Source organism: Methylocella sp., assembly GCF_041905455.1.
In the GTDB taxonomy this organism is placed as follows: Bacteria; Pseudomonadota; Alphaproteobacteria; order Rhizobiales; family Beijerinckiaceae; genus Methylocapsa.
In genome coordinates this window covers 1-109,817 of sequence record NZ_JAYRLA010000005.1, presented here as the reverse complement: position 1 = coordinate 109,817, position 109,817 = coordinate 1, and the positions used below count along the sequence as shown (strand labels likewise).

Below are 109,817 nucleotides of genomic sequence, written 5' to 3'. Positions count from 1 at the left end.
GCGACCGCGAGGCCGGCCGCGCCCGAGGCGCGCGGCATGAGGAAGATCAGCGCCGGATCGACGACGCAGGCGACGAGCGCGGCGACGATGATGGGCAGCGTGCGCTTCTCGATCTGGAAGATCGGGCTGATGGCGTACTGGATCATCGCCATGCAGAAAAGGCCGGTCATCATCAGGGTGAGCAGCGCGCTGAAATGGCCGCGGAACTCGGCGGGCACGATGAGCCGCTCGACCGAGGGCAGCACCAGCCACAGGCCGGTGCAGGCCGGCAGCACCATGGCGAGCACGATCGTCATGTTGCGCCCGATCTGCCGGCGCGCCTCGCGCGCGCCGCGCTGCTCATGCGTCGCGACGGCGATCTGGAACAGGACGATGTCGAGCGCCGAGCCGACCGCCTGGATCGCCTTGGCCCCGAAATCATAGGCGAGGGAGAATTGTCCGGTCTCGGAGAAGCCGTAGAGCCCCGCGAGGATCGCGCGATTGGCGAGCGGGATCGACAGATAGAGGAGATTGGCGGCGACGATCGGCAGGCCGTAGGCCATCAGCGCCCGCGCCTGCGGCAGGCTCGCGAGCCGCGCGTCGGACAGCGGATCGCGCAGCGCCGCGCGCGCGGTGGCGGTCGAGCCGGCGAGGCTCAGGACGCCGCCCGCCAGCGTCATGGCCGCCGACTGGAAATAGAAGGCGCCGCCGCCCATCAGGGCGAGCGTCAGCACGTTCTTGACGAGGAGCAGCCGCGTGAACAGCCGGTCGTGGAAGCGCGCGCGCACCAGCGCGGTGTAATAATCGTAGAGGCCGTTGGCGAAGGCGACGGCGAGCGCCAGCGCGATCAGCCCGTTCGAGAGCGGGAACCGCGCGCCGGAGAGAAAGAGCAGGGCGGCGCCGACGGCGATGGCGCAGGCGACCGCGGCGAAGCCGAAGTCGAGCGTCGCCCGCAGGCCGGGCTCGGCGCTGCGCGCCCGCTCCGAGTAGAAGCGCGTCGCGCCGAGCCGGATCCAGTCGAAGAAGGCCGTCTGCACGGCGATCGCCGTGGCGTGGGCGAGCGCGAAGCGGCCATATTCCTCGGGCCCCAGCGCGCTCGCGACATAGAGGCCGAGCGCGAAATTGAAGACGATATTGAGGAAGAAGGCGAGGAAGACCGTCATCCTGGCGTCGTTCCCGCCCGCTCCTTGCGCCGCGTCGCGGAAGGGGACGGGCGGCCTTCGCCATCTTTCACGGCCGGCGGCGCGCAGGCAAGGCGCTTTCCCCGCGCCCTCACGAGGAGTTTGCGCGCGGCGCTGGCCGGCGCCGGCGCGGGGCGCTACAAGCGTCGACGATGCATGACGTCTCCCTGTCCGCCGCCCTTCTCGCCGGAGTGCTCTCCTTCCTGAGCCCCTGCGTCCTGCCGCTCGTGCCGCCCTATCTCACCTTCCTCGCCGGCACGACGATCGAGGAGGTGGCGACGCAGCGCGAGGCGAAGGCGCGCCGCGACGTCCTGATCGCGGCCGGGCTGTTCGTCGCCGGCTTCTCGACCGTGTTCGTCGGCCTTGGCGCGACGGCCTCGCTCGCCGGCCAGCTCATGCGCGCCCACCTGCGCGAGCTGTCGATCCTCGCCGGGGCGACGATCATCCTGATGGGGCTGCATTTTCTCGGGGTGTTCCGCTTCGCGACGCTCTATCGCGAGGCGAGGTTCACGGTGGCGAAGCCGGTCGGCGCGTGGGGCGCCTATGTCATGGGCCTCGCCTTCGCCTTCGGCTGGACGCCGTGCATCGGGCCGATTCTGGCCGCCATCCTCGCCGTCGCCGCCTCGGAGGAGACGGCGGGCCGCGGCGGGCTGCTGCTCGCGGTCTATTCGCTCGGGCTCGGCGCGCCTTTCTTCCTCGCGGCGCTGGCGATCGAGCCGTTCATCCACGGCGTCAAGCGCTTCAGGCGCCATTTCGGCGCGCTCGAGAAGGCCGTGGGCGTCCTTCTGGTGCTGACCGGCGTCGCCTTCCTCACCGGCGCGCTGCAGGACGTCTCGTTCTGGCTGCTGCAGACTTTTCCCGGCCTCTCCTCCATCGGCTGAAGACGCCTGCGCCTGAACGCGCTTGATCGCGGCGTCGCGGCGGGGTAGGGCGCGGGCGCGGCGCGAAGGACGCGCCGCCAGAGCCGAAGCCGCATGTCTCCCGACACCTTCCTCTTCTGCGCCGCCGCCGCCCTCGCCGCGGGCTTCGTCGACGCCATCGCCGGCGGCGGCGGCCTCGTCACCGTGCCGGCGCTCACCCTCGCCGGGCTCGATCCCGTCTCGACGCTCGCCACCAACAAGCTGCAGAGCGCGTTCGGCTCGGGCTCGGCGCTGCGCGCCTTCGCGCGCGCCGGCCAGGTCGACGCCGGGGAGGCGCGCCCGGTCGCGATCGGAGCGGGCCTCGGCGCGCTGGCCGGGGCGGCGCTCGTCGCCCATCTGCCGCTGCGCTTCCTCGCCGCGGCGCTGCCGGCGGCGCTCGCCCTCGCGGCGCTCTACTTCGCCCTTTCGCCGAAGCTGAGCGACGTCGCGACGCGCCCACGTATGGGTCAGGCGCGCTTTCGCGCGCTGGTCGTGCCGCTCGTCGGATTCTACGACGGCGTGTTCGGCCCGGGCGCGGGCTCGTTCTACATGCTGGGCTTCGTCGCCTTGCGCGGGCTCGGCGCGCTCAAGGCGACGGCGCTGACCAAGGCCGCCAATTTCGCCTCGAACCTCGCCGCGCTGGCGCTGCTCGCCGCGACGGGCCATGTGTGGTGGAGCCTCGGCCTCGCCATGGGCGCGGCGCAATATTTCGGCGCGCGTATGGGCGCGCGGGCGGCGATCCGGGGCGGGGCGGCGCTGATCCGCCCGATGCTCGTCGTCATCTGCCTCGCCGTGGCCGGCAAGCTGGCGCTCGGCCAGCTCGGCGTGCTTTAGGCTCTCACCAGCGCATCAGCGCGCCGCCCCAGGCCATGCCGGCGCCGATCGCCATCATGGCGATGACGTCGCCCTCCTTGAGCCGGCCGGCGCGGTTCGCCTCGTCGAGCGAGATCGGCAGCGAGGCGCTCGAGGTGTTGCCGTAGCGGTCGAGGTTGACCCAGCATTTCTCGATCGGCACATGCAGCCGCTCGAGCACGGATTCGACGATGCGCAGATTGGCCTGGTGCGAGACGACATGGTCGATGTCGGCGACGGCGAGGCCGTTGGCGTCGAGCGCCTCCTGGATGGCGAGCGGCAGCACGCGCACGGCGAACTTGTACACCTCGCGCCCGTCCATATGCACCTTGTGCAGCTTGCGCTCCAGCACCTCGACCGACTGCGGCGTCCGGCTGCCGCCGCCCGGAATGCTGAGGATGTCGGCGGCCGTCCCGTCGGTGTGCAGATGCGCCGACAGCAGGCCGCGCGAAGAATCCTCGCTTGGGCCGAGCACCATCGCCCCGGCGGCGTCGCCGAACAGCACGCAGGTGTTGCGGTCGCTCCAGTCGACGAGGCGGGTCAGCAGCTCGGCGCCGATCACGAGCGCGCGCTTCGCGCCGCCGGTGGCGATGAAGCGGTCGGCGATCGAGAGCGCATAGAGCGAGCCGGCGCAGGCGGCGGCGACGTCGAAGGCGAAGGCCTTGCTCGCGCCGAGCTTGGCCTGCACGATCGCGGCGCAGGACGGCAACGGCATGTCGGCGGAGATGGTGCCGACGACGATCATGTCGAGGTCCTGCGGCGCGACGCCGGCCATGTCGAGCGCTTTTCGCGCGGCGACGACGGCCATGTCCGAAGTGTCTTCGCCCTCGGCGGCGACGCGGCGCTCCCTGATGCCGGTGCGCGTGACGATCCATTCGTCGCTCGTCGCGACCATCCGCTCGAGGTCGCCGTTGGTCAGCACGCGCTTGGGCGCGTAGGATCCGGTTCCAAGGACGCGGCTGCGCGAAGGGAACGGCGTTTGTTTCGGCGTCAATCCTGGCCCTTTCGCCCGCCGCCCCGATCGAGGCGGGGCGCGCCGCCGGTTTCGCCACACTCCGGCGCGAAGCGCAAGAAAATAAGCCGCGACGCGCCAAGGCCCGGACGCCGGGCGTCCGGGCCTTGGCCGGTCAGGAAGGCGAGGGGCGCGCCGTCAGGCGCCGACCCGGCGCCGACGGGCGTTCGAGCGCGCCGCCGCCTCGACCTGGTCGAGGGCGTAGGTCTTCTGCAGGAAGTCGATGGCCTCGCGCGCGCCGCGCAGGGAATTGTTGTCGACGCGCGGACGAACGGCCGCAAGCGTCCAGTTCGCCGCGTCGCCGCAGTTCTCGCGCGGCTGGACGAGGACCTCGTTCACCGCCTCGAAGCCATGGCAGCTCTTCAATTTTTCGAGGCAAACGGACTGCAGCTCCGCGAAGGAGCAGATGGCTCGATTCATGGAAGGCTCCGGAATAACCGTCTTCGGGCGTCAGGTCGCCTCAGCGCCGCGCGTGGACGAGGAAGCCGATGAAATAGCCGACGGCGGCGGCCGCGAGCACCGCGCCGATCGGCTGGCGCTCGATCCGGGAGGCGAAGTCCGCGCCTGCGCGCCGCGCCGCGCCCGCCGCGTCGGCGGCGACGTCCTGCGCCGCCGCGCCCGCCGCGGCCGCGCCCGACTTCGCCTGCGCGCTCAGGTCCTTGAACGCGCCGGCGGCGCGGCCGCGCGCGTCGTCGAAAGCGTCGGAGGCCTTGTCCTTGAGCTCGCCGAGGCGGCTCGTCGCCGCGTCCGCGACGTCTGACGCCTTGTCCTTCACGTCGTCGAAGCGCTCGAAGGCTCTATCCTTGACGTCCTCTAATGCGTCGCGCGCGTCGTCGACCTTGTCCTGCGCCATCGTCTGAAACTCTCCATCGCCGAAGCTGCGCCGCGGGACCGGACAAAGCGCCCGGGAGCGCTCGCCTCCAGGCGCCTTCGGCCTCGTGCTGGCGGCTGAACGTGCGAATCCGTGATGCGTTCCCGCGACGCGCCGCCCGGCGCGCTCCCGTGACGCGCCGCCTTGGCGCGCGCAGTCTCGATGGCCGCAGGCGGAGAGGACGCGCGCCGGGGCGGCGGCGCGGCGGCTCAGTCGAACTTTTCGCCGGGATAGACGCCCCACAGGTCGCGCTGGGCGACGTAGCCCTTGAACCCTTCTCCCCAGACGCGGCACCATTCGCCGTCGCAGCTCTTCACGTTGGCGATGACGTTCGGCTGCAGCGCGGCCACCGTGGCGCCGCGACCGCCCGGAGCGTCGTAGACGCGCGCCTCGGGCGCCTTCTTCCAGGGGGTGACGAGGCCGGTGCGCCGGCCGGACAGCAGGGAATGGAGCACCCAGCCTTCCGAGCCCTCCGAATCGCGCACCTTCCGCCAGACGTCGAACTCGGCGGTGATCTCGACGGGCAGGCCGGCGCGCAGGAACACCCAGCTCGTGCGATGCTCCTTCGAGGGGCCTTCGCGCAGGTTGACGCGGTCGGACTTGAGGCTGACGTAGCGCGGAATCGGCAGGCCGCTCACCGTGCCGACCGGTTGTCCGGGCGCGCCCGCCGGCTCGGCGGCGGCGGGCGCGAGGCCGAGCGCGACGAGGACAAGCGCCAGCGCGCGCCAGCCGCGCGGCCTCCGGCGGCCGACTCTCGCCTTTGACCTTTGCGCCATCCTCGCAACCTTCCGCATTGCTCAAGGGAGCGGCCCAAGGGAAGACGATCCCGAGGGAGGCCGCAGCCTCGCGCCGGGCCGCAGTCCGGCGTTCTTGTCTTTGACCGGCCATCTGCTACGAAGTCTTCAACTCTTCGAAGCGCGCGGCCGGCGACGCCCTGTTCTGCGCCGCTCATGGTTAAGGCGGGGTGAAAGCCGCACTCGCCCGCGCAGGACCGCAGGACGCAGCATGGCCCGCATCAGACCGCTCGTGATCGTCACGCGCAAACTGCCCGACATCGTCGAGACGCGCATGCGCGAGCTGTTCGACGCGCGCCTCAACGTCGACGACCGTCCGATGACGCGCAGCGAGCTCGCCGCCGCGATGGGCGAGGCGGACGTGCTGGTGCCGACCGTCACCGACCGCGTCGACGCCGAGCTCATCAAGCTCGCCGGACCGCAGCTGCGGCTCATCGCCAATTTCGGCAACGGCGTCGACAACATCGACGTCACCGCGGCGACCGAGCGCGGCCTGACCGTGACGAACACGCCCGGCGTCCTCACCGAGGACACCGCCGACATGACCATGGCGATCATCCTCGCCGTCGCCCGCCGCATCGTCGAGGGCGCGGGCGCCATTTCCTCCGGCGAGTGGTCGGGCTGGGCGCCGACATGGATGCTCGGACGGCGCATCACCGGCAAGCGGCTCGGGATCGTCGGCATGGGCCGCATCGGCCAGGCGCTGGCGCGCCGCGCGCGCGCCTTCGGCCTGCAGATCCATTATCACAACCGCAGGCGCGCGGCGGCCGAGATCGAGGAGGAGCTGGAGGCGACCTACTGGGAGTCGCTCGACCAGATGCTCGCGCGCATGGACGTCGTCTCGGTCAACTGCCCGCACACGCCGGCGACTTACCACCTGCTTTCGGCGCGCCGGCTCAAATATCTGCGCCCGCACGCCTTTCTCGTGAACACCGCGCGCGGCGAGATCATCGACGAGGCGGCGCTGACCAAGATGCTCGAGGCGGGCGAGATCGGCGGCGCCGGGCTCGACGTGTTCGAGCACGAGCCCGCCGTGTCGAAGCGTCTCCTGAAGCTCGCGGAAGCCGGCAGGGTCACGCTGCTGCCGCACATGGGCTCGGCGACGAACGAGGGCCGCGCCGACATGGGCGACAAGGTCATCGTCAACGTCAAGGCCTTCCTCGACGGCCACCAGCCGCCGGACCGCGTGCTGCCTTCCATGCTTTGAGACGGCGCAACAGATGGCCGCGATCGTCATTCCGGCGCGCTGGGGCTCGCGCCGCTTTCCGGGCAAGCCGCTCGCGATGATCGCCGGCCGCACGCTGATCGAGCGCGTGCTGCGCGTCGCCGGCGCCGTGCGCAACTGCGCGCGCGTCCTCGTCGCGACCGACGACGAGCGGATCGCGGCGCATGTGCGGGCCCTTGGGGGCGAGGCGGCGATGACCTCGCCCGACCATCGCAACGGCGCCGAGCGCGTGCGCGAGGCGGCCGCGGTCGCCGGCCTCGACGACGACGCGCTGGTCAACCTGCAGGGCGACGCGCTGCTGACCCCGCCCTGGGTCATCGAGGCGCTGATCGACGAGCTTGAGCGCGGCGACGCGCCGATCGTCACTCCGGCCGTGCGGCTCGAGGGCGCGGCGCTCGCCGCCTTCGCCGCGCACAAGGCGCAGGTTCCGACGAGCGGGACCTGCGTCGTCTTCGACCGCAACCGCGACGCGCTCTATTTCTCGAAGGCGCCGATCCCCTTCATGCGCGCCCCCGGCGCGGCGCACCGGCACATCGGGCTGTATGGATTTCGCCGCGAAGCGCTCGAAGCCTATTGCGCGCTGGCGCCGACGCCGCTCGAGACGGCCGAAGGGCTCGAGCAGCTGCGCGCGCTGGAGCACGGGATGAAGATCAGGGTCGTCGTCGTCGATTATCGCGGCCGCGCCCACGGCTCGATCGACGACCCCGCCGACGTGCCCGTCGTCGAGGCGATCATCGCCCGCGAGGGCGAGCTTGCGCCCGATTGAGCCCGCGCCTCATCCTGGCCCGTCACGGCGACACTTTCGCGCCCGGCGAGAAGGTCGTCTTCGTCGGCGCCCGCTCCGATCCGCCGCTGACCGCGCGCGGCCGGGAGCAGGCGCGCGCCGGGGCCGCGGAGCTTTCGCGCCGGGGGCTCGCGCCCGACCGCGTGCTGTGCGGTCCGCTGCGCCGCACGCGCGAGGCGGCGGAGATTTTCGCCGAAACCCTCGGCGCGCCGGCGCCCGAGCCCGACGCGCGGCTCACCGAGATCGACCATGGCGCATGGGAGGGGAAAAGCGCGGAGGAGATCCGCGCCCTCTGGGGCGAAACGGCCTTCCTCGCCTATGACCGGGACGGGGCGTGGCCGCAGGCCGCGGGCTTCTCGCCGCCGCGCGCGACGCTCCTCGCGCGCGTCGACGCGCTCCTCGACGAAGCCGCGGCGGGCCGCGGCGCGCCGCTCTACGTCACGAGCAACGGCGTGCTGCGCCTCTTCGGAACGCGCGCCGGGGCGCGTCCCGAAGCCGCGAAGATGCGCACCGGGGCGCTCTCGCTCCTGAGCCTCGACGCCGACGGCGCGCGGATCGAATTCTGGAACGTCTCGCCGGAGCGGGGCTGAACCCGCCTGCGGGTCAGATCGGCCCCATGCAGGATTCCACATAGGCGTGCAGGGCGTTATGCGGCGTCCCGGCGGCGAGGCCGGCGCTGCGGCAGCGCTCCGCCGCCGCCTTCATGCATTGATGGACTGCGTCGTGATAGCCGGGCGATCCGCGCAGCGAGGCGGTCTGCGCGCGGCACTGGTCTCGCGGCGTGACGCCGCCGGCCGCGGGCGGCGGCGGCGCAGGGGCGGCAGGCGCCGGCATCGCCGGCGCGGGCGGCGGAGGAACCGGGGCGGCGGGCTGCGGCTCGGCGCTCTGGGCGAAGGCGGGCGCGCAAAAAAGCAGGGCGGCGCAAAGCGCGGCGGCGAATCTTGCGGTCATGGAGAAGGCTCCGGCGCGGGAGGCGCGCGCCAAGCCATGCTCCCGGCGCGGAGGCGACGCAAGGCCGCCGCCGCGCACGAACGCGCGAGCGCCCGACGGCGTGCTTTCGGCCTATGGCTTGTGACGGCGCGCGTCGGCCTGCCGCAGGCTTTTCACGTCGTGCTGGAGCGCCAGGCCGCGGATCAGCGGCAGGTCGAACACCGTTCCGCCGGGAGGCGCCGCGACCGGGTTGGGCTTGATCGGCAGCGCGGCGAGGAGCGCGTCGCCGTCGAGCGAGACCGGCGACCAGGCGGAGTCGATCGCCGCGATCAGCTTCTCCCAGTCGGTGCGGCGCGTGCGCGGCTGCACATAGACGGGAAAACGCGCCTTGCCGAGGCCGGAGTAGAGGTCGGCGACGCGCGGATCGAGGTCGTTCGAGAGCACGCTTTCGGCCTCGTCGACGCCGATCCTGACGCCGTTCCGCTGGCTGTGCGGGGCGAAATAGAGACAGGGGATGCGATAGCTCTCGGCGAACACCATGCCGTGCAGGCTGGTCGAGACGAGGCGCTTGCAGGACAGGATCTCGTCGAGCTTCTCACGCATCGGGTCGACGCCGATCCGCGTCACCGTGTTGATGAGGCGGATTTTTCCGGCGAGCTCGTCGGGCACGAGATAACGCTGGAACTGCTCGTTGAAATGCACGTCGAGTTCGCGGTCGGTCAGCTCGGACAGATGCAGGATGACGCCAAGCTCGTATTTCTTCTCGAGGCCCGGATCGTAGAAGCGCGGCAGCAGCCAGACCGGATCGCCGTAGACGCCCGGGCCGCCCTCGCCGCCGCTCAGCAGCTGCTCCGACACGCGCCCGCGCGTCGCGCGGATGTCGATCGTCGTGTCCTGCGGCGGGACATAAGGCGTCTTCTCGACGCCCGCCTTGCCGGGGTTGAGCCAGGGCGAGCAGCCCGTGCCCCAGAACCAGACCTTTCCGCCCGAGAAGCCGTGGCCGATGGTGCCGACCGCGGCGAGGCGAGGGGTCTTCGACGCGAAGGGGATGCGCTCGACCGGAAGCCCGGAGCACAAGGCCACCATGACCGGGCTCAGCGCGTCGCCGAAGTTGAGGTAGTCCATCTTCTCGGTGCTGCCGGCCCAGCCGAGCGGGACGGCGCCGGCCTTCTCGACGATTTCGGCGAATTCGCTCAAGGCGCGCGCTCCCCAGTCGCAAGGCCGCCTGCATAAGGGCCGCCCGGGAACGTGTCAAACCTCGTCCGGCGCGCTTGACAAGCCGGCGTCGCTGCTGCTTCGCAAGGCCGCGCGAGACGCCGCAGGCGGGAGAGACGATGCTTTTCGACGATCTGAACACCATTCCGCTGGTCTGGGTCGCGAGCACGCAGACGCATCCCGACTGCAATCTCGGCGACGCGCTGAGCGCCGTGCTCGTCGCCGTGCTTTCCGGCAAGCCGGTGCGCCGCGCGGCTTTCGACCGGCCCGAGGACCGGCTCGCCGCGGTCGGCACCATCGGCCAGAATTTTCGCGAGGGCGAGGTTCATTTCTGGGGCACCGGCCTCGACGCCGCGCGCCACCCGGTGCATGGCGCGAAGGCGCCCTTCGGCCTCGCGCCCGACACGAAGATCGTCGCCCACGCCGTGCGCGGGCGCTTCACGGGCAGGGCGCTGGAGGCGGCCGGCGTCGCCGATCCCGGCGTCTACGGCGATCCTGTGCTTCTGCTGCCGAAAATCGTCCCGCCGGAGGCGGAGAAGACGCGCGAGCTCGGGATCATCCTGCACATCTCGGAGCTCGAGCAGGCGACCGCCGCGGGCGGCGTCAAGGAGATCTTCAAGCGCTACAGGATCCCGCCGGAACTCGAGGACGAGGCGATCCTCGTCAACACTTATACGGCGGCGAATTTTCCGGCCATGAAGGCGAAGATCAGGGAAATCCAGAGCTGCCGGCGCATCCTCTCGACCAGCCTGCACGGGATCGTCCTCGCCGAGATCTATGGCGTTCCCTGCGCCTGGTTCGCGACCTATCCGGGCGGGCTCATGCGCCTTCCCGTCGAGGATCCGGCGGCGAAGATCGACCATCGCTTCCGCGACTTCTATTCGGGCGTCGGGGCCTCGCATGTGCTGGCCTATGCGCAGGACCGCGGCCAGCCGACCGATTTCGCCGCGGCGATGGCGGCGATCGACCGCGAATGGAAGCCGCTCGCCTACGACGGGCGCGCGCTCTACGACGCCTTTCCGCTGGCCAAGGCGGTCAGCTTCGACGACCCGCTGTGGCCGGCGCCCGAGGGGCTGATGAACTCGATTCCCTTCTGAGGGGCGCTATCCAAGCCCCGCGTCGGAGCGCGCGCGCCTCGCGATCGCCGCCCAATCGAGCTCGCCGTCGCCGTTGGCGAGGGCGGCGAGGAAGCGGTCGCGAACCAGCGCCGCGAGCGGCAGCGGCGTTTCGAGCGCCTCCGCCGCCTGCAGCACGAGGCGGTTGTCCTTGAGGCCGAGCGGCAGCCTGAACCCCGCCGGCGAGAATTTCTCCGACAGGATGATCTCGCCGTAGGTCTTGTAGACCGGGGCGGCGAACAGCGTCTCGGTCAGAAGCTCGAAGACCTTGCGCGGCTCGACGCCGCCCTTCTCCGCGAGCGCGAAGACCTCCGCGAGGCTCTCGATCACGCAGGTGATCAGGAAATTGCCCGAGAGCTTGACGAGATTGGCCTGCTCGGGCGCCTCGCCGACGACGAAGACGCGTCGCGAGACGGCTTCGAGCGCCGGCCGGACCTTCTCGAGCGTCGCGGGAGCGCCGGCCGCCGCGACGACGAGCTGCTGCGCCGCCGCCGCCTCGGGCCGCCCGAACACCGGCGCGCTGGCGAAATCCTGCCCGCGCGCGGCGTGCGCCGCCGCAAGCTCATGCGACAGGGCGACCGACACGGTGCTCATCGAGACATGCGTCGCGCCGGGCTCCAGCCCCTCGATCAGCCCGTCCTCGCCAAGCGCGACGGCGCGCAGCGCCGCGTCGTCGGCGAGCATGGTGAGCGCGGCCTGCGCGCCGCGCGCGGCGGCGGCCGGCGTCGGCGCCGCCTTCGCGCCGAGCGCCTCGAGCGGCGCGCAGGCGGCGGCCGAGCGGTTCCACACCGCGACCTCATGGCCGTTCTTCAAAAGGTTCGCGGCCATCGCCCGGCCCATCTGGCCAAGGCCCAGAAACGCGACGCGCATGCGCTCCTCCGATTTAAAGCAGCGCCGGCGCGTCCGCCGGCGGCGTCCCGAAGCGGTTGGGAAGCGCCTCGCCGCGCTGCGCGTAGAAGAACACCAGCAGCAGCACGCCGATCCCGGAGAGCATCAGCAGCTGCCACCAGCCGGTGCGGCCGATGTCGTGCAGGCGCCGCACGCCGACGGCGATCAGCGGCAAAAGCTGGGCGAGCTCGGCGATCGACAGGAACAGTCCCGGCCGGCCCTGGCCCATGCCGAAAATCCGGTCGAGCAGCGAGGCGGCGATGCAGATCACGATATAGACAAGGACGAAGGCCCAGAATTCGCCCCGCGAGGCGCGGCCGGTGAAATCGGCGTATCTGCGAAAGGTCGCGCGGTAGGAGTCCCAGAAGGCTTGCGGCTGCATGAGCATGGCTCCGTTCGTTCAGGGCGCCTCGCGGATGCGGCGCGCTTCGTGGCATCGAAGATGGGCGTAGGCGAGGGCGAGCGGCGACAGGGCTTGCGGCTCGCCCGATCGGGCGATGAGGTCGCCGAGGATGTGGTCGGCCTCGGTTCGCCCGCCCCGCTCGACGTCGCGCAGCATCGAGGCGGAAAAGCCCGAGCCCTTGGCGGTCAGCATCGCTCTCCCTCGCGCGCGCGCCGGCTCGCGCGGAGGAAAGCCGTTGCGCGCGGCTATTCCCGCCGTCTCGTCGAGGAGCGCGAGAGGGACGTCGAGCGCGCCGGCCGCCTCGATGTCGCCGACGGTCGCGCGCATCAGGCAGGTGGTCGCCGCCGCGGCGGCGATGAAGCTCCATTTCTCCCACATCTCGAGCGCGATCTTGTCGCTGCGGCGCACGTCGAAGCCGGCGCCCGAAAGCGCCGCCTCGACCTCGCGCGCCGGGCCGTCCTGCCCGCTCTCGCGCGCGCCGAAGGCGACCGAATGGAAGTCGCCGAAATGCAGCACGCGGCCGTCGGCGTCGAGCGTCGTCGAGATGGCGCACAGGCCCCCGAGCGCGTGCGCCGGCCCGAAGCGCGCGTCGAGCGCGTCGAGGTGGCGCATGCCGTTGAGCAGCGGCAGGATCAGCGTCGCGGGCCCGACGGCCGGCGCGAGCGAGGCGATCGCGTCGTCGAGGTCATAGGCCTTGCACGACAGGATCACGAGGTCGAAGGGGGAGGAGATGTCCGCGCTCTGGACCGTCGGCGGCGCGGCGATGTCGAGGTCGCCGAGCTGGCTTTTCACGACGAGCCCGGTCTTTTCGAGCTGCGCGGCGCGGCGCGGCCGCACGAGGAAGGTTACGTCCCGCCCGGCGGCGAGAAGGCGCGCGCCGAAATAGCCGCCGATCGCGCCGGCGCCGACCACGAGAATGCGCATGAAGGTCCCCGCTCAAGCCGGCGCCGGGAATCGGGCGCCGGTGCGAGCTTAGTACGGCGTGCGGCGCGAGGGAATCGCCGGAGCGCGGCCCGCGCCGCCCCCGGGTCGGGTCGAAGACGAGGCTGCGCGGGCCGCGCTCCGCGACGGAACCGCCGCCGTCCGGAGTTTCGGCAACATTATCGAGACGAAAAGCCGCAGCGAGGCTGAGAACGCCCAGCTTTCATGCAGTCATAAGCGCCGGAGCGCTGTTTATCGGCGGCCCGCGCGCGAGGCTCGTTGGGACAAACCTTGACTTCATCATGGCGCCCCTCTAGAGGGCGCAATAGAGTTGCGAGACGAGTTTTGGAGCGGGCGCCGGCATGCTTCGCAGGATCATACTCGGCTTCGGCGCCAACGCCTTCGGCCAGGTCGTCAGCATCGCCATCCAGCTTTTCTCGCTGCCGCTCTTCCTCTATTTCTGGGACCCGGCGACCTACGGGTCGTGGCTGCTGCTTTCGGCGATCCCCGCCTATGTCGTGATGGCCGACGTCGGCATGGTCACGGCGGCCGGCAACAAGATGGCGATGGCCGTGGGCCGCGCCGACCTCATTGAGGCCAACCGCGTCTACCAGAGCGCGCAGCTGTTCATGACCGTCGTCTGCGGCGGCCTCGGCCTGCTGCTCGTCCCCGTCGCGCTGCTCGCGCCGCTGCCCGCCTACATGACTTTCGACATGCGCGTGGCCCTCGCCGCGCTGCTGTGCGGCGTGCTCGTCGCCCTCTACGGCGGCTTGTCGGAGGCGGTGTTCCGCGCCACCGGCCGCTACGCCGTCGGCACCATGCTCGGGCAGATCTCGCGCCTGACCGAATTTGCCGGCTACATGCTGGGCCTTGCGCTGTTCCGCACCTTCTCGGGCGTCGCCCTCACCGGCTTCACGGGGCGCTGCCTCGGGACGGCGCTGCTGACCGTCCTCGGCCAGCGCGACGGCCAGGGTCTGCGCCTCGGCTTCGCCGCGGCGAGCAAGGAGGAGCTCATGAGCGTCGCCCGGCCGGCGGTCTCCTTCATGGCCTTTCCCCTCGCCAACGCGCTGAGCTTCCAGGGGGTGACGCTGCTCGTCGGCGCCCTTTCGGGAACGACCGCCGTCGCCCTGTTCAACACCTACCGCACCATCGCCCGCATCGCCGTGCAGGTCACCGCCATGTTCAGCCATGCGCTCGGACCGGAGTTCTCGCGTCTCTACGGGCATGGCGGCATGAGCGCCGCGCGCGCGCTGTACCGGCGTTCGGCGCTCCTCAGCGCGGCGCAGTCGGTCGCGCTCAGCGTCGTCCTCTACTTCGTCTCGCCGTTCCTGCTCGAAATCTGGACGCACGGACGCATCCCCTTCGTCCCGAGCCTGATGGCCTGGCTGCTGGCCTATGCGGCGATCGGCGGAATCTGGCATGTGCCGCGCATCCTGCTGATGTCGACGAACCGGCACGTCGGCCTCGCCGGCTGGTCGCTCGTCGCCGCGCTCCTGTGCGTCGCCGTGTCCTGGGGCCTTGGCCTGCTCGTCGGCGTCGACGGCGCGGCGATCGGCATGCTCGTCTCGGAGGCGTTCATCGCCGCCGTCTGCGTCTACATCGCGTGGCTCTCCTTCGCCGAGGCCGCGTCCGGCGCCCCGGCGAAGCCCTTCTGACGAAACCGTTCCGTTCTGGCCAGCGAGAGCCCGCCCCGTGAAAGTCGCCCTCTCGACCATCGGCAAGTTCCACACCTTCGACCTCGCCCGCGAGCTGTTCGCGCGCGACGCCCTCGCCGGGGTCATGACCGGCTATCCGCGCTTCAAGCTGAAGAACGAGAAGATTCCGCAGGAGCTGATCCACAGTTTCCCTCTCGTCCACGGCGCCTACATGGCCTTTCCGTGGAAGGATCGGCTGCCGGACCCCGCGATCGGCTTGTGGGAGCGGCTCGACGCCGAAAGCTTCGCCGCCTACGCCGCCGCGAAGCTGCCGCCCTGCGACGTCTATGTCGGCCTGTCGGGCTCGAGCCTGAAGGCGGGACGGCGCGCGAAAAGCCGCGGCGCGGCCTATGTCTGCGACCGCGGCTCGACCCACATCCGCGCGCAGAGCGAGATCCTGGCCGACGAGAACGCCCGCTGGGGCGTTCCGGGCGAGCCGGTCGACCCGCGCGTGATCGCGGTCGAGGAGGCCGAATACGCCGAGGCCGACCGCGTCACCGTGCCCTCGAGCTTCGTGCTGCGCACCTTCCTCGACCGCGGCGTGCCGCTCGAGAAGATGCGGCGGCTTTCCTACGGGGTGAATCTCTCCCGCTTCGCGCCCGCCGGCGCGCCCGCCGCCGGGCGCTTCGACGTGCTTTTCGTCGGCGGCATGAGCCTGCGCAAGGGCCTGCCCTATCTGTGCGCCGCCTTCGACAAGGTGGAGCATCCGAACAAGAGCCTGACCTTCGTCGGCTCGACGTCGGCGCCGGTCATGGAGCTTCTGAAGGCGCGCGGCCTGTGGCCGAAGGAGGCGCGGGCGGTCGGCCACATGCCGCAGGAGAAGCTCAAGGAGCGCATGAGCGCCAGCCACGTCATGGTCCTGCCGAGCCTCGAGGAAGGGCTCGCCATGGTGCTGGCGCAGACCATGGCCTGCGGCTGTCCGGTGATCGCGACGCCGAACACCGGCGTCGAGGACATCGTGAGCGACGGCGAGGAGGGCTTCATCTTCCCCGCGCGCGACGTCGACGCCCTCGCCGAGCGGCTGCAGCGCCTCGCCGACGACCCGAACCTGCGCGACGCGATGGGCGCGAAGGCGCTCGCCAGGGTCAAGTCCTTCGGCGGCTGGCGCGACTATGGCGACGAGGCCATGAAAATCTACGGCGAGCTTGTCGCGTGAGCTGCCTCAAAGATCGCCGTCGCTCATCGGCCAGCTTCGCCTGATCTCGCCGGTCAGCGGATCGGCCTCGAACTTGAAGATCGCGCCGTCCTTGACGGCGAGGCCTTCCCATCGCCCGTCGTCGGCCTCGGCGAGCGCGCCCGTATAGCCCAGCGACTGCAGCTTCGCCTTGAGGTTGGCGAGACTGATCCAGTCTTCGCCGGGCTGATCGGCCGCCGCGGCGCCCGCAACGCCGACGGTGAGAAGCAGGGCGAGCATGATTGATTTCATTATGTGTCTCCCTTGCGCGGCCTCGCGCTCCCGTTCCGCGGGTCTTGGAGCCCGCCGCGTCCTCAACGCTCAAGCCGCCGTTCGCGTTGCCTGCGCCGTTTCCGGCGTAAGCTCCTTTGCGCGCCGCGGCGCGCTATGCTGCATTGCGGGAGGAAACGCGAAATCGCCGCCGGAAGATCGGCGCGCGGCGCGAATTGTCGCGGGCGAGGAGGGCGAGAGGCGGCTCAGCGGTTGGGGTCGGGCAGATTCTCGCGCAATCTTGCGCCGAATTCCGCCTCCGAGAGTCCCGGAGCGATACGGTCGGTGACATGGGCGCGGGCGATCAGCTCGTCGAGCGGAACGCGCGTGTCGACGAGGTTATGGTCGTAAAAGAAGCCCGGCAGGAAGCCGTTGAGCACCACGCGCCAGTCTTTCGGGAAATTCGGGAACAGGCTGCGGATCATCACGAAGATGGTCGAATTGCAGTTCGCCGTCAGCGTGTTGTAAAATTGCGGATGCGCCGCGAGCGCGTTCGCCTCGCTTATGTATTCGAGCAGCAGCTTGCGCGCCTGGGGCTGCGTCAGCCGCAGGCGGAATAGCCGCGCGTCCTCCCCCCTCTCCTTGCGCAGGAACAGGTAGTCGCGCTCGTCGCCGGCGAGGAAGATCAGCTCGAACTTCCTGAAGAATCCGCCGAGCGCCGAGAAGGCTTCATGCCGCTCCGGCCGGATCTCGATCGAGAACAGGAGATGGCGCCCGCCCTCGAAATTGAAGCTGACCATCGAGTGGGCGATCAGCGGCCCCATGAAATAGACGAGATAGAAGTCCGCGCCCTCGAGCTTTTCGAGGTCGTAGCTGCGCTCCTCCCAGTTCTCGTCGAAGTCCTGCTCGCTGCGCCAGTTGAAGTTGCGCACGTTCTGGACCGTCAGCTCGTCGCCGCGCAGGACGCCGGTGACGCCATGGGCGACCGCAGGCGCGAAATCACGGTCGTTCGAGGGATGGATCGTCCCCCACCACAGGAGCAGCGCCGCGAAGGCGGCGGCGTAGGCGATGAAGGCGTCGCGCAGGCGGCGCCGGAACAGGCCTGCGAGCGTCAGCCCCGCAAGGAGGAGGAAGGCGGCGATCACGGCGAGCCGCGGCGTCTGCTCGAGGGGGAGCTGGAACCACAGCGCGAGCGCGCCCCACAGCGCCGAGAACAGGACGATCAGGACGCCGAGAAAGCGCGCCGCCGCGCGCAGCCATCGTCCGCCCATCGCGCTCTCCCTGGTCGCCGCGCCGCGCCGCGCGGGGCCTGCGCCGTCTCGATAGCAGAGGGCGCCCGGCGCCGCAAAGCGCGGCGCCGGGCGCCCCCCCAAGCCGCGTGCGGGTTAAGCGCCAGATCAAAATGGCTAGAGGGCGGCCCCCCCGGGCGCGCCCAGCGAGAAAGGCCTGCGATGGAAACCCCGCTGCACCATGTCGTCGTCGTAGGGGCCGGCTTCGGCGGCCTGCACGCCGTGCAGAAACTGAAAGGCGCCCCCGTCAGGATCACCATCGTCGACCGGCGCAACCACCATCTGTTCCAGCCGCTGCTCTACCAGGTGGCGACGACCTCGCTCGCCACCTCCGAGATCGCCTGGCCGGTGCGCCATCTGATGGCGCGGCGCAAGGACGTGACGACGCTGCTCGCGAGCGTCGACGGGATCGATCCGGCGGGCAAGACGGTCTCCTTCGAGGACGGCGGCTCGGTCGCCTATGACACGCTGATCCTGGCGACGGGCGCGCGCCACGCCTATTTCGGCCACGACGAATGGGAGCCTTTCGCCCCCGGCCTCAAGACGCTCGAGGACGCGACGACGATTCGCCGGCGCGTGCTCATCGCCTTCGAGCGGGCCGAGCGCGAGGCCGATCCGCAAAAGCGCGCCGCGCTGCTCACCTTCGTCATCATCGGCGCCGGGCCGACCGGCGTCGAACTCGCCGGCACCATCGCCGAGCTCGCGCATGAGAATCTCGTCGAGGATTTCCGCGCCATCGACACGCGCAAGTCCCGCGTGGTGCTGATCGAGGCCGGCCCGCGCATCCTGCCCGGCTTCACCGAGGATCTTTCGGCCTACGCCGAAAAGGCGCTCGAGAGGCTCGGCGTCGAGGTGCGGACGGGCGCGCCGGTCACCGAGTGCTCGGCCGAAGGCGTGACCTTCGGCGGACAGGTCCTGCCGGCGCGCACCATCCTCTGGGGGGCGGGGGTGCAGGCTTCGCCCGCGGCGCAATGGCTCGGCGCGCCGGCCGACGGCGTCGGGCGCCTCCTCGTCGAGCCCGACCTGACGGTTCCCGGCCACAAGGACATCTTCGCGGTAGGCGACACGGTCTCGATCGCCGGCCCGGACGGCGCGCCCGTGCCGGGCATCGCCCCCGCGGCCAAGCAGGAGGGCGTCTACGTCGCCTCCGTCATCAAGGCGCGCCTCGCCGGCAAGCCTGCGCCGGCGCCGTTCCATTACCGGCACGTCGGCAGCCTCGCGACCATCGGCAAGCGGGCGGCGATCGCCGATTTCGGCTGGATCAAGGTGAAAGGCTCGTTCGCCTGGTGGCTGTGGGGGATCATCCACATCTACTTCCTCATCGGCCTGCGCAACCGGCTCGGCGTCGCGCTGAGCTGGCTGTGGATCTATTTGCTCGGCCACCGCAGCGCCCGCCTCATCACGCAGGGACGCCAGTGGGCGGGGGAAGAGAAGACCTGAGGCTTTCGCGCAACAGACCCTGCGTTAAGAAAGCGTTAACCTCGTCCGCACGGGCAAAATTCACGTTTGCCCGCCAAGACACGTCGGGCGCGTTCCTTCGGGGAGCGCGAGGAGGGGCCGCCGCGGCGCGGGCGAAACGGCGCAGGGAGCAGGAATGGGGCGCAGGGGACGAGGTTTCGGGTCGGCCGCGCGCGTCCTCGCCGCTCCGCCCATCGCCGGCCTCCTGGCGTTCCCCGGCCGCGCGGCGCTCGCCGGCCTCCTGACGCTCGCCGCCGCGCCGGGCGCGGCGCTCGCCTTCGACTTCTTCGGGCTGTTCGGCTCCGAGAAGCCGCTCGAGCCGACGCCGCAAAGCCTGCCCTATGCGATCGACTTCGTCGTCGAGGGCGACGAGGGCGTCAAGCCGTCGCTGCAGGACGCTTCCGTCGCCTACCGGCTGCGGCGCGATCCGCCCTCGGACGGCGCGGCGCTCGCCCTGCGCGTCGGCGCCGATTTCGCCCCGCTCCTCGACGCCCTGTGGGCGCAGGGCTATTTCAACGCGAAGATCTTCGCGCGCGTCGGCGGCGCCGAGCAGAAGCTCATGGGCGCGGGCGAGCTGACGAGCCTGGCGCGGGCGGCCGAGGCCTATCGCGGCCGCGCCCTCGTTCCGGTCACGATCGTCGTCCACACGGGCGAACTGTTCGCCCTGCGCCGGATCGCCGTCCTCGACGGCGCGGGCGCGCCCTTTCCGCCGGACGTCCCGCCCGACTACGTGACGAGGCTGAAGCCCGGCGATCCGGCCAAAGCCGCCGACATCCGCGCCGCCAACGCGCGGCTCGTCGATTATTTCCGCGCCCGCTCCTATCCGCTCGTCAAGGCGCCGCTCCCGCAGCCGGTCGTCGACCATGCGAACGGGACGGTCGACGTCGCCTTCACGGTGACGCCGGGGCCGCAGGCGGGCTTCGGAGCGGTGTCGATCACGGGGCCGCAGGGCTTCGACCCGGCGATCGTGCGCTCCTTCGTCTACCTGCAGGAGGGGCAGCCCTACACCCCGCGCGCGCTCTCCGAGACGCGCCGCTCGATCACCTCGATTCCGGCCGTCGGCTCGGTGCGCATCCGCGAGGCGGACCATCTCGACGCCTCGGGCAATCTGCCGGTCTTCATCGAGGTCGGCGACCGCGCGAACAATCTCGTCGGCTTCACCGCCGGCTATTCGACGGTCGACGGCCCGATGGGCAACGTCTACTACGAGAACCGCAACCTGTTTGGCGGAGCGGAAAGCCTGCGCCTCGACGGCGCGGCCTTCTACACGCCGCGCGTCTATGGCCTCACCACCGGCGCCGGCCCCTTCGGCGAGCAGAATTTCAGCGAGGCCGGGCTCGGCGGGCGCGTCTCGGCGAGCTTCGTCAAGCCGGCGCTGTGGGGTTCGCGCGTCGATTTTCTGGCGAGCGGCGCCGCCGAGCTGAACCGCGCCGGCGGCGGCGACTTCGGCGGCTACGCCTATCAGCTCGCCGGCGGCACGGCGGCGCTGCGCTACCGCGTCGACGAGAGCCTGCAGCTGCAGGCCGGCCTCAAGTTCGAGAAGGGCGAGGCGACCGACTCGCTCGGACGCGTCGACTACGCCTTCCTCGGCGTCCCGCTGTCGATCCGCTACGACGGGACCAACGACCTGCTCAACCCGACGCAGGGCTTCCGCCTCGCCGCGACCGTGACGCCCTATCCGGGCGTGTTCGGCTCGGCCGGCTTCACCAAGGCGAGCGTCGCCGGCTCGGCCTATTACGCCATCGACGAGTCCGCCGACTACGTGCTCGCCGCGCGCGCGGGCTTCGGCTCGATCTTCGGCGTCGACGGCGGCCTCGCCTCGCTCCCGGCCAACTACCGCTTCTACGAGGGCGGCCTCGCGACGCTGCGCGGCTACCGCTACAATTCGGTCGGCCCGCGCACATGGCAGGGCTACACCGTCGGCGGCCTCTCCGCCTTCAACGCCACGCTCGAGGCGCGTCTCAAGGTCTGGGGCGACTTCGGCGTCGCGCCCTTCTTCGACGTCGGCGGCGCCTACTGCGATTCGATCCCGAGCGGCGGCTGCGGCGACACGCGGATGGCGGCCGGCCTCGGCCTCCTCTATTACACGCCGATCGGACCGATCAGGGTCGATTTCGCCCGGCCGCTCAACCCGCGCGACGGCGACTATCCGGTCGCCTTCTACGTCAGCATCGGGCAGCCCTTCTGATGGCGCGGCGCAGGATCATCTCCCTCTCGGCGCTCGCCGCCATGCTGGCGCTGGCGATCGTCGGCGCCGGGCTCGTCGCCTTCGCCGTCGGCGGCCGCGCCGCCGACGAGCAGAAGGGCGTGCTCGCCGACCTCATCTCGCGCGCCCTCTCGACGCCGGAAAGCCGCGTCTCGATCGGCGCGATCGAGGGCGCGCTGTCGTCCGACGCCACCATCCGCAATCTCCAGATCGCCGACCGCGACGGCGTCTGGCTGTCGATCAACAAGGCGCGCATCGTCTGGCGCCGCCTCGCCCTGCTGCAGCGGCGCCTCGAGGTCGACCAGCTCGACGTCGACGAGGTGAAGATGCCGCGCCGGCCGATCCCGGCGGAGACGCCCGTCTCGGGCGAAGACCAGCCTCTGCTGCCCGAATTGCCGCTGCGCGTCGACATCAGGCAGTTCACGCTCGCAAGAGCCGACCTCAGCAAGCCGGTGTTCGGCGTCGAATCGGCCTTCTCGACCGGCGGCTACGCCAAGCTCGGACCGCCGGCGGAGGGGCTGCAGTTCTTTCTCGACGCGCAGCGCCTCGACAAGCCGGCGACGGTCAACGTCCGCCTCAACCTCGTGCCCGGCACGCAGCGGCTCGACCTCAAGGTCAATCTCGACGAGCCGGCCGGCGGCATCATCTCCGAGCTCGCCAACATTCCGAACCGGCCGCCGGTGCGCCTCAACATCGACGGCGCCGGCGCGCTCGACGCCTTCAACGCCAAGCTGCTGTTCGACGCCGGGCCCGGCGTCGGCGCCAAGGGCGACGCGGCGCTGAACCGCGAGGGCGCCGGCCGGCGCTTCGGCTTCGACCTCGCCGCGGAAGTGTCCGGCATGCTGCCCGACGTCGCCGCGCCGGTCTTCGCCGGAACGACCCGCCTTTCCGGCAACGTCGCCTTCAACGATGATTCGAGCGTCGACATCCCGGGCGTCGCGCTCACCGCCGCCGCCGCGCGGCTCGTCGTCAAGGGCGCGGTGTCGAAGGACAGGCAGGCCGATATCACGATCATGGCCGAGAACGTCGCCAACGACGGCGCGGGCACGAAGCTCAAGGACCTCGAGATCGGCCGCCTCGCCCTCAACGCGGCGGTGCGCGGGGCGCTCGACCAGCCGACCGTCGATTCGACGCTCGAAGCCGAGCGCGCGCGCCTGCCCGCCGCCGCCTTCGACCGGCTCGAGGCGAGCTTCAAGGCCGCGCCGAGCGGCCCCATCGGCGAGGCCTCGACCGTCCTCAACCTGTCCGCCGACGCCGCGCTGAAAGGCCTCGCGCTGGCGAACCCGTCGCTCGCCAGGGCGGTCGGCTCGCAGGCGAGCCTCACGCTGCGCGGCCGCGCTAACATCCGCGGCGGCACCGATCTCGACGCGCTGGACCTGAAGTCGGAGAGCCTGTCGGCGGGCTTCAAGGGCCGCCTCGCCAAGAGCGAGCTGCGCGGGCGCCTCGAGGCCGCCTTCCCCGACCTTTCGCGCTTCTCCGGCCTTGCGAACCTCACGCTCGCCGGCGCGGCGAAGCTCAAGGCCGACGTCGAGGGCACGCCGCGCTCGAACCGCTATTCGGCCAATCTCGACGCCAGGGCCGAGCGCTTCGCGACGGGGCTTTCGGCGGTCGACGGGCTGTTCGGCGGGACGCTGACGCTCGCTGGCGCGGCGCGGCTCGACCCGGACGGCGGCTTCGGCTTCAAGGATCTGCGCCTCAACGGCCCGAACGCCAGCGCCCGCGTCGACGGCGCGGCGACTCCGGCGCTCGCCGATCTCACCGCGCAGATTCTCGCGCCCGACCTGTCGAAGGCCGACGCGCGGGCGAAAGGCGCGGCCGAAATCTCCGCCCATCTCACCGGCACGCTGGACAAGCCCGACGCCGACGCGACGATCGCGATCCGCGACGCGAGCCTCATCGGCCGGCCGGTGCCGCGCCTCGAAGTGAAGGCGCAGGCGAAGGATTTGCGCGGCGACCTCGACGCGCGCCTTTCGCTCGACGGCGAGATCGACCGCAAGCCGGCGCGCGGCGGCCTGAGGCTGTCGCGTCCGGCCGCCGGCGGCTATGCGCTTTCCGATCTCGACCTTTCGATCGGCTCGGCGAGCGCCAGGGGCGCGCTGTCGCTCGACGCGGACAATTTCGCCGCCGGCCAGCTCTCGGTCAGCGCGCCAAACCTCGACGACCTCTCGGCGCTCGCCCTGCGCAAGCTTTCGGGCGCGCTCGACGTCGAGGCCGCCTTCTCGCACGAGGGAGGCCGCCAGGACGCGAGCCTCAAGGGCAGCGGGCGCGACGTCTCCGCCTTCGACGTTTCGCTCTCGCGCTTCTCCGCCGATCTGTCGGCGAGCGACCTCTACCGCAGCCCGCGCGTCTCGGGCTCGGCCGCGATCGACGAGGCGCGCGTCGCGGGGCAAACCGTCTCGCGCGTGAGGCTCGACGCGCGCCCTTCGGGCGACGCGAGCGACGTGACCCTGTCGGCGCTGGCGAGCGGCTTCTCGCTCGACGCCAGGGCCCGCGTGCTGGCGCAGACGCCCGTGCGCATCGACCTCGCCAGATTCGACGTCTCGCGCGGGCGCGAGCGCATCGCTCTCGCCGGCCCGGCCTCCGTCACCATCGCCGACGGCGGGGCGGCGTTCCGCAACCTCGCCTTCAACCTCGGCGGCGGACGCCTTTCGATCGACGGGCGCGCCGGCGAGACGCTCGACCTCAAGGTCGCGGCGCGCAGAATCCCGCTCTCCGTCGCCGAGATCGCGAGCCCGGGCCTTGGCCTTTCGGGAACGCTCGACGGCGAGGCGAACGTCTCGGGCCCGGCGGGCGCGCCGACCGGCGCCTACAAGCTGTCCATAGCGGGCCTGACGGCGCCGCAGACGAAATCGGCCGGCCTGCCGCCGATCGCCGTCTCCGCCTCCGGCCGCTTCGAGAACGGGCGCGTCACGACCGACGCGACGATCGCCGCGCCGCCCGCCGGGCGCTTCACGATCAAGGGCTCGGCGCCGATGTCGGCCGAGGGCGCGCTCGACCTCGCCGTCAAGGGCGCGCTCGACGCCGGGATCGCCAACCGCTCGATGTCGGCGGCCGGGCGCAACGTCAAGGGAAGCGTCGCCATCGACGGGCGCGTCGGCGGAACGCTGGCCAAGCCGCAGGTCTTCGGCTCGGCGAGCCTTGCGGGCGGCTCCTTCCGCGACGTCGACCAGGGCGTGCGGCTCGACGCGATCAATGCGAAAGTCGTCGCCAAGGGCGACATGCTGACCATCGAGCGCGCCAGCGCCTCGACGCCCAACGGCGGAACGCTCTCGGCCTCAGGCTCCGTCCGCGTCGATCCGGCGGCGGGCTTTCCCGGCGACATCCGCCTTTCCGGGCGCAACGCCCAGCTCGTGCAGAGCGCGATCGCCACCGGCGTCGCCAATCTCGACATGACGCTGTCCGGCCCGCTCGCGAAAAACCCGCGCGTCGGCGGCAAGGTCGACATCCTCTCGCTCGACATCCAGATCCCGGACCGGCTGCCCGCTTCGCTGCGCCCGCTGCCGGGGCGCCACATCGCTCCGACGCCGACGGCGGCCGCCCGCCTCGCGCTCGACGCGCGCGCCAGGCGCGCCGGGGCGGCCTTCGACGCCGCGCTCGACCTTGCGATCAACGCGCCGGGCCACATCCGCGTGCGCGGGCGCGGCCTCGACGCGACGCTCGGCGGCGGCCTCAAGCTCACCGGCACGCTGCAGAATCCGAAGCCGGTCGGCGCCTTCAGCCTCGTCACCGGCCGGCTGCGCATCCTGACGAGCGATCTCGACTTCACGAGGGCCAACCTCACCTTCTCGGGCGACCTCAATCCCGAGCTCGACTTCCTCGCCTCGACGCAGGCCGGCGGCGCCTCGATCAACGTCGGCGTCAGCGGGCCGCCGTCCGATCCCGCCTTCTCGTTCACGTCGAGCCCCGACCTGCCGCAGGACGAGGTGATGTCGCGCCTCCTGTTCGGCACGTCGTCCGGCCAGCTCTCGCCGACGCAGGCCCTGATGCTGGCGCAGGCGGTGGCGATCTACACCGGCGGCAACGACGCGCTCGAGGAGCTGCGCCGCTCGCTCGGGCTGGGCGCCGGCGATTCGAGCAATCCGCTGTCGAATTTCCTCGGCGATCGCGTCAACGTCGGAATTCAGTCGGGCGCGACGCCGCAGCAGACCGGCGTCGGCGTCACCTTCGACATCTGGCGCGCGGTCAAGGCCCGCGGCGTGATCGACGCGACCGGCGCGGTGTCGGTCGGCGTCGGCGCCGAGCACGAGTGGTGAGCGGGCGCTCCTGAGAGCGCCTACATCTGCTTGTAGGTGATCCGCCCGTCCGGGCCCTTGCGCCATTCGAACACGACGTAGTCGGCCCGCGTCACGTCGCCCTTGGCGTCGAAGCTCAGGGGGCCGATCACCGTGTCGAAGCTCCGGCCCGAGTGCATCACGGCGGCCATCTCCTGCGGATCGAGCGACTTCGCGGCCTCGGCCGCCTGTTTCAGGACCTGCACGGCGGCGTAGGCGTAGAGCGTGTAGGTTTCGGGATTATAGTTCTTCGCCTTGAACGCGCCGACGACGCCGGCCGCCTCCGGGCGCTCGCGCGGGTCGGGCGGGAAGGTCATGAAGGCGCCCTCGACGCCCGGCCCGGCGATGGCGGCGAATTCGTCGGAGGCGATGCCGTCGCCGCCCATCAGCGGCGCGCTCACCCCCTGGTCGCGCATCTGGCGCAGCAGCAGGCCGCCCTCGGTGTGCACGCCGCCCCAATAGACGATCGTCGCGCCCGAGCCCTTGATCTTGGAGACGAGGGCCGAGAAATCCTTCTCGCCCTTGTTCAGCCCTTCGTAGAGGACTTCCCTGATCCCCAGCGCGTTGAGGTTCTTCTTCGTCTCGTCGGCGAGGCCCTTGCCGTAGGTGGTCTTGTCGTGGACGATGGCGATCTTCGCGTCCTTGAGGCCGGCGAGGAATTTCGCCGCCACCGCGCCCTGCTGGTCGTCGCGCCCGCAGGTGCGGAACAGCGTCGCGATCCCGCGCTCGGTGATCTTGGGATTGGTCGAGCCGGGCGTGATCTGCAGCACGCCGTTCTCGGCGTAGACGTCGGACGCCGGCATGGTCACGCCGGAATTGAAGTGGCCGACGACGAAGGCGACCTGCTCGCCGACGAATTTGTTGGCGACCGAGACGCCCTGCTTGGGGTCGGCGCCGTCGTCGCCGACATGGACGACGATCTTCTGGCCGAGAATTCCGCCCTTCGCGTTGATGTCGGCCGCGGCCTGCTCGACGCCGTTGCGCAGCTGCGCGCCGAAGGCGGCGTCGGGACCGGTGATCGGCGCGCCGACGCCGATCTGCACGTCGGCCGACGCGGGCGCGGCGCCGGCGAGCGCCAGAGCGAGCGCGGCGGCCGCGAAAAACCTCAACCGTTTCATATCGTCAGTCTCCCTGTCCGCCTTTTTCGCGCGCGAGAAGGGCGCCGTAATGAACCCGCATCTGCCGCCGCCGGGCGAGCATGTAGCCGACGGAAAGAAACGCCAGCGCCGCGCCGAGGTCGAGAGCGAAGCCGCGCGCGCTGAGGAGCGGTTCGCCGGCCAGCGCAGAATGCAGGAATCGCGCGGCGAGCGCGATGAGCAGCCCGTACAGCGCGGCGACCGGGCGCGGGCTCCAGGCGAGCGCCGCCGCCCGCCCGGCGGCGAAGGCGGCCGAGCCGCACAGCGCGACGCTGATCGCGAGGAAGGCCGCAAGCGCGCTCAAAGCCCGCCCTCGAGATAGGCGGCGCGCACCTCGCGGCGCGCCAGCAGCTCGCGCCCGCCGCCCGAAAGCGTGATCTCGCCATTGACCATGACATAGGCGCGATGGGCGAGCGAAAGCGCGTGGAAGGCGTTCTGCTCGACGAGGAACACCGAGAGGCCGTCCCGGTTGAGGTCGCGCAAAACCTCGAAAATCTGCCTGGCGACGAGCGGGGCGAGGCCGAGCGAAGGCTCGTCGAGCATGAGCAGACGCGGCCGGCTCATCAGCGCGCGCGCGATGGCGAGCATCTGCTGCTCGCCGCCCGACAGCGTGCCGCCGCGCTGGCCGGCGCGCTCCTTGAGGCGCGGGAAGATCGCGAACATGCGTTCGAGGTCCTGCGAGAAATGCGCGCCGCCGGCGAGCATGGCGCCCATCTGCAGGTTTTCGCGCACGCTCATGCGGGCGAACACGCGCCTGCCTTCGGGCGACTGGGCGAGGCCGAGTTTTGCGATCTCATGCGTCGGGAGCTTCGTGAGATCGCGCCCGTCGAAGCGGATCTCGCCGGCCGACGCGCGCGGATCGCCGAAGATGGTCATCATCAGGGTGGTCTTGCCGGCGCCGTTGGCGCCGATCAGCGTGACGATCTCGCCGTCGCCGACGTCGAGGTCGACGCCGCGCAGCGCCTCGACGCCGCCATAGCCGGCGCGCACGCCGCGAACCGAAAGGAGGGGCGCGCGCGCGTTCACGCCGGAAAGCTCGCCGCCTCGGCCGCGTCGTCGACGCCGAGATAGGCCTTGATCACCGCCTCGTCGGCGCGGATTTGCGCCGGCGTCCCGTCGGCGATCTTCACGCCGTGGTCGAGCACGACGATATGGTCGGCGACTCTCATGACGACCGACATGTCGTGCTCGATGATCAGGATCGAGACGCCGTGCTCGTCGCGCAGGCTGCCGATGAGCGCGGCGAGCTCGTGCGATTCATGCGGGTTGAGGCCGGCGGCGGGCTCGTCGAGGCAGAGCAGGACGGGCGCGCCGGCCATGGCGCGGGCGATCTCGAGCCGACGCTGCGCGCCATAGGGCAGGGCGCCGGCCGGCTCGTCGGCGCGCTCGAGCAGCCCCGCGCGCTCGAGCCAGTAGCGGGCGGTCTCCAGCGCGCGCGCCTCGCGCGCGCCGTAGGCGCGCGGCCCGAAGCCGAAGCCGAGGCGCGCCGGCAGGTCGAGCGGGCCGCCGACGAGGGCGCGATGCTGCGCGACGACAAGGTTCTCGAGCGCCGTCATGCCGCGAAAGAGGCGGATGTTCTGGAAGGTGCGGGCGACGCCGGCGCGCGCGATCTCGTGGCCCGGCATGCGCTCCAGGAGAAAGATGTCGCAGGCGCCGCCCTTCAGCGCGCGCCGCGGCGCTCTGGTCGCCGCGTCGAGCCGCGCCCGCCATTGGGTGTCGCTCAGGCTCGCCCCGGGCGCCGCTATGGTCAGGGCGATGCGCCCGCCGCAGGGGCGGTAGAAGCCGGCGACGCAGTTGAACACGGTGGTCTTTCCGGCCCCGTTCGGCCCGATCAGGGCCGTGACCTCGCCGACCTTCGCCTCGAAATCGAGCGACTGCACGGCCGAGAGCCCGCCGAAGCGCATGGCGAGGTTCTCGACGCGCAGGAGCGGCGGCCTCATCAGCCGCGGCCCTCGCCGGCGAGCGCCCCGACGACGAGCTTCGGGCGGCGCAGGAAGATCGTCGGGGTTCGCAGCGAGACGAGGCCGCGCGGGCGCCAGTTCATCACCGCGACCATGGCGAGGCCGACGATCAGCATGCGGTACTGCGTCGGATCGAAGGATGGGCCGAACAGGTTTTTCAGGGCGTCGAGCTCGCGCAGGAGCTCCGAGCCGCCGATGATCGCGACCGCGGCGAGCGCGACGCCGAGCTGCGAGCCGGCGCCGCCGAGCACGACGAGGGCGAGGATCGTCGCCGACTCCATGAAGGTGAAGCTCGTCGGCGAGACGAAGTTCTGCCGCGCCGCGAACAGCGCGCCGGCGACCCCGGCGATCGAGGCGCCGAGCGAGAAGGCGGCGAGCTTGACGGCGACCGTGTCGACGCCGAGCGCCTTGGCCGCGATCTCGTCCTCGCGCAGCGCCTCGAAGGCGCGCCCGAGCGGCGCCTTGCGCAGGCGAAGGGTGAGGAAATTCACGACGAGGGCGATCGCGAGGATCAGGTAGAACAGGAAGATCAGCCGGTGGACCGGCGCGAATTTCAGCCCGAGCAGGGCGGACGCGCCGTGCGGGCCCGGAACGAAGGGCCAGCCGAAGAAGGTGAGGCGCGGGAAGGAGCCGATCCCGGCGTCGCCGTTGGTCAGCGCCGTCCAGTTGACGAGCACGAGGCGGATGATCTCGCCGAAGGCCATGGTGACGATGGCGAGGTAGTCGCCGCGCAGCCGCAGGACGGGCAGGCCGAGCGCCGCGCCGAAGCCCGCCGCGAGAAGCCCGGCGATCGGCAGGCAGAGCCAGAACGACAGGCCGAAATGCGCGGACAGCAGCGCGTAGGCGTAGGCGCCGACGGCGTAGAAGGCGACGTAGCCAAGGTCGAGCAGGCCGGCGAGCCCGACGACGATGTTGAGGCCCCAGCCGAGCAGCACGTAGAGCAGGATCTGCACGCCGAAATTGTCGATCCATTTCAGCGCGCCGGCGGGGCCGAGCAGGGCGGTGACGGCGACGGGGAAGGCGAGGAGCGCGGCAAGGCCCAGCGCGCCGGCCCATGTCCACGCCGCGGCGAGGACTTTGGCGCGCCGCTCGGACGGCGCGCGCGTCGTCAGGGCGCGCCGCTTGCGGCCGGCGAGGAGGAGGAAGGCGAAGCGCAGGACGAAGGCGGCGGCGACGAAGGCGGCGACCGTCGGCCAGCGGCTCGCAAGCGCCAGCCGGTTGTCGAAGTCCTGTTCGGTCCTGAAGGCGAGGATGGGGAAGCTCAGCGCCGCCATGAGGAGCGCGGCCAGGCCCGCGCCCTTCAGCGACTGGCGCAGCCGCTCTTGCGGCCGTTCGCCTTCCGTCGGCGCCATTTGCTAGACCTTCTCGACGTCGGGCCGGCCAAACAGGCCTGACGGCATGAAGATCAGCGTCGCGATGAGGATCGAGAAGGCGGCCACATCCTTGTAGTCGCTGGAGAAATAGGCGGCCCAGAAGGTCTCGACGAGGCCGATGGCGAGCCCTCCCAGCACGGCGCCGGGCAGCGAGCCGACGCCGCCCAGCACGGCGGCGGTGAAGGCCTTGACGCCCGGCACGAAGCCGTCGCTCGAATTGATGACGCCGTAATAGACCATGTAGAGGACGCCGGCGACGGCGGCGAGCGCCGCGCCGATGACGAAGGTCAGCGAGACGGTGCGGTCGACGTCGACGCCGAGCAGGGCGGCCATGCGCGCGTCCTGCTCGCAGGCGCGCTGCGCCCGCCCGAAGCTTGTCTTCTGGACGAGGAGCCAGAAGCCGGCGAGCAGCAGCGCGGTGACGCCGACGATCAGCGCCTGCTTGTAGGAGACGACGACGTCGTAGCCGCCGCCCTGCGTCACCCGGATCACGTCGTTGAACATCGGCGGCAGCGCCTTGTTGCGCGGCCCCTGCAGCACATAGACGAGGTTCGAGAGGAAGATCGACATGCCGATCGCCGAGATCAGCGGCGCGAGCCGGAACGAGCCGCGCAGCCGCCGGTAGGCGACGCGCTCGATCGCCCACGCCCAGAGCGAGGTCAGCGCCATCGCGGCGAACAGCACGATCACGAAGGCGAAGGCGAGCGAGCCGACGCCCAGAATCTGCGTCAGAATCAGAAAAATGATCAGCGCGATGAAGGCGGAGAGCATGAACACGTCGCCATGGGCGAAATTGACCATGCCGATGATGCCGAACACCATGGTGTAGCCGATCGCGATCAGCCCGTAGATCGAGCCGAGGGTGACGCCGTTGATGAGCTGCTGCAGGAATACGTCCATGAGGCGGGGCGGGCGCTCCGGGTTGGCGGGAGGCGCCGCGTCCATGGGCGCCGAAGAATTCCCAGCAGGCGCGACATTGCGTCCTGACGCGCGCGCTGGCAAGACCGGCGGACGGCTTTAGGAAGGCTGAGGCCCCGCGGCGCGGGCGTCCTGGCCGGAATGGGAAAATTGGCCGGAACGGCGAGAATGGAAAGGCGCGCGATGACGGACGAGGCGGCAGGCGCCAAGGCGGCAGGAGCTGGCGCGGCGAGGGCGAAGGCTTTGAAGATATCGTCTACGCCGGATTCGGCGCAATTCCGCGAGGCGATGAGCCGCGTCGCCGCGTCTGTGCATATCGTCGCGACGGACGGCCCGGCCGGCCTTGGCGGGCTCACCGCGACCTCCTTCGCTTCGATCTCGGCCGATCCGCCGATGCTGCTCTTCTGCATCCACAAGGGCTCGCCGACCGCCGACCGGATGCTCGAGAACGGCGTTTTCTGCGTCAACGAGCTTCGGCCGGAGCACCAGCCGCTCGCCGACGTCTTCGCCGGCCGGGGCGGCCATCGGCTCGAGGAGCGCTTTTCGGCAGGCGGCTGGGGCAAGCTCAGCACCGGCGCGCCCGCTCTCGAGGGCGCCCTCGCGAGCTTCGACTGTCGGCTCGTCGAGGCGAAGGAGGTCGGCACCCATCTCATCATGATCGGCGCGGTCGAGGCCGTCGCCTACGGCGAGGCGACTGAGGCGCTCGCCTACGTGCATCGCGCCTATCGCTCGCTCTGAGGCGGACGGGGCCGCCCGCCGCCGCCCTTCGGACCGCCTTTGGGCCCGTCTTTCGGCCCCGCGCCGCGGGGCTTCGCGCCGGCCGTCCCGTCCGGCTTCCTGGCCGCGGGCTTCTGCGGCGCTTTCGACGTCTTGGCCGGCGCAGGCGTCTTCGGAGCTTTCGCCGCGCCCTCGGCGCTTCCCTTGGCCGGCGCGGCCCTGGCCGCGGCGGGCGGGGCTGCGGGCGTCCTGACGGCGAGCTTCGGGCGCCCGGACGGGCGGCGCGCGGCGACTTTTCGCGGCGGCGCGGCCATCCGCGTCTTCGCCTGCGGCTCGGCGAGGAAGGCCAGGACGGCGGCGGCGAATCCTTCCGCGTCCTCGACCGCCGACATGTGCGACGTGTCGAGCGTCGCCAGTCCCGCGCCCTCGATCGCGCCGGCGACGAAGGCCGCGAGCTCGGGCGGCGAGGAGGGGTCGCGCGCCCCGGCGACGACCAGAACCTTGTGGGAGACGCCGCCGATCGCCTCGCGCAGATCCGCGTCGCGCAGCGCGGCGCAGCCGCCGGCGTAGCCTTCCGCCGAGGTCGCGCGGAAATTCGCCATCACCTTTTCGACGGCGGCGGGCTCGGCGGCGAGAAACTCCGGCGTGAACCAGCGCGCCTGCGTCGCCTCCGACAGGCTGGCGGGGCCGTCGCGCCGCGCGGCGCGGATGCGCCCGTTCCAGAGGTCGGGCGAGCCGACCTTGGCCGCCGTGTTGGCGAGCGCGGCGCGGCCGATGCGGGACGGCGCGGCCAGCATCGCGGCGAGCCCCGTCATGCCGCCCATCGAGAGGCCGATCCAGTGCGCGCGCTCGATCCCGAGCGCGTCGAGCAGGGCGATCGCGTCGCGCGCGAGGCCGAAGATCGAATAGGGCGCGGGCGAAGCCGCGCTGGCGCCGTGGCCGCGGCAGTCGTAGCGCACGAGGCGGAACCGTTCGGCGAGCGCTGGCGCGACGGCGTCGAAGACCTCGAGCGAGCCGCCGAGATGGTGGGCGAGGATCACGGCCTCGCCGTCGTCGGGGCCCTCGACGCGGACGTTGAGGGCCGCGCCCTCGACCATGATCTGCGCCATGTGGATGTTCCTGGTGGATGTTCCTGGTGGATGTTCCTGCTTCCTGGAAGGCCGCCGGCGCGGCGTCGGGATTGGGCCAGCGCGGCGCAAGCCTTGCAAGAAAAAATTTGCGAAGCGCATGCGAAGCTCGCGACTTGGGCGTTTAGGGCTTGAACGTCGAAGAAGTCGGAAGTCGAAGAAGCCTCACGTCGAGCGGGCGCGGCCGGCGCCGGAATGGAGTGATCGCCGTCAGGCGCGCAAAGGGAGAACGCACGAAGGGCGACTTGAGCGGCAGGGCCTGCGCGCCGTCCGCGCGCGGCGGATTTGGAGGTTCGTCCAGATGACCGGAGCCAAGAAGTTCGAGCTGAACGCGTCCAGCGATTTTCTCAGGCAGATGGCCGGCTACGGGCTCGCCACGGCGGAGATCCTCTACCGCCTGCCCGACCATCAGCGCCTGCTGCAGAGCTACATCTGGCAGGACTACGACCTCGCCCCCGAATTTCCGACGCTGAAGAAATTTCTCGATTTCTGGACGCGCAAGCTCGACGGTCCGCTGCACAGCGTGCGCGTCGCCCATAGCCGGCTGATCCGGCCGGCCGAGTTCCGCGCCGTGGACGGAGAGTTCCGTCTGCACTGAAATATCTCGGAACAAAGTTTGCGGAAGGGCGGGCGATATCGATCGATGGTCGCCCGTTGCGACCACGCGACATTAAGGGAATTATCCCCTTGACGCAAGTGTTGCAACTTAGGCGACAGGCCCTCCCGGCCACTTCTTCCGCCCGGCCTGCATATCATCCAGTTCCTTTGCATTAAATTCCAGTACATCTTCCCTTGGCACGCCAACGGGTTGTGTTAGCCCCTGACTCAGTCTTCCCGTAGAATCGGGGCTGACGACATAAACCGTGGTTTTTGACGCGCCCACGGCCACCATCGCCTTTGGCGTACCCCAAGCCGGCCGAACAATCACCATTTTCATTTTAAGCTAACCTCCTCATATTCAAAGGGAAGTCAGTTCTCTGGCATGCCGTCAAACTATTTATCGGCGATTGAAGTGCCATACTTGCGCCGCGGTACGCGGTATGGTATTAAATTCGGAGCAAATTTAGGAGGGTCGGATGGCCCAAGAGGATGACGGCACAAAGCGCGTTGCGGCTCCGTACATCGCATACCAGACTCTGCGGAACTTTCTCGCCCCTCTCAAGGAGCATGTGATCCCAAATCGGATCGGGAAAGACTTGATGCGGACCATGTCCGGCGCGACGCAGACCCAACTAATAACCGCGCTAAAGTTTCTCGGACTGATAGAAGACGACGGCACGCCAACGGATGCTTTGAAGGGGCTGGTTGCCGCGTATGAGACCGATCAATATCCCTCTGCGCTCGAGACGGTTCTTCTGGGAGCCTATGCTGACCTTTTTAAGCTTTCCCTTGCGACCTCAAGCCCCTCTGAGTTCAGCCAAGCTTTTCAGAGGGCCTACCCATGCGAAGGTGAGACGCTACGGAAGGGCATCACGTTCTTTTTGAACGCTGCTCGCGAGGCTCAGGTGCAGCTGAGCCCATTCTTGACCAAAAACAGTAAGGTGCGATCTGCGGCACCTCGGCGAAGGGCGAAATCCAACGGCAAGAAACCTGAGCCGCCTATGGCTGCGGCGCCAAAAATTTCTGCGGTGCCCGTAGGCGTCCCGAGGACCATTTCAGAGCAACTTCTGGGAAAATTCCCGGAGTTCGACCCTGGATGGACCGACGATCTAAAGGCCAAATGGTTTGAGGGCTATCAGAAGCTTTTGTCGATGGCTGAGAAATAAAACGGCGGCCATCAAAGGCCGCCGTAGAAATCCCTCGTCCGGGGGATCAGACCGGCGCTGAATAGACGCCGGGGACAAGGAGCGCCGGGATGGCATGCCGTCCCTTCGTGGTATGGTGGATTGCGCCCACCTGCCACATGCTCTTGTTAAAGTAACGAGCCGGGGCGGGTGACCGCTCCGGCTTCTTTATGTATCATGCGCCAGTCAGAATCGCAAGGATTCCAGCGTGTTAACACTCGCCGAAGCCCTAAAAAGCGGGCGATTACAAGACTTTATTGCCGAGCAGGAAGCGCTCGGAATGGGGCCTATTAATCGCTCAGAATTTGACGCCTTGACTGGGGCGCTGATCAAAGCGCCGCAATCAGGAGATCAAACATCGCATTCTCCATCACGCGATGATTCGACCGGAAAGCGAACTCGCCAAGGTAGCGATCGGCGTACTTCGCGCTGATGTGAATGTGCGTCGATGCAATCGACTTCTTGAACAGCTTCCAGAAGCTCTCGACGCGGTTCGTGTTGTGAACAGCGTCATGACGATAGTCGTAGTAGCTCCATTCCTTCTCGCCGTGCTTCACCGTGCCATGCTTGTAACCATCGCCGGTTAGTAAGCCGTAGCTGATCAGTTCATCCGTCGAGACGATGGAGCCGGGCTCGACGTTCTCAAGCACGACGCCGCGAAGCGTCTCCTTCTTTACGTTCGGGATGGTCTGGGCTGCGATCTTGCCGCCGCGCTCGGCCATGCCCATGACGATCGTCTTGCCCGCCGCGCCGCGACCGCGCTTGCCGGGGCGGCGACCGCCGACATACGCCTCATCAAGCTCGACGTGGCCCTTGAGCATGGCGAAGCCATCCGCCGTCGTCATGAGCTGGCGGATTTGCTGGCCCATGCGCCACGCGGTCTTGTAGGTCACGCCAAGCGTGCGCTCCAGTTCCTTGCCGGAGACGCCATGGCGCGTCGCGATAAAGAGATAGATCGCGTAGAACCAAGACTGAAGCGACGTGCGGCTGTCTTGAAAGATCGTACCAGCGCAGGGATAGACGTGATCCCCGCAGGCGGCGCAGGCGAAGGCGCGGCGGCCAGTGATCTTGTGGAACGTCGCCTCGACGCCGCACTTGCCGCAGGCGTGGCGCATCCCGTACCGCACTTCCATGACGCGGTTCAGGCAAGCCTCATCGTCGGGGAACTCGGCGAAGAACTGTTTGACGGTGAGCTTGGAAGGCATGGCAGCGACGTCCTCTTGACGTCCCCAATATGCCAAATCATCGTACTTGCGTCAAGGGGATACTACCCTAAAAGTATGCACGGCGATATGCAAAATTAAAGAAAAATAAACCGACGCCGTGTTTTGTTTGTTCAATTACGCGCTTGCAGTTTTTGCCGAGGGTGCCTCAGATCAGCTTCATCGCCTTGAGGCTCGCGTGCCCGCGCTTGCCGACGATCAGATGGTCGTGCACGGCGACGTTGAGCGGCTTGCCGATCTTCACGATCTGGTGCGTCAGCATGATGTCCTCATGCGAGGGCGAGGGGTCGCCCGAGGGGTGGTTGTGCATCATTCCACGAAAATCCATATCGTATTGATATTGCAGATATTTTTCTGGAATTCGGTGAAGTTGGTGCCGGGGAATGGGGCATGTCCCCAATGACCAATCGTGATCATCACGGCTGATCACCAGTGAGTTCAGTGAGTCGCCTTGATGCACGGCAACTCACTGTATTCCTTTCATCCCACGCTTCAAGCTCGTCGATCGGATAGAGGACGGCTTTGCCAATCTTAACGAACGACGGGCCGATCTTCATCGCCCGCCAGTTCCGAAGCGTTCCAACCGAGACGCCGCCTCGATAGCGTTCCGAGACCTCCTCAGGGGTAAGAAATTTGTTGTCCAATGTTAGCCTCCTTCGGTCGACGGTCGACAACGTGGTGTCGCTCATTTGATGGACATCGAGCGCGAGGCTAGTTCCCTGAGTGCAATGTCACCCGAAGTCACCGTTGGGCTTGCCTGTCATTGGTCGCTCACGCTGTTGCGCGAACGACCATGCAGCGCTGAGGGAAATCGGGGAAGCCTGATTTGGTCCGCGTAGGGAGCACGGATAGTCAGGGTTAGATATAGGCCGGTCGAGCGACCGGGCTCGGCGATCCTGAGTTAAAAATTGCGCATACTGATCTGGTTCGGGTGCACGTCGAACTGCTGCCTCAGCTCGACGATCGTTTTCTCGCCCCTGACGGCTGCAAGGGCCACCTTCGCCTTGAAAGCCGGCGTGTGGTTCCGCCGCAGTCGTTTCGCCATGGTCTCTCTCCTATCGCGGCCATCATGCCGCCTTCCGGCAGAAACTCCACTTATCCAACCTGTCCAGTTTTCCCGAACCTGCTCTCTCCGCTGCGTCCGGCTTGTTGAACAGAAGCGGCGAAAAATACGCTGGATCGAGGACGTCGTGCGTTCCAATCAACATATTGCGTTGGACAAAACCGGCTGCGGTGTAGGTCCGGACCATGCTTGTCTCGATGGCGAAGGAGTGCTCGCCGACAGCACAAGGCGGATGACCTTGCCACATACCTCGCTGTTTCCTTCGCCATCTACGTCATAGCGAGCAGCGAATATGGACCTCTTGGCTAGTGATTCATCCATGGTCGCTTGCGATTGACATAGCGTAAGGGTCTATCATATTAGTTAGTGTCTGATAACTAACAATAGGGAAATCTATGCGCAAGCGGGCGGAGCTTCGCAAGGCCGAGATCGTCGCCGCCCTCCTGGGATTGGCTGACAGCATCGGGCCGGACCGTGTGACGACCGGAGCGGTGGCGTCGTCGATCGGCATCACCCAGGCGGCGCTGTTCAGGCATTTCCCGACCAAGGACACGCTTTGGCAGACTGTGGCCGAGCATGTGGCCGAAGGTCTGGAGGAGGCGTGGGACGACGCATTGAGCCGATGCGATGAGCCTATCGCCAGGTTGCGTGCTTTGATTGCCGCGCAGTTCGCGCAGATCGCTACCACCCCCGCACTTCCCATGCTGCTGTTCTCGCGCGAGCTGAATGTCACCAATGCGGAGCTGCGCGCCACGTTCAACAGCACGCTCAAGGCTTTTCACCGCCTGCTCGCGCGCGAGGTCAGTGCGGGACAGGAAGCAAGGGCTATGCGAGGCGATGTCATGCCGGACGATGTGGCGGTGCTGCTGACGTCGCTCGTGCAGGGGGTGGCGATCCGCTGGGCGCTCGGTGAGCGCGAGTTCGACCTGCGCGAAGAGGGATTGCGGCTGTTCGACGTGCAATGCCGCCTTCTGGCTGCAAGGGGAGAATAGGCGATGCGACGAATCGGGCTTTCGGGCATTCTTCTGGCCTTGGCTGTCGGAGCAGGCTTTCTGTTCTTCACCGAACGGCCGCTGGTGGTGACGGTCGTTCAACCTGAACGCGATGTCGCCCTTCGCATTTACGGACTCGGCACCGTCGAGGCGCGGGTTCTCAGCCGTATCGGCTTCGAGGTGGGTGCCGCGCTGACCTCTCTTGCCGCCGATGCCGGGGACAGCGTGATCCGGGGACAGGAACTGGCCATCCTTCACTCCGCCGAGCAGGAGGCGCGGGTGGCGCGCGCCCATGCGACAGTGGCGACCAACAAGGCCAATCTCGCCAAGGCCAATGCCGCAGTCGTGCGCGCCCGCGCGGTGCTCGCCGAGCGCGAGACGGCGAACCGTCGTCAGCAGGGGCTGGTGCAGCGCGAAGTCGCCTCGGCCCAGCGCGCCGAGGAAGCCCAACGCGATGAGGACGTGGCGCGAGCCGATCTGGCGGTAGCGGAGGCCGATCTGGCAGTGATCCGGGCGCAGGGCCTGGACGCGGCGGCAGCCCTGCGACAGGAGGAAGCCATTCTCGCCCATCACCGGCTGGTCGCACCCTACGATGCGCTGGTCGTCGCTCGCCACGCGGAGCCGGGCACGGTGGTGAAGGCGGGCGATCCGATCTTCACGCTGATCGACCCAGCCACCGTCTGGATCCAAGCCTATGTCGACGAAGAGCGCGCCGGCCAGCTTGTCCCTGGCCAGCAAGGTACAATCCGGCTGCGGTCGCAGCCGTCGGCCGAGTTCCACGGCACAATCGTCCGCATCGGTATCGAAAGTGACCGAGTGAACGAGGAACGCCGCGTCTGGCTGGCCTGCGCTGACTGTCCCGCCGAGATGTTTCTCGGCGAGCAGGCCGAGGTGCGTATCACCACCGGCAGCCGGGAAAGCGCGCTGATGGTTCCCGAGGTGGCGATCACCGGTTTCGACGGCCATCGCGGCACGGTGTGGACGGTGCAGAACGGCCGTCTCGCGCGAGCGCACTTGACCTTCGGTGCCCGCGACGATCGCGGCCGCGTCGAAGTTGCGGGCGGCCTGCCCGAAGGGGCGGCGATCGTCGCCAGACCGCCGAAGGGTGTGGCTGGGGGCAGACGTGCCCGCCCCGAGGATGCGCCATGAACCTTGCGCTCAAGGACATCCGCCACGGTCTGTTTCGCTTCGTCTTGACCTGCTTCGGGCTGGGGCTGCTGATGACGGTCGTGCTGGCGATGATCGGCATCTACAACGGCCTCGTTTCGGACGCGCTGGCGGTGGTGAAGGCGCCGGTGGCCGATGTCTGGGTGGTCGAGGCTGGAACCAAGGGTCCGTTTGCGGAAGCGTCCAGCATCCCTGCCGATACGCGCGATGCGGTGGCGAGGATGCCCGGTGTCGCCGAAGCCGGCGCGGTCAACTACCAGAACGTCGAGGCTTTCCATGCCGGGCGTACGCTCAGGATCTACGTCGTCGGCTACGAGCCCGGTCGGCCCGGTGGGCCGCAAGCGATCGCCGAGGGGCGCGGCATCGGCGCCAGCCATTTCGAGCTGGTCGCCGACCGCAAGACCGGCCTTCTACCCGGCGAGACGATCCGGTTCGGGCGTAAGCGCTTCACCGTCGTCGGGCTTGTCGAGGGCGCGATGAATTCCGGCGGTGACCCGGCGGTCTACGTGACGCTCGCCGACGCGATGGCGCTCCAGACCGAACTCGACCCGGCCGCCCAGCGGGTGCAGGCGGCGCGCGGGGCGGTTTCCGTCAAGTCCGCATCGGTGGCGGCCGTCATCGCCCGCATGGCGCCCGGCGCCGATGTCGATCTATTGACCGCCACAGTGCGCCAGTGGAAGCACCTCGCCGCCATGACCCAGGCCGAACAGGAGGAATTGCTGCTCGTTTCCGTGGTGGACAAGGCGCGCCGCCAGATCGGGCTGTTCCTCGGCATCCTACTCTCCGTCAGCGCCGTGGTGATCGCGCTCATCATCTACACGATGACGATGGAGAAGCTGAAGCAGATCGCCACGCTGAAGTTGATCGGCGCCCCCGACCGCACCATCGTCGCGCTGATCGTGCAGCAGGCGTTGATCCTCGGCGCCTCGGGCTGGGCGATCGGCCTGATGCTGATCCTTAGCGTGAAGGACTACTTTCCCCGCCGCGTGGTGCTGGAGCCGTTCAACGTCATGGTCCTTGCCGGCATCATCGCCGCCGTCTGCCTGCTGTCCTCGGCGCTCGGCGTGCGGGCGGCGATGAAGGTCGACCCGGCCACAGCGCTCGGGAGCTGACCGACATGGCGCTCGGCGACATCCTCATAGAAGTCTCGAACGTGGCCAAGCATTTCGGCGAGGGCGAGACCCGCGTCGACGCCTTACGCGCGGTCGATCTTGCCGTGCGCGCCGGCGAGGTGATCGCGCTGCTCGGACCTTCGGGCTCGGGCAAGACGACGCTGCTCAACATCATCGGCTGCATCCTCGCCCCCTCGGCGGGACGGGTGGTGCTCGACGGCGAGCCAGTGTTCGATGGCAGATGGCTGCGCCGCGACTTGAGACGTCTCAGGCTCGACAAGATCGGCTTCATCTTCCAGGCGCACAACCTGCTGCCGTTCCTGACTGCCGAGGAGAACGTCGCGGTCGTGCTCGACCTTGCCGGCCTTCACGCTGAGGAAGGCCGGGTGCGGGCGCGCGAATTGCTGGACTATCTGGAAGTCGGCCACCGCGCAAAGGTTAAACCTGCACTCCTTTCCGGCGGCGAGGCGCAGCGCGTAGCGATCGCTCGCGCGCTCGCCAACCGTCCCCGCATCATCCTCGCCGACGAGCCCACCGCCGCGCTCGACGGCGCGCGGGCCGGGCTGGTGATGGACCTGATGCGCAAGCTCGCCGTCGAGCAGGAAGCCTGCATCGTCACCGTCACCCACGACGAAAAGATCTTCGACCGTTTCGACCGCCTGATCCACCTGCGCGACGGCCGCCTCGCCGACGCCTGACCCGGAGCCGCTCCATGCCCGCAAGACGATCCCGCGCCCTTACCATCGCCGCCGCCGTCGCGGTGATCTTCGGCCTGCTGACCATCGTTTCGGGCGCCAGGGCGCTGTTCGGCGGCGTCGACATGGGCGCTGTGGTGCCCTTCGTGCTGTGGTTCAACTTCGTAGCGGGATTTGCCTATGTCCTCACCGGGATCGGCCTGTGGCGCGGCACGAACTGGGCGCCGATGCTGTCGCTCGGCATCGCCGCGGCGACGGCGGCCGTCTTCGCCGCCTTCCTGTGGCATGTCGGCTCCGGCGGCGCATGGGAGATACGCACCATGGGCGCGATGATCTTGCGCACCGGCATCTGGATTGCCATCGCAATCCTCGCGTTACGGTGCAAAAAAGCCGCCTGACGATTCCCCTGCCCAGCCAGCGCCGGCGGCCGAGGCCGTGACCGTGCCAGCCAGGAACCTGAAATGACGCGTTTTGCCGATCGACCCGTCGCGGGTCCGCTCAGTCATCACTGTTCTCGGCCTCGCGGTGACCGCAGCCGGCAGGTGGCTCCCCCCTATAACGGCCTCGGCGTGCCAGATCTTCCGGGATTGGCGCCCGTCGATATGACGATCGGGCGTTTTGAACGCCAGCACGCTCTATGGATGATGTCTCCCAGATTAGAATAATTATAACTTATTGACCAATCTCAATGCCCATGTCAAATATTTAGAATAATTCTAATATGAACGTCGAACAATCGATCGGCGACGCTTTCACGAGCGTCCGTAGAATGGGCGGTGCCTCGGGGCCGACCGATCGCACACTGGAACAAATTCTATGCGCACTTTACACAAAGAGAATCATCTTATCGAACGTATCGGTTGGCTTCGGGCGGCGGTGCTTGGGGCCAATGACGGGTTGATCTCGACGTCGAGCCTTATCGTCGGCGTGGCGGCGGCGACCGCCGGCCCTCACGAGGTCCTTGTGGCGGGCGTTGCCGGGCTGGTGGCCGGAGCCATGTCAATGGCGGCCGGCGAATATGTCTCGGTCAGCTCACAGGCCGACACGGAAGAAGCCGACATGGCGCGCGAGCGCCGCGAACTCGCCACGCAGCCGGAGGCGGAACTAGCCGAACTCGCTGCGATCTACGAGCAGCGCGGCGTCGCGCCGGATCTCGCCCTTGAGGTGGCTAAGCAAATGATGGCGAAGGACGCATTCGAGGCGCATGCGCGCGACGAACTCGGACTGTCGAGCCATGTGATGGCGCGGCCCGTCCAGGCGGCCTTCACATCCGCGGCGACCTTTTCCGTGGGCGCGGCGCTGCCGCTGGTCGTGGCGCTGCTCGCGCCGGCGGGAGCGGTCGTATGGGCAGTGTCCATCGCCTGTCTCGTCGGGCTTGCCGCGCTCGGGGCGGTTGGTGCGAGCGCGGGCGGCGCCGGCATCTGGAAACCGACTGTTCGGGTCGTCTTCTGGGGCGCGGTGGCCATGGCGTCGACAGCGGCCATCGGCGCCCTTATCGGCCGGGCGGTCTGATTATGAGACGCCTGTCGTTCGATATCCCGATGCTGATGTCGCTCCTGACAGTGCTGGGCATGATCCTGGCGACGGTCGGGACCTGGCCGCCAGCCGAGGCACTTGGTGTCCTGCGGTGGCCGGGACTGGCGCTCGTCTATGCCGCCGGCGGGCTTCCCGCCGCGTGGACGGCCCTGTCAGCGCTGTGGCGGCAGCATATCCTCGACATCGACCTCCTGATGGTGGTCGCCGCGATCGCCGCAGCGATCGTCGGCGCGCCGTTCGAAGGTGCCGTGCTGCTGACGCTGTTCAGCGTGTCGACGACGCTCGAACACCAGGCGCTCGGGCGCGCGCGCCGCGCGGTCGAAGCCCTGATGGCGCTGCGCCCCGAGACGGCGTTCCGCAAGAACGCCGCCGACGGTGCGGTCACGGAGGTTCCCGCCGCGGAGCTTGCCGTCGGCGACGTGGTGATCCTGCGGCCGGGCGCCCGGGTGCCTGCCGACGGCGTCATCCTGCAAGGGCGCGGTGGCATCGACGAGGCCAACATCACCGGCGAATCCATGCCCGTCTCCAAGGAGCCGGGCCAGCAGGTGTTCGAAGCCACCGTCAATCTCGACGGCATCCTGGAAGTGACGATAGCGAGAACGGTCGGCGACAGTACGATCGCGCGCATGATCCGCCTGGTCACCGAGGCCCAGGAGGCGAAAGCGCCGTCCGAACGGTTCAGCGCCTGGTTTGGCCAGCGTTATACCGTCGCGGTCCTCATCGGCGCGGTTCTCGCCTTCGCCGTCTTTTACTGGCTCGGCCGCGATTGGGAGCAGGCGCTCTACAAGGCCGCGACGCTGCTGGTCGCGGCCAGCCCCTGTGCGATCGTCATATCGGTGCCGGCGGCGATCCTGTCGGCGCTCTCGGCGGCGGCGCGGGGCGGCGTTCTGTTCAAGGGCGGCGGCGCGCTCGAAATGCTGGCGGCCGTCGATACCTTCGCCTTCGACAAGACAGGCACGCTGACCAACGGCCGTGCGCAGGTGACGCGGATCATTACGCTGGACGGTGAGGATCGGCGCTTCCTGTCCCTGCTGGCGGGGCTGGAAGCGCATTCCGAGCATCATATCGCCGCAGCGATCCGCCGTGAGGCGGTCATACACGGGATCGAACCGGCGCAAGTCATGGATGTCAGTTCCCGTCCCAGTGCCGGAATCGTCGGGCGGGATGAGACTGGCCCGGTCTGGGCTGGAAACTCTTATCTCGCCAGGGAAATGGATGCGTCCACTGATCGCGCCGAATTCCGCGAGCTGGAGGAGAACGCGCAAACCGTCGTCTATCTCGGGCGAGGATCGACCATTCTGGGCGCCGTCAGCGTCGCGGACGAGGCGAGGGCGAGTTCCGCCCCGGCGCTTGCGGCCCTGCGCGCCGGCGGCGTGCGCCGCATCTTCATGATGACCGGCGACCGTCGCCCGGTGGCCCTGCGCATCGGTGAGGAACTTGGCCTCGGCCCGGACGAGATCCACGCCGAAATGCTGCCGCAGGACAAGGTGCGCCAAATCGGTGAGCTGGCGGAACGCGGCAGGGTCGCCTTCGTGGGCGACGGCGTGAACGATGCGGCGGCCCTTGCCCGCGCCGATGTCGGCATCGCCATGGGTGCGGCCGGTTCGGATGTCGCCCTTCAGGCGGCCGATGTGGCCCTGCTGTCGGAAGACATGAAGAAACTGGCAGATGCGCACCGGTTGGCGCGGCGCACCGCCTCTGTCATCCGGCAGAACCTCACCGTCGCGATCGGCGCCATGCTGGTGCTCGTCACAGGCGGGCTGTTCTTCGATCTGCCGCTGCCGCTGGCGGTGGTCGGGCATGAAGGCGGGACCGTGCTGGTCGTCCTGAACGGCTTGCGCCTGCTCTCGGACCGTATCCGGCGGAACGCGGACGAGGCAACGCCTACGCGCCGCACACCGGAGGAACGAAACGTTTCGGCGTCTGTTCCAAAAGTGGTGGACGAAAGAGCAGTCTAGGGCATCCTATGGGAAACTGCGGCCCGACAGCCCGGGAAATCAAGCGAGTTTCAGCGACGCTGCCATGCCCGCGGCAACCCCGAGCGCGCTGACGGCTCCCACGCGAACCCCGAGTCTGTAGCCGCCGAGCCATGCGGCCAGGACGGCCTTGGCGAGCGAATTCACACCGACCGCGATCAGGATGGCCTGGGCCGCAAGCTTCGGCTCGATCGTCTGTAGCGACATTCGCGCCATGGAGATCGAGATCGCATCGACATCTGCCATCCCCGAGATCGCGGCCGTCGCGAAGATGCCCGCGTTTCCGAACGATTGTTGAAGCAATTGCGAGATCAACATGACGGCGGTGATGAGCGCGCCCATCTTGATGGCCGGCGCCAGTTCGAGCGGATTGGTGATCTTCAGTTCCGGCTGTTCCGTGGCGCCGCTGTCTTGGAGAAGCAGAAGCCCGGCCCCGAGAACAAGGACGCCGCCGCCAATGAGGAGCGGCCATTGGAGGTGCGGCAGCAGGGACGGACTGAGTGCGGTCGCGATGATCGCAACGCGCGCGATCATGACCACCCCTGCAAGGAGCACTCCGCCAGAAAGCAGAGCGGCGGCTTCGCTGCGGCGCCGGGCCAGGGCCGCCAGTGTCGCGGTCGTGGCCGTTGAAGATGCGAGCCCCCCTGCGACCGCCGCCGTGAGCACGCCCAGCCGGTCCCCGAATACGCGAACGGCGACGTATCCGGCAAAGGACACGGCCGCGATCAGGATCGTAAGCAGCCAGATTTCATACGGATTGATCGCGTTCCACGGATCGATCGGCCGATTTGGCAGGACCGGCAACAGCAGAAACGTCATCGCCAGAAGCGTCAAGCCCGAGCGGATTTCGCTCCAGCTCAACGATGCGACCCAACGGTGCAACTGATCGCGCAGCGCCAGCAGCACGGCCGTCGCGACGGCGCCGGCGACGGCGGCTGCCACATCGCCCACGACGGCGAGGACGCCAAGCAGGAAGGTCGACATGCCGGCGATCACGGAGGTCGCGCTGTAGTTCCGCTCGGCCTGCGCCTCCAGCCAGTGAAACGCGGCGAAAGCCCCTGCGAACCCCAGGAAAGCCAAGCCGATGATGGCGGCTGAGTCGAATTGCTGCGCCAGCGCGCCGGCGACGCCGCCGATCAGCCCCGAAAGCGCGAAGGTGCGCAATCCCGCCGCGCGTTGATGGTCTTCCTCATTTCTGGTGCGCCAGCCGCGCTCGAGACCGATCAGCAAGCCGATCGATAGCGAAACCGCCAGGCGGCTGAGAAGGGCGTCCCCGTCCATGATTTGCTGGCACACTCCCGCGAAAGACCGATTTCATCTGGTGGTACCATTCGGGAGCCCATGACGCTTCGAAAGGAACCAGTGTATCTATCGGGCAACGAACAGCGATTTACAATGATGCCCGAAAGGCCGGCCCAGTTCTTGTCGAGGTTCGAGGTGCCCGCGTTTCCGCCGCATCGCCGGTGTTGCATTACCCGTCGACAGAGGATTATCCCCAAAGCCATCCTTCAGGTCACTTGGTGGGCTGAGCCCATTGTCGGTATCGACTGCCACGCGGCCTCGCTGACTGGAAGCTGACAGGAATTATCATCGTTCTTCAGGAGCCCATCAGCAAGGCGTTGCATGATTGCACGCGTAGATGAGGGCAACTGAGGAGTTGGAACCATGAAAAAGTCTTTCACGATGCTTGCATTGCTGGTGATGCTGCCGGCTGGCGCCGCCCTTGCTGGCGAGGCGTGCGATGTATCGCCCGAAAAGAGGCAATCGTTCGAAGCGCTGGCGAAGCTTGCAAGCGACTTCGAATGGACCATTGACAGGATGAAGATCGACGACGGCTGTTACGAGCTTCGGGTGACCGATGCCAGCGGCAACATCCTCAAGGTCAAAGTCGACCCGGCGACACTGGAGGTTGTTGATGGAAAGGTCAAACGCTTCGGTGACGATGGGGGTGCGCCACGGAAGGAGAAATAGGGCCACGCGTAGTCGAGACGCGTCCGGACGGTCGGCAAAGGCATTCATTCCGAGGCGTGCGTGCCTTCGCCGTATCTGGGCTAACGGGAGCAGGCTGCTGGTTGCGCTATTGCTTGCCGGAGAAAAATACGGCCGCGAAACCGTCCCGCCGCCCCTCTATCGGCGAGATCAGATCAAGCCTGCCGCCCGTGCCAGCGGCGATCGTTTTGGCGATGGCCAAGCCGAGACCCGCGCCGTCCGCATCTGACTGGCCCCGCTCGAAAGGCTCGGACAGTCGGGCAAGCGTCTCCGCCGGCACGGCCGGACCGGCATTCGTGACTTGCAGGGTGCCCTCAGCCGATAGCGCGACGCTGATAGGCTCCTTCGGGTCGCCATGCTTCAGGGCGTTTTCAATGAGGTTGCGCGCCAGAACGGCGAAGGCGTCCGGATCGATATTGGCGGATACCGGATTGTCGGGAAGCATCAGCTCGACCCGACCGGCGCCAGGGGTGTGTTCGCCGAACTCGCTGACGACCATGCGCAGGATGACTGCGATGTCGACAGGCTTCTCCGCCAGCAGGCGGCCGCCCTCGGCCCTTGCAAGCTGCATCAGCTTTTCGGTCAGCCGGGAAAGACGCCGCAGGGCAGTTTCCATGTCGCGCGCGTGTTCGCGGGTCGTGTCATCGGTAGCCTCGATGATCATCCTTTGCGCTTGTGCCAGTGCAGCCGCGACCGGCGTTCGTAGTTCATGGGCGGATTTCGCCGCCAGCGTGCGCTCCGCCTGCAATGTCCGTTTCAGGCGTTCAAGAAGCCGGTTCACCGAATGAGCGACTGGTTCCACCTCGGAAGGCAGGTTGTCGGCTTTGACCGGAGCAAGATCGCCGCCGCCGCGCGCCTCGATCTGTGATCGGAAAGCTCGGACGGGAGTCATCGACAGCCGAACGATGAGCCAGACACCGAGGAGGCTGAGGGGAACGATAATGCCGAGTGGCAGGGCGAGATCCAGTGAGGCGTGTTCTGCCGCCATTCGCCGATGCGAAAGCGGTTCGGCGACGGTGATCGTCAGGCTGCCTTGCAGCGCGGCGTCGGAATAGAGCCGATGGGTTTGCGTATCGGTGAAGCCCATTCCCGAGAATGGCGGAAAAACCGCCAGATCCGCATTGTGCGAGCTGAGTAGAACCTTGCCCGCTTCGTCACGTACGACATAGGTGAAGTATTCGTCATGCTGACGCAGCGTCGCCACGCGCTGCTCCGAATCGTCGGTATCGCGCCCGAGGATTTCGAGCGCCGCAAGCGGCAGAATCCGTTGCGCAGTCTCCTCCAGCGCGCTGTCGAAGACTTCGTTCATCTCGTTGTGCAGCCTGTAAACCGTAACCACGGCGGCGACTGCCCAAAGCACCGTCATGCCGAGGCCGAGCCATAGCGAAAGCCGCCATTGCAGGCTTTTCGGGCGTTTCATCGCGCGCTTCCGAGACGATAACCGATGCCGCGAACCGTATCGATGACAGCATGCCCCAGCTTTTTGCGCAGCCGACTGACATGGACCTCGATCGTGTTGCTCTCCACTTCGGCACCGAACGCATAGAGCCGGTCCTCGAGCTGGGCCTTGGTCAGCGCGACGCCCGGCCGTTGCAGGAAGGTCTCGAACAGCGCCCATTCCCGTCCGGTCAGTTCGACGGAGCGTCCGCCGCGCTTCACGGTTTTGGCGGCAAGATCGACGCACAGGTCGCCGATCTCGATGAGGGGATTGGGATTGCCGCTGTAGCGCCGCGCGACCGCGTTCAAACGCGACGACAGCTCCGAAAGATCGAAGGGCTTGATCATGTAGTCGTCCGCGCCGGCGTCGAGGCCCTCGATGCGGTCGGAAATCTGGTCCAGCGCCGTCAGGATGATGACCGGCGTCACACTTCCTGCGGCACGCAGTTTTCGCAGGAAGCCGACACCCAGCCCGTCGGGAAGCATCAGGTCCAGCAGGATGAGGTCGTAGGCCGCGCTATCGAGATGCTCGCGCGCGGCGTCGAGCCGGTTCACCCAATCGACGGAATGGCTGGCGGCGATGTGATCGCGAACGGCCTTGCCGAGGATCGCATCGTCTTCAACGAGCAAGACTCTCATCCTGGGATCGGTTCCCCCTTCTGCTGCTTTTCTACGGTTTGAACCTGTCGGTTTGCTGAAGGGGTATCAGTCGCTGCTTCAGCGATTCGTCAGGATAACCTGCCATGGTTGTGACTATATCGCGTTGATCGGGAACAATCAGATGATGAAGCAGATGGCGGCGGCAATCCTCGTTCTGACGTTCGCCGGGTTAGGGACCGCAAGGGCGGACGACGATTGCCATGTTCCGATGGAGCAGTGGCAGCCGCGCGAGGCGGTGCAGACGATGGCGGCTGGGCGGGGCTGGACCGTCACCCGGATCAAGATCGACGACGGCTGCTACGAAATCCGCGGAACCGATGAAGGAGGTCGCCCCTTCAAAGCCAAGATCGACCCTGCGACGCTCGAAATCGTTAAGCTCCGCTACAAGGATCGGGATGACGACCATCACGGAGCCGAACGCCAACGGACGCAGAACATCGGGCGGGAAGCTGCCGACGGGGCATCTGCGAACGGCCTGCTCGGGACGAATACGCGGCCAAAGGCTGTCGTGAAATAAGCCGCCGCACTTTCGCTCCGGCGCATCTCAAGGAGACCTCAATATGCCCGACAAGTCGCATCGCTATTCGGCGAGCATGATCGTTATCCACTGGCTAACCGCCCTTCTGGTGCTCGGCGCCTGGTTCACGGCCGAGGGCGGTCGCAAGGTCGCCGAGAACCCGCCCCTGCTGCACTTTTCGCTCGGGCTTGCGGTGCTCGCCCTGATGTTGCCCCGGCTAGTTCTGCGGGTGGCCGGCCGCACGCCCGAAGCCGATACGCAAGGTTGGCTCGCGGCTGCCGCGAAGGCCGGGCACGCGGTGCTCTACCTGTTCTTGATCGCGCTGCCGATCACTGGCTGGTACACGGCTTCACGCATGGGTGTCTCAGTATCGTTCTTCGGCTTGCAGCTTCCTGCGCTCACCGAGCCCGTTCAGGGGCGACCCGGCCTGATCGCCGAATTGCATGAGAATGCCGGAACCATCATCCTCATCCTCGCCGGACTGCACGCCCTGATGGCCATCTGGCACCAGTTCGTCCTGCGCGATGGCACGCTGCGGCGCATGTCCCTGCGTTGAGTGTTTCCGATTGAAGCCTGCGATAAACAAGCTGCCAGGGTCCCCGCCGCCATTGCCTACGGTGTCGGGGATATTGCCAAGCGCCTGGGCGCTCGAGAAGAGTTTGTGGACGAAACGGTTCGGCTGACGCAAACGGGCTCGATGCGGTTCGGAGCCCATCAGGCATTCCGGCCGTTCTCCGCCAGGCAAACAATCCGGCTAAGCCAATGCGAATTCCACTGGCAAGCCAGGACCGTCCCCTTTGGCTTGATCAGGATTACGGACGCCTTCTCGGATGGAACTCCGGCACTTGAGGAAACGGCACTTGGCCTTATTCCGCTTGCCCACGACTAGACCAATACCAGCGCAACTTCAGATTTCGCGTCCGCGACAAACACCGAGCATGGCGTTCGCTAGGAACACGACCGCTGACCTGACCACCGATCTGCGGTTTTGTTCTTTCTAGGCGTTTGGTATTTCATCGCTTCCTGACGAAACACTGAAGCAAAAATATTTTTGCTGTCAGGTGATGCTCAGGTGGCCTTGCCAGAGTGGGGCGTCGGATCTCGAACCAATTGGTTATCCGCGATCCGCTTCTCTGGAAAAGGCAGATCGGCATGAAATCCATTTTTGCGGCACTGGCGCTGACGACGGCGCTGACCCTTCCTGGCCTCGCGATGGCCCGTCCCATCACGGTGACGACCACATTGAACCGGTATGGCGGAGACGGGGCCTATCTCGCCTTCTATGTCATCGATCCACAGGGGAAGTACGCAGGTACGGTCTGGGTCGCCGGGGGCAAGTCGAAATATTACGGGCACCTGTCGGCTTGGTATCGTGCGACGGGCGGTAATCCCTCCGGGATTGATGGCATCACCGGCGCCAGCGTTGGTGCTGGGCGCACGCTGGAAATCTCGCTCGACTTGGCCGATGCGCTATTCGACGCGGGCTATACGCTGCATGTCGATGCCGCCGTGGAAGACATGCGCGACAGCCCGAACGACGTAGCGATCCCGCTGACGAGTGACGGCGCAGGGACGCCCGCGCGTGGCCGGCTCTATGTCGCCTCGCTCGCCTATTCCCGCTAGGCGGTGAACGGTATGTCTCGTCTCATTCACCGCTGGCCGGGGCTCATCGCCGGGCTCCTGCTTCTGGTGCTCAGCCTTAGCGGTGCGGCGCTTTCGATTTTCCCGGCCGTCGAGCGCCTGTCTTCGCCGCAGGCCACGGCGGCGGTGTCCGTCGCCGATGTGGCGGGGCGCATCCAGGCCGCCCATCCCGAACTGGAACAGATACGGCGAGCGCCGTCGGGCCGGATCATTGCCTATTGGTTCGAGAACGGCGCCGCACAGGCGGCGATGATCGATCCGGTGACAGGGCAAAGCATCGCATCTGCCGATCCGAAACCGGTCGAACGTTGGCTGACGAACCTGCATCGGTCGCTGTTTCTTGGAGATGGCGGCCGCATAGTGACAGCCGCAGGCGCGGCCGCAATGATGGTGCTGGCGATTTCCGGAGTGGTGCTTGTCGCGCGCCGGGCCGGAGGCTGGCAGCTTTGGTTCTCGCCGATGCGCGGCCCGCTTTCCGGAAGGCTGCATGTCGAGATCGCACGGCTGGCGGTCGCTGGATTGTTGCTGTCCTCAGCCACAGCCCTGTGGATGACGGCCTCGACCTTCGATCTTTTGCCGGATGAAGCTGCATCCCCGATTGCGCAGACGGATGCGAGCGGTCGAACGGGCATGACTGTCGCAGACATGGCCGCCCTTCGGGCCATACCCATCGCCGAACTGCGCAGCTTGTCGTTTCCCACGCCAGATGATGCGAGCGATGTCTTTACGCTGAAAACCGACCAAGGAACCGGCTACATCGATCAGGGCGATGGCAAGCTCCTGGCCTGGACCGGTCTTACCGGATGGCAGCGAGTCTCAGAAACGATCTACATGCTGCACACCGGACAAGGAGCGGCCACATTGGGGCTGGTTCTCGGACTGATGGCGCTCGGCGTTCCGGTCATGGCTGCGACGGGCTTCATCCTGTGGCTTGCCGGGTGGCGCGGGCGCTCTTGCATTCGCGGCAATGTTCCTGCCAGCCGTGCCGAGACGATCCTGCTGGTCGGCAGCGAGAGCGGCACCACTTGGGGATTTGCGGCAACGCTTCATGCGGTGCTCTCCAGGGCAGGCCAGACTGTCCACGCTGCCCCGATGTCCGCCTTCGATCCCGCGCGCTACGGGCGGGCCAGGCGTATCCTTATCCTTGCTGCCACCTATGGCGATGGTGACACGCCTGCCTCTGCTAAAGGGTTCCTCGAACGCATGAACGCTCTTGCCGCCGCTCCGGCGATCCCCATGGCTGTGCTTGGCTTCGGCGACCGCAGCTTTCCCGGCTATTGCGCCTATGCGCGAGCCGTTACCGAAACCGCGGAGCGTAAAGGCTGGGAGACGCTCATCCCCTTCGACACGGTGGACCGGCAGTCACCACAGGATTTCGCCCGTTGGGGCCGCTCATTGGGCGCGGCGACAGGTCTCGACCTCGATCTCGTCCATCAGCCGGTACAACCCGCCTCCATCGATCTGACGCTCGTCTCGCGCCGCGACTATGGCGCCAAGGTGCAAGCTCCCACGGTCATCCTGCGATTTGCCTTGCCACAGGCTGCGCTCTGGCGGCGGCTTGTCGCCCGCGCGCCCGGCAATTTTGCCGCCGGCGATCTGCTTGGCATCCTGCCCGAAGGTTCGGCCGTTCCCAGGTTCTATTCGCTGGCTTCGGGCCGCCGCGACGGCTTCGTCGAGATCGTCGTGAAGAAGCATCCGGCCGGCTTGTGCTCGGGTCAACTCTACGAACTGAGGCCCGGCGATCGGATCAGGGGCTTCGTTCGGCGCAATCCCGGCTTCCATGCCGGAACCACGCGCAGGCCGCTGATCCTGATCGGAGCCGGAACGGGGATCGGTCCTCTTGCGGGCTTCGTGCGCGCCAATACGCGATGCCGGCCGGTTTATCTATTTTTCGGCATGCGCCATCCCGACAGCGATTTTCTCTATCGCGAGGATTTTGCGAACTGGCAGGCAGAAGGGCGCCTCCGGCTAGTCGTGCCGGCCTGCTCGCGCGGGCGAAACCCTCGTTACGTCCAGGATGGTCTGCGCCATGAGGCGACAGAGATCGTGCGTCTCGTGCGCGAAGGCGCTCGGATCATGGTCTGCGGCGGCCGGGATATGGCGACTGGTGTTTCCACAGCGCTCGGCGACATTCTTGCCCCGATGGGGCTGACGCCGAGCTTGCTGAAGGCGCAGGGACGCTATGTTGAAGACATCTACTGAACAGAACCGGCTCTCAATGAACGGACCGACGATGGGTACACGCTGGTCGGCGTCGTTCTATGCGCCGGATGGACTTGACTCGGAAGCGGTCCGGCAGGCGTTGCAAGCCGCCGTGAATGAAGTCGACACGCAAATGTCGACCTGGAATCCGAACAGCGATCTCATGCGCTTGAATGCTGGCCGTCCCGGTGCGTGGATAAGCGTTCCGCCCTGCCTGGTGGAAGTGCTGCGGCTCGCCTTCGATATCGGCCGCGCCTCGGGCGGTGCGTTTGATGTCGGCGTCGGTGCGGCTGTGCGTGCATGGGGATTCGGTCCGGAAGCGGTCGACGAGGCCCGAATTCGAAAGGCGCTCGAAATGCCGCATCCGCCCGCCCATGAGATCGTGGAGCTGGATGTCGACGGTGGAAGGGCGCGAAGATTGGCGCCTGTGGACCTCGACCTCAATGGTATCGCCAAGGGGTACGGCGTGGACAGGCTGGCCGAGGTGCTGCACGGCTTCGGCATCGCTTCAGGTCTGGTCGGGATTGATGGCGAGATGCGCGCGTTCGGCCTGCATCCCGCCGGTGAGCCGTGGGTGATCGCTGTCGAGGCGCCCGATCCCGACCGCCGCGCTCCGCATTCGATCCTTGCCTTACAGGACGCAGCAGTCGCAACCTCCGGCGACTACCGGCATTGGCTCATGGCCGGAGGCCGACGATTGTCGCACACGATGAACCCGCGCCGCGGAGCGCCCCTGCCTGAACCGCCGGCCTCCGTCACCGTCATCGCGCGAACCTGCGCAGAAGCCGATGCTTGGGCTACGGCTCTGATGGTCCTCGGCCCGAAAGCTGGAACGCAGCTTGCCGAGCGCGAGCGTCTGAATGCACTATTTTTATCGCGTGGTGCCGAAAGCACACTTCAGTCCAAAACGGTTGGATTGATATTCGACCCTTCCCATGATCATGGTGACGCTCACTAGCACCGGCGTGCAGCTCAAGCCACGGTTGTCGCTCAAGAATCTGCGGGAATATCTCAATCGCTACATCTACCTGCCGCACCTGAAAGAGTAGGACGTACTGGTGAAGGCGTGCAGGCGACGATCAGCGGCATGCTGCTCGGTCCTTTCGCCTATGCCGAGCGGTGGGGTGAGAAGACGGGCATCTACCTGGGGCTTGCGATCGAACGTGCGAGTAACACGTCCCTGGTCATCGACAGCGACAGCACCATCAAACCGAATGGGGTCGAAGCGCACTGTCCCGCACCGGTGCAACCTGGCCCTTGGGCGCGCACCTGGAAGCCCTGATGGCGGCACACCGACGCCCAGCGGGCTCGATGCGGGTGGTGGGTCGGCGACACCGCCGACAGAGAGGAAGCCGACGCGCTTCACCAGCGCCGTGATAGTCTCACCGGAGCGGCCTGCGCGGGACATTCATCAGATTGTCGAGGCGATCATCGAGCAACTCACGGCGCTTCCGGGCAGTCGGGTGAAGATCCGGCTCGAGATTGATACAGAAGTGCCGGAGGGCCTTGAACGTTCCAAGGTTCGGACGTTGGTCGAAAACGCCGCCGACCGCGACGTCTGGTTCAGATGTTGCGGCCGGTGATCCGCGCGATCGCACGCCGGCGTCTCATTCTTTTCGGTTTCGGTGGCGCACAACGTGAGCGGTTCTTACCGTCTTGCCGATCGCGCGATGGAGCGGGCGAGGCTCAGCAGCCGGCGGCATGCAGGATTATCGTTGCGCGCCGACCACACGGCGCTGAACGGCAGTATTTCACCGGCCATGCGCCGGTAGGCGATCCCTGGAAACTGCGCGACGGTCATGGCTTCGCTGGTGAGCGTGAGACCGCGGCCGACAGCGACCAAGGAGAGCATATTGTCCCGGCCGACATATTGGCAATGGATATCGGGATGATGACCGAGGTCCCCGAGGCGCCCGACCAGATAGTCGTGGATCTCCTGGCCGGGCGGCGCTTCGCTGACGATAAAGCGCTCGCCCGCCAGATCGCGCCATGCAAGTTCTGTTTGATCTGCAAGCGGGTGATCTGACGGGAGGACGGCGAACACCTCTTCAGACCAGAGCTGCTCGACTTCGCAACCGTCCCGCAGTGAGGAGCCTGTTACAAACGCCACGTCCAATTGGAGTTGCCGCACCGCGGCGATATGTTCGGGCTGATTGCCGTCGATGAGATCGACATGAACACGTTTGTATCGCTTACCGAAGGTGCGCAGCAGATCGAACAGGAAGCCGGAAGCGATGGATGAGAGGACGCCGATCTTGATGTGCCCTTCTTCGGTTCGGCCTACGGCTGCGACATCGACCGCGCTAGCATGAATATGTCGGAGGGCGGTCCGAGCCCCTGGCAAATATTTCTGCCCGGCAACCGTAAGGCTGACGCCGCTGGCGTGGCGATGAAAGAGCGATGCGCCGAGCTGATCCTCGAGGTCACGGATACGGCGACTGATCGTCGATTCCTGGATGCCGAGGGCGCGACCTGCCTGTCGAAAGCTTCCATATTCGGCAGCGGTCACGAAATAACGCAGATGGTGCAGTTTGATCCGGCTATGTCGCTCAGCCCCGAACGCAAGATCGGAAAGGGAGCCGATCTTGGCGCCGTCAGAAAAGCTTCTGCCGTCGTGATCGGCGCTCGCCATCAGGGTCTCCAGCCCGTTTCAAGGCTGTTGGCTACCGCGTTCGCGAAAGCGCAGATGGCGTTGTCGTTATGATCGTGTCGTTGCATCATGCCGCCCTCAAAGAACTTAACGACATTCAGTATGCGGCATGATGAGTCGCACACCGCACGGCGTCAATGATAAATGAACGACGTTAAGTTAACGTATGGTATACATGGCGCTCCGGTGTGCTGTGATTGATGCAACGGCCGCTGAGGGTCGAAGCCTAGCGGAAGATCGGGCGTAAAAAGTGGGTTTCGGGGCTGATGGCGCGTCCAAGAAAAGAAGACACACTCGACATCGCGCCGCGAGCGGTCGCGGAAATGGTTCGCCTGCTGGCGGCGCGTGACGATTTCGATGTTCCGTTGGTGGCGGTGGCACAGGCGGTCGGCTGCACGCCGCCTGCGCTTTACGGCTATTTTCGCAACAAGGGCGCTCTGTTGCGGGCGGTGCGGGAAGAGGGCTTCAACCGGCTATATAATGAGAAACTGACGCTCTCGGAGCGGATGCACGCAGACCCCTTTGGCTACCTGCGTGAAGGGAGCTACGCCTATGCCCGCTTCGCACTCGACAATCCGACCCTGTACCGGCTGATGTTCGCACCTCCGCCCAGCCTCGGGATTGGTGATGATCCCCTGTCAGGCGATCCTGGCCGCCGAATATTCGAGCTGTTGCTCACGGGTCTTCGCGGCTGCCAGGCCCAGGGGTTTTTGCCGGGAATGGACCTCAATCGATATGCCTTCATGTTCTGGTCGGCGGTGCATGGCGCGGTGTGCCTCGGTTTCCAGAATCGGGCGTTGGACGAAGCCGCGAAATGGGATGCGACACGCGAGGTCATCGACACACTCATGGAGATGATTGCTGCAACGGTGCCGGGCGACCGAAGCCAACAACTGCTGCGCGACTGATCCGCCGGCTGCGAAGAGAGGCTGCGACCATGACCAAATATTCCATTGGCGACCATGTGAGCTGGAACTCCGAAGCCGGTCATGTGACAGGCAAGATCATCCGGGTTCATCATGCGGATTTCGACTACAAGGGCCATCGACACCGGGCGTCGAAGGACGATCCGCAGTACGAGATCAAGAGTGACAAGACGGACCATGTCGCCGCTCACAAGGAAGCTGCGCTGACGAAGATCGATTGATGGCCGCGCAATTCGTCACCATCGGCCATTCCAATCGCAGCCTCGGCGAATTTCTCGACATGCTGGGCGCCGCCCGGGTCGAGATGGTGATCGACGTGCGCGCCTTTCCCCGGTCGCGTAGCAATCCTGCCTTCAATATCGACGGTCTGCCGGAAGACCTGGCGCGGGCACAGATCGGTTACCGACATATGCCGGACCTGGGCGGCAGGCGGCCAAAGCAGACCGGTGTGAACGAAAGCCTCAATGCGCTATGGCGGGTGCAAAGCTTCCACAACTATGCTGACTATGCGCTCGGCGAGGCGTTCGTCGGCGCGTTTCATGATCTGGTGAGCCTCGGCCGCGATCACCGCCTGGCCCTGATGTGTTCCGAAGCGGTCTGGTGGCGATGCCATCGCCGCATCATCACCGACCATCTGCTACTGACTGGCCACGCCGTCGATCATCTGATGGCGCCGGGGCATAGCGAGCACGCCACGCCGACGCTGGGCGTGCAGAAGGACGCGCAGGGAAGAGTCATCTATCCGGCGTCCACCGGGCCTGACCACGAGCCACCTCCAGGTTGAACGTCAGCCGTGGTTGGGGTTCCTCTTCAGGCCGTGCGGCGCGGCCTACCTTGCCGGATTCACTCGGGCTTCTGCATGGGGCGCCGCGCCTTTGCGAACCCGCGATCTGTCGCAATGAACCGCTCCAGCATGGGCACGATGAGTTTTGCCGGTTCGATCGGAGCGGCGGCCCCGGCCAGAAGACGGCCATATTCGGTCAGGTCGCGGTGGAGCGACGCCGGCAGCTCTACCGCGACTTTCACGGGCTTGTCGTCCGCGAGGGGACCGAGTTTCAGCTTCATCATGTCAGCCTCCATAGGGTTCGAGGACGAGATCGCGCGTCACGACGATCCTGACCGGGAAGCCCGGCCGGATGGTCAGCGTCGGTGCGACGTTGAGCTGGCGGCGGACGATCTGCTGTCCGGCGTCGTTGATCGTGTCCTGGCCGCCGTTGCGGATGGCGCGGAGCAGCCGGTCCTGATCGTCGACGGCAAGCTCCGCCCCGACCGAAAGCAGCGTCGAGAGCCCGGCGGCCTTCGCCAAATCCCACCAATGATAGTCCACACCATCTTCAAGACCGGCATAGCCCTGCGTGTCGGTCCCAGGCTGGCGTTCGAGGACGATCGAGCGGCCGTTCGGCATGATGAGCCGGTTCCAGACGAGCAGCACGCGGCGCTGACCATATTGGACGTTGTTGTCGTACTGGCCGATGATCCGCGTGCCCTGTGGCACGAGCAGAATGCGTCCGGTGGGGCTGTCATAGATCGGCTCCGTGACCTGGGCGATGATCTGGCCAGGAAGATCGGAGCGGATGCCGGTGATGAGCGCGGCCGAGATCACCGCGCCGGCCTGAAGCACGAAGGGCGACGCCGGCGGCGTCACGCGATCGGGCGTGACCGTGCGCCGGTCGGCCGCCGCGTTGAGGAAGGCGAGCTGCTTGTCCTGTCCCGTGGCGGCCTGTCCGCCCGCGCCGGCGCCGGAGAGATCGAGCCCGGCGAGACCGGGCATCGCGCCCGCCGTGCTGGAGGCCGTCGATCCCTGCCGCGACTGGAAGAAGACGGCGCTGAGGCGCGCGGCCTCTTCCTCGGCGCGGCGGCGCTGCTCGGCCTCGCTGACGCCGGGCGTCGGGGTGACGGGTGCTGCAATCGGCTGACCGTTGTTCTGCGCGCTCAAGATGGGACCGCCGAGATCGCCGGGCAGCGCCGGGCCGAGAACCGGGCCGGTATAGTCCTTGGGCAAGCCGGCCAGGCCATCGGCGGTCTGGCGGCCGTTGGTGGAATATAGCTCGGCGCCGCCGTCGTCCGGCCCGCGCGTCTGGAGCGCGTAGATCAGCGATCCGCCAATGCCGACCAGAGCGACGGCCGCGACGCTCGCGAGCATTTTGCGCGAGAGGCGTGTGACGCGCGGCGGTTCGGCGCGAAGCCGCATCGGCGCGACGGGGGTGCTGGTCTCGGTGCTGGTGGTATCGGTCATTAGGATGGCCTCCCGTCGGTGCGGACGATCCTGACGGTCTGCTGCTTGTCGCCCGCGCCAAGGCGCAGCTCGGCCGCGCCGAACAGGCGATCGACGATCAGGATGTGTTGATAGATGCGGTTGTTGGCGATCTGGGCTTCGCCTTGCGGGCCGATGACGACGAGCGGCGGCATCTCGCCCTGGACGATGCCACGCGGGAATTCGACATAGACGTGACGGCCATCGTCATAGACGGCGATCGGCTTCCACGGCGGATTGCCGGAGTCGGTCTGAGCGTAGCGATAATTGCGGGCGGCCACGGCCGGAATGACCGGCGTGGCCGGAACGCTCTGGCGCTGGCTGGCCGGCGGCTGCGGATAGGCCCAGGCGACCGACGGCATGTAGGGCTTCTCGCCGGAGCGCAGCTCGATCATGTAGGTCCGCCTGTCGGTCGTCACGATCAGGTTGGTGGTGATGTCGGGCCGGCTCGGCTTGACGAGGATATGGACGCGGCGCGTGACGCCGGACCCGCTCTCGGTATCGCCGATGATCCAGCGCGCCGTGTCGCCGGCCGCGATCGGTCCCGCGCCGGTGAGGCTTTCGCCCGGCTCCAGCGCGATGTCGGTGATCTGGCCGGGAACGGCATAGACCTGATAGAGCGCGCCTTCCGACCACGGGTAGATCTGGATGGCGTTGTAATAGCCCTCGCGGCGCGGCTGCACGCGGGCGGCGGCATTGGCGTTCTCGACGCGGCCGGTCGGGGTGCCCGCGGTCTCGCCGCCGCGTGCGACCGTCCAGGCCGGCGGGATCAGCACCGGCTTCGGCCGCTCGTCGATGACGGCGGCGGGAATGGCCGGCAAAGGCGGCACGCTGGCGTCGTAGCTGATCGCCGGAGGCTTGGTCATGCTGGCGCAGCCCGCGAGCGCCGTCGCGGACAGCATCAGCGCAACGCTCACGGATCTACGGAAAGCCGGAAGGACGGCGATACGGATTGCCGGCTTCATTGGCCCATCTCCCGCGACCAGTTGATGGCGTTGACGTAGATGCCGAGCGGATTGGCCTTCAGCCGCTCGGCGTCGCGCGGCGGCTGAAGCGCGATCGTCAGGATCGCGGTCCAGCGCTGGGTCGAGGCGAGCACGCCGTTCTCGAATTGCCGTTCGGTCCAGGCGACGCGGAAGCTGTCCGGTGAAGCGCGGATGACGCTGGAGACGTCGACGGCGATCTGCTGCTTGCCGACCTTGGTGAAGGGGTCGTTGGTGCGGGCATAGTCGTTGAGCGCGCCCGCGCCGCGATCCGTCGTCCATTCATAGGCGCGAAGCCAGTTCTGGCGGACGATGATCGGATCGGCCGGGATCGAGCGTACCTGCTCGATGAAGCGGGCGAGATGCCATGCGATCTGCGGATCGGTCGGGCGATAGTCGGCGCTGGCCGGCGCAATGCTCTGCGCCTGGCCGAGCTTGTCGACCTGGACCACCCACGGCACGACGGTCCCGCGCGCCGACTGGATCACGAGCGCGCCGGCGAAGCCTGCCGAGAGGATCAGCGCGCCGAAGGCCATGTAGCGCCAGTTCTTCGCCTGCACGCGGGCCGAGCCGATACGGTCGTCCCAGACCTGCGCGGCCTTCTGGTATGGCGTCTCGGGTTCGGGCGTCTTGCCGTAATGCACGGCGGGCCTTTTGAAGATGTTCATGAGCGGTCGCTTTCGGAAAGGTTGATGGAAGAGCCGGAGCCGTGGCTGTCGCCGGACTTGACGGCATGGGCGGCGGCGCTGACGCCGTGAGAAAGGTGCTGGCTGCGCTTCATGCGCTTGGCCCAATCGGGAGCGCCGCCCGCCATGGCTATCGGCGTGGATGCGGCCTCGGCGGCTTCACCGCCGACCGTTCCCATGGTCGAGGAGCCGCCGGTCGCACTGAGCCCGGCCTTGGCGCCATCGGAGAAGCTGGATTTCATGCTCTCGGAGGCGCGGGCCACGGCGCGCTTCAGCGGCGAGACGGCGGCCGAGCCTGCGGCACGGGCAACGCCGCCCATGCCGGAGGCAACGCCTGCCGCACCGGACTGCCCCAGGGAGCCGAGCGAATAGGCGGCCGATGCCCCGCCTGCCGCGGTGGCGCCGCCGCGTGCCACGGCAGCGCCGCCGGAGAACGCCGCCGATCCGCCTTTGAGGGCGAGACCCGCGGCACCGCCTGCCGCAAGGGCTGCGCCGCCCACGGCAAGGCCGGTGCCGATGGCTGCGCCCGCGCCGAGCTGGGGACCGCCGGAGACGAGGCCGTTGGCGATGCCGGGGCCGAAGATGCCGAGGCCGAGCAACGAGAGAGCGGCGAGCACGATCGCCATGGCGTCGTCGACGGTCGGCGTCGTGCCGCCGAAGCCCTTGGTGAACTCGCCGAAGAGCGTCGAGCCGATGCCGATGATGACGGCGAGCACCAGAACCTTGATGCCGCTGGAAATGACGTTGCCCAGCACGCGCTCGGCCATGAAGGCGGTCTTGCCGAAGAGACCGAAGGGAATGAGGACGAAACCGGCGAGCGTCGACAGCTTGAACTCGATCAGGGTGACGAAGAGCTGGATCGCCAGGATGAAGAAGGCGAGGATCACGAGCGCCCAGGCAAACAGCAGGCACACGATCTGGATCAGGTTCTCGAACACCGAGATCCAGCCCATCAGCGGCGAGATCGCCTCCAAGAGCGGCCGGGCGGCATCGAGGCCGGTCTGTGCGACCTTGCCGGGGCGCATCAGGTCGGCGGTCGAAAAGCCCGTGCCCGATGCTTTGAGACCGAGGCCAGCGAAGCTGTCAAAGACGATCTTGGCGAGGTTGTTCCAGTTACCGATCAGATAGGCGAAGACGCCAACGAACAGCGTCTTCTTGACCAGGCGCGCGATGATGTCGTCATCGCCAGCCCAGCTCCAGAAGAGCGCGGCGAGCGTCACGTCGATCACGATCAGCGTGGTCGCGATGAACGCCACTTCGCCGGAGAGAAGGCCGAAGCCGCTGTCGATGTATTTGGTGAATACGCCGAGGAAATTGTCGATGACGCCTGCGCCGCCCATGGCTCACTGCCCTTCCGTGCTGGCGGACGCCGCCGGTGCGACCGGCGCCGGCGCGTGGCCGAGAAAGCGGTCGCGGGTTTCGGCCCAGACGCGCAGGCATTCGGGATCGCTTGCTGCCTGTTGACCAAGTTGCTGGCACCGGCGCTGGCTCTCGCGCAGCGGATCACCTTCGCGCTGTTGCTGACGCGCCGACGGCGATGCCAGCGCGTCCTGCTTGCGGGTCATTTCGATCGCGGTTGCCGTGACGGCGACCGCGACGAATACGATAGCGCCCAGCCGGGCCAGCATCTTGCCGTCCATGAGCTTCCTCCTTTCCGGCCTTATTTGCCGCTGTTGAACATCTGGGCGTTGCCGGGCTGGTAGCCCGAGCTCGGCGTCAGGAAGCGGCGACGCTGCTCGCGGCCCTGTTCGGCCGCCGCGGTGCGTTCGGCCTCGGTGAGCGCGCTGGCCCGGCCGTTGGAGGCGAGCAGCGCCACGAGATCGGAGAGCTGCTGCGATTGCAGGGCGAGGATCTGATTGCCGGCCTGCGTCGCCTGAAGCGCGCCGGTCGCACCCTGGCTCTGGCTGACCAGCGCCGACATCTGCGTGCGGTTGGTGTCGATGTTGGAGACGACGCCGGCCTGTACCCGCATCGCGTCCTGAAGCCCGCCAACGGTGTTCTGCCAGCGCGAACGGGCGTCGGCGACCATCTGCTTGTCGGTCGTCGACATCGAGACGTTGCCGTATTTCTGGGTGAACATCTGGTCGATCTGCTGGACGTTGAACGCGATGCCCTGGGCTTGGCTGAGAAGCTGCTGGGTGCGCTGCACGTTCTGCTGCAAGGTCTGGAGCGCCGAGTAAGGCAGGCTCGCCAGGTTCTTCGCCTGGTTGATGAGCATCTGCGCTTCATTCTGGAGCGAGGTGATCTGGTTGGTGATCTGCTCCAGCGTGCGCGCGGCCGTCAGCACGTTCTGGGCGTAATTGCTCGGATCGAAGACGATGATCGCGTGGGCGGGCGTCGCCACCATCGGGGAGAGCGCGACCGGGGTTGCCGCCAGCATGGTCGCGGCGAGCGCCATGGCGCGCGAGCGGATACGAAGGGTAAGCATAGTCAGGACTCCTTTGCTGCTTGGGGGAACGAGAACGTCGGGATGAGATCGGCGGCCCAGCCGACGTCGCGGGCGCGCAGCCACGCGGCGAGGAAGCCGTCGCGGCCGTGCTCGGCGACGAGGTTGGCGATCAGGGTCTGGTCGGACTTGGAGGATGCGGCGCAGAGCGCGAGGCCGACTTCGGACAGGCCCAGCTCGAACAGGCGGTTGCCGCGCCGCGACTGGCAGTAATAGTCGCGCTTAGGGACGGCGCGCGCGAGGATTTCGATCTGCCGGTCGTTGAGGCCGAAGCGCCGATAGATGGCCGTGATCTGCGGCTCGATCGCACGCTCGTTCGGGAGCAAGAGCCGCGTCGGGCAGCTTTCGATGATGGCCGGCGCGATGCTGGAATTGTCGATGTCGCTGAGCGACTGCGTGGCGAAGATGACCGATGCGTTCTTCTTGCGCAGCGTCTTCAGCCATTCGCGGAGCTGGCCCGCGAACCCTTCATCGTCCAGCGCCAGCCAGCCCTCGTCGATGATGAGCAAGGTCGGTCGCCCGTCGAGTCGGTCGCCGATGCGGTGGAAGAGATAGGAAAGCACCGCGGGCGCTGCCCCCGTGCCGACCAGGCCCTCGATCTCGAACGCCTGCACAGCGGCCGAGCCGAGATGTTCGGCTTCGGCGTCGAGCAGCCGGCCATAGGCCCCGCCGACGCAGAACGGACGGAGTGCCTGCTTCAGATCGTTGGACTGAAGCAGCACCGACAGGCCGGTGATGGTGCGTTCCCCGATCGGCGCGGAGGCCAGCGAGGTCAGCGCGGTCCAGATGTGCTCCTTCACCTCGGGCGTGATCTGGATCGCTTCGCGCGTCAGGATGGCGACGATCCAGTCGGCGGCCCAGGCGCGCTCATAGGTATTGTCGATGCGCGCGAGCGGCTGAAGCGAGACGGAGAAGTCGTCACCCTCGGTCAGCCCGCCGCCGAGATCGTGCCAGTCACCGCCCATGGCGAGCGCGGCGGCGCGGATGCTGCCCCCGAAATCGAAGGCGAAGACCTGAGAGTTGGCATAGCGCCGGAACTGCAAGGCCATGAGGGCGAGCAGCACGGACTTGCCCGCGCCTGTCGGCCCGACGACGAGCGTGTGGCCAACGTCTCCGACATGGAGGCTCAACCGGAACGGCGTCGAGCCTTCGGTCTTGCCGTAAAGCAAGGGGGGGCTACCTAAATGCTCGTCCCGTTCCGGCCCAGCCCACACCGCCGAAAGCGGGATCATGTGGGCGAGATTCAAAGTGCTGATCGGGGGCTGGCGCACGTTGGCGTAGGCGTGGCCGGGCAAAGAGCCGAGCCATGCGTCCACCGCGTTGACGGTCTCGACCATGGCCGTGAAGTCGCGGCCCTGGATGACCTTCTCGACAAGGCGCAGTTTTTCGTCGGCAAGACGCGGATCGGCGTCCCACACCACGATCGTCGCGGTGACATAGGCCATGCCGGCGACATCGGCGCCCAGCTCCTGCAAGGCCATATCGGCGTCGGCCGCCTTGTTGGACGCATCGGTATCGACCAGCGCCGACGCCTCGTTCGTCAGGACTTCCTTGAGGATCGCGGCGATCGACTTGCGCTTGGCGAACCATTGGCGGCGGATTTTGGTCAGCAGCTTGGTCGCGTCGGTCTTGTCGAGCAGGATCGCGCGGGTCGACCAGCGGTAGGGGAAAGCGAGCCGGTTGAGATCGTCGAGCAGGCCGGGCGTCGTCGCGGTCGGAAAGCCGATGATGGTGAGGACCCGCAGATGCTCGCTGCCAAGGCGCGGTTCGAGCCCGCCGGTCAGCGGCTGATCGGCGAGCAGCGCATCGAGATAGACCGGCGTTTCCGGCACGCGGACGCGGTGGCGTTTCGTGGAAACCGTCGAATGGAGATAGGTCAGCGTCTCGGTATCGTCGAGCCAGCCGCATTCGGGCATGAAGCCGTCGAGCAGCGCCAGCACGCGGTCGGTGCGGTCGATGAAGCCGCGCATCACCTCATGGGGATCGACGCCGGTTTGCTCGCGGCCCTCGTATAGCCATGTCTCGGCCCGGGCGGCGTCCTCGGCGGGCGGCAGATAGAGGATGGTCAGGAAATAGTCCGACACGAAATGGATGCCGGCTTCCTCGAAATCGGCCTTGCGTTCCTCTTCCACCAGGCCGGACGCAGCATCGGGGAACGGGCTGTCGGGATAAGTCGCGGCCTCGCTGCGCTGCGCCTCGACGAAAATGCTCCAGCCGGAGCCGAGCCGGCGGAAGGCGTTGTTGATGCGGCCGGCGACCGCGACCAGCTCGGCGGCGACGGCGCTATCGAGATCGGGGCCACGGAAGCGCGCCGTGCGCTGGAACGAGCCGTCCTTGTTCACGATGACGCCGGGGCCGACGAGCGCGGCCCAGGGCAGGAAGTCGGCAAGGCGGGCTGCGGCGCGGCGATATTCTCTGAGATTCATCATGGGCGTCGCCTCCCTCAGACCGCGAGAAAGGCCGGGACGCGCAGATGGCGTCGGCCGACTTCCACGAATTGCGGATCGCGCTTGGCCGCCCAGACCGCCGCGACATGGCCGATGGCCCAGATCGCGAGGCCGACCAGCCAGAGGCGCAGTCCGAGGCCCACGGCTCCGGCCAGCGTCCCGTTGAGGATCGCGATGGAACGGGGCGCACCGCCGAGCAGGATGTGCTCGGTCAGTGCGCGGTGAACCGGGACGGTGAACCCCGGCACATCCAGTTGCTCAAAGGCGACGGCCATCAGACCAGCGCCCCGCCGCCGAAGCTGAAGAAGCTCAGGAAGAACGAGCTGGCGGCGAAGGCGATCGACAGGCCGAACACGATCTGGATCAGCTTGCGAAAGCCGCCCGACGTGTCGCCGAAGGCGAGCGCCAGGCCTGTCGCGATGATGATGATGACCGCGACGATCTTGGCCACGGGGCCTTCGATCGACTGGAGGATTTTCTGGAGCGGCGCTTCCCACGGCATCGAGGAGCCGGAGGCGTGGGCGGCGGGCGCCAGGACGAGATTGACGTAAGCGACGGCGGCGGCGGTCGCGACGGTGCGACGGACGCGCATGGGGATGCGGATCATGAAGGTTCTCCAGGTTGGTCAAGGGTTGCGGGGCTGATGCGGTAGTCCCCGTCCGGGCCGAGCCCTTCGACACGGGCGAGTTCGGCGAGCCGGCGCGCGGAGCCGCGCCCGGATAGGACGGCCACGAGGTCGATCGTCTCGGCGATCAGGGCGCGCGGGACGGTGACGACGGCTTCCTGGATGAGCTGTTCGAGGCGGCGCAGCGCGCCGATGCCGGTCCCGGCGTGGATGGTGCCGACGCCGCCCGGATGTCCGGTGCCCCAGGCTTTGAGGAGGTCGAGCGCTTCGGAGCCGCGCACCTCGCCGATGGGGATGCGGTCGGGGCGCAGACGGAGCGAGGAGCGGACGAGATCGGAAAGCGTGGCGACGCCTTCCTTGGTGCGCATCGACACCAGATTGGGCGCGGCGCATTGCAGCTCGCGCGTGTCCTCGATGATGACGACGCGATCCTGCGTCTTCGCCACTTCGGCGAGCAGCGCATTGGTCAGCGTGGTCTTGCCGGTCGAAGTGCCGCCCGCGACGAGGATGTTGGCGCGCGATGCGACGGCCGCGCGCAGGGTCGCGGCCTGGTCGGCGGTCATGATCCCGACATTGACGTAATCGTCGAGCGTGAAGACAGCGACGGCGGGCTTGCGGATGGCGAAGGCCGGTGCGGCGACGACGGGCGGAAGAAGCCCCTCGAACCGTTCTCCCGTTTCGGGCAGCTCGGCCGAGACACGCGGGGACCGGGCGTGAACCTCCGCGCCGACATGGTGGGCGACCAGACGCACGATGCGTTCGCCGTCAGCGGCCGACAGCCGCTCGCCCGTATCGGCCAGACCTTCGGAAAGCCGATCCACCCAGATGCGGCCATCCGGGTTCAACATCACTTCGACGATGCTTACGTCTTCGAGGAACCGCGAAATGGCGGGACCGAGCGCGGTGCGCAGCATCCGCGCGCCGCGCTGGATCGCCTCCGGTTTCTGATGAGAAGTGGTCATGTCGGCCCCGTTTCCTCACGAGGCGCCACAGACAGTCCCCGGAATGGGGTCGATTAAAAGAGCCCGAAATCGGGCCGGTTCAACAAGTATCGGTCGTAGTAGTAGTGTGGCGTGAAAATACAGGAGAACGGCGGTGAGGCCATGATCTTGTTGTCGTCGTGATCCTCACCAGATGACGCGCGCGATCGTCACGGCTCCGAGTCGGAGACGTCTTTGGGGATCTCCTGTCGCGGCTTCGGCCCCTGTTGGGAGTGCGCGTCAGCGACCTACGCTTACTGGAATTTGCTCTGCTGGTGAGTGAGCGGCGTTATTGCCGCGAGCGTCAATCCCTGGTCCAGTCTTCCAGTCGCAATCCGGCAACGCGCTCGAATTCTGCGGTATTGTTGGTGACGAGCGGCAGGCCGCGCGCCAGCGCCTGGCCGGCGATCAGGAGATCATAGGGACCGATCGGTGTGCCGCGCCGTGCAAGCGCCGCCCGGATTTCTCCGGCGGCTCGCGCGTCCTCGCGATCAAGATCGAGGATTTCGAGATCGGTAAAGAGAAGGCGAAGCGTCTCCAGATTGAACTCCACCTTCTGGCTGCGATAGGCGCCGAAATAGAGTTCATGGGCGACGATGGAACAGACCGCGAGCGCGCCGGGTTCGGCGGCTTCGACCCGGCGCAGGAGAGGCTCCGAACGACGTGTGACCAACGCGATGACGGCGTTGGTGTCGAGAAGCCATTTCGTCATTGAAACGCCCGATCGAGATCGGGACGGTTCTGCTCTTCAGGCTGCTCCCTGCCTTCGGCCATGAAGTCTGCACTGAAGCCGCGCTCGATAGCCGCGCGCAGCGACGTCCAGCGCTTGGAGGCGTCCGGCCTCGGTCGCAGGATTACGGAGTCGCCCTCACGCAAAACCTCGACTTCATCGACTGCAAAGCGAAAATCCTTCGGCAGCCGAACGGCTTGGGAATTGCCCGACTGGAAGACCTTGGCGATATGGGGCATGGGAACCTCCCGTGAATACGGGGATGTATATACGCCTTTAGGTCTCCCCACACAAGACGGCTAATCCTGCCCTCCTTGATCGGCCTTTACTGAATCGATATCCTCCGGGATCTCCTGTCGCAGCTTCGGACCCTTGACGAGCCGCCGGCCGAGCGCGGTGATGAACGCCTCATACCGCTCGGCCGACTTGGCGCGCGCCGCCTGCGCGGCGGGCTCCGGCAAGGCCGGCGTGGTCGTGATCCAGAAGCGGATGAACACAGCCAGCGTCTCGACGGCGATGCCGACGTCGCGCTCCAGGCGGGTCATGCGGCGGTCGATCTGGTCGAGGCGCTTGGCGACGACGGCCTCGCGCCGCTCGGCATCGTCGGGCGACAGGAAGGATGCGATGGCGGCTTCCGCGATCATGGATTGCGACTGGTCCCGTCGCGCGGCGAAATCCGCCAGCGCCTGCGTCACGTCGGGGTCGAGATAGACCGTGAACTTCGATTTCTTCCGATGGCCGGTCATGGCGCTCACAGCTCCATGCCGTCATTGGGATCGAGCGACACTTGCCGCGCAACGCCCTGGACCTGCTGGATCAGGCGGCGGTTGCGCGTGGCGTCCTCGTCGCTTTCGTCGGGAAGCTCGATCTCGAACTCGTTGGCGATGGGTTCCTTCTTTTCCGTCGGCTTGGCGCGGCTGAGTTCGGGTTGCAGCCGGCGTTCGGAGTCCGTGGTGTCCTCATCGTCGGATGGATCGGCCGGTTGGGCATCGCCGGCCTTGGGCCGCGTCGGGATCGGCAGGCTGCTCCAGTCGTCGGGGCGCGGCTTGTCGGGGCGTTTCAGGTCGGGCGGCGACAGCAGGCGCTCGCGGAAACGGGCATCCTCATAGTAGCGCGCTTTCTTCGCCCGGATCGGCGGCGTGCCGGCGACCATGACGATCTCGTCGCTCGGCGGGAGCTGCATGATCTCGCCGGGGGTGAGCAACTGGCGGGCGGTCTCCGAGCGCGAGACCATCAGATGACCGAGCCAGGGCGACAGCCGGTGCCCGGCATAGTTCTTCATCGCCTTCATCTCGGTCGCGGTGCCGAGCGCATCGGACACGCGCTTGGCGGTGCGCTCGTCGTTCGTGGCGAAGGACACGCGCACATGGCAGTTATCGAGGATCGAGTTGTTCGGGCCGTAAGCCTTTTCGATCTGGTTCAGTGACTGCGCGATCAGGAAGGCTTTGAGGCCGTAGCCCGCCATGAAGGCCAGCGCGCTCTCGAAGAAGTCGAGCCGCCCCAGCGCCGGAAACTCGTCGAGCATCAGGAGCAAGCGATGACGGTCGCCCTTCGCCTGCAGGTCTTCGGTCAGGCGGCGGCCGATCTGATTGAGGATGAGGCGGATGAGCGGCTTGGTGCGATTGATGTCGGAGGGCGGCACGACGAGGTAGAGCGTGGTCGGGAGCTTGTCGCCCACCATGTCGGCGATCCGCCAGTCGCAGCGCCGTGTCACCTCGGCCACGACGGGATCGCGGTACAATCCGAGAAACGACATGGCGGTGGAAAGCACGCCGGAGCGTTCGTTGTCGGATTTGTTGAGCAGCTCGCGCGCGGCGCTGGCGATGACGGGATGCGGCCCCGCTTCACCGAGATGGCTGGTCGTCATCATCGCCGCGAGTGTCGACTCGATCGGGCGTTTCGGATCGGAGAGGAAGGCGGCGACCCCGGCGAGCGTCTTGTCGTCGCCGGCATAGAGGACATGCAGGATCGCGCCGACCAGAAGCGAGTGGCTGGTTTTTTCCCAATGGTTGCGCTTGTCCAACGATCCTTCGGGATCGACCAGGATGTCGGCGATGTTCTGCACATCGCGCACTTCCCACTCGCCGCGGCGCACCTCGAGCAAGGGATTGTAGGCCGAGGACTTCGGATTGGTCGGATCGAAGAGCAGCACGCGGCCGTGGTGGGCGCGAAAGCCCGCCGTCAGCGTCCAGTTCTCGCCCTTGATGTCATGAACGATCGCGGAGCCCGGCCAGGTCAGCAATGACGGCACGACAAGGCCGACACCCTTGCCCGATCGCGTCGGCGCGAAGCACAGCACATGCTCCGGTCCGTCATGGCGTAGATACTCGCGTTCGTAGCGGCCGAGCACCACGCCATCGGGATCGAGCAGCCCTGCGGCCTTCACCTCTTCCTTCTCGGCCCAGCGCGCCGAGCCATAGGTAGCGACGTCCTTGGCTTCGCGCGCCCGCCAGACCGACATGCCGATGGCGACGGCGATGGCGATGAAGCCGCCGGACGCGGCGATGAACGCGCCCTGGGTGAAGATCTCCGGCGCATAGGCATCATAGGAGAACCACCACCAGAAGAAGGCGGGCGGATGGTAGAACGGCCAGCCGAACAGGACGAACCAGGGCGGCCCGAGCTGCGCCTGAAACCCCAGGCTCCAGGCGACATATTCGGTCGCGCCCCAGGTGGTGGAGAGGACGATGAGGAAGACGATCAGAATCTGTCCCCATAGGATTTTGGTCGCGGACATTGCGATGTTCCTTCTCTGTTGAAGCTAGAGGCCGAGCCCGCGCTTGCGCCCGAAATCCCAGTCGACGCCGCTGCCGTCGCGGGCGACGCCGAAGACATGGCGGCCGAGCTGCTTGTCGAGGGATGGCGACCAGGGCACGAGCTGGAAGCCGAGGCCGTCGTCGATCATGGCGAAGCGGCCGGAGGCGAGCGTCAGGCGCTGGCGATAGGTGCCGGCGACGTATTCGCCATTCCCGGCCTGCTTGAACGGCTGGCCGGTCTCCTTCGCCAACCTGCCGGCCACCGCATCGACCTCGCGGCGGCGGAGCGTGTCGATCAGGTTGCGGCTGAAGATGACGCGGCGGCCCTGCTGCTCGGCGAGACCTTCGCCGACCAGACGCTCCGCGCGTTGCCGCATCGCGTCCCGCACCTCGGCGCCGAAACCGCCGTCCGACATGGCGACGGGTTCGCGGGCGATGGATTGCCGGTCGAGCCAGGTCGCGCCGGTGGCGCTCACCTGATGCTGGAGATCGAGATCGGAGCGGACGGCGAGCGCAACACGACGATCGCCCTTCGCATCCTCGTAGGCGCGCAACTCGACGATCGATCCCGGCGGGCTGTCGCCGGTGGCGTCGAGATGCGGCAGACGGATGTGATGGGTGCGGCCGTCCACGCCATCGACCACGGCGTAGGCCGTTCCCTTCAGCTCGTCGTCAAGGCCGCGTTCGACCAGGCGGCCGATGACGGGAACGTCGAGGCTCTCGCCGGCCAGCACATAGCTGGCCGAGCCACGCTCGATGCCGCGTTCCGTCAGCGCCCGGTGCATCCGCTTGATGATGTCGCCGCGCTCGCCGAGTTCGCGCAGCGTGGATTCCGCCTCGGGCTTGATGAACCATTGCTGGTGGCCGACCTGTCCGGCGAGCCCCCGGATTTCGAGGGTGCGCAGCCGGCCGACCTTCAGCGCATGAAACTCGTCCGGCTGCTGGCCGGGCTGCGGCGCGAGGTCGATGATGCCGGACTTGCCGGCGTCGCGGACAAGCTGCCGGTCGAGCTGCGTCCAGCGTTCAGCCTCGACCTGCCGCTCCAGATTGCGGTTGATCTCTAGATCGGTGCGCTGGCCGAGCTCCTGCGTCACGAGATCCTGCGCGCGGGCGCGCATTCCCTCCTTGATGTAGTCGCGGGAGATCAGGAGGTCCTGGCCGTCGTCGGTGCGGCCGCGCACGATGATATGGATGTGGGGGTTATCGGTGTTCCAGTGATCGACGCCGACCCAATCGAGCTTCGTGCCGAGATCCTTTTCCATCTGCCCCATCAGCTCGCGGGCGTGGGTCTTGAGGTCGGCCATATCCACGGCGTCCTCGGGCGAGACGATGAAGCGGAAATGGTGCCGGTCGTCCTCGCAGCGCGCCGCGAAGTCGCGGGCGTCCACATTGTCGCCTTCCGGCCCGAACAGCCGCGCCTTCTCCCCGTCTCGGGTCACGCCGTCGCGGCGTAGATAGGACAGGTGTGCCGCCAGCGGTGCGGCGCGTGCGCTATGGCGCACCACGCGGGTCTTGATGACGACGATGCGCGAGCGGCCGGTGAGCAGCCGATTGGCCTGGATGCTGGCGCGCTGGCCGCGCCCGAAGCGCGAGTGGTTGCCCGTCGTGATCTTGCCGGAACGGGAGACGCGGCCCCCGGCCTTCTGCGCGGCGGCGAGCGCCTGCGAAATGAAAGGCCGGGCCTGCTGCGCGCGGGTCGAGCGGATGCGCCCAGGCCGGATGCGAAATTCGCTGTCATCGGCCATGGCGCAGCCCTGCACGGTGCGAAAGGAACAGTAAAATCAGGAAGATGGGCGCGCAGCGCACGGTGCGCGAAAGCGCGGCACGGTGCGGAACGCGCCGAAAACCTGAACAAAAACAACCGACTGACCAAAGCGCACCGTGCGCCTTTTTATCTCGCCATCGTCCGGTTGTTCTGCCTGCCTCTGCCCCTTGTCCCCTCCATGACGCGCCGGAATGCGAGGGGATGCGAAGGACGGCCCGCACGCTCATGGGCGCTCTCCGGGGCTGGAGCGTGCGACGACAAGGGGCGAATCCGATGTCGCGGCCGGATCGGATGACCGCGCCGTGACGGAGGATCGGCTGTCGTCCGAACGCGCTTTGTCCGACCGCGAACCGGCGGGGCGAGCGTCGGCGGAACGCACGACGAAGATCGCCGCCTCGCGCCAGTCGGGTGGCGGATCGGCTCGCCGGACGGACGTTTCGGGTGCGACCGCGCCGCCGAGAACCGGCACGAGCGCGGCGACATAGGCCCGCGTTTCGGCAGGCAAGGCGCGGCCCGTCGCACGATGATCGTCATAGCGGCCGGGACCGGCGTTGTAGGCCGCGAGCATCGCAGGGACATTGCCGTAGCGGTCCCACATTTCGCGCAGATAGGCCGCGCCCGCGATGATGTTGTCGTGCGGGTCATAGGGATCGCGGCCGAGACGGTAGCGGACGCGCAAGCCTGCCCATGTGTCGGGCATGACCTGCATCAGTCCCAATGCGCCCGCCGAGGAGATCGCGCGCACGTCGCCCGCGCTCTCGGCGCGCAGCACGGCGCGAATCCAGCGTTCGGGAATGCCGAACCGCTGCGCCGCCTCGGTGATGTGGGCGGCATAGGGATCGGCGGCGGATGGACGGGCGACCGGCGCGGTCTGCGCCGTCGCCCCAGTCGGCCCCGCGCAGAAGGCGAGCACGCCGAGGGCGGCGAGAACGGCGCGGCGACGTGCCGATCCGGCCCGGCCAACACGCCGGGCCGCGAGCATGGAGAGGATCGGAGCCGGCATCGGTCAGCTCCGGTCTTCGCGCTGCCGGGGCCGCTTCCAGGCGAGCCGGAAGGTGCGGCCGTCGTCATCGGCCTGGAACAGCGCCGGACGAAACACGGTCAGAAAGAGCGGGCTGTCGATCTCCAGGGCGATGTAGTCACCGGCGCGTTCGCCAACACGTTTCCACGCCGCGCCGATCTCGGCGCCGTCCTCGTCATCGAGGTGGATGCGATAGGCCGGCGCGTTTTCGGCGTCGCTTGGATCGATGCCGACGAGCACGATCGCCTCGTCGATGCCGAACAGCCGGACGCGGCCGGCATAGCCGTTGGCGGTCGGTTCAAAGAGATGGTTGGGCATTGCAGTCTCCTTCTGGTTGGTGGGCTGGATGGTTGGGGGAATGCGAAGGCCGGGCGCCGCGTCAGCGCGTCGGCGCGCGCCACTCGAAGCGGCCGTTGCCGCCTTCATCGGTCCACAGCGGGACCGCGTGGCCGATGATCCGGTCGGTGGAGGTCAGGCCGAAGTAGCGACCGTCGAGGCTGTCGCGGACCTGCCAGTTCATGAGGAAGACTTCGCCGGTCTGGATGCGGCGGCAGCCCTGCCAGACCGGCAGTTCCCGGCCGATGCGGTCGCGCTCCAGCGCCGCGCCCATGGCGATCCCGTCCACGGTGATCGCGCGGCCGGTTCGGCAAACGGTCTGTCCGGACACGCCGAGCACGCGCTTGATGAGCGGCACGCCCTTGGGCAGATAGCCGCGCTCGGCCATGAAGGCGGCGAGCGGTTCGGGCGCGTCGACCGCGACAAGATCGGTGACGTCGAACGGCCCGTCGTAGTCGATCGTATAGAGGCCGATGGGCGCGCTGGCCGAGGCGTTCCACAGGAGCTTGATCGGCGTCGGCGTGAGCGTCGGATAGCCGATGCCCAGCGTGGCGAGCGCCATGACGGCGATGAGGCTGGCACGCGTCATGGCTGGACCTTCCTGCGCAGGAGGAAGGCGCGATGCTGTTCGAGCGTATAGGCGCGTGGGCGTTGAGCGGCGGCCATCCGGTTGTGGACGTGCCGCCAGTGGTCCGGCGAGACCGAGTCCGCCTCGATGCCGATCGCCTCGATCGCATCGACGTGGCGCAGCACGTCCTCGACCTTGGGCCAGCCCTCGATCTTCAGCAGGATTTCGCCGCCCGGCCGCACGAAGGGCAGCGTTTGGTAAGCCTCGCCCGGTTCGATCGCGCGCACGATGTCGATGCGCGAGATGATCGAGCCGAAGTCGTTGGAAGCCCAGCGGACGAAGGCGAAGACGGTGTTCGGCCGGAAAGAGAGAATGCGCTGGCGGCGGTCGACGATCTGTTCGTTCGCCGCCTGGCCAAACCTGATCCAGTATTCGATCTTCTTCTCGATCCACGTCAGTTCGACGCGGGTCATGCGATCATGGGAGAGCGCGGACGGCATCGGGCCGCCGCGCACGCGGGGGGCCGCGGTGTCGTTCATGTGGGGTCTCCTGGTGTCGGGAGAAATTCGCGCGACAGCAGCTCGCGCAGCATGTCGGTGACGGTGACGCCGCGCCCGAAGGCTGCGATCTTGATCCGGCCGCGTAGCTCAGGCGTCACATCGATGGTGAGCCGCGCCGTGTAGGCGCTCGCCTCGGCGGCGCGCGGCGGGCTCTCGGCCGTCTTGATCCACTGTTCGGGATCGGCCGGGCGCGTGGCGAAACCGCGCTTTTCGGTGCGGGCCGTCATGACGCGCCTCCGCTGCCGAAGGGCAGCAGGGAGGGCAGCCGTGAACGGGCGCGCTCGGCCATGTCGGGATCGATCTCGCAGCCGATGTAGCGGCGGGCGGACAGCCGGCAGGCTTCGCCGGCCGCGCCGGAGCCTGCGAACCAGTCGCCGAGCAGCCCGCCTTCCGGGCAGCTCGTGCGGATCAGGATTTCGAGCAGCACCGACGGCTTTTCGGTCGGATGAATCGCGTGGCCGTGGCAATTGCGCAGGTAGATGACCGAACGCATGATGCGCGGCCCGCCGTCCTGGCTGACATAGTGACCGGCGTCGATCTGGCCGGTATGGGGAGGACGCTGCTTTCGGCGGACTGTGCGTGCCGTCGCATCGGGCGTGGTCTGGACGTCGTTGTAGATGTCGCGCCAGGCCGTCTCGGCCGGATAGAACTGCACGGCCAGCTCATGCACGCGCTTGAAGCGATCGGCATGAAAGCTGGAGCCGTTCTGCTTCTCCCAGACGATCTCCTGCGCGATGCGCAATCCAGCGTCCGAGAAACTGTCGGCGGTCGCCATGAAGCTGCGCAGCGAGCCGAAGACCCAGATCGAGCCGGTGGGCTTGAGGGCGGCGCGCGCCAGCGCCAGCCAGCCCTCGACGCGCCGATCCCAGGCAAGCGAGGTGTCGCCATAGGGCGGATCGGCGAGGATCATGTCGAAGGGGCCACGCGGCGGCATGAGTTCGCGGCAGTCGCCGGTAAGGACGATCATGAGCCGTCCCTCCCGATACGCAGCCGCCCGATCTCGGATGCGAGCGCAGCGATCTCGCGGGCGGCGGGCGAGCGGCTGTCGATCTCCGAGGCGAGCCGCCCGGACTGCGCGGCGTCGGCGAAGACGATGCGCTGGCCGATGGTCGCGGCGAGGACCGGCGGATCGTGATCGGCAAGCGTCTCGGCCGTCTCGCGGGCGATGACGGTGCGCGCGGCGCAGCGATTGAGAACGAAACGGGCGACGAGCTGCGGCCGGTAGATGCGCGCTTCCGCGAGGAGCGACAGCATTTCGGCCGAGGCCCAGCCATCGAGCGGCGACGGCTGCACCGGGATCAGCACGAGGTCGGCGGCGAGCAGCGCTGAGCGCATGAGGCCGGCGACGCGCGGCGGGCCATCGATGACGATGTGATCGGCATCGCGCGCCAGCTCGGGCGCTTCGCGGTGGAGCGTATCGCGCGCCAGGCCGACGACGCCGAACGCGCGTGGCAGGCCCTCGCGGCTGCGCTGCTGCGACCAGTCGAGCGCCGAGCCCTGCGGGTCCGCGTCGATCAGCGTGACACGCTGCCCGCGTCCCGCGAGTTCACCGGCGAGATGGAGCGCGAGCGTCGTCTTCCCGACGCCGCCTTTCTGATTGAGAAGCGCGACGATCATCGGCGTTCCCCCGGCGGATCGAGGGGGAGCCGGGGCGCTTCGGGATCGCCGCTCTCGGACGTGAGGATGTCGCCGGAGGCCCTTCGGGGACAGGCTTGCGCGGTCGGAAAGTTCTTTTTCGCGGCTACGTTGAGGCTTCTGGCGGCGCCGCGGATGAGCTTTTCCACATCGCGCGCGCGCTCTTCAAAGTTAGATTCTTGGTTAGACTCTAAGTTAAGGGCGCGAATCCGCCTGCGATTTCCAGACGTTAAGGCCGGTTTCGGTTCCTGATAGCACGAGCCTCGGGTTCCCGATGGCACGATAGTCCGGGTTCCCGATAGCACGAGCCCGTCCACAGGTTTTCCACAGGACGGGAGCGGCTCGAAGGCGAGCAGCGTGCGCCCGCCGATCTCCATCTCCAGCGACAGGACATAGCCGGGCAGCGGCTGGCGCCGCACGATATCGCGAAGCTCGAACGCGAAGCGTTTGAACGGCGACAGACTGCCGGATTTGACGTGGAGGTGGCGCAGGTCGAACCGCCAGCCGTCGCGCTGGCGGCCGCCGTGCTTGCGCACGATGCGGTAGAGCCAGCGGTCGAGGCCGCCGGTGAGATCGAAATAGGCCGGGTCGATGGTGAGGATGAGCGCGTCGTCGAGGACGGCCTTGTAGAACCAGTCGGGGACGATCAGCTCGATGCCGTCCGGCCGCCCGTGGCGGTCGGTGCGCTCCTGCCATTCGTTGATCCACGAGAAGCGGTGGCGACGGCCCTCGACCGGCTGGCGGATCGATGTCGAGATCGTGGTCGATTGCAGCCGGTCCAGCGCCGCCTTGAGGCGTTGATAGTCGCGCAAGCTGGTGCCGCGTCCGACATAGGTGAGGATTTCATAGGGCGTCGCGGCCATCAGCCTGGAGGTGCGCAGCCCGTTGTCGCGGGCTTCCACGATCTGGCTGGCGGCCCAGATCAGGATGTCGGCGTCCCAGATCGTGGCCATGCCGTGATCGGGAACGGCCTCGACGCGGATCGTGATGTCGCCGGCCGAAAAGTCGATCGGGGCGACGCGATGGGATTTGGAGAGGGAGAAGAAAGGATAGGCCATGAGATCCTGCGCGTCTCGTGGCGCGAAGTCGCCGGGGAGCGCGCGAAACAGATCGAGCTGCCCACGCTCCGAAGGGTCACGACGCCGCACCACCATGAAAGGGACCGGCCACGATCAGCGTGCGTATCGGCCGGCGATCTGGCCGGTCGGCAGCGTCTGGCGCTTTGCGGGAAGCACGGAGCCGCGCGGATCGGAGGTCGAGGTGACGGCGCCGCGCTCGGCCCAGGTTTCGAGATCGTCGACGGCATAGACGACGCGCCCGCCGAGTTTGCGGTAGGCCGGGCCGGTGCCGTAGGTCCGGTGTTTTTCGAGCGTGCGGGCGGACAGGCTGAGAAACTCGGCAGCTTCCTTGGTCCGCAGGTAGCGTGGCGGGATCGCGGTGATATCGGGTCGCATGGGGCGGGCCTCCGTGGGGTTGCTGGGCACCGCTGGCGATCAGCGGCTGACAGCGACCACGGTGGCGGAGGAAAGCCGGCGGGAGGGATGGGGAACTTGGGGTGGCTGAAATCCCCACCCCTGCCGCGGAGTAGGCTAGACGCGACGGCGATGCCGGAGCAGGCGCAGATAGCCTCCATCGATGAGCGCCATTCCGGCTTCGACGAAGGCGATCGCGGCGTCGCGGAGTGGCGATGTCTTCCAGGGCTCTGTATCGACGCGCGCCGCGCCATAGATCGCAATGGCGATCTCGCGATAGGTGGCGCCGTTCATGCGGCCGTCTGCGGCGCGGAGCCTCAGACGAAAGCGGCGGCGTTGATCGACCGTCATGCGCGTATCGGGCAGCGGCGGGCGCCCGAGCCAGGTGCGCGCGAGGCGTGTTAGCGCATCGATGCGATCGAGGATGTCATCATCAAGTGGAATGACGGCAGCGAGTTGATCGCCCGGAGACGTACCGGGAAGGAGCAGAACCTGTAGATCGTGTTCGGTAAGACTGGAATATGACCCTTCGGGGCCGTCACGCTCCGCGACGAACCTGTCGGCGAGAGCATTTGAGGTGGTGGGCAGGAAGTTTGGCCGCTCCGACAGCAAGACCACGGCTGGATCGCTCGACGGCGACCAGATCACCTGTTGTTGCGCGGCGGAAAGACCTGGTCTTGCCGGGAAATCGCAACCCCCAACGCTGCTGCTGCTCGCGAGGCAGCGGCAAGGTTTCGGTGCGGGCGCGGACCAGGGTGGCGTACTGGTCCTGATAAGGATGGTGCCTGCGAAGGCATTCCCAGGCGAGGCCCTCGATCGGCAGAGCATCGAGGAAATCGTAGCTGCGGTCGTTCCGCCAGTCTGATGTATCGGGCCTCATCGCATCAACTCCCCGCATGGTGCGTGCAAGTCGAGCGCATTACTTTTGCCGGGCCGGGCGTAATTTGGAAGCTTGGGGGAGAGCATCGGGTGATGTCGAAAGGGCATCACGCCGCCTGCCGGCCGATCAGCCGTGCGCCTGTCGAAGAAGGTGCCGATAACCGGTATGCGTCATCCAGCGAGCACGATCGAGATGGCTGTCATGGATGCGTCGGCACCGTTCTGGCTCGCGGGCAGGATCGAGGCCGAACAAGACCTGCACGGCTTCCTCCCAATGGGCGCCGTCGGCGACCGCATCCAGCAGACGCATGTAGAGCTTGACGTGCGACCTGTCATAGTCGGTGAGATCTTGTCCGGACGGGGCGAGGTCATCGAATGGCTCGATCATTATGCCGACTCGGTAGATATGCGACGTATGTCTATTAACCAAGATTGATCCGAAATGGATCGACCGCGTGCACCAGCAAGTCTTGCCGGTCGCGGATCAGCGCGAGGGATTGGATCGAGTGGGATTGTTTCCGCGATCATCGACCAATAGCACTCCTTGCCCTCGGTCGGTCGACAGGAAGACGATGCCAGCGGCTTCAAGAGCCCTGCGTGTCTGATCGCGTGTTGCCTCATACACCTCGAGCCCGCTTTCGGATTCGAGGCGCTTGAGTGCGGTCAGTGCTATGCGGGCCTTGTCAGCGAGCGTCTCCTGCGTCCAACCCAGCAACGCGCGTGCGGCCCGTGATTGTCGGGCGGTGATCATGCATGATCACCTCCCATTCGGACCTACGCGCATTCCAGAACTACGACTATTTTAGTCGTCGTTGCTCTATTTTGCCAGTCTAAAGACGCTGCATGAAATCTGCGGCGACGTGTTTCCGGTGCAGTGATTCGCGGGGCTGCGCGGTATCGGGGCGCCTGAAAGGCGGTCTCGGCCCGCAGCGCGCCGACGACCGCGTTGTGCGGGCGGCGTCCAAAAAGTGGAGGGGCGGATGATCCGCCCCGTTTCACGCGAAGGGATCGATCTCGGAGACGATGGTGTCATCGTCGCCGTCATATTCCGTGGCGGGCATCACGCTCATGGTGCCGTCGCCGGCGCGGAAGATGACGATGGCGACCATCAAGGTGGAGGCGAGACTGGCGGCGTAGGCGTTGGCAGTTGCGAGGGTCATTGTCCGGCTCCCGATTTTGGCGGGGACCATTCCCCGCTCGACGGGCGCCCGAAGTGTTTTGGGCTCGGCCGGGGTCATCGCGCAGGCGAAGACGAAGCGACCGCACGCTTGCGTAGCGGACCCCATGAGGGTTGACCCTGGAAGGCTGGGACCGGAACCAAGGTTAAGCCACAAGAACGGGGTGGTTTCCGCTTGCCGGAGCCGGTTGGCCCTGCATTGCCCTTGCCGGCGCTGCCCTGGCTCGCTGCCTGACGGTCGCGATCGTCCGCGGTTGTCTATGGTCCGCGTGATGCCCGCCGCCGAATATGCGCCTCGCGTGCGCCGGTCAGTTTGATCCCTCTGCGTAAAGCGGCACGCAGCATTCAGGGGCCGCAACACAGGGCGGCGTCGGTCCTGGGCGAACATGAGAAATCCCGGCGGCTTTCGCCGCCGGGTCTTCGGCCGTCCGATCAGAACGGGATGTCATCGTCGTCGATGAACTTGCCGTCGTCGTTCTCGGTCTGCTTCGCCCGGTTCAGGAAATCGACGGTCTCGGCGATGATCTCGCAGCCGTAGCGGTCGTTGCCCTGCTGGTCGGTCCATTTGGTGTAGTGGATGCGGCCGCGAACCAGAACCTTCATGCCCTTTTCGCAATGCTCCTCGATCGTCTTGCCGAGGCCGTTGAAGGCGGTGATCCGGTGCCATTCGGTGTCGTGCACCCGGTAGCCCCTGTCGTCGCGGACCACCTTGCCTTCCGAGTAGCGCGGGCGCGAGGTTGCGAGGGTGAAGTGGGTGATGCGGGTGCCGCCCTGGGTGGCGCGGGTTTCCGGGTCCTGGCCGATGTTGCCAGCGAGGATGACGATGTTCTGCATTGTAGGTCTCCGTTGCTTCTCGGAGGAACCATTCCCTCCGACGAGACCCGGCCAAGGCCGTCTGGATACTCCTGCATCGCCGCCTTCGGCGGCGGCTTGACCCCCAAGGTCCGGGTGGGGCGGGCAGCCGCGCTTGCGCGGCAACACGGCCGGAAACCGCGGGGGTTGCCGGAAGGAAACAGAACGGACTTAGGGGATCAGTCAGTCGGAGGGAATGGTGCTTCCGTAAGCCCGACGGAGACCGGGTCAGAACAGCATCCTTGCTGGCCGCAGATGAGACAGGGCCAGACGCACCGCCCCGGAGGCGCTCCGGCCACGCCCCGTTCGCCTGTCGATCCGCGCCCCGGCTTCGGAGGCAAACCGGGATTCCGCGAGAACAAGACGCCTGCCGGGGTGTCCGCACCAATTGCCGGATCATCGTTTTGACGGCACGAGGCTCGCTTCAGAGCCTTGCGGATGGCATGAAGGTTCTGGTTCGCAGCGCAGCTCGTCGCGCAACCCACTGGCCGATCAGCACCGCGTCGACCGCCGCGCTCGCAGATCTCGCCCGATGCCGACGCACCGGGCCGGACGGCGCGACCGACACGGCGATGGCGCATTCAGCAACCCGATGAGATTTTGTTCTGACCGGACGGCGGGGGGCTTGGCGTGAACGCTGCCGGGATGGTCATGGGAGCGATGGATCGCTGCCGCTCCGTGTCAGCGATTGAAGCCGAATGGCGGAAACGCGCCATAGGCGTGGTTCCGGCGCAGCCGAATGAGCGGCCCGAAGGGCGACACCCATCCTTCCTGGCCCATGCCGCGAGCATCATCAGAACAACACGATCAACGCGAAAGCGCAGCCGTTCCGACCGAATTGAGGTTCAGCACCGCCGCTATGCCGATGACCAAACCGCCGATCCCGCCGAGGATATTGATGGCGATGGCCGAGTCGATTACGTGCTTGGTCACGCCATGAACCAGCGCGTAACCGGCGATCACGGCCGGAATGGCCAAGACGGCGAGTGCGATCAGGCGCAAGGCCGGGTTTTTGGCAAAGCCAAGCACGGCGATCACCAGCACGACGGAGCCTATGGCCGCACCGATGGCCGCAAGGGCGGAAAACCAGAAGCCCGAGCCGGTCGCATAGACATATTGGAACGCGGTGATGCCCGTCATCACCGGTAGCGCGTAGATGGCGAGGTGCCAGGCGATCACGCAGAAGGTGATGGTGAGCGAGATGGCAAGAAGGATCAGCGTCATGGAGACCTCCACTTGAATGGTTGAGGATCACGACAGGCTGCCCGAAGATACGCTCCGCCTGCGACTATGCTGCGTCGCCGGTTCTGCAAGGAAACATCATAAAAGCCTTCTCATTGCCGCGTCGTCAAGTATTGGCGGCTGTCGCAGCCGCCTTTCGGCGGCGCTTACGCGCCGCCGTCGAACTTCATGACCGGGATGCCGAGCTTGCGGGCCTTGTCCGCGAGATTGTCCTGAATCCCGGTTCCGGGGAAGTGGATGACCCCGATCGGCATGGTGTCGAGCATCGCATCGTTGCGCTTGAACGGCGCTGCCTTGGCGTGCTTGGTCCAGTCGGGCTTGAAGGGGATTTGCGTGACCTTGCGGTTGCTGGCCCATTTCGCGGCGATGAGTTCGGCGCCCTTCGGGCTTCCACCGTGCAGCAGCACCATGTCGGGGTGCTTGGCGTGAACCTGATCGAGCTTGGCCCAGATCAGGCGATGGTCGTTGTAGTCGAGACCGCCGGTGAAGGCCACTTTCGGGCCGGGCGGAAGGAGCACCTCGTTCTCGGCCTGCTTCTTCGCGGCGAGGAAGTCGCGGCTGTCGATCATTGCGGCGGTCAGGTTGCGATGGTTGACTATGGAACCCGTGCGCGGCCGCCAGACGGAGTGGGTGTGGCGCTCGAAGTATTCGGCGGCCTGGTCGCGCATCAACTCGAAGGCGTCGCGCCGTTCGAGAAGGGTCTGGCCCTCTGCCGTCAGGCGCTCCAGTTCTACGGACTTCACCTCCGAGCCGTCCTGTTCCCTCTGAAGGCGGCGCTGCGCGACTTCGTTGTCGTCTAGCTCGCGTGCGATCCGGTCGCCCGCGCGCTGGAAGAGGTTGACCGTGCCCCAGAGCAGTTCTTCGAGGTCGGGTTCGAGGCGGGTGTCCGAGAGCGCCACCACGAGGGCGTCGAAGATGTCGGCGATGCTGCCGGCCACGACATTGCCCTCGGGGAGCGGTCGCGGGTCGGGTTCGTCCTCGAAGGGACGGTAGCCGTAGAGCGCCAGTTCCTGAAGGACGTGATCGGTCGGGGAAGATTCGTGGTGCGGCTCGTAGTCGGTATCGTGGTGTTCGGTCATGGTGGTCTGCCTTCGGCTCGTGGCCGCGCCCATCGCGGCCTTCGTGGCGACGAAAGGCGGCGGGCGGGACGGACCTGCACCGGACGCGCAGCGGGAGGCCGGAACGCAGAGGAGGATGACGGGGGCCGGCGATTTTGCCTCGCGATGCAAAGCGCCCCTTGGGGCGCGGCGGAAAATCGTTGGCAACCGGCATTGCCTGTCCGGCCCGCCTGACGCCCCGATCGCCCTCTCAGAAGGCCGTGGGTGTGGCCTCTCCGCGCCGGAGGCAGATCGCCATGGCTGAACCGGCCCCACGATACCGCGTTGCCGCTGCACCTGACCGTGACCGATCAGGCCGCCAGCACCATGAAGCGTGCTATGTCCTGCGAGACGATCTGGTCCCGCAGCCGTGCCGCCAGTGCGTCGTGGCCGAGGAACCTGAGATCTTCGTTGAAGTCACCGAGCCGTGGCGTGAGCACGACCGCCTCGATCCCGACCGCGCTCGCACGCTCCGTCAGGGTCGCCATCGCACCGTCGCCGGCCGGATCGTTGTCGCGGGCGATGTAAAGCCGCCGCAGCGTCGTCGGGAACAGGATGGCGCTGAGATGGGCCGCCGAGAGCGCCGCCAGAGACGGCATAGCGGGCAGAACCGTGCGGACGGACAGCACCGTTTCGATGCCTTCGCCGGCCGACATCACCTCGCTGCCCATGCCGAAGCGGACGGCGTTTCCCAGGAGATCACCCATCGCACGCCGGGGCGTCTCGATCGGCGCACGGCCAAGACGCGCCTCGGTGAAGCCGCCGGGATCGAGCCAGGTGCGGTGCGCGCCCGCAATGGCGCCGGCGGGGTCGGTGACGGCAGCGATCATCGCCGGCCAGGTCTCGGTCGGCGCGTTCTCGTCGGCCCGATAGTAGCAGCGGGGGTGGAAGCGCAAGGCTCCGGTTTCGTGCAAAGCCGTAATGGCGCGATTGTGCAAATACGTTTCCACGAGCGTCCGGCCGATGGGCTTCGCCATGGCAAGGAGCCGTCGCGAGGCTTCGGGCGATCCTGCCGGCACCGATGCCGGTCGCCAGCCACGATCACCGTGTTCGGGTTCGGGATGCGGCAAGGCCAGGAAGGACCGCGCCTCGTCGGCAATGTCCTTGAAGTCGATCAGCCCGCAGCTTTCGCGGATGACGTCGAGAAGATCGCCATGCTCGCCAGTTGCGGAATCCGTCCATTTGCCGGCTGCGCCCTTGCCGGTTTCCGGCCCGGCCAGCCGCACGAACATCGACCGGCCCGGCGTGTTGCGGACGTCGCCGACCTGCCAGTATCGTCCGGCTCGGTGGCCGGACGACAGATAATGACGGCAAACCGCCTCGGCGTGTCGGCCGAGACGGATCGCCAGTTCGGAAGCTGCGAGGCGAGCCATTTACGCCGCCTCCCGCTCACCGATGCGCTCGACAGGCCAGCGTTCGAGCAGCTTTGCGAGCACGATCGGCCCATTGGCGTCGACCGGCACGAACATGCGCAGCTTCCACGAGATGATTTCGTGGAACAGGCCATAGACGGTGAGCCGCTCGCGCATGGTGTCGGTGAAGCCGGAGAGTTCGATGCGGTTCGCGCCCATGACGCGAGCGCGCCGAAGCTGAAGGCCCTCGGCGAGATCGAGGATCGTGCGACCGTCCGTCAGCGCCATGAAGGCGTCATCGGGCGTGAGCGCGATCGTGCCGGTCGTGGTCGCGTTGGCGGCCCAGGCCGGAGAGACCTTGCGGCCGATGATGCGCTCACCGTCATCGGTCTGGAGGCGATACACGCGCGTCGATTCATTCGGCAGGCGTTTCCAGATGGGGAGCAGCAAGCCGGTGACGACATGGATCGTGCTGTCGGCAAACTCCGGCACCTCGGCGATCTCGGCTCTCCAGGCGGCGGCGAACGCATCCTGATCGGCCTCGATCCAGTGCGTTTCGGCCATGGTCTTGAGGGGAATGTTATGCCCCTCCATCGGGCGCAGCAGGCGCACGCGGCGCTCGATCTCGCCATCATCGAGCATGATGCTGGTGGTCGGCACCTGCACGGCGGCCCGGCCGGAACGCTCGTTGACGAGGAGCTTCGCGCGCCGGTCATCGAGATGGCCGAGTGCTGCGTCCAGGGTCAGCGGACGATTGCGCTCGCGCTGCGTGATGGTGAGCAACCGCGTCTCGGCGCCGGTGCCCGGATGGACGTAGATGGTCTTGCGGTCGGTGACGGTGAACCGCTCGGCGGTCAGCGTCTCCAGCCCGGCGTCATAGGTTCCGCTGGTGATGGCGCCCTCGATGCGCGCCGTCAGCAGTTGCTCGAAGGCGGTGAAGAGGACGCCCTGAAGCTCGATAGTGAGCGCCAGCAGCCGATTGAGGAAGGTGGTGATCGGCGGCAGATCGTCCTTGATCCCGGTCGAATCCATCAGCTTCAGGCCGGTGGCTGACTCGAAGCGGTCGAGCGAGCAGCCCTCGACCTTGCCGCGCACCAGCAGCATGTAGAGCTGGCGCAGCGCATCGCGCGCATAGGGGCTTTCCAGATTGTCTTCGGGGCGGAACAGACCTTGCCCGCCCGTCTGGCGCTGGCCCCGCGTGATGGCGCCGAGCGTGTCGAGGCGGCGGGCGATGGTCGAGAGGAAGCGCTTCTCGGCCTTCACGTCCGTCGCGATCGGTCGGAAGAGCGGCGGCTGCGCCTGGTTGGTGCGGTGCGTGCGGCCGAGGCCCTGGATGGCGGCGTCGGCCTTCCAGCCGGGTTCGAGGAGGTAATGGACACGCAGGCGCGTGTTCCGCGCCGACAGCTCGGCGTGGTAGCTGCGTCCCGTGCCGCCTGCGTCGGAGAAGATCAGGACGCGCTTGTCGTCGTCCATGAACGCCTGCGTTTCGGCGAGGTTGGCCGAAGCCGCACGGTTCTCTACCACGAGCCGCTGGCCCTTGCGGACGATCCGGCGCGAGCGGCCCGTCACTTCGGCCACTATGTCGGTGCCGAAGTGCTGAACGATCTGGTCGAGCGCGCCGGGGACGGCCGGCAGGCTCGCCAGCTTCTCGATCAGCGCGGTGCGGCGGGCGACGGCCTCGCGGCATTCGACCGGCTGGCCGTCACGCATGACCGGGCGCGACGAGACCTTGCCGTCGCTGTCGGTGAACGGCTCGTAGAGCTGAACCGGGAAGCTGGTTTCGAGGTAGGACAGGACATATTCGCGCGGCGTGATGTCCGCCCGAATATCGTTCCATTCCTCTGTCGGGATGTCGGCCAGACGCCGCTCCGTCAGCGCCTCACCGGTCGAGACGATCTGGATCACGGCGGAATGACCGGCTTCCAGATCGGCGGTGATCGACCGGATCAAGGTCGGCGTTTTCATCGACGTGAGCAGATGGCCGAAGAAGCGCTGCTTGGCGGACTCGAAGGCCGAGCGGGCGGCGGACTTCGCCTGCTTGTTCAGTGTGCCGGACGATCCGGTGATGTTGGCGGCCTCCATCGCCGCGTCGAGATTGTTATGGATGATGGCGAAGGCCCCGGCATAGGCGTCGTAGATGCGGGTCTGCTCGGGCGTCAGCGCGTGCTCGACCAGCTCGTATTCCACGCCGTCGAAGGAGAGCGAGCGGGCGGTATAGAGGCCGAGCGCCCGAAGGTCGCGCGCCAGCACCTCCATCGCCGCGACGCCGCCGGCTTCGATCGCCTCGACAAACTCGGCCCTGGTCGAGAACGGGAAATCCTCGCCGCCCCAGAGGCCGAGCCGCTGGGCATAGGCGAGATTGTGGACGGAGGTGGCGCCGGTCGCCGAGACGTAGGTGATGCGGGCGTTCGGGAGCGCGTGCTGGAGGCGAAGCCCGGCGCGGCCCTGCTGCGAGGCGGCGACGTCGCCGCGTTCACCCTTACCTCCGGCGGCATTCTGCATCGCGTGCGCCTCGTCGAAAATGATGGCTCCATCGAAATCGGAGCCCAACCATTCGACGATCTGCTTGACCCTGGAAACCCGCTCGCCGCGGTCGTCGCCCCGTAGCGTGGCGTAGGTTGTAAATAGGACGCCTTCGGGCAGCGTGATCGACCGCCCTTGCGGGAAGCGTGACAGTGGCGTGACAAGCAGGCGCTCCATGCCGAGCGCGCTCCAGTCGCGTTGGGCGTCCTCCAGCAGCTTGTCGGATTTGGAGATCCAGACCGCCTTGCGCCGGCCCTGAAGCCAGTTGTCGAGGATGATCGCGGCGGACTGGCGGCCCTTGCCGACGCCGGTGCCGTCGCCGATGAAGAAGCCGCGCCGGAAGCGCACGGCCTTCTCGGCATCGTCGCGCGCGGCCGAGACGAGATCGAACGTCTCGTCCACCGTCCACGAACCGGCGAGATAGTCCGAATGGGCTTCGCCCGCATAGACCAGCGTTTCGAGCTGGGCGTCGGACAGGAGATCGCGGATGTTGGCGGGGAGATGCGGGTAATAGCTCGGCTTCGGCGGCGCGACGGACGCCATCGCCGCCGACTGCACCAGCTTGGTCGGGTGAGCCTGAGAGCCGGAAATACGGATCGCCTGCAATCCGTATTCTTCATAGATGGCGTCGGAGATACGGCCATCGTCGGTGGTTCCGGCTTCGGGCAGCGTGTCGACGATCTCATAGGCGAGCGCGACGCCTTCCGGCTCGGCCGCGACAGCGGCGGGCGCGATCCTGGCGGCACGGTTGAGATAGCCGCGCACGCTGCGCGCGGCGGTGGGTGCCGCGGTTGGAACGATGACGGAGGGATCGACCGGCAGGCGCGGCGAAAGATATGCGCCGATCCAGTCCATAAGGGTCGCGGCATCCGGCGCGGTGCCCGGCGAGACCGGGAAGACCGTGGGATCATCGGCGGGCAGCTTGTCGATGACGGTGAGCCGCGTGGCGAAGGTCGTGCCATGCTTGGCGTAAACGCTGCCGTCGATCCCGGCGGAGAAGACGACGCGGCCGCGCTCCTGCAGACGGACGAAGGCGTCGGTCCAGGCCGGAGCTTCCGGGCCGAAGTTCGAGCCGGTGATCGCAACGAGGCGGCCGCCCGGAGCCAGGCGCGCGAGCGCGGAGGCGACATGGCGGAACGCGGCGTCGGCCACGCGGCCCTCGACATGGACCATGGCCGAGAACGGCGGGTTCATGAGCACGACAGACGGAACGGTGGCGGCGTCGAGATGATCGTCGATCTGGGCCGCGTCGAAGCGGGTGACGGGAATGGTCGGAAAGAGAGAGGAAAGAAGCGCGGCGCGCGTGTCGGCCAGCTCGTTCAGCACGAGCGAGCCGCCGGCGATTTCCGCGAGGATCGCCAACAGGCCGGTCCCTGCCGAGGGTTCCAGCACGCGGTCGGCGGTCGTGATCGCGGCGGCAGTCGTGGCGACCAGGCCAAGCGGGATCGGTGTCGAGAATTGCTGGAGCGCCTGGCTCTCCTGCGAGCGGCGGGTATGGGTCGGCAGAAGCCCGACGATCTTGCCGAGCAGCGGGAGTGCTGCGACCGGAGAACCGGCTTTGCGGAAAAGCGCCTTTCCGTATTTGCGCAGGAACAGGACGGTGGCGACCTCGCACGCCTCATAGGCGGTTTTCCAGTCCCAGAGGCCGGTGGTGTCCGAACCGCCGAACGCCGTTTCCATCGCCCCGCGCAGGGCGACGGCATCGACACGCGCGCCGCGTTCGAGATGTGGCAGGATCAACAGAGCGGCCGCGTGGACGGCGACGGCGGCATCGCCGGGCGCTGCGAGCGGCGTCGCCGGCAGCGTATCGGCAAGGGGAAGCAGAGCGTTCATCGGGAAATCCTCGGGAGAGCGGAAACGGGCAAGCCCGCCGGCGCTCTCTCTCGGACCGGACGGGCTCAAACCCGTCCCGGCCGCTCTCTATCTCTCAGTGCCTTGGGGTAAAGACTGTGGCCATCCCGAAAAAAGCGCTCCACCAGATGGCGAGGCGCATGTATCGATCACCTCCATGAAAGCGCAGCGGAGGGCGGCTTGCGGTCGCTCCGCGCCATTTCGGTCACTTGGCCGCGACGAGAGCGACTTATCCGCCTTTCAGCGTAAGGATCGGGGATCTGCTTCGGCCGTCTCACGAGCGAGCATGTCCGTGATCGTGGCGATGATGCAGATCGGGATAGTGCGGATGGCGATGCACCAGGGGGGCATGCCGATGCCAATGGCTATGCGGTTCGCCGGCCGGATCGCCCGGACCATGCTCATGTTGATGATGCTCGTCGTGACTGTGCCGATGTTCATGCTCCATCGCTTCATGAACGTGGTCATGATCGTGCCGCTCGGACAGATGCAGCCATAGGCCGAAGCCCATCAGACCTCCGGCGATGAGGAGCGTCACCGAAATCGGCTCTCCCAAAATCAGGACAGCCAGCACCGCACCAACAAATGGGGCCAGAGAGAAATAGGCGCCTGTCCGCGCGGTCCCGAGGTGACGGAGAGCGAGGATGAACAGCGCGAGGCTGACGCCATAGCCCAGCAGACCGATCACGCCGGCAGCCACGACGATGCCTGCCGGCGGAAGGGCGCTGCCGTTGAGGGTCGCTATGATGAGGTTGATGGTGCCGGCAACCAGCCCCTTGAACATGGCGATCTGCACGGGATCGGCCGAGGACAGTTTGCGGGTGAGATTGTTGTCGATCCCCCAGCAGACGCAGGCGCCAGCGATCAGGATCGCACCCCATTGCAATGACGCCTGTCCCTGCCAGGACAGAACGACCGCGCCCATGAGAATGGCAAAAGCACCCAGGAGCAGCCGTCGATCGACATTCTCGCTGAACACGAGCCAGGCGATGCCCATCGTAGCGAGCCCTTCGAGATTAAGCAGGAGCGAGGCCGTCGCCGCGTCTGTCCGGGTCAATCCAAACATCAGCAACAGCGGCCCGAGCAGCCCTCCGGCCAGGATGACCAAGGCGAGCCATGGCATGTCGGCACGCCGCAACGGCGCTTCGACGGCGGGCAGTTGCAGGACCGTACGCGATCCGTGGATGACGGCAAGGCCGAGACCGGCGCAGAGATAGAGCAAACCCGCCATCATCCAAGGATCGACCGATCCAAGCATGAGCTTGGCAAATGGCGTGCTGGCCCCGAACAAGATGGCCGACAGAAGAGCCAGAACGATGCCGATACGGTTCATCTCAACACCCCGCCAAAAACGAGACCAGCGACGGCGAGCAGCACGACCACGATCCATGGCGGCGACTTCCAGACCGTGAGGAGGAGAAAGCCAGCCAGCGCCAGAGCAAAATCGCGCGGGGAAAGCACGGCGCTTGTCCAGACAGGATTGTAGAGCGCCGCGCCAAGAATACCGACCACGGCAGCGTTCGCGCCACGCATCGCCGCCTGAGCCGCCGGACGCAGCCGCAGCGCGTCCCAATATGGCAGCATCCCATAGACTAGCAGCAGACCCGGCAGAAAGATGCCGATGAGCGCGATGCCCGCTCCGGCGAGGCCATTCGGCTCCGGTCCCATCACCGCGCCGAGATAGGCGGCGAGGGTGAAGAGAGGCCCCGGAACCGTTTGCGCCAAACCGTACCCGGCGAGAAAGGATTCATTGCTCACCCATCCAGGCGTCACGACTTCCGCTTGCAGGAGCGGCAGGACCACATGGCCGCCACCGAACACGAGCGCTCCGGAACGATAGAAGGCATCGAACAACGCAATCGCCTGATGACCAGAGGCGCTGGCAAGAAACGGAGGGATCACGAACAGCGCAGCAAAAATGGCCAGAGAGATTGCGCCACCTCTCCGCGAGACCGGAAAGCTCAGCTGGCCGGTGACGGCCGCGCCGTTGCCGCGACAGAACCAGAGTCCGAGGATTGCGCCGCCCGCGATCGCGGCGATCTGCCCGAGTGACCCGGAGGCGAAGACCGCGATGCCGATGGCGACGAGTGCGATCGCCGCACGTGGCTTGTCCGGCGTCAGGCTTTTTGCCATGCCCCAGATCGCCTGTGCGACGACGGCGACGGCAACCAGTTTCAGGCCATGGAGGAAGCCTTCCGCGAGAGGTCCGGTGAACGCGGCCGCGCCAAGCGCGAAGGCGAACAGGATGATCGCCGACGGCAGCGTGAACGCAAGCGATGCGGCGAGACCGCCGATCAGCCCATCGACGCGCAGCACGCCGAGCGAAAACGCGACCTGGCTCGACGCCGGCCCCGGCAGAAACTGGCAGAGCGCAACCAGATCGGCATAGCCGGCCTCGTCGATCCATTTGCGACGGACCACCAACTCGTCCCGATAGTAGCCGAGATGCGCAATCGGACCGCCAAAGGACGTCAGGCCGAGCTTCAGGAAAGCGAAGAAGACTTCGAGAACGGAGCCTTCGGCAGGGGCAATGGTCCGGTCGGATTCATCGTGCGCGCTCATCGCAAACTCCAAATGGGATCGTCATCAGCGATTCACCTCTGCGATGGCAGCAGTCTTGCTACCGCTCTCGTACCAACCCTTAGAGCGGTTCACGATCCAGACGACTGAAAGCATGACCGGGACTTCGATCAGCACACCGACGACGGTGGCGAGCGCCGCGCCCGAATGGAAGCCGAACAGGCTGATGGCGGCGGCAACCGCCAGCTCGAAGAAGTTGGACGCGCCGATCAGCGCCGAGGGGCCGGCAACGCAATGCTGTTCGCCGGAGACCCGATTGAGCAGATAGGCTAGCCCCGAGTTGAAATAGACCTGGATCAGGATCGGCACAGCGAGCAGCGCGATGACTATCGGCTGCGCGATGATCTGTTCGCCCTGGAAGCCGAACAGCAGCATCAACGTCGCCAGCAGCGAAACGAGTGAGACCGGCCCGAGCTTCGCCAGCAGCCGGTCGAGCGCGGCTTGCCCGCCGGTCGCCAGCAGGCGGCGGCGCGCGATCTGCGCGACGATCACCGGAATCACGATATAGAGCACGACCGACAAGAGCAGCGTGCCCCATGGCACGGTGATCGCCGACAGGCCGAGCAACAGGCCGACGATCGGCGCGAAGGCCACCACCATGATCGCATCGTTGAGCGCGACCTGGCTCAACGTGAAATGCGGCTCGCCCTTGGTCAGATTGGACCAGACGAACACCATCGCTGTGCAAGGCGCGGCGGCTAGGATGATGAGGCCGGCGATATAGGAGTCGATCTGTTCGGCGGGCAGCAGCGGCCGGAACAGCCAACCGATGAACAGCCAGCCGAGCAGCGCCATGGAAAATGGCTTCACCGCCCAATTGACGAACAACGTCACGCCGATGCCGCGCCAGTGGCGGCCGACCTCGCCGAGCGCGGCGAAATCGATCTTCAAGAGCATCGGAATGACCATCAGCCAGATCAGCACGGCCACCGGCAGATTGACCTTGGCGATTTCCGCCGCGCCGATGGCCTGAAACACGCCGGGCATGACATGGCCGAGCGCAATGCCGGCAACGATGCAGAGTGCGACCCAAATGGTCAGATAGCGTTCAAAGGTGGACATGGATTTTCCTCACGCCGTCGCTACGCGGCGGCCGCGCTCGTCCACCACACGCTCGCCGTCTTCCTTGATGAACTCGCCTCGCTGCGGTGGCAGCAGGTCGAGAACGTCTTCCGAAGGGCGGCAGAGCCGAACACCCTTCGGGCTGACGACGATAGGCCGGTTGATGAGGACCGGGTGCGCCATCATGGCGTCGAGAAGCTGGCCGTCGGTCAACGCGGGATCGCCAAGCCCGAGTTCCGCATAGGGCGTGCCTTTCTCACGAAGCAGCGCGCGAACGGAAATGCCCATGCGCTGGACGAGCTGCGTCAGCATCGTGCGCGACGGCGGCGTCTTGAGATATTCGACGACATGCGGCTCGACACCGGCGTTGCGGATCAGCGCCAGCGTGTTGCGCGAGGTGCCGCAATCGGGGTTGTGATAGATGATGACGTCCATGAAGGTGTCAGCCACGGATAGAGCCTTTCGTGGGTTCGCAGCAGGAGGACAGTGCGGCCATGGCCGGATGGCACACCTCGGGGTGGCCTTGGCAGCAGTCGCGCATGAGGAATTCGACAAGGCCGGAAAGGGCCGTAAGGACAGCGCTGTAGATGATCGACCGCCCTTCGCGGCGGGACTCGACAAGCCCGGCCTGCTCGAGATGGCTCAGATGAAAAGACATGCGCGACGACGAGGCGCTATCCATCGCTTCGCCAATCGCGCCGGCGGACATGCCTTCGGGTCCAGCCGTCACCAGAAGACGAACGATGCGCAGCCTTGTTTCCTGCGACAGCGCCGCGAAGGCGCCGAGGGCCTGCTTTTCGTGCATTATCATCTCAATACTTCAAGACTCATTGATATAAGTAATATGCTAAAAGTTCGGGTTATGCCAGATAGAAGGTCGTTCCGCTGGCGGCCGGTTTTGCGAGGGTATCGGTGGACATGGGAAACGTCTCCAGAGAGCGGAATGGGAAAACCTGACCGGCTCTCCCTTCACTGCCCGGACCCGTCCCGGCCCACTATCTAGCCGCCCATAGGCCGTCCGCGAGTTCGCGGGAGATCATGGCCCGCGCCTTCATCATCACGTCGTCGCCGCGGGTTTCGGGATGATCAAAGAAACGCGCGCCGGAGCCGTTCGCGCACCAGTCGGCATAGTAGCACCAAGCTCGATCGGTCAGTCGGAACGCCACCATGTCGGACGCCCAATGCGGCTTCGGCTCCACGACGACGACAGTGCCGTTGCGGCTTTCCTCCCACGGAAGCGAGCGTTCGGCGGGAGAATTGCGCCCGTCCTCGGCGAATATCTCATCGACGGTCATCATGCCGTGCCCCGGCATTGTTCGGCTGTGAGGAAGCCTGCCGGATCATCGGGGTCCGGCGGGAGATAGGCGTCATAGGGATTGCCGTCGGCGAGATGTCCGAATGGCGTCATGATGACATCGCCACCGTCGCGGCCGACCGCGCAGAGGACATAACGCCGTTCGCCGGAAGCGGCATCGAGGCACTCCATGAGGGCCAGATTGCCGTCGCCTGCCGCGCGCAGCAGGGTGTTGAAATTCGTGCGGGCATGATCGGGGATAGCCATGAGGGTCTCCTGAAACGACAAAGCCCGGCGCGAGGCCGGGCGAATTGAAGGGATGCGATAAGGGCCGTGGCGATGGCGGATACGAGCGTCCGGCCGTTCAGCCGGGCGCCGGCCGAGGTCGAGCGTCGGGATCGTCTCCGGCGAGAACCTCGGCAAGCCAGCCATCGGTATAGGTCCAGGCGATGGTCTCGCCGGTGGCGAGATCCACGACATGCGCGCCGCCGCCGAAGCCGTCGAGGCGCGGCTTTGAACAGGTGTTGGCATATTGGAGGCCCCAGCGGCCGGTGAGACCGAACGCGCTCGCGCACCGCAGGACGAACCGGATGACATGGGCGGGATCGCCGGTGGTGTCATCGCGCATCCAGAGCAGTGCCGCCATGCGCCGGCTCGATCGACACGAGGAAGCCTTCCGAGGGCGGGTCTTCGGCCGCGTTCTCGGCGGCGAGCGTGTTGTAGAGTTCGAGCGCGCGAGCGGCGTTGGCGGGCGTGCCCACATCGAGCAGGGAGGAGAAGTGGGTGAAATAGTCGGCCATGACTGGCTCCTGAAACGACAAAGCCCGGCGCGAGGCCGGGCGAATTGAAGGGGATGCGGTAAAGGCGGTGGCGGGAGATCAGGCGGCCAGCGGCAATCGCAGAAGCTCGGCGGCGGTCTCGCGCCAGAACGCATCGACCAGCCGCGCCTCAAGCTGGCTGGCGCGATAGCGATAGTCACGGGCCGGGCCGTGCTCGCCGCGACCGGCCGCGGCGAAGGCCGCGCCGCGCAGCTTGCTCGCCTCGGTCACGATCTGGCGGGCCTCGGCATCTGATGCGACGGGCTGCTGCCAGAGGATAATCCCGGCCCTGACGGTTCCGGCGAGAACCAGGCCCTGATCGCAGTCCTGAATGACCATCATGCGCGGGCGGAAGCGCAGCATGTCGTCGGTCCCGACGCGGATGTCGCCGCGGGCGATCCGGCCGCTGGCGACGGACATGGCCTCTTCGGGTGACGGGCATTCGCCGACGGTGACGTTCTGGTCAAAACCGTGGGCTTCCATGCCGTCGTAGCTGGCGGTGCCGATGCAGGAGATCCGCAGCGGGAATTTCTGCGCGTGCTGGAGGGCCGGCAGGACATGATGCGCGAGAATGGCGCCGATCGGGGCGACGCGGGATTGGCGGGCAAGGGTCATGGGATCAACTCCGCGACGGGCGGCGGAAGCCTCTCCTCCACCTCGTAACCCGTCACGGCCAGGCCGACCGGCCTCTGCCTCTCTTCACTCTCGGAAAGCGGCCGTGGCCCGCATGAAAATTGCGCCCCACCGGATGATCGGGCGCATGTGAAAGCGAGATCAGTAGCCGAACCGCCAGGACGGCCAGGATTGTCCGTCATCAGAGGCCGCGACGGCCGAGGCGAGATCGGCAGGATCGCCCTCGACAATGGCGGGATCGCGCACCGGCGTCTCATCAATGATGGTGACGCAGGTAACGAGGCCGTCTTCGACCTCGACGTGGACCGGAACGAGATACTGAAAAACGACCCGGCCGGCGTGGGCAGGATGAGGGTCAGGCATGGTCATCTCCATGAATGGCGGCGGGAAGCGACCGACGCCGCTCCCCGCCGTTTCGATCATTCGGCCGCGACGAGAACGACTTGCTCGTCTTCGGTCTCGGTGGCTTCGTCGTCGTCGCCATCGCCTACCAGGAAGTCCGGCAGGGCATCGCCATCACCGGCATCGTCCGCGTCCGCGACGTCACCGTCGAGTTCGACCAGGCGCAACGGCTCGGGCAGCCAGCCGGTTTCGGCCAGCAGGCGCTCGGCCTCCTTCGCCATGTCGCCCTTCTTCAGATGGCTGATGAGCTGGGCGGCGCGCTCGCCAGCGCCTTCGCGAACGGCTTCGAGGATGCGGGGCTTGGTGACGCGGCCGAGATAGTTATCGACCGTCGGCCTCCAGCCGCCGTCCATCACCATGTCGAAGCCGGTGGCGCGGGCGATGCGATCAGCACCCGACAGGCGACAATCAAGGCCGAACTGCGAGACGCCGGAACCGCTGTGGGGGTTCGGCCGCTCGTAGAGGGCGTTGACGCCGTAGCTGACGCAATGGGCGAGCAGCGCCATCCGGCTCGTATCGTCGAGCGCGGCGATCCAGTCCCAGAGCGCGCCTTCGTCCGAGGGAACGTCGGCCTTCCAGGCGTCGAAGCGTTCGTCGATGGCCTTGGCCGAGGGCGTGTCGCCGAGATCGCTGCCCTGCACGCCGAGATGCCGCTGTCGCACGGAGACCTCCAAGCAGCCGGTCGGCGCCGAGTAGTGATAGCGCTGCATGACCAGGCGGTGCAGGAGCGCCGTCATCGCGACATGCGGGTTGTTGGCGAGCGCATCGTGGAGCGCCAGCGTGCGATGGGCGGTCAGCTCGATCACCAGCCGTTCGGGGAGCGGCTTGATCGCGTCGTCCTCGTCGTCCTCCGCGTCCACCGGCTCGCCGCCGATGGTGATGACGGCGCGCTGGACGCTCGCCTGGGTCGCGACCGCACCGCCTTCGGCATCACGCTCGCCATCGCCGGCATCATCCTCACCGTCGACGGTGACGGGCGCCTCGTCCTCGGGACGGACATAGCCGCGAGCGACGACGAGCTGGCCGGCGCGGTCGATGCTGATGAAGACGCCCGCGCGCGCGATCTCATCGGCGTCATAGATCGCCGGACGATTCTCGAAGGCGCTCAGCGCGGCCTCGATCTCGCCGAGGCGCGCATCGATGTCGTCGGGCAGCTCGTCATAGTCGGCGTGTTCCGCCTCGAGCCGCTCATATTCCTCGCCCAGCGCCTCGCGGGTAGCGCGTTCCTCTTCGGTCAGATCGGGGAACGTGGCGTTGAGGACGCGAAGGCCGCGATCGTGGCCGTAGGGCAGATCGGTATCGACCTCGATCCACTTCCAGCCCTCGGCCGCGACGTCATCGGCGATGCCCTTCAGCTTGTCGGAGACCAGCCGGTCGAGCATCTCGGGATTTTCCAGCCAGCCTTCGTCTTCGTCGGAGAAGAGATCGCGCAGCATCACGCCGCCGGCCTGTTCATAGGTTTCGACGCCGACGAACTGCGCGCGCTTGTCGTCGGTCGGAACCGTCGTCTCGGTCAGGAGATCGCGGATATACCAGGGCTGGCGGTTGTGTGAACGCTGGATCGCCTCCCAGACCTGCTCCTGACGGGCATGATCGGGATTGACGGTGAACGCCTCCAGCATCGCCAGCGTCATCTCGGTGCGCGCATAGGCGTCCATGAGGGGCTGCGCGACGCGGGCAAGGCGCAGCCGCTGGGCGATATAGCGCGGCGTGGTGCGATAGGCGTCGGCGACTTCCTCCTTCGACATGCCGCCATCGACCATGCGCTTGAACGCCTTGAACTGGTCGAGCGGATGCAGCGCCAGCCGGATGACGTTCTCGGCATAGGAATCGTCGACGGCCGAGGTCTTCGCATTGGCCTTCTTCACGAGGCAGGGAATGAGACCGTCTTCGGCGAAGCGGCCCGCCGCGACCAGGCGGGCGATGGCGCGGTAGCGCCGGCCGCCGGCCGGGGTCTCGAAGTCGCCGGTCTCGGCGCCGGCATCGTCGAGGACGGCGCGGACATTGAGGCCCATCACGAGGTCTTCGCGGCGGTCGATGTCCTGGGTCAGCTCGTCGAGGCCCTGTTCGACGTCGATCTCGCGGACATTGCTGTCCGACAGCCGGATGCGGTTGAACGGAATGTCGCGCGTGCGGGAAAACTCGATCATCGCGACGGCGGGGTTCTTCTTGCGGGCAGCTTTGGCCATGGTCTTTACTCCACGACGGGCGCCGAGAGCCTCTCTCTCGAACCTAACCCGTCATGAAATCTCATCCCCTCTCTCCCTCTATCGGCGGTGCGGCTGGCGGGACGCCGAGCGGGAGAGCGCCACGCCCGCGCCTCATGGCCGGGTACCTCCGGCGATCGTGACAGGAACGATCCGCTGGACGGTGACGGGCCGCGTCTCGCCGGCCTGCGCCAGCCGCTCGATCAGCGCGACGTCGGCATCCGAGCATTCGCCGCGCACTTCGATCTCAACGCGATGATCGGCATGGCGAAGATGGGAATCGCGCAGGCGATGGTCGGACACGGCGTAGAAACCCGCCGAGCGATCAATGGGATGCACCCGTTCGTTCAGAAACAGGATGCCCGACCCGAGATTGCCGCAGAACAGCCGCTCGTCGCTGTCGGCTCTGTTCGGGCCGCCTGTGACCTTTCGCTTGCCGATCTGGCGGAAGGCGTCGTGGAAGCTCGACGGATTGCGGGTGATGCGGGCCGAGCGCGCCTGATGGAAGACCCATGGCGGCCGTTCGGGATCGAGCTTGCCGACGGCGATCTGATGCAGGAAATCGGCGAAGCTCGCCGGATCGGCGGGATATGGGCAGGTCCGCCAGATTTCGCGGACGCGGGCGCGCAAGGGATCGGGCAGCGCAAAGAGCCGGGCACGGCCTTTGCGCCACCAGGCCGCGCGTTGATCGCGGCGATCGCGTTCATACTCGTCCCACCAGATGGTGCGGCGAGCCATTTCCTCGTCGACGCCATGCTGGGTGGCGGCGATGTCCTCGGCGAAGAGCGGCAGGGCCTCGCGTTCGAGGCGCTGCTTGCGGTGGAACGCCGCGCGTTTGCGCGACGTGTCCCGATATGGTTCGGGGCGATGCCCAGGGCGGAAGCGCATCACGCGGCCCTCCGCATATCGTTGGTGTCGGGAAGGCGCTCGGCGCCCGGCGCGAAAGACAGGAGCCAGTCCGCCGCCTTGCTCGCTTGCGAGGCGGCCCGGACGATTGCGCGGTTGTCCTCGCGCAGCACCTCCAGCCACGAACCGATATAGTCGGCATGGCGCACGGTCGGGACGATGCCGAGCGAGGCGCAGCAGAAGGCCGAGATCAGCTCGGCCGTGATTTCCTCGACCGAATAGAGCTTCGAGCCGAAGGAGCCGGAAAGATTTCGGTTCAGCCGGTGCTCTGCGCCGCTGGCGTGACCGAGTTCGTGCAGCGCCGTCCGGTGCCAGTTGATCGGCTCGTAATAGGCGGCCGGCGGCGGCACCTGAACATAGTCGAGCGACGGGACGTAGAATGCCCGGTTGCCGCCGATGCGGAAGTCGATGCCGGTCGCCTTGATGAGCGCCTCGACCTGGGGCTCGATCATGCCGGGCGGCGGCGGGGGCGCAGCCGCCTCGATGTCGTCGGGCAGGCCGTCGCATTGCGCCGTGTTGAACACCGTGAAGCGCTTCAGGAACGGGATCGCGTGGGCTTCCTCGCCTGCCTCGAAGGCGCGGCGCTTCTCGTCCTCCGGCGTGAAGCGGTCGGCATAGACGACGGTGGTGCCGCGCTCACCCTTGCGAACATGGCCGCCAAGCGACAGCGCCTGGCGGAAGGTGAGCCAGCCCTGGCCGGGAAAGCCGTGCTCGATGACGGCCCCCCAGAGGATCAGGACATTGATGCCGCTATAGCAACGGGAGGTCGTGGCGTTGCGCGGCAGGCCGAGCGGCGCCTTAGCCGCCGAGGTGCCCCAGGGCTGGACCCACGGTACGCGGCCGGCCTCCAGCTCGGCGATGATCTTGCCGGTGATTTCGTCATAGAGGTTCGCTCGGTCGGTGCCGGTCCGAGGGGTGCGTTCATGTCTGGACATCGCGGTTCTCCGCGACGGGCGCCGGAAGCCTCTCTCCCAGCCCTCAACCCGTCACGACAAAACCCGTCCGCACTCTCACTCTAAAAGGGGGTGTTGCGGGGGAATCTCCCGCAGAAGGGGGTGTGCCGGCGACCTTGGCGCCGGCCAGGGGGAAGGCTTTCCCCCACCACCATTTCATCATGATGCCGAAGCTATCGCATTTCCTCATCGGCGATGGCCTGCACCACCTTCATGTCCATTTCCGCATCAGGCGACAGGCGCGCGACCTCCGAGGCAACCTTGGCCCAATGCCAGAACTCGGACCCGTTCCCCTGGGCACGACAGCGTGCGGCGAGCCGCTGCGCTTCATAATAGGCGTGATGGCCGTGCTTCACGATCATCGCCCGCGCGTCCTGCTGCCAGCGTTGGCGGATTTGTCTGCGCTTCTCGATCCAGGCGGCGAGACGACGGAACATTCAGCCGTCCTTTCCGCTATGTGCCCGCAGCTCCCTCAGTTCCGCCAGGAACGTCGTGCCGACATCGATCGCGCGCTGCGCGCTTGTCCCGTCCACATCGACACCATGCGAGGCTTCCAGCATGACGCGGAGCGAAGCGAGGAACGGTTTCGTGCTGGCGGGCGCGACCCTGCGCTTCTGCAGGGCGCTCACCATCTCGGTGATACCGGCCGGTCGTTCCGGCGTGCCGCCATTGTCGATCATGAAATCCCTCAAGGTCCGCTCGATCTCGATGCGGAGCTTGACCACGGACATGAGCGGAAATTCGCGCGCCAGTTCCTCAACGGTCGGCAGGTCGCGTTGAAGCTGTGGCGGCAGGACCGGCGAGAGGCGGTATTGCGCGACGCCCATCGGCTTGCTGGTGTCGCGCAAGGTGTATTCGACGATCACCTCGTTGCGGCCTTTGCAGAGAATGATGCCGATGGTCGGCTGATCGTCCGGGTGACGGAGCTGGTCGTCGACGGCCGAGAGGTAGAAATTCATCTTGCCCGCGAACTCGGGCTTGAAGTCTTCGATCTTCAGTTCGATCACCACGAAGCAGCGCAGACGGAGGTGATAGAAAAGCAGGTCGAGGTAATAATCCTGACCGCCCACTTCGAGATGATACTGGCTCCCGACGAAGGCGAAACCCTTGCCGAGTTCGAGGATCAGCGCGCGCAGATGTTCGATCAACCCGCGTTCGAGATCGCGCTCCAGCATGTCCGGGCCGAGCGAGAGGAAGTCGAAGGTGTAGGGGTCTTTGAGAAGCTGTTGGGCAAGTTCGGATTGCGCGGCCGGCAAGGTTCGTGAGAAATTGGTTAGCGCGCTGCCTTGGCGGGCGAACAAATTGCTCTCGATCTGATGGACAAGGACGGGCCGCGTCCAGCCATGCTCGATGGCCTGCCGGGCATACCAGGCGCGTTCTTCTGGCGCCTTTACGGTATCGAGCAGGCTGACGTTATGGCCCCACGGTAATTGTGCAACGATCCGTTGCACAATTTCGGGATCGGGCCAGGCATCGGCCAAGGCCCGCATATATTTGAGGTTTCGGGACGAAAGCCCGGTCATTTCGGGGAACGCCTGACGGAGATCCCCGGCGAGCCGGTCGACGACCTTGGCGCCCCAACCCTCACGCACCTGCCGGGTGAGAATATCCCGCCCAATGGTCCAGTAGAGCAGGATCATCTCGCGGTTGACCGACAGGCTGGCGCGGTGCCGGGCTTCGATGATCCTCTGCTTCAGGTCGCCGACGAACGCAGCATAGCTTTGCGGGTCGATGTCGGCGGCCGGCGCGGCTGTCCCGGCGCGACGCGGGGCGGGGGATTTGGGCGGCCGCGTCATCAAGCTGCCGCCTTCAGGCGCTTCTTCGCCAGCATGGCGCGGACGAACTTGTCCCACTTCGCCATGCCCGCGCGCTTCTCGGCCATGTAGTTCCAGCGATCATAATGTTTCGAGCTGACGTCCTGAAGCGTATGGTTTTGAATCCTGTCGCGTATTTCCTTTGAGAGCCCGGCCTTGCCGGCAAGCGTTTTCCATGTGCGCCGAAGGTCGCGGTTCGTCACCACAGGGATGACCTCACGTTCGCGCTGGCGCCACATAAAAGAGTAGAGCGTTCCGTGGCTGACGGGCTTTGACGGGTCTTTGGCCGATGGGAAAAACCAGCCATGCTCGTTGGGCTTTATCTCTTCGATGAGATCCGCCGCGATCTTGGGCACAGGAATGGCGTGGGGTTTACCGTTCTTGGTCTTGGACCAGTCGATGATCCGCTCCTTGGCGTCCCACTGATCGACATGCAGACGCGCGATCTCCTCGACGCGCTGGCCGGTCAACAGGAGAATCCTGACGGCACGGGCATAGGGCGGGTGGACCGGCGTGTCGGGGCATTCCAGCCACCGATAGAGCCGGAGGAACTCATCTTCGTCCAGCCAGCGTGTGCCGACGTTCTTGGGCTCTGTCGGAATGCCCGCCGCCGGATTGTAAACGAGCCGAAAGCGGCGCGCTGCGGTCGAGCGGTAGTCATGCTCGGATTTAAGACCCCAGCTATATGCGGATCGAATGTAGGATCGCACATGGTCGGCCATTGACCGCTTCCCACGCTCATAGATCGGGCGAATGATCGCCGTGATCTCTTCCGGTTCGATGTCGCGTGCCGGGCGGTTGCGCCCGAGCGTATCGGCGATTTTGTTGAGGCCCTTTTCGGCTTCTTTCCAAGATGGCTTTCCGGCCTCCTTGAGGGCCGCGACATAGGCTTCGAACAGGTCAGCGACCGTACCGGGGCGGGTGTCTCCGGCGATCTTGATGCTGCGGCCCTTCTGAATCATCCCCGCGAAATCGCGGTTGTACACTTCTCGCGCCTTGCTGAGCGGCATCGCCGGATATGAGCCGAGCTTCTTCTTGATCCGCTTCTGATCGCGCCATTGCTGCGCCATCCAGTCCGCAGTCACACGGGTAGGCATCGGCTTCATGACGAGGACCAGGCGGCCGGTGCCGTGTCCTTCGCCGTCAACGAGGCTTAGCTGTTTTTGGGTCTGCTCAACCTGCTTCAGGGCGCGGCGTATTTCTCCATCTGTAAGGCTCGGCACTGGGGTTCTCCATCGGCTTTTTGGTGGGGTCGCCAGACGGGTTTGTGGTGCCGGCAACTGGGGTCAAAAAGGGCTCCGATCCCCTTAAAACCGCCCCCACTATGCCATGGTATCCGCCCCTGCGACAACCCAAAAAAAGCCAGTGTTTTACGATGCTTGAGCGTGATCCATCGTGATCAAAAAGGGCCAAGTGGGATGGTTGTGCACGAGGATGAGCGCGGAGGCGGCGAGCTCCAGCGCGCGGCGCATCAGCTCGCGCGGATAGACCGGGGCGTGGTCGATGGTGCCCACCCCCTGCACCTCGTCGGCGATGAGGAAGTTCTTCCTGTCGAGGAACAGGACGCGGAACTCCTCATGGTCGAGGTGGGCCATCGCCGCGCGGCAATAGTCGATCACCGCCGGCAGGCTGGAGAGGGAGGGCCGCGCCTCGATCTCAACGCGCGCGAGGCGCCGCGCCGCGGCGGCGACGATCTGCAATTCGACGATCGCCGCCTCGCCGATCCCGTCGATCTCGGCGAGCCGCTCGGCGCGGGCGGTGACGACGCCGGCGAAGGAGCCGAAGCGGGCGATCAGCGCCTTGGCGAGCGGCTTGACGTCGCGCCGCGGCATGGCCCTGAACAGCACGAGCTCGATCAGCTCATAGTCGGCGAGCGCCTCGCCGCCGCCTTTGCGAAAGCGCTCGCGCAGCCGCTCGCGATGGCCGTGGTAATGCGGCGCGGGGGCCGCCGCCTCGGGGAGAAGGCCGGGGAAGGGCGCCTCGCGCAGGTCGAGGGCGGGCTCCTCCGGCGCGCCGGCCGCGCCCTTGCGCGCGCGGCTCACGCGCCGTCGAGGCGGTAGGGCGGGCAGTTCAGCCCCTTGGGCGACAGGGTGAAGACCTCATGGCCCGTGTCGGTCACGCCGATCGAATGCTCGAACTGGGCGGAGAGCGAGCGGTCGCGGGTCACCGCGGTCCAGCCGTCGGACAGGATCTTCACCTGCGGCCGGCCGAGGTTGATCATCGGCTCGATGGTGAAGAACATGCCGGGGCGCAGCAGCACGCCCTCGCCGCGCCGCCCGTAGTGCAGGATGTTCGGCTCGTCGTGAAACAGCCGGCCGAGGCCGTGGCCGCAGAAGTCGCGCACCACCGAGCAGCGCTCGCCCTCGGCGTAGTCCTGGATCGCCGCGCCGATGTCGCCCGTCGTCGCGCCGGGACGCACGACGGCCATGCCGCGCATCAGCGATTCATAGGTGACCTCGATCAGCCGCTGCGCCCTGCGCGGAATTTCGCCGACGGCGTACATGCGGCTCGAATCGCCGTGCCAGCCGTCGACGATGAGGGTCACGTCGATGTTGACGACGTCGCCCTCCTTGAGCGGCTTCCTGTCCGGCATGCCGTGGCAGACGACGTGGTTGATCGAGGTGCAGATCGACTTGCGGTAGCCGCGATAGTCGAGCGGGGCGGGATAGGCGCCGTGGTCCATGGCGAAGTCGAAGACGAGCTGGTCGAGCCGCTCGGTCGAGACGCCGGGCTCGACATAGGGGGTCAGCATGTCGAGCGCCTCGGCGGTGAGCCGTCCCGCCTCGCGCATCCCGGCGAAGGCCTCGGGCCCATGCAGCTTGATATGCCCGGCCTTGCGGCCTGCGGCCTCGACCGCGTCGACGAAAGTCATTTTCTTACGCCTTGCCAGCCGTTTCGCGCCGGCGTTCGATGGGTGCCCAGCCTGCAATTTAGGCGGTTGCGCGGACATGGCAAGGCGGGCGGATCGGCGGCGGCCGAAGATGGCCTGTCTGTGGAAGTTCGACACGGGGCGGACTTTCCCGTCCAGCTCCGGGCTGCAAAACGAGGAAAGAGGACGCGGCGGCCTGAGCGCAAAACTGCGCATGGCCGCGCGCGGGCTTGGCCTGCCGGTCCGCTTCGCGCTCATCGGCGGCCAACCCGGCGCTTCTTCTGCGCCGCGGAGCCCGTTCATGGTCGCTCGCAATGGAATTCCGGCTCGTGCGTAATGCGCGAGGGCGGCCGGACGGGACATGGATCCTGACAAATGAGCGCCGTCGATTACGTCAAGACGACGCGCCCCCCGGGATTGCTGCGACGCCTGCGGCCTCATCGTGATGCGAAACGAGGGCGCCGTCGCCAGGGTGAAGGGCGATCCGGACCATGCGACGTCTCGCGGCGGCCTGTGCGGCGAATGCGCCATCGCCTGCAATGGCGTCCTCAGGGACGAGGCTCTGCGCCTCGGCGCGCCGTTGCGGCGCGTCGGGCCGAAAGGACAAAGCCGAGATCGCGTCTCGCCTGCGCGACCGGGCGACGCAGGGATTATTTCCTGCGTCATTGAGCGTCGAGCAAAAAGCGCTCATAAAATGAAGAGGCGCCGTTCGCCTTGGTCTGCAACATGTCGTCCAGCTCCACGTCGGAGAGGCGATAGTTGAGTTCACGCGAGTAGGCTTCCCGCATCATCGCGCGGACCTTCGGCCTGAGCCGATCCGGCTGGACGAGTTCAGCGAGCCATCGGACGAAAAGAGGGTCTTCAACAATTCCCTGAAAATAGGAGCCTGCGGCTTTTGGAATCGTGTAGACGCGACGATTACGAACGCATTTCAATGCTCGCCACCGCGCGTCGGACATGAACGACGCGGGATCTACGCGATTGTTCGCGCCTTCCCGAAGGATCAATATGTCAGGGTCGATCCGCAGAACTTCTTCCGCGTCGATCCATGGCGGATTCACGCGCTTTGCGCTGGCGTTTTTCGCTCCGGCGAGTTCGATCAGCCTTGTCGCCGGGTTCGACGCTATCCAGACCGCCATACGCCCGTCGCCAAAGAAGCCGAGGCCCAAGACCCCGGGGCGAGGGATGTCTGGGCCTAATTCGCCGCCGGTCGCCGCCATCTGATCCTTATAGGCGGCGATGATCCTCTCCGCCGCCCCATCGAGCCTCAGAGCGCCGGCGTAGGCCCGGGCGTCGTCAAACAGGGAAAATCTTCCATTTTGCGCTCCGACGCCGATCACGGGCAGGCCGACGCGCTCGAGCGCAGGCCGCTGAAAATACCAGCTGAATACGGCGCCGGGGCGCAGTGCGAGAAGGGTCTCCAGATTGCTTGCGCCGGTGCCGTTATTTCGAACCGAAGACCCTTTTATGAGACCGCCAAAGACCCGGCCCAAGAGACGGTCGCGGGGCGGCGAGTAAGCTGGGGCCAGGACAATCGCATCAGGGCGATGGGTGACGAAAAGGTAATCACCCAGCGTCGTCGCGAGAAAAGCCGCGCCTCCAAAGGGAAAGTCAATTGGAGCGCGCCGGCCGTTCGCGTCGCTTGCGAGGCGCCGCCCCGACGCCGGCGGAGGCGTCGCGGCTTGCCGAACGGAGGCCGTCCACGCCGCCAGAAGGAACGCGGCGGAAGCGATCGCCATGAACAGCCATATCGGGTCGCCCGGAGGAGGCGCAGAACGCCATTTCGGTTGGCTCCCCTGCGGCCGCGCGGCTTTCCCTGGAAATCGAGACTTGACGCTCATCAGTCGACGACGATCGCCCGCGCCTGGATTTCCTTGCAGGCGTTAAGATAGTTGACGACCTTGAGCCCGGCGCGCGTCTCCTCAACCTCAAACTCGACGACATTTTCCGGTCGACGAAAGTCATGAGTCCGCCCCCAATAGGCGCCTGGCGCATAAAATGGCGCGCGACGGGCGTAGTGATTGAAGATCATGCACTTTCGTGTGCGTCCCGGATCTTGCGCCTCGCTTGATCCGTGAATGATGGCGAGATCGAAGACGAGAGCATCCCCTTTCCTGAGTTCAGGCGCGACGCGGACCAGCCGGTGACGCGACAGGCCGTCCTCGATTTTCTGAATCATGTGTGCGCCAAAGCGCTTCGCCTCCTCGGTGTGCGGCTGAAAGTTGAAACGCAGCCAGTCATGATAACCGGGATGCTCCTCCAGCATTTCCTCGCGTATGTTCCCGCAGACAAGCTTGTGGCTTTGCGGGTAGAGGTAGATCGGGCCCGAACGCGGGTCGATGTCTTCGAGGGCCGCCCATATGCGCACTCGCGGTCGGGCGGATCGGTAATCGTGGTGTTGAGCGAGTCGGCGTGAATGTGGGAGCCGAGGGTGAACAGGTGGGTCCCGACCATGCGCAGCACCGGCTCATCGTCAAATCGCCGGCGCAGAAACCCGAGGAGCCTCGGTTGGAAACAGATGGACTCGTGCGTGCGGTCGGCCTCATAAAATCGGCTGCGCGCATTGCGATACTCGTCTAGCGAGAGAGGCGGGCCCTCCTGAAAGTATCGCCCGTCGATCTGCCGAGCGACGCTCTCATAAGCTCGCAGATGACGATCGATGTCCGCAGGATCGAACAATTGACGCCAGATGAAGAACCCCTCTTCATCGAGCGCGCGCGCCTGCGTGTCAAATAGCGCGCCATCTTCGGCGGATAGGGGTTCTTTTTTTGGGTTCATCTCGATCGCCTCAAGAAAGGCCGCGTCTCGGGACAGCGCCTAGAACTGCTTCTGAATGCGGAACGCGACAGTCAGGGGCTGGCCGACGAAAACGTTGTTAAACCCCGTCGACGATTGATAATAACGCGTGTTGAAAAGGTTCGTGATATTCGCCGAGAAGCGCCACCCGTCGTACTTATAGTAGAGAAGCGCATTGACCTCGGCCCATGCAGGCAATCTGTAAATGCTGTTGGTGGCGATCGGGCTCGAGGATTGCGCGTGCAGGCCTGCGCCAACGCCAAAACCTTTCAGGAAGCCGTCCTGAAATTCATATGTGCTCCAAATGGAGCCGGCGTTATAGGGCACGTTAGCGAACTGATGGTTGAGATTTGCGATATTCGTGTCCGAGATGACTTTCGCCGACGTATAGGCGTAGGACGCCGTGATGTCCCATCCAGGCAGCGGCCGATAGGCGAAGTCAAGCTCGAGGCCGCGGCTTCGGGCCTCTCCGATCTGCTCCATTACGCCCTGGGCCGCGAGGATGGGATCGGAGCTCGTCACCAGCACGTTCGTCTCGGTCAGCTGATAGAGAGCGGCCGTGATGCTAGCCTGATTGGTGACGGCGTATTTCGTGCCAACCTCGATTTGATTTCCCTGTAGCGGCTTCGCCGGATAGACGGTTACGCCGTCTTCGCTATGTGGATAGTTCTGCGGCACAAAAGTTGTCGCATAGCTGGAATAAACGGTCCAATCCGGCGTCAAATAATAGATTGGGCCGACGCGAAACGCGACGCCGTTCTGGGAGTTCGAATATTTAATATCGTTAGAAGTATTGTAATGAAAATAATCTTGGGCAATGGTATAGGAAAGGCCCGCAGATATTTTCAACCCGCCTATAATATCGACGACGTCGTTGAGGTAAAAAGCCGCCTTGTTGTTATAATAATATGATTGATTGCCTTCAATGTTGGAGGCCCATGTCACCTGCGGCCGCGGGATGTTCGTTGGGCTTGTCACTGTCCCATTTACAATAGCGCCGTTCGGGCTATAGTAATTTTAGCTTGTTGGATTGTACAGGTACGTTGCGCCGACGACAAGATCGTTTGCGTGACCAAACAGCATGAACTTGCCGTTGAAATTTGTGTCGAGGTTTAGAGCCTGGCGATCGAAATGTTCATGATAGTAATACCAGGATCCGGTCCCGTCGTCATTCCAGCTGACGCCATATTGCGAGTTGTAGTTTGTGTTGCCGACCCATCCGACGCTCGTCCGCGAAATCCAGTTTGAGTTGATCTGATGATCGAGCTCGATCTGAATGGCGTTGCTTTGGGCCTGATAGGGCTGCGCCTGCAATACCGAAGGATTGGCGCTCCTCGCGAACTGGAAAGGATAGCCCAAATTCGTAAAAACCGGCTGCCCCAGAATCTGGTTCGCTTGCAGCCCGATGTGCTGATAGAAAAAGGTGAGCGTCGTCGCCGGATCGATCTGACCCTGAATCGTGATCGACCCGTCGCCGATCTGCTGACGCCCATTCTGGACAAAGGTCGGATCTGTTCTGAGATCGCCGGTGACGCGGACCAGCCAGTTCTTGTCTTCCGTCAGCGGATGCGACACGTCCATGTAGAGGCCGACCATGCCGAAATTGTCGACAGTGGTCCCGAAGAGGTAGGAAGGATTGAGCAGAGGCTTCTTGGTGACCGTGTTGACGATGCCGCCGATGCTGCCGATAGTGGGTCCGTAGAGCAGGGCGGAGGACCCTTTCAGGACCTCGATGCGCTCGACGTCCTGCCCGATGAAGGGCAGATTTGCGGCGTTGGTCTGATCATACATGCCATTCAGCATATATTCGCTGACGCTGAATCCGCGGATCAGGGCGTAATTGCCGTTCAGCGTGTAGCCCGGAAAGCCGGCGATCTGAACGCCGGCGACATTTTGTAGGGCGTCGGCCTGGTTGGTGATGTTCTGATCGTCGATGATCTTGTTGGGAATCACTACGACGGACTGCGGGACGTCCGTGATCGGCGCGTCGGTCTTCGAACCGGTCGTCTGCCGCGCGACGACGACATTGTTGAAACCTTCAGCGTCGGCGGGCTGTCCAATGACGGGCGCCGGGATTCCCGGAGACGCCGTCACGGAGACGTCCGGGACCGGCGTCGCATCCTGCGCGCGCGCGATCGAACAGAAAACAACGACGGACGCAGAGGCGCTGAGAAGCAGCGCTGAGCGGAGCGCTATGCGGCGAGTAGTCGGCATCAGACGTTTTTCCTTGCAGTCAGCTCGGAGGCGAGCAGACTTGTGCCGTCGAAGACGGAGATGAAGAGGTCGCAGGAGGAAGTCCCGGCATCGCATTTTGCGCGGCGCGCCGCCGTCGTTCCGCGGCTCCAGTTATCTATATCGAAATAGATATAGCTATCGCTATTATTTGGAGCGATTCTGACTGTGGTCTTTTATGGCCTGCCGTTGCTCAATTGCAACACCGCCGACGGCGTCCGTTTGGGCGCGGCGATAGCGCCGTGGGCGCGCGCGCCGGAGGTCGAAGGCGCGCGCTCGCCCGACCACGTCGCCTATCTCGCCAGGCTAAAGGAGATCGTGATCGATCCGCGGAAGCCGCCGCCCGGCGGCGGCGGCGGATGCGCGGCGGACATCATCTGCAGGACGGCCGCGTCGAGATCGCCGTCGCCGGACGATCGCACGATGGACCGAGCGATGATCGCGCCGGACGAGCCGATGGTGAAAACCACCCGCGCCGCGCCTTCGCGTCTGGCCTCCCGCGCCCTTTCGGGATAGTGCTTGCGGCGGTTGATCTCCGCCGACACTAGCGCGGCGTAGGCTGCGTTCGACATATGCTGCGCCTCGCCCGCGCCGTCCCGGACGCCGGCGTGGACCGCGGGGGCGCCGATCTGGGAATGGGCGGCGAGCATGCGCGCATGCGCCTGCGCTTTGGCCCGCTTCAGCGCCAGAATTGCGCGCCGGCGCTGCGCTTGCCTAGGGCCTGTCGTCATTTAGGGGCTTCCGGCGCGCTGGAAACTTCGATTCATAGAAGGTCAGCCATTTTGGAGCTGACCGGTGCGACGCTACAGCCTTCGCGACTCCCAATGGGAGCGCATCCGCG

At 66.7% G+C, this 109,817-nt stretch carries 115 protein-coding genes and 4 pseudogenes (1 of these 119 running past the window's edge); 32 read left to right on the top strand and 87 right to left on the bottom strand.

Going from position 1 to position 109,817, the window contains the following annotated elements; all coding sequences use genetic code 11:
- A protein-coding gene (locus ACE3OG_RS06075; protein WP_374306725.1) for a lipopolysaccharide biosynthesis protein crosses the window boundary here: on the bottom strand, positions 1-1,142 show its 5' portion. The gene continues 331 nt to the left of window position 1, outside the view; only the first 1,142 of its 1,473 coding nucleotides appear in the window; it begins with the start codon at positions 1,140-1,142; its stop codon lies beyond the left edge, outside the window.
- Between the two features lie 170 nt (positions 1,143-1,312).
- On the opposite strand from ACE3OG_RS06075, the gene ACE3OG_RS06070 reads away from it, so the two are divergent.
- Positions 1,313-2,041, top strand: coding sequence for a cytochrome c biogenesis CcdA family protein (locus ACE3OG_RS06070; RefSeq protein ID WP_374306723.1), 729 nt, complete (start codon positions 1,313-1,315; stop codon positions 2,039-2,041).
- 93 nt (positions 2,042-2,134) lie between these two features.
- Positions 2,135-2,893: a TSUP family transporter gene (locus ACE3OG_RS06065; protein ID WP_374306721.1), complete on the top strand. Its 759-nt coding sequence runs from the start codon at positions 2,135-2,137 to the stop codon at positions 2,891-2,893.
- Positions 2,894-2,897: 4 nt separating this feature from the next.
- Here ACE3OG_RS06065 and ACE3OG_RS06060 read toward each other — a convergent pair whose 3' ends face one another.
- The 4 genes from ACE3OG_RS06060 to ACE3OG_RS06045 all read right to left on the bottom strand — a co-directional run bounded on the left by ACE3OG_RS06060 (position 2,898) and on the right by ACE3OG_RS06045 (position 5,570).
- Complete coding sequence (locus ACE3OG_RS06060; RefSeq protein ID WP_374306719.1) at positions 2,898-3,905, bottom strand: beta-ketoacyl-ACP synthase III; 1,008 nt, start codon at positions 3,903-3,905, stop codon at positions 2,898-2,900.
- Between the two features lie 156 nt (positions 3,906-4,061).
- The gene (locus tag ACE3OG_RS06055) at positions 4,062-4,343 is read right to left on the bottom strand and encodes a hypothetical protein (RefSeq protein ID WP_374306717.1); all 282 of its coding nucleotides are present in this window, start codon (positions 4,341-4,343) and stop codon (positions 4,062-4,064) included.
- 40 nt (positions 4,344-4,383) lie between these two features.
- Positions 4,384-4,776 carry a hypothetical protein gene (locus ACE3OG_RS06050; RefSeq protein WP_374306715.1) on the bottom strand — a complete coding sequence of 131 codons (393 nt, stop codon included), beginning with the start codon at positions 4,774-4,776 and terminating at the stop codon, positions 4,384-4,386.
- A 227-nt stretch (positions 4,777-5,003) separates the two neighbouring features.
- Positions 5,004-5,570, bottom strand: a complete 567-nt coding sequence (locus ACE3OG_RS06045; RefSeq protein WP_374306713.1) for an SH3 domain-containing protein — start codon at positions 5,568-5,570, stop codon at positions 5,004-5,006.
- Positions 5,571-5,799: 229 nt separating this feature from the next.
- Between ACE3OG_RS06045 and ACE3OG_RS06040 the strand changes: the two genes are divergently transcribed.
- Genes ACE3OG_RS06040 through ACE3OG_RS06030 form a run of 3 tightly spaced genes read left to right on the top strand, consistent with a single transcriptional unit; the run spans position 5,800 to position 8,187 of the window.
- Positions 5,800-6,795 (top strand): 2-hydroxyacid dehydrogenase, encoded by a 996-nt coding sequence (locus ACE3OG_RS06040; RefSeq protein WP_374306711.1) that lies wholly within the window; start codon positions 5,800-5,802, stop codon positions 6,793-6,795.
- Between the two features lie 13 nt (positions 6,796-6,808).
- Complete coding sequence (gene kdsB, locus ACE3OG_RS06035) at positions 6,809-7,579, top strand: 3-deoxy-manno-octulosonate cytidylyltransferase (RefSeq protein ID WP_374306709.1); 771 nt, start codon at positions 6,809-6,811, stop codon at positions 7,577-7,579.
- Positions 7,576-8,187: a histidine phosphatase family protein gene (locus ACE3OG_RS06030; protein WP_374306707.1), complete on the top strand. Its 612-nt coding sequence runs from the start codon at positions 7,576-7,578 to the stop codon at positions 8,185-8,187. Before kdsB ends, ACE3OG_RS06030 begins: the two co-directional genes overlap by 4 nt.
- Before the next feature lie 13 nt (positions 8,188-8,200).
- On the opposite strand, the gene ACE3OG_RS06025 is transcribed toward ACE3OG_RS06030, so the two are convergent.
- The gene (locus ACE3OG_RS06025; protein WP_374306706.1) at positions 8,201-8,548 is read right to left on the bottom strand and encodes a hypothetical protein; all 348 of its coding nucleotides are present in this window, start codon (positions 8,546-8,548) and stop codon (positions 8,201-8,203) included.
- Between the two features lie 111 nt (positions 8,549-8,659).
- Positions 8,660-9,724 carry a polysaccharide pyruvyl transferase family protein gene (locus tag ACE3OG_RS06020; protein WP_374306704.1) on the bottom strand — a complete coding sequence of 355 codons (1,065 nt, stop codon included), beginning with the start codon at positions 9,722-9,724 and terminating at the stop codon, positions 8,660-8,662.
- 137 nt (positions 9,725-9,861) lie between these two features.
- Between ACE3OG_RS06020 and ACE3OG_RS06015 the strand changes: the two genes are divergently transcribed.
- A complete protein-coding gene (locus ACE3OG_RS06015; RefSeq protein ID WP_374306702.1) occupies positions 9,862-10,839 on the top strand; it encodes a polysaccharide pyruvyl transferase family protein in 978 nt (325 codons plus the stop codon).
- Between the two features lie 6 nt (positions 10,840-10,845).
- Here the strand turns inward: ACE3OG_RS06015 and ACE3OG_RS06010 are convergent, their stop codons facing one another.
- From ACE3OG_RS06010 to ACE3OG_RS06000, 3 genes are read right to left on the bottom strand one after another with little or no spacing between them, the layout of a single operon-like run.
- Positions 10,846-11,727, bottom strand: coding sequence for an NAD(P)-dependent oxidoreductase (locus ACE3OG_RS06010; protein WP_374306700.1), 882 nt, complete (start codon positions 11,725-11,727; stop codon positions 10,846-10,848).
- 13 nt (positions 11,728-11,740) lie between these two features.
- Positions 11,741-12,127: a DUF805 domain-containing protein gene (locus ACE3OG_RS06005; RefSeq protein ID WP_374306698.1), complete on the bottom strand. Its 387-nt coding sequence runs from the start codon at positions 12,125-12,127 to the stop codon at positions 11,741-11,743.
- Between the two features lie 18 nt (positions 12,128-12,145).
- Entirely contained in the window at positions 12,146-13,072 is a 927-nt protein-coding gene (locus ACE3OG_RS06000; protein WP_374306697.1) for a ketopantoate reductase family protein, read from the bottom strand.
- 359 nt (positions 13,073-13,431) lie between these two features.
- Here ACE3OG_RS06000 and ACE3OG_RS05995 point away from each other — a divergent pair, with 359 nt between their 5' ends.
- Positions 13,432-14,724: a lipopolysaccharide biosynthesis protein gene (locus tag ACE3OG_RS05995; RefSeq protein ID WP_374306695.1), complete on the top strand. Its 1,293-nt coding sequence runs from the start codon at positions 13,432-13,434 to the stop codon at positions 14,722-14,724.
- A gap of 37 nt (positions 14,725-14,761) precedes the next feature.
- Positions 14,762-15,919 (top strand): glycosyltransferase family 4 protein, encoded by a 1,158-nt coding sequence (locus ACE3OG_RS05990; protein WP_374306693.1) that lies wholly within the window; start codon positions 14,762-14,764, stop codon positions 15,917-15,919.
- Between the two features lie 6 nt (positions 15,920-15,925).
- Here the strand turns inward: ACE3OG_RS05990 and ACE3OG_RS05985 are convergent, their stop codons facing one another.
- Both ACE3OG_RS05985 and ACE3OG_RS05980 read right to left on the bottom strand, forming a co-directional pair.
- Positions 15,926-16,189, bottom strand: coding sequence for a PepSY domain-containing protein (locus ACE3OG_RS05985; protein WP_374306691.1), 264 nt, complete (start codon positions 16,187-16,189; stop codon positions 15,926-15,928).
- Positions 16,190-16,413: 224 nt separating this feature from the next.
- Positions 16,414-17,418, bottom strand: a complete 1,005-nt coding sequence (locus ACE3OG_RS05980) for a DUF4105 domain-containing protein (RefSeq protein WP_374306689.1) — start codon at positions 17,416-17,418, stop codon at positions 16,414-16,416.
- A 180-nt stretch (positions 17,419-17,598) separates the two neighbouring features.
- Here ACE3OG_RS05980 and ACE3OG_RS05975 point away from each other — a divergent pair, with 180 nt between their 5' ends.
- The 3 genes from ACE3OG_RS05975 (at position 17,599) to ACE3OG_RS05965 (ending at position 25,353) form a co-directional block, all read left to right on the top strand.
- Positions 17,599-18,876 carry an NAD(P)/FAD-dependent oxidoreductase gene (locus ACE3OG_RS05975; RefSeq protein WP_374306687.1) on the top strand — a complete coding sequence of 426 codons (1,278 nt, stop codon included), beginning with the start codon at positions 17,599-17,601 and terminating at the stop codon, positions 18,874-18,876.
- Positions 18,877-19,030: 154 nt separating this feature from the next.
- Complete coding sequence (locus ACE3OG_RS05970) at positions 19,031-21,082, top strand: autotransporter assembly complex family protein (RefSeq protein WP_374306685.1); 2,052 nt, start codon at positions 19,031-19,033, stop codon at positions 21,080-21,082.
- Entirely contained in the window at positions 21,082-25,353 is a 4,272-nt protein-coding gene (locus ACE3OG_RS05965; protein WP_374306683.1) for a translocation/assembly module TamB domain-containing protein, read from the top strand. The genes ACE3OG_RS05970 and ACE3OG_RS05965 overlap by 1 nt, the downstream gene beginning before the upstream one ends.
- A gap of 20 nt (positions 25,354-25,373) precedes the next feature.
- Here the strand turns inward: ACE3OG_RS05965 and ACE3OG_RS05960 are convergent, their stop codons facing one another.
- Genes ACE3OG_RS05960 through ACE3OG_RS05935 form a run of 6 tightly spaced genes read right to left on the bottom strand, consistent with a single transcriptional unit; the run spans position 25,374 to position 30,741 of the window.
- Complete coding sequence (locus tag ACE3OG_RS05960) at positions 25,374-26,489, bottom strand: branched-chain amino acid ABC transporter substrate-binding protein (protein WP_374306681.1); 1,116 nt, start codon at positions 26,487-26,489, stop codon at positions 25,374-25,376.
- A gap of 4 nt (positions 26,490-26,493) precedes the next feature.
- Positions 26,494-26,811: a DUF6867 family protein gene (locus ACE3OG_RS05955; protein WP_374306679.1), complete on the bottom strand. Its 318-nt coding sequence runs from the start codon at positions 26,809-26,811 to the stop codon at positions 26,494-26,496.
- Positions 26,808-27,533: an ABC transporter ATP-binding protein gene (locus tag ACE3OG_RS05950; protein ID WP_374306677.1), complete on the bottom strand. Its 726-nt coding sequence runs from the start codon at positions 27,531-27,533 to the stop codon at positions 26,808-26,810. Before ACE3OG_RS05950 ends, ACE3OG_RS05955 begins: the two co-directional genes overlap by 4 nt.
- Entirely contained in the window at positions 27,530-28,447 is a 918-nt protein-coding gene (locus ACE3OG_RS05945) for an ABC transporter ATP-binding protein (protein ID WP_374306675.1), read from the bottom strand. Before ACE3OG_RS05945 ends, ACE3OG_RS05950 begins: the two co-directional genes overlap by 4 nt.
- A complete protein-coding gene (livM, locus tag ACE3OG_RS05940; RefSeq protein ID WP_374306673.1) occupies positions 28,447-29,820 on the bottom strand; it encodes a high-affinity branched-chain amino acid ABC transporter permease LivM in 1,374 nt (457 codons plus the stop codon). Before livM ends, ACE3OG_RS05945 begins: the two co-directional genes overlap by 1 nt.
- Positions 29,821-29,823: 3 nt before the next feature.
- Positions 29,824-30,741 carry a branched-chain amino acid ABC transporter permease gene (locus tag ACE3OG_RS05935; RefSeq protein WP_374306878.1) on the bottom strand — a complete coding sequence of 306 codons (918 nt, stop codon included), beginning with the start codon at positions 30,739-30,741 and terminating at the stop codon, positions 29,824-29,826.
- Between the two features lie 261 nt (positions 30,742-31,002).
- Between ACE3OG_RS05935 and ACE3OG_RS05930 the strand changes: the two genes are divergently transcribed.
- A complete protein-coding gene (locus ACE3OG_RS05930; protein WP_374306671.1) occupies positions 31,003-31,497 on the top strand; it encodes a flavin reductase family protein in 495 nt (164 codons plus the stop codon).
- On the opposite strand, the gene ACE3OG_RS05925 is transcribed toward ACE3OG_RS05930, so the two are convergent.
- Positions 31,482-32,585, bottom strand: coding sequence for an alpha/beta fold hydrolase (locus ACE3OG_RS05925; RefSeq protein ID WP_374306669.1), 1,104 nt, complete (start codon positions 32,583-32,585; stop codon positions 31,482-31,484). The genes ACE3OG_RS05930 and ACE3OG_RS05925 overlap by 16 nt on opposite strands.
- 319 nt (positions 32,586-32,904) lie before the next feature.
- On the opposite strand from ACE3OG_RS05925, the gene ACE3OG_RS05920 reads away from it, so the two are divergent.
- Complete coding sequence (locus ACE3OG_RS05920; protein ID WP_374306667.1) at positions 32,905-33,201, top strand: usg protein; 297 nt, start codon at positions 32,905-32,907, stop codon at positions 33,199-33,201.
- 108 nt (positions 33,202-33,309) lie between these two features.
- Here the strand turns inward: ACE3OG_RS05920 and ACE3OG_RS05915 are convergent, their stop codons facing one another.
- Positions 33,310-33,540 (bottom strand): hypothetical protein, encoded by a 231-nt coding sequence (locus ACE3OG_RS05915; RefSeq protein ID WP_374306665.1) that lies wholly within the window; start codon positions 33,538-33,540, stop codon positions 33,310-33,312.
- Between the two features lie 139 nt (positions 33,541-33,679).
- Here ACE3OG_RS05915 and ACE3OG_RS05910 point away from each other — a divergent pair, with 139 nt between their 5' ends.
- Entirely contained in the window at positions 33,680-34,369 is a 690-nt protein-coding gene (locus ACE3OG_RS05910) for a DUF5343 domain-containing protein (RefSeq protein ID WP_374306663.1), read from the top strand.
- Positions 34,370-34,716: 347 nt separating this feature from the next.
- Here the strand turns inward: ACE3OG_RS05910 and ACE3OG_RS05905 are convergent, their stop codons facing one another.
- The 5 genes and pseudogenes from ACE3OG_RS05905 to ACE3OG_RS05885 form a co-directional block, all read right to left on the bottom strand.
- Positions 34,717-35,592, bottom strand: coding sequence for an IS1595 family transposase (locus ACE3OG_RS05905; protein ID WP_374306661.1), 876 nt, complete (start codon positions 35,590-35,592; stop codon positions 34,717-34,719).
- A gap of 166 nt (positions 35,593-35,758) precedes the next feature.
- A pseudogene (locus tag ACE3OG_RS05900) lies at positions 35,759-35,923 on the bottom strand (JAB domain-containing protein); the annotation flags it as partial.
- Positions 35,924-36,026: 103 nt separating this feature from the next.
- Positions 36,027-36,254, bottom strand: coding sequence for a helix-turn-helix transcriptional regulator (locus tag ACE3OG_RS05895; RefSeq protein ID WP_374306659.1), 228 nt, complete (start codon positions 36,252-36,254; stop codon positions 36,027-36,029).
- A 272-nt stretch (positions 36,255-36,526) separates the two neighbouring features.
- Positions 36,527-36,655 (bottom strand): annotated as a pseudogene (locus ACE3OG_RS05890) (transposase); the annotation flags it as partial.
- Positions 36,656-36,677: 22 nt separating this feature from the next.
- On the bottom strand, positions 36,678-36,920 hold the full coding sequence (locus ACE3OG_RS05885; protein WP_374306657.1) for a hypothetical protein: 243 nt from the start codon (positions 36,918-36,920) through the stop codon (positions 36,678-36,680).
- A gap of 148 nt (positions 36,921-37,068) precedes the next feature.
- Between ACE3OG_RS05885 and ACE3OG_RS05880 the strand changes: the two genes are divergently transcribed.
- From ACE3OG_RS05880 to ACE3OG_RS05850, 7 genes are all read left to right on the top strand, one after another.
- A complete protein-coding gene (locus ACE3OG_RS05880; protein ID WP_260347782.1) occupies positions 37,069-37,665 on the top strand; it encodes a TetR/AcrR family transcriptional regulator in 597 nt (198 codons plus the stop codon).
- A 3-nt stretch (positions 37,666-37,668) separates the two neighbouring features.
- A complete protein-coding gene (locus ACE3OG_RS05875) occupies positions 37,669-38,814 on the top strand; it encodes an efflux RND transporter periplasmic adaptor subunit (RefSeq protein WP_260347783.1) in 1,146 nt (381 codons plus the stop codon).
- A complete protein-coding gene (locus ACE3OG_RS05870; RefSeq protein ID WP_260347784.1) occupies positions 38,811-39,944 on the top strand; it encodes an ABC transporter permease in 1,134 nt (377 codons plus the stop codon). The genes ACE3OG_RS05875 and ACE3OG_RS05870 overlap by 4 nt, the downstream gene beginning before the upstream one ends.
- Positions 39,945-39,949: 5 nt before the next feature.
- Positions 39,950-40,642, top strand: coding sequence for an ABC transporter ATP-binding protein (locus tag ACE3OG_RS05865; protein ID WP_260347785.1), 693 nt, complete (start codon positions 39,950-39,952; stop codon positions 40,640-40,642).
- Between the two features lie 14 nt (positions 40,643-40,656).
- Positions 40,657-41,037: a hypothetical protein gene (locus tag ACE3OG_RS05860; RefSeq protein WP_260347786.1), complete on the top strand. Its 381-nt coding sequence runs from the start codon at positions 40,657-40,659 to the stop codon at positions 41,035-41,037.
- A gap of 418 nt (positions 41,038-41,455) precedes the next feature.
- Positions 41,456-42,151: a VIT family protein gene (locus tag ACE3OG_RS05855; RefSeq protein ID WP_254690912.1), complete on the top strand. Its 696-nt coding sequence runs from the start codon at positions 41,456-41,458 to the stop codon at positions 42,149-42,151.
- 2 nt (positions 42,152-42,153) lie between these two features.
- Positions 42,154-44,133, top strand: coding sequence for a cation-translocating P-type ATPase (locus tag ACE3OG_RS05850; RefSeq protein ID WP_260347787.1), 1,980 nt, complete (start codon positions 42,154-42,156; stop codon positions 44,131-44,133).
- Between the two features lie 39 nt (positions 44,134-44,172).
- Here ACE3OG_RS05850 and ACE3OG_RS05845 read toward each other — a convergent pair whose 3' ends face one another.
- Positions 44,173-45,432, bottom strand: a complete 1,260-nt coding sequence (locus ACE3OG_RS05845; protein ID WP_260347788.1) for a DUF4010 domain-containing protein — start codon at positions 45,430-45,432, stop codon at positions 44,173-44,175.
- 384 nt (positions 45,433-45,816) lie between these two features.
- Here ACE3OG_RS05845 and ACE3OG_RS05840 point away from each other — a divergent pair, with 384 nt between their 5' ends.
- Positions 45,817-46,122, top strand: a complete 306-nt coding sequence (locus ACE3OG_RS05840) for a PepSY domain-containing protein (RefSeq protein ID WP_311734770.1) — start codon at positions 45,817-45,819, stop codon at positions 46,120-46,122.
- Positions 46,123-46,228: 106 nt separating this feature from the next.
- Here ACE3OG_RS05840 and ACE3OG_RS05835 read toward each other — a convergent pair whose 3' ends face one another.
- Positions 46,229-47,560 (bottom strand): ATP-binding protein, encoded by a 1,332-nt coding sequence (locus tag ACE3OG_RS05835; RefSeq protein ID WP_260347789.1) that lies wholly within the window; start codon positions 47,558-47,560, stop codon positions 46,229-46,231.
- On the bottom strand, positions 47,557-48,216 hold the full coding sequence (locus ACE3OG_RS05830) for a response regulator transcription factor (RefSeq protein ID WP_260347790.1): 660 nt from the start codon (positions 48,214-48,216) through the stop codon (positions 47,557-47,559). Before ACE3OG_RS05830 ends, ACE3OG_RS05835 begins: the two co-directional genes overlap by 4 nt.
- Positions 48,217-48,358: 142 nt before the next feature.
- Here ACE3OG_RS05830 and ACE3OG_RS05825 point away from each other — a divergent pair, with 142 nt between their 5' ends.
- From ACE3OG_RS05825 to ACE3OG_RS05795, 7 genes are all read left to right on the top strand, one after another.
- Positions 48,359-48,754, top strand: coding sequence for a PepSY domain-containing protein (locus ACE3OG_RS05825; RefSeq protein WP_260347791.1), 396 nt, complete (start codon positions 48,359-48,361; stop codon positions 48,752-48,754).
- Positions 48,755-48,797: 43 nt separating this feature from the next.
- Complete coding sequence (locus ACE3OG_RS05820; RefSeq protein WP_260347792.1) at positions 48,798-49,310, top strand: cytochrome b; 513 nt, start codon at positions 48,798-48,800, stop codon at positions 49,308-49,310.
- Positions 49,311-49,643: a DUF6544 family protein gene (locus tag ACE3OG_RS05815; RefSeq protein WP_374306651.1), complete on the top strand. Its 333-nt coding sequence runs from the start codon at positions 49,311-49,313 to the stop codon at positions 49,641-49,643.
- Between the two features lie 263 nt (positions 49,644-49,906).
- Positions 49,907-50,377: a DUF2271 domain-containing protein gene (locus ACE3OG_RS05810; protein WP_260347873.1), complete on the top strand. Its 471-nt coding sequence runs from the start codon at positions 49,907-49,909 to the stop codon at positions 50,375-50,377.
- A 12-nt stretch (positions 50,378-50,389) separates the two neighbouring features.
- The gene (locus ACE3OG_RS05805; RefSeq protein WP_260347793.1) at positions 50,390-52,597 is read left to right on the top strand and encodes a PepSY domain-containing protein; all 2,208 of its coding nucleotides are present in this window, start codon (positions 50,390-50,392) and stop codon (positions 52,595-52,597) included.
- Positions 52,578-53,555, top strand: a complete 978-nt coding sequence (locus tag ACE3OG_RS05800; RefSeq protein WP_260347794.1) for an FAD:protein FMN transferase — start codon at positions 52,578-52,580, stop codon at positions 53,553-53,555. The genes ACE3OG_RS05805 and ACE3OG_RS05800 overlap by 20 nt, the downstream gene beginning before the upstream one ends.
- Positions 53,556-53,663: 108 nt before the next feature.
- Complete coding sequence (locus ACE3OG_RS05795; protein ID WP_260347795.1) at positions 53,664-53,879, top strand: hypothetical protein; 216 nt, start codon at positions 53,664-53,666, stop codon at positions 53,877-53,879.
- Positions 53,880-54,245: 366 nt separating this feature from the next.
- Here the strand turns inward: ACE3OG_RS05795 and ACE3OG_RS05790 are convergent, their stop codons facing one another.
- Positions 54,246-55,229 (bottom strand): LysR family transcriptional regulator, encoded by a 984-nt coding sequence (locus ACE3OG_RS05790; protein ID WP_260347796.1) that lies wholly within the window; start codon positions 55,227-55,229, stop codon positions 54,246-54,248.
- A gap of 341 nt (positions 55,230-55,570) precedes the next feature.
- Between ACE3OG_RS05790 and ACE3OG_RS05785 the strand changes: the two genes are divergently transcribed.
- Genes ACE3OG_RS05785 through ACE3OG_RS05775 form a run of 3 tightly spaced genes read left to right on the top strand, consistent with a single transcriptional unit; the run spans position 55,571 to position 56,957 of the window.
- The gene (locus tag ACE3OG_RS05785) at positions 55,571-56,155 is read left to right on the top strand and encodes a WHG domain-containing protein (RefSeq protein ID WP_374306648.1); all 585 of its coding nucleotides are present in this window, start codon (positions 55,571-55,573) and stop codon (positions 56,153-56,155) included.
- Positions 56,156-56,184: 29 nt separating this feature from the next.
- Entirely contained in the window at positions 56,185-56,394 is a 210-nt protein-coding gene (locus ACE3OG_RS05780; protein WP_260347798.1) for a DUF2945 domain-containing protein, read from the top strand.
- Positions 56,394-56,957, top strand: a complete 564-nt coding sequence (locus ACE3OG_RS05775; protein ID WP_260347799.1) for a DUF488 family protein — start codon at positions 56,394-56,396, stop codon at positions 56,955-56,957. The genes ACE3OG_RS05780 and ACE3OG_RS05775 overlap by 1 nt, the downstream gene beginning before the upstream one ends.
- A 59-nt stretch (positions 56,958-57,016) precedes the next feature.
- Here the strand turns inward: ACE3OG_RS05775 and ACE3OG_RS05770 are convergent, their stop codons facing one another.
- From ACE3OG_RS05770 to ACE3OG_RS05485, 58 genes and pseudogenes are all read right to left on the bottom strand, one after another.
- A complete protein-coding gene (locus ACE3OG_RS05770; protein ID WP_260347800.1) occupies positions 57,017-57,241 on the bottom strand; it encodes a DUF2274 domain-containing protein in 225 nt (74 codons plus the stop codon).
- 1 nt (position 57,242) lies between these two features.
- A complete protein-coding gene (locus ACE3OG_RS05765) occupies positions 57,243-58,409 on the bottom strand; it encodes a TrbI/VirB10 family protein (RefSeq protein WP_260347801.1) in 1,167 nt (388 codons plus the stop codon).
- Positions 58,409-59,392 carry a P-type conjugative transfer protein TrbG gene (trbG, locus tag ACE3OG_RS05760; RefSeq protein WP_260347802.1) on the bottom strand — a complete coding sequence of 328 codons (984 nt, stop codon included), beginning with the start codon at positions 59,390-59,392 and terminating at the stop codon, positions 58,409-58,411. Before trbG ends, ACE3OG_RS05765 begins: the two co-directional genes overlap by 1 nt.
- Complete coding sequence (gene trbF / locus ACE3OG_RS05755; RefSeq protein ID WP_260347803.1) at positions 59,389-60,078, bottom strand: conjugal transfer protein TrbF; 690 nt, start codon at positions 60,076-60,078, stop codon at positions 59,389-59,391. The genes trbG and trbF overlap by 4 nt, the downstream gene beginning before the upstream one ends.
- Positions 60,075-61,436, bottom strand: a complete 1,362-nt coding sequence (trbL, locus tag ACE3OG_RS05750; protein ID WP_260347804.1) for a P-type conjugative transfer protein TrbL — start codon at positions 61,434-61,436, stop codon at positions 60,075-60,077. Before trbL ends, trbF begins: the two co-directional genes overlap by 4 nt.
- Before the next feature lie 3 nt (positions 61,437-61,439).
- Entirely contained in the window at positions 61,440-61,736 is a 297-nt protein-coding gene (gene trbK-alt, locus ACE3OG_RS05745; RefSeq protein WP_260347805.1) for a putative entry exclusion protein TrbK-alt, read from the bottom strand.
- A gap of 20 nt (positions 61,737-61,756) precedes the next feature.
- On the bottom strand, positions 61,757-62,524 hold the full coding sequence (trbJ, locus tag ACE3OG_RS05740; protein ID WP_260347806.1) for a P-type conjugative transfer protein TrbJ: 768 nt from the start codon (positions 62,522-62,524) through the stop codon (positions 61,757-61,759).
- A gap of 2 nt (positions 62,525-62,526) precedes the next feature.
- Positions 62,527-64,971, bottom strand: coding sequence for a conjugal transfer protein TrbE (trbE, locus tag ACE3OG_RS05735; protein WP_260347807.1), 2,445 nt, complete (start codon positions 64,969-64,971; stop codon positions 62,527-62,529).
- Between the two features lie 14 nt (positions 64,972-64,985).
- Positions 64,986-65,264, bottom strand: a complete 279-nt coding sequence (locus ACE3OG_RS05730; protein WP_260347808.1) for a VirB3 family type IV secretion system protein — start codon at positions 65,262-65,264, stop codon at positions 64,986-64,988.
- Positions 65,264-65,596: a TrbC/VirB2 family protein gene (locus ACE3OG_RS05725; RefSeq protein WP_260347809.1), complete on the bottom strand. Its 333-nt coding sequence runs from the start codon at positions 65,594-65,596 to the stop codon at positions 65,264-65,266. Before ACE3OG_RS05725 ends, ACE3OG_RS05730 begins: the two co-directional genes overlap by 1 nt.
- On the bottom strand, positions 65,593-66,576 hold the full coding sequence (gene trbB, locus ACE3OG_RS05720) for a P-type conjugative transfer ATPase TrbB (protein WP_260347810.1): 984 nt from the start codon (positions 66,574-66,576) through the stop codon (positions 65,593-65,595). Before trbB ends, ACE3OG_RS05725 begins: the two co-directional genes overlap by 4 nt.
- A gap of 322 nt (positions 66,577-66,898) precedes the next feature.
- Complete coding sequence (locus tag ACE3OG_RS05715) at positions 66,899-67,306, bottom strand: type II toxin-antitoxin system VapC family toxin (protein ID WP_260347811.1); 408 nt, start codon at positions 67,304-67,306, stop codon at positions 66,899-66,901.
- Positions 67,303-67,563 (bottom strand): antitoxin, encoded by a 261-nt coding sequence (locus ACE3OG_RS05710; RefSeq protein WP_260347812.1) that lies wholly within the window; start codon positions 67,561-67,563, stop codon positions 67,303-67,305. Before ACE3OG_RS05710 ends, ACE3OG_RS05715 begins: the two co-directional genes overlap by 4 nt.
- A gap of 60 nt (positions 67,564-67,623) precedes the next feature.
- Positions 67,624-68,070, bottom strand: coding sequence for a CopG family transcriptional regulator (locus ACE3OG_RS05705; RefSeq protein WP_260347813.1), 447 nt, complete (start codon positions 68,068-68,070; stop codon positions 67,624-67,626).
- Positions 68,071-68,075: 5 nt separating this feature from the next.
- Positions 68,076-70,061: a conjugal transfer protein TraG gene (locus tag ACE3OG_RS05700; protein ID WP_374306643.1), complete on the bottom strand. Its 1,986-nt coding sequence runs from the start codon at positions 70,059-70,061 to the stop codon at positions 68,076-68,078.
- Positions 70,062-70,085: 24 nt separating this feature from the next.
- A complete protein-coding gene (locus ACE3OG_RS05695; RefSeq protein ID WP_374306641.1) occupies positions 70,086-71,825 on the bottom strand; it encodes a relaxase/mobilization nuclease domain-containing protein in 1,740 nt (579 codons plus the stop codon).
- Between the two features lie 243 nt (positions 71,826-72,068).
- Positions 72,069-72,848, bottom strand: a complete 780-nt coding sequence (locus tag ACE3OG_RS05690; protein WP_374306639.1) for a lytic transglycosylase domain-containing protein — start codon at positions 72,846-72,848, stop codon at positions 72,069-72,071.
- A 3-nt stretch (positions 72,849-72,851) separates the two neighbouring features.
- Positions 72,852-73,184 carry a DUF736 domain-containing protein gene (locus ACE3OG_RS05685; RefSeq protein ID WP_374306637.1) on the bottom strand — a complete coding sequence of 111 codons (333 nt, stop codon included), beginning with the start codon at positions 73,182-73,184 and terminating at the stop codon, positions 72,852-72,854.
- Between the two features lie 61 nt (positions 73,185-73,245).
- The gene (locus ACE3OG_RS05680) at positions 73,246-73,791 is read right to left on the bottom strand and encodes a S26 family signal peptidase (RefSeq protein ID WP_260347818.1); all 546 of its coding nucleotides are present in this window, start codon (positions 73,789-73,791) and stop codon (positions 73,246-73,248) included.
- A complete protein-coding gene (locus ACE3OG_RS05675; protein ID WP_260347819.1) occupies positions 73,788-74,309 on the bottom strand; it encodes a DUF2840 domain-containing protein in 522 nt (173 codons plus the stop codon). The genes ACE3OG_RS05680 and ACE3OG_RS05675 overlap by 4 nt, the downstream gene beginning before the upstream one ends.
- Entirely contained in the window at positions 74,306-74,557 is a 252-nt protein-coding gene (locus ACE3OG_RS05670) for a hypothetical protein (RefSeq protein WP_260347820.1), read from the bottom strand. Before ACE3OG_RS05670 ends, ACE3OG_RS05675 begins: the two co-directional genes overlap by 4 nt.
- Complete coding sequence (locus tag ACE3OG_RS05665; protein ID WP_260347821.1) at positions 74,554-75,297, bottom strand: site-specific DNA-methyltransferase; 744 nt, start codon at positions 75,295-75,297, stop codon at positions 74,554-74,556. Before ACE3OG_RS05665 ends, ACE3OG_RS05670 begins: the two co-directional genes overlap by 4 nt.
- Positions 75,294-75,947, bottom strand: a complete 654-nt coding sequence (gene parA, locus ACE3OG_RS05660; protein WP_260347822.1) for a ParA family partition ATPase — start codon at positions 75,945-75,947, stop codon at positions 75,294-75,296. Before parA ends, ACE3OG_RS05665 begins: the two co-directional genes overlap by 4 nt.
- Positions 75,944-77,119, bottom strand: coding sequence for a replication initiator protein A (locus ACE3OG_RS05655; protein WP_374306634.1), 1,176 nt, complete (start codon positions 77,117-77,119; stop codon positions 75,944-75,946). The genes parA and ACE3OG_RS05655 overlap by 4 nt, the downstream gene beginning before the upstream one ends.
- A gap of 18 nt (positions 77,120-77,137) precedes the next feature.
- On the bottom strand, positions 77,138-77,419 hold the full coding sequence (locus ACE3OG_RS05650; RefSeq protein ID WP_260347824.1) for an AlpA family transcriptional regulator: 282 nt from the start codon (positions 77,417-77,419) through the stop codon (positions 77,138-77,140).
- 135 nt (positions 77,420-77,554) lie between these two features.
- Positions 77,555-78,055, bottom strand: coding sequence for a DUF2285 domain-containing protein (locus ACE3OG_RS05645; RefSeq protein WP_260347825.1), 501 nt, complete (start codon positions 78,053-78,055; stop codon positions 77,555-77,557).
- Complete coding sequence (locus ACE3OG_RS05640; protein ID WP_260347826.1) at positions 77,976-78,317, bottom strand: transcriptional regulator domain-containing protein; 342 nt, start codon at positions 78,315-78,317, stop codon at positions 77,976-77,978. The genes ACE3OG_RS05645 and ACE3OG_RS05640 overlap by 80 nt, the downstream gene beginning before the upstream one ends.
- 126 nt (positions 78,318-78,443) lie before the next feature.
- A complete protein-coding gene (locus ACE3OG_RS05635; RefSeq protein ID WP_260347827.1) occupies positions 78,444-78,704 on the bottom strand; it encodes a DNA -binding domain-containing protein in 261 nt (86 codons plus the stop codon).
- A gap of 96 nt (positions 78,705-78,800) precedes the next feature.
- Positions 78,801-79,067 (bottom strand): helix-turn-helix transcriptional regulator, encoded by a 267-nt coding sequence (locus tag ACE3OG_RS05630; RefSeq protein ID WP_260347828.1) that lies wholly within the window; start codon positions 79,065-79,067, stop codon positions 78,801-78,803.
- Positions 79,068-79,311: 244 nt separating this feature from the next.
- A complete protein-coding gene (locus ACE3OG_RS05625) occupies positions 79,312-79,476 on the bottom strand; it encodes a hypothetical protein (protein ID WP_170138923.1) in 165 nt (54 codons plus the stop codon).
- 449 nt (positions 79,477-79,925) lie between these two features.
- Positions 79,926-80,327 carry a single-stranded DNA-binding protein gene (locus ACE3OG_RS05620; protein WP_260347829.1) on the bottom strand — a complete coding sequence of 134 codons (402 nt, stop codon included), beginning with the start codon at positions 80,325-80,327 and terminating at the stop codon, positions 79,926-79,928.
- Positions 80,328-81,152: 825 nt separating this feature from the next.
- Positions 81,153-81,569: a hypothetical protein gene (locus tag ACE3OG_RS05615; protein WP_260347830.1), complete on the bottom strand. Its 417-nt coding sequence runs from the start codon at positions 81,567-81,569 to the stop codon at positions 81,153-81,155.
- 164 nt (positions 81,570-81,733) lie between these two features.
- On the bottom strand, positions 81,734-82,666 hold the full coding sequence (locus ACE3OG_RS05610; RefSeq protein ID WP_260347831.1) for a DUF2493 domain-containing protein: 933 nt from the start codon (positions 82,664-82,666) through the stop codon (positions 81,734-81,736).
- Between the two features lie 329 nt (positions 82,667-82,995).
- On the bottom strand, positions 82,996-84,057 hold the full coding sequence (locus ACE3OG_RS05605; protein WP_260347832.1) for a toprim domain-containing protein: 1,062 nt from the start codon (positions 84,055-84,057) through the stop codon (positions 82,996-82,998).
- A complete protein-coding gene (locus tag ACE3OG_RS05600) occupies positions 84,058-88,392 on the bottom strand; it encodes a strawberry notch-like NTP hydrolase domain-containing protein (RefSeq protein ID WP_374306629.1) in 4,335 nt (1,444 codons plus the stop codon).
- A 292-nt stretch (positions 88,393-88,684) separates the two neighbouring features.
- Complete coding sequence (locus ACE3OG_RS05595; protein WP_260347834.1) at positions 88,685-89,743, bottom strand: DMT family transporter; 1,059 nt, start codon at positions 89,741-89,743, stop codon at positions 88,685-88,687.
- Positions 89,740-90,972: a chromate efflux transporter gene (gene chrA, locus ACE3OG_RS05590; RefSeq protein WP_260347835.1), complete on the bottom strand. Its 1,233-nt coding sequence runs from the start codon at positions 90,970-90,972 to the stop codon at positions 89,740-89,742. The genes ACE3OG_RS05595 and chrA overlap by 4 nt, the downstream gene beginning before the upstream one ends.
- 24 nt (positions 90,973-90,996) lie before the next feature.
- Positions 90,997-92,052, bottom strand: a complete 1,056-nt coding sequence (gene arsB / locus ACE3OG_RS05585; protein ID WP_260347836.1) for an ACR3 family arsenite efflux transporter — start codon at positions 92,050-92,052, stop codon at positions 90,997-90,999.
- A gap of 9 nt (positions 92,053-92,061) precedes the next feature.
- Positions 92,062-92,487, bottom strand: a complete 426-nt coding sequence (gene arsC / locus ACE3OG_RS05580) for an arsenate reductase (glutaredoxin) (protein WP_260347874.1) — start codon at positions 92,485-92,487, stop codon at positions 92,062-92,064.
- Positions 92,488-92,494: 7 nt separating this feature from the next.
- On the bottom strand, positions 92,495-92,857 hold the full coding sequence (locus tag ACE3OG_RS05575) for a helix-turn-helix transcriptional regulator (protein WP_260347837.1): 363 nt from the start codon (positions 92,855-92,857) through the stop codon (positions 92,495-92,497).
- 190 nt (positions 92,858-93,047) lie between these two features.
- Positions 93,048-93,350, bottom strand: coding sequence for a hypothetical protein (locus tag ACE3OG_RS05570; protein ID WP_260347838.1), 303 nt, complete (start codon positions 93,348-93,350; stop codon positions 93,048-93,050).
- Entirely contained in the window at positions 93,347-93,613 is a 267-nt protein-coding gene (locus ACE3OG_RS05565) for a DUF6117 family protein (RefSeq protein WP_374306625.1), read from the bottom strand. Before ACE3OG_RS05565 ends, ACE3OG_RS05570 begins: the two co-directional genes overlap by 4 nt.
- A gap of 97 nt (positions 93,614-93,710) precedes the next feature.
- Positions 93,711-94,146 (bottom strand): annotated as a pseudogene (locus ACE3OG_RS05560) (hypothetical protein).
- 78 nt (positions 94,147-94,224) lie between these two features.
- Positions 94,225-94,779, bottom strand: coding sequence for a hypothetical protein (locus ACE3OG_RS05555; protein WP_374306623.1), 555 nt, complete (start codon positions 94,777-94,779; stop codon positions 94,225-94,227).
- Between the two features lie 159 nt (positions 94,780-94,938).
- Complete coding sequence (locus ACE3OG_RS05550; RefSeq protein WP_374306876.1) at positions 94,939-95,160, bottom strand: hypothetical protein; 222 nt, start codon at positions 95,158-95,160, stop codon at positions 94,939-94,941.
- A 56-nt stretch (positions 95,161-95,216) separates the two neighbouring features.
- Positions 95,217-97,388, bottom strand: a complete 2,172-nt coding sequence (locus ACE3OG_RS05545) for a chromosome partitioning protein ParB (RefSeq protein ID WP_260347839.1) — start codon at positions 97,386-97,388, stop codon at positions 95,217-95,219.
- Positions 97,389-97,520: 132 nt separating this feature from the next.
- The gene (locus tag ACE3OG_RS05540) at positions 97,521-98,294 is read right to left on the bottom strand and encodes a hypothetical protein (protein ID WP_260347876.1); all 774 of its coding nucleotides are present in this window, start codon (positions 98,292-98,294) and stop codon (positions 97,521-97,523) included.
- The gene (locus ACE3OG_RS05535) at positions 98,294-99,247 is read right to left on the bottom strand and encodes an ArdC family protein (RefSeq protein WP_260347840.1); all 954 of its coding nucleotides are present in this window, start codon (positions 99,245-99,247) and stop codon (positions 98,294-98,296) included. The genes ACE3OG_RS05540 and ACE3OG_RS05535 overlap by 1 nt, the downstream gene beginning before the upstream one ends.
- A 191-nt stretch (positions 99,248-99,438) precedes the next feature.
- Complete coding sequence (locus ACE3OG_RS05530) at positions 99,439-99,702, bottom strand: hypothetical protein (protein ID WP_260347841.1); 264 nt, start codon at positions 99,700-99,702, stop codon at positions 99,439-99,441.
- On the bottom strand, positions 99,703-101,061 hold the full coding sequence (locus ACE3OG_RS05525; RefSeq protein ID WP_260347842.1) for a YhcG family protein: 1,359 nt from the start codon (positions 101,059-101,061) through the stop codon (positions 99,703-99,705).
- On the bottom strand, positions 101,061-102,302 hold the full coding sequence (locus ACE3OG_RS05520) for a site-specific integrase (protein WP_260347843.1): 1,242 nt from the start codon (positions 102,300-102,302) through the stop codon (positions 101,061-101,063). The genes ACE3OG_RS05525 and ACE3OG_RS05520 overlap by 1 nt, the downstream gene beginning before the upstream one ends.
- A gap of 147 nt (positions 102,303-102,449) precedes the next feature.
- Complete coding sequence (locus ACE3OG_RS05515; protein WP_374306874.1) at positions 102,450-103,067, bottom strand: RadC family protein; 618 nt, start codon at positions 103,065-103,067, stop codon at positions 102,450-102,452.
- Between the two features lie 50 nt (positions 103,068-103,117).
- The gene (gene map, locus ACE3OG_RS05510; RefSeq protein ID WP_374306620.1) at positions 103,118-103,951 is read right to left on the bottom strand and encodes a type I methionyl aminopeptidase; all 834 of its coding nucleotides are present in this window, start codon (positions 103,949-103,951) and stop codon (positions 103,118-103,120) included.
- 659 nt (positions 103,952-104,610) lie between these two features.
- On the bottom strand, positions 104,611-105,687 hold the full coding sequence (locus tag ACE3OG_RS05505; protein ID WP_374306618.1) for an ABC transporter substrate-binding protein: 1,077 nt from the start codon (positions 105,685-105,687) through the stop codon (positions 104,611-104,613).
- 101 nt (positions 105,688-105,788) lie between these two features.
- Positions 105,789-106,334: pseudogene (locus ACE3OG_RS05500) on the bottom strand (phytanoyl-CoA dioxygenase family protein); the annotation flags it as partial.
- A 431-nt stretch (positions 106,335-106,765) separates the two neighbouring features.
- Entirely contained in the window at positions 106,766-107,722 is a 957-nt protein-coding gene (locus ACE3OG_RS05495) for a TonB-dependent siderophore receptor (protein ID WP_374306616.1), read from the bottom strand.
- A gap of 39 nt (positions 107,723-107,761) precedes the next feature.
- The gene (locus tag ACE3OG_RS05490) at positions 107,762-108,958 is read right to left on the bottom strand and encodes a TonB-dependent siderophore receptor (protein ID WP_374306614.1); all 1,197 of its coding nucleotides are present in this window, start codon (positions 108,956-108,958) and stop codon (positions 107,762-107,764) included.
- Between the two features lie 311 nt (positions 108,959-109,269).
- Positions 109,270-109,707 (bottom strand): energy transducer TonB, encoded by a 438-nt coding sequence (locus ACE3OG_RS05485; protein ID WP_374306613.1) that lies wholly within the window; start codon positions 109,705-109,707, stop codon positions 109,270-109,272.
- Positions 109,708-109,817: the final 110 nt, after the last annotated feature.

Bases quoted from the DNA above. Each gene is read 5' to 3' on its own strand.
- parA (WP_260347822.1), bottom strand. From the start codon at position 75,947: ATGATCGTCGCGCTTCTCAATCAGAAAGGCGGCGTCGGGAAGACGACG.
- ACE3OG_RS05925 (WP_374306669.1), bottom strand. From the start codon at position 32,585: ATGGCGCAGATCATGGTCGAGGGCGCGGCCCTCAACGTCCGCGTCGAG.
- ACE3OG_RS05905 (WP_374306661.1), bottom strand. From the start codon at position 35,592: ATGCCTTCCAAGCTCACCGTCAAACAGTTCTTCGCCGAGTTCCCCGAC.
- ACE3OG_RS05855 (WP_254690912.1), top strand. From the start codon at position 41,456: ATGCGCACTTTACACAAAGAGAATCATCTTATCGAACGTATCGGTTGG.
- ACE3OG_RS06000 (WP_374306697.1), bottom strand. From the start codon at position 13,072: ATGCGCATTCTCGTGGTCGGCGCCGGCGCGATCGGCGGCTATTTCGGC.
- ACE3OG_RS05595 (WP_260347834.1), bottom strand. From the start codon at position 89,743: ATGAACCGTATCGGCATCGTTCTGGCTCTTCTGTCGGCCATCTTGTTC.
- livM (WP_374306673.1), bottom strand. From the start codon at position 29,820: ATGGCGCCGACGGAAGGCGAACGGCCGCAAGAGCGGCTGCGCCAGTCG.
- arsC (WP_260347874.1), bottom strand. From the start codon at position 92,487: ATGGACGTCATCATCTATCACAACCCCGATTGCGGCACCTCGCGCAAC.
- arsB (WP_260347836.1), bottom strand. From the start codon at position 92,052: ATGTCCACCTTTGAACGCTATCTGACCATTTGGGTCGCACTCTGCATC.
- ACE3OG_RS06025 (WP_374306706.1), bottom strand. From the start codon at position 8,548: ATGACCGCAAGATTCGCCGCCGCGCTTTGCGCCGCCCTGCTTTTTTGC.
- ACE3OG_RS05850 (WP_260347787.1), top strand. From the start codon at position 42,154: ATGAGACGCCTGTCGTTCGATATCCCGATGCTGATGTCGCTCCTGACA.
- ACE3OG_RS06040 (WP_374306711.1), top strand. From the start codon at position 5,800: ATGGCCCGCATCAGACCGCTCGTGATCGTCACGCGCAAACTGCCCGAC.
- ACE3OG_RS06065 (WP_374306721.1), top strand. From the start codon at position 2,135: ATGTCTCCCGACACCTTCCTCTTCTGCGCCGCCGCCGCCCTCGCCGCG.
- ACE3OG_RS05785 (WP_374306648.1), top strand. From the start codon at position 55,571: ATGGTTCGCCTGCTGGCGGCGCGTGACGATTTCGATGTTCCGTTGGTG.
- ACE3OG_RS05715 (WP_260347811.1), bottom strand. From the start codon at position 67,306: ATGACGAAATGGCTTCTCGACACCAACGCCGTCATCGCGTTGGTCACA.
- ACE3OG_RS05700 (WP_374306643.1), bottom strand. From the start codon at position 70,061: ATGTCCGCGACCAAAATCCTATGGGGACAGATTCTGATCGTCTTCCTC.
- ACE3OG_RS05505 (WP_374306618.1), bottom strand. From the start codon at position 105,687: ATGGCGATCGCTTCCGCCGCGTTCCTTCTGGCGGCGTGGACGGCCTCC.
- ACE3OG_RS05710 (WP_260347812.1), bottom strand. From the start codon at position 67,563: ATGCCCCATATCGCCAAGGTCTTCCAGTCGGGCAATTCCCAAGCCGTT.
- ACE3OG_RS06005 (WP_374306698.1), bottom strand. From the start codon at position 12,127: ATGCAGCCGCAAGCCTTCTGGGACTCCTACCGCGCGACCTTTCGCAGA.
- ACE3OG_RS05490 (WP_374306614.1), bottom strand. From the start codon at position 108,958: ATGCCGACTACTCGCCGCATAGCGCTCCGCTCAGCGCTGCTTCTCAGC.
- ACE3OG_RS05540 (WP_260347876.1), bottom strand. From the start codon at position 98,294: ATGCGCTTCCGCCCTGGGCATCGCCCCGAACCATATCGGGACACGTCG.
- ACE3OG_RS05875 (WP_260347783.1), top strand. From the start codon at position 37,669: ATGCGACGAATCGGGCTTTCGGGCATTCTTCTGGCCTTGGCTGTCGGA.
- ACE3OG_RS05640 (WP_260347826.1), bottom strand. From the start codon at position 78,317: ATGAGGCCCGATACATCAGACTGGCGGAACGACCGCAGCTACGATTTC.
- ACE3OG_RS05705 (WP_260347813.1), bottom strand. From the start codon at position 68,070: ATGACCGGCCATCGGAAGAAATCGAAGTTCACGGTCTATCTCGACCCC.
- ACE3OG_RS05880 (WP_260347782.1), top strand. From the start codon at position 37,069: ATGCGCAAGCGGGCGGAGCTTCGCAAGGCCGAGATCGTCGCCGCCCTC.
- trbE (WP_260347807.1), bottom strand. From the start codon at position 64,971: ATGATGAATCTCAGAGAATATCGCCGCGCCGCAGCCCGCCTTGCCGAC.
- ACE3OG_RS05555 (WP_374306623.1), bottom strand. From the start codon at position 94,779: ATGACCCTTGCCCGCCAATCCCGCGTCGCCCCGATCGGCGCCATTCTC.
- ACE3OG_RS05970 (WP_374306685.1), top strand. From the start codon at position 19,031: ATGGGGCGCAGGGGACGAGGTTTCGGGTCGGCCGCGCGCGTCCTCGCC.
- ACE3OG_RS05965 (WP_374306683.1), top strand. From the start codon at position 21,082: ATGGCGCGGCGCAGGATCATCTCCCTCTCGGCGCTCGCCGCCATGCTG.
- ACE3OG_RS05790 (WP_260347796.1), bottom strand. From the start codon at position 55,229: ATGGCGAGCGCCGATCACGACGGCAGAAGCTTTTCTGACGGCGCCAAG.
- ACE3OG_RS05625 (WP_170138923.1), bottom strand. From the start codon at position 79,476: ATGACCCTCGCAACTGCCAACGCCTACGCCGCCAGTCTCGCCTCCACC.
- ACE3OG_RS05575 (WP_260347837.1), bottom strand. From the start codon at position 92,857: ATGCACGAAAAGCAGGCCCTCGGCGCCTTCGCGGCGCTGTCGCAGGAA.
- ACE3OG_RS05915 (WP_374306665.1), bottom strand. From the start codon at position 33,540: ATGAAAATGGTGATTGTTCGGCCGGCTTGGGGTACGCCAAAGGCGATG.
- ACE3OG_RS05820 (WP_260347792.1), top strand. From the start codon at position 48,798: ATGCCCGACAAGTCGCATCGCTATTCGGCGAGCATGATCGTTATCCAC.
- ACE3OG_RS05800 (WP_260347794.1), top strand. From the start codon at position 52,578: ATGTTGAAGACATCTACTGAACAGAACCGGCTCTCAATGAACGGACCG.
- map (WP_374306620.1), bottom strand. From the start codon at position 103,951: ATGACTTTCGTCGACGCGGTCGAGGCCGCAGGCCGCAAGGCCGGGCAT.
- ACE3OG_RS05525 (WP_260347842.1), bottom strand. From the start codon at position 101,061: ATGACGCGGCCGCCCAAATCCCCCGCCCCGCGTCGCGCCGGGACAGCC.
- ACE3OG_RS05690 (WP_374306639.1), bottom strand. From the start codon at position 72,848: ATGCCGGCTCCGATCCTCTCCATGCTCGCGGCCCGGCGTGTTGGCCGG.
- ACE3OG_RS05960 (WP_374306681.1), bottom strand. From the start codon at position 26,489: ATGAAACGGTTGAGGTTTTTCGCGGCCGCCGCGCTCGCTCTGGCGCTC.
- ACE3OG_RS06045 (WP_374306713.1), bottom strand. From the start codon at position 5,570: ATGGCGCAAAGGTCAAAGGCGAGAGTCGGCCGCCGGAGGCCGCGCGGC.
- ACE3OG_RS06010 (WP_374306700.1), bottom strand. From the start codon at position 11,727: ATGCGCGTCGCGTTTCTGGGCCTTGGCCAGATGGGCCGGGCGATGGCC.
- ACE3OG_RS05530 (WP_260347841.1), bottom strand. From the start codon at position 99,702: ATGTTCCGTCGTCTCGCCGCCTGGATCGAGAAGCGCAGACAAATCCGC.
- ACE3OG_RS05680 (WP_260347818.1), bottom strand. From the start codon at position 73,791: ATGACGCGTGCCAGCCTCATCGCCGTCATGGCGCTCGCCACGCTGGGC.
- ACE3OG_RS05685 (WP_374306637.1), bottom strand. From the start codon at position 73,184: ATGCCCAACCATCTCTTTGAACCGACCGCCAACGGCTATGCCGGCCGC.
- ACE3OG_RS06050 (WP_374306715.1), bottom strand. From the start codon at position 4,776: ATGGCGCAGGACAAGGTCGACGACGCGCGCGACGCATTAGAGGACGTC.
- ACE3OG_RS05870 (WP_260347784.1), top strand. From the start codon at position 38,811: ATGAACCTTGCGCTCAAGGACATCCGCCACGGTCTGTTTCGCTTCGTC.
- ACE3OG_RS05805 (WP_260347793.1), top strand. From the start codon at position 50,390: ATGTCTCGTCTCATTCACCGCTGGCCGGGGCTCATCGCCGGGCTCCTG.
- ACE3OG_RS05775 (WP_260347799.1), top strand. From the start codon at position 56,394: ATGGCCGCGCAATTCGTCACCATCGGCCATTCCAATCGCAGCCTCGGC.
- trbG (WP_260347802.1), bottom strand. From the start codon at position 59,392: ATGAAGCCGGCAATCCGTATCGCCGTCCTTCCGGCTTTCCGTAGATCC.
- ACE3OG_RS06015 (WP_374306702.1), top strand. From the start codon at position 9,862: ATGCTTTTCGACGATCTGAACACCATTCCGCTGGTCTGGGTCGCGAGC.
- ACE3OG_RS05920 (WP_374306667.1), top strand. From the start codon at position 32,905: ATGACCGGAGCCAAGAAGTTCGAGCTGAACGCGTCCAGCGATTTTCTC.
- ACE3OG_RS05610 (WP_260347831.1), bottom strand. From the start codon at position 82,666: ATGACCGAACACCACGATACCGACTACGAGCCGCACCACGAATCTTCC.
- ACE3OG_RS05845 (WP_260347788.1), bottom strand. From the start codon at position 45,432: ATGGACGGGGACGCCCTTCTCAGCCGCCTGGCGGTTTCGCTATCGATC.
- ACE3OG_RS05765 (WP_260347801.1), bottom strand. From the start codon at position 58,409: ATGACCGATACCACCAGCACCGAGACCAGCACCCCCGTCGCGCCGATG.
- trbK-alt (WP_260347805.1), bottom strand. From the start codon at position 61,736: ATGGACGGCAAGATGCTGGCCCGGCTGGGCGCTATCGTATTCGTCGCG.
- ACE3OG_RS05650 (WP_260347824.1), bottom strand. From the start codon at position 77,419: ATGCGACCCGATATCACCGCGATCCCGCCACGCTACCTGCGGACCAAG.
- ACE3OG_RS05730 (WP_260347808.1), bottom strand. From the start codon at position 65,264: ATGGCCGTCGCCTTTGAGCAACTGGATGTGCCGGGGTTCACCGTCCCG.
- ACE3OG_RS05630 (WP_260347828.1), bottom strand. From the start codon at position 79,067: ATGATCACCGCCCGACAATCACGGGCCGCACGCGCGTTGCTGGGTTGG.
- ACE3OG_RS05770 (WP_260347800.1), bottom strand. From the start codon at position 57,241: ATGATGAAGCTGAAACTCGGTCCCCTCGCGGACGACAAGCCCGTGAAA.
- ACE3OG_RS06070 (WP_374306723.1), top strand. From the start codon at position 1,313: ATGCATGACGTCTCCCTGTCCGCCGCCCTTCTCGCCGGAGTGCTCTCC.
- kdsB (WP_374306709.1), top strand. From the start codon at position 6,809: ATGGCCGCGATCGTCATTCCGGCGCGCTGGGGCTCGCGCCGCTTTCCG.
- ACE3OG_RS05885 (WP_374306657.1), bottom strand. From the start codon at position 36,920: ATGTGGCAAGGTCATCCGCCTTGTGCTGTCGGCGAGCACTCCTTCGCC.
- ACE3OG_RS05865 (WP_260347785.1), top strand. From the start codon at position 39,950: ATGGCGCTCGGCGACATCCTCATAGAAGTCTCGAACGTGGCCAAGCAT.
- ACE3OG_RS05935 (WP_374306878.1), bottom strand. From the start codon at position 30,741: ATGGACGTATTCCTGCAGCAGCTCATCAACGGCGTCACCCTCGGCTCG.
- ACE3OG_RS05485 (WP_374306613.1), bottom strand. From the start codon at position 109,707: ATGACGACAGGCCCTAGGCAAGCGCAGCGCCGGCGCGCAATTCTGGCG.
- ACE3OG_RS05910 (WP_374306663.1), top strand. From the start codon at position 33,680: ATGGCCCAAGAGGATGACGGCACAAAGCGCGTTGCGGCTCCGTACATC.
- ACE3OG_RS05780 (WP_260347798.1), top strand. From the start codon at position 56,185: ATGACCAAATATTCCATTGGCGACCATGTGAGCTGGAACTCCGAAGCC.
- ACE3OG_RS05655 (WP_374306634.1), bottom strand. From the start codon at position 77,119: ATGGTGGTGCGGCGTCGTGACCCTTCGGAGCGTGGGCAGCTCGATCTG.
- trbL (WP_260347804.1), bottom strand. From the start codon at position 61,436: ATGGGCGGCGCAGGCGTCATCGACAATTTCCTCGGCGTATTCACCAAA.
- trbF (WP_260347803.1), bottom strand. From the start codon at position 60,078: ATGAACATCTTCAAAAGGCCCGCCGTGCATTACGGCAAGACGCCCGAA.
- ACE3OG_RS05605 (WP_260347832.1), bottom strand. From the start codon at position 84,057: ATGGCTCGCCTCGCAGCTTCCGAACTGGCGATCCGTCTCGGCCGACAC.
- ACE3OG_RS05675 (WP_260347819.1), bottom strand. From the start codon at position 74,309: ATGAACGACACCGCGGCCCCCCGCGTGCGCGGCGGCCCGATGCCGTCC.
- ACE3OG_RS05535 (WP_260347840.1), bottom strand. From the start codon at position 99,247: ATGTCCAGACATGAACGCACCCCTCGGACCGGCACCGACCGAGCGAAC.
- ACE3OG_RS06055 (WP_374306717.1), bottom strand. From the start codon at position 4,343: ATGAATCGAGCCATCTGCTCCTTCGCGGAGCTGCAGTCCGTTTGCCTC.
- trbJ (WP_260347806.1), bottom strand. From the start codon at position 62,524: ATGCTTACCCTTCGTATCCGCTCGCGCGCCATGGCGCTCGCCGCGACC.
- ACE3OG_RS05945 (WP_374306675.1), bottom strand. From the start codon at position 28,447: ATGAGGCCGCCGCTCCTGCGCGTCGAGAACCTCGCCATGCGCTTCGGC.
- ACE3OG_RS05695 (WP_374306641.1), bottom strand. From the start codon at position 71,825: ATGGCCGATGACAGCGAATTTCGCATCCGGCCTGGGCGCATCCGCTCG.
- ACE3OG_RS05980 (WP_374306689.1), bottom strand. From the start codon at position 17,418: ATGGGCGGACGATGGCTGCGCGCGGCGGCGCGCTTTCTCGGCGTCCTG.
- ACE3OG_RS05670 (WP_260347820.1), bottom strand. From the start codon at position 74,557: ATGACGGCCCGCACCGAAAAGCGCGGTTTCGCCACGCGCCCGGCCGAT.
- ACE3OG_RS05975 (WP_374306687.1), top strand. From the start codon at position 17,599: ATGGAAACCCCGCTGCACCATGTCGTCGTCGTAGGGGCCGGCTTCGGC.
- ACE3OG_RS05985 (WP_374306691.1), bottom strand. From the start codon at position 16,189: ATGAAATCAATCATGCTCGCCCTGCTTCTCACCGTCGGCGTTGCGGGC.
- ACE3OG_RS05835 (WP_260347789.1), bottom strand. From the start codon at position 47,560: ATGAAACGCCCGAAAAGCCTGCAATGGCGGCTTTCGCTATGGCTCGGC.
- ACE3OG_RS05860 (WP_260347786.1), top strand. From the start codon at position 40,657: ATGCCCGCAAGACGATCCCGCGCCCTTACCATCGCCGCCGCCGTCGCG.
- ACE3OG_RS05825 (WP_260347791.1), top strand. From the start codon at position 48,359: ATGATGAAGCAGATGGCGGCGGCAATCCTCGTTCTGACGTTCGCCGGG.
- ACE3OG_RS05600 (WP_374306629.1), bottom strand. From the start codon at position 88,392: ATGAACGCTCTGCTTCCCCTTGCCGATACGCTGCCGGCGACGCCGCTC.
- ACE3OG_RS05570 (WP_260347838.1), bottom strand. From the start codon at position 93,350: ATGATGACCGTCGATGAGATATTCGCCGAGGACGGGCGCAATTCTCCC.
- ACE3OG_RS05615 (WP_260347830.1), bottom strand. From the start codon at position 81,569: ATGACGCTGATCCTTCTTGCCATCTCGCTCACCATCACCTTCTGCGTG.
- ACE3OG_RS05840 (WP_311734770.1), top strand. From the start codon at position 45,817: ATGAAAAAGTCTTTCACGATGCTTGCATTGCTGGTGATGCTGCCGGCT.
- chrA (WP_260347835.1), bottom strand. From the start codon at position 90,972: ATGAGCGCGCACGATGAATCCGACCGGACCATTGCCCCTGCCGAAGGC.
- ACE3OG_RS05545 (WP_260347839.1), bottom strand. From the start codon at position 97,388: ATGGCCAAAGCTGCCCGCAAGAAGAACCCCGCCGTCGCGATGATCGAG.
- ACE3OG_RS05550 (WP_374306876.1), bottom strand. From the start codon at position 95,160: ATGCCTGACCCTCATCCTGCCCACGCCGGCCGGGTCGTTTTTCAGTAT.
- ACE3OG_RS05830 (WP_260347790.1), bottom strand. From the start codon at position 48,216: ATGAGAGTCTTGCTCGTTGAAGACGATGCGATCCTCGGCAAGGCCGTT.
- ACE3OG_RS05725 (WP_260347809.1), bottom strand. From the start codon at position 65,596: ATGATCCGCATCCCCATGCGCGTCCGTCGCACCGTCGCGACCGCCGCC.
- ACE3OG_RS05620 (WP_260347829.1), bottom strand. From the start codon at position 80,327: ATGCAGAACATCGTCATCCTCGCTGGCAACATCGGCCAGGACCCGGAA.
- trbB (WP_260347810.1), bottom strand. From the start codon at position 66,576: ATGACCACTTCTCATCAGAAACCGGAGGCGATCCAGCGCGGCGCGCGG.
- ACE3OG_RS05565 (WP_374306625.1), bottom strand. From the start codon at position 93,613: ATGGCTATCCCCGATCATGCCCGCACGAATTTCAACACCCTGCTGCGC.
- ACE3OG_RS05995 (WP_374306695.1), top strand. From the start codon at position 13,432: ATGCTTCGCAGGATCATACTCGGCTTCGGCGCCAACGCCTTCGGCCAG.
- ACE3OG_RS05635 (WP_260347827.1), bottom strand. From the start codon at position 78,704: ATGATCGAGCCATTCGATGACCTCGCCCCGTCCGGACAAGATCTCACC.
- ACE3OG_RS05665 (WP_260347821.1), bottom strand. From the start codon at position 75,297: ATGATCGTCCTTACCGGCGACTGCCGCGAACTCATGCCGCCGCGTGGC.
- ACE3OG_RS05810 (WP_260347873.1), top strand. From the start codon at position 49,907: ATGAAATCCATTTTTGCGGCACTGGCGCTGACGACGGCGCTGACCCTT.